Source organism: Bradyrhizobium sp. HKCCYLRH3059 (assembly GCF_051168035.1).
Lineage (GTDB): Bacteria > Pseudomonadota > Alphaproteobacteria > Rhizobiales > Xanthobacteraceae > Bradyrhizobium.
On record NZ_JBNPUF010000008.1, the window covers coordinates 1 to 114,659 of the forward strand.

At 65.9% G+C, this 114,659-nt stretch carries 103 protein-coding genes (1 of these 103 running past the window's edge); 33 read left to right on the forward strand and 70 right to left on the reverse strand.

The genetic code is table 11. The annotated features are described in order from the left end of the window. The first annotated feature begins 435 nt into the window (after positions 1-435). Positions 436-984, forward strand: a complete 549-nt coding sequence (locus ACQR13_RS24130; RefSeq protein ID WP_315751958.1) for a hypothetical protein — start codon at positions 436-438, stop codon at positions 982-984. Positions 985-1,540: 556 nt separating this feature from the next. After that, positions 1,541-2,575, forward strand: coding sequence for a glycoside hydrolase domain-containing protein (locus tag ACQR13_RS24135; protein ID WP_315751959.1), 1,035 nt, complete (start codon positions 1,541-1,543; stop codon positions 2,573-2,575). A gap of 762 nt (positions 2,576-3,337) precedes the next feature. Here ACQR13_RS24135 and ACQR13_RS24140 read toward each other — a convergent pair. Next, positions 3,338-4,384 (reverse strand): S1C family serine protease, encoded by a 1,047-nt coding sequence (locus ACQR13_RS24140; RefSeq protein WP_315826437.1) that lies wholly within the window; start codon positions 4,382-4,384, stop codon positions 3,338-3,340. A 156-nt stretch (positions 4,385-4,540) separates the two neighbouring features. Between ACQR13_RS24140 and ACQR13_RS24145 the strand changes: the two genes are divergently transcribed. Next, entirely contained in the window at positions 4,541-5,308 is a 768-nt protein-coding gene (locus ACQR13_RS24145) for a thermonuclease family protein (protein WP_409999226.1), read from the forward strand. Between the two features lie 76 nt (positions 5,309-5,384). Here the strand turns inward: ACQR13_RS24145 and cyoD are convergent, their stop codons facing one another. The 6 genes from cyoD to ACQR13_RS24175 all read right to left on the reverse strand — a co-directional run bounded on the left by cyoD (position 5,385) and on the right by ACQR13_RS24175 (position 12,025). Then, positions 5,385-5,768 carry a cytochrome o ubiquinol oxidase subunit IV gene (gene cyoD, locus ACQR13_RS24150; RefSeq protein WP_315715673.1) on the reverse strand — a complete coding sequence of 128 codons (384 nt, stop codon included), beginning with the start codon at positions 5,766-5,768 and terminating at the stop codon, positions 5,385-5,387. Further along, complete coding sequence (gene cyoC, locus ACQR13_RS24155; RefSeq protein ID WP_315715672.1) at positions 5,765-6,406, reverse strand: cytochrome o ubiquinol oxidase subunit III; 642 nt, start codon at positions 6,404-6,406, stop codon at positions 5,765-5,767. The genes cyoD and cyoC overlap by 4 nt, the downstream gene beginning before the upstream one ends. 24 nt (positions 6,407-6,430) lie before the next feature. Next, on the reverse strand, positions 6,431-7,264 hold the full coding sequence (locus ACQR13_RS24160; protein ID WP_316202541.1) for a cytochrome ubiquinol oxidase subunit II: 834 nt from the start codon (positions 7,262-7,264) through the stop codon (positions 6,431-6,433). A gap of 72 nt (positions 7,265-7,336) precedes the next feature. After that, on the reverse strand, positions 7,337-8,668 hold the full coding sequence (locus ACQR13_RS24165) for a PQQ-dependent sugar dehydrogenase (protein ID WP_316202537.1): 1,332 nt from the start codon (positions 8,666-8,668) through the stop codon (positions 7,337-7,339). Positions 8,669-8,749: 81 nt separating this feature from the next. Further along, entirely contained in the window at positions 8,750-10,537 is a 1,788-nt protein-coding gene (locus ACQR13_RS24170; protein ID WP_315826439.1) for a chloride channel protein, read from the reverse strand. 255 nt (positions 10,538-10,792) lie between these two features. After that, positions 10,793-12,025 carry an acetyl-CoA C-acetyltransferase gene (locus ACQR13_RS24175; RefSeq protein ID WP_316202536.1) on the reverse strand — a complete coding sequence of 411 codons (1,233 nt, stop codon included), beginning with the start codon at positions 12,023-12,025 and terminating at the stop codon, positions 10,793-10,795. Between the two features lie 569 nt (positions 12,026-12,594). Here ACQR13_RS24175 and ACQR13_RS24180 point away from each other — a divergent pair. From ACQR13_RS24180 to ACQR13_RS24210, 7 genes are all read left to right on the forward strand, one after another. Further along, entirely contained in the window at positions 12,595-13,560 is a 966-nt protein-coding gene (locus ACQR13_RS24180) for an amidohydrolase family protein (RefSeq protein ID WP_315715668.1), read from the forward strand. A gap of 45 nt (positions 13,561-13,605) precedes the next feature. Continuing rightward, positions 13,606-14,919 (forward strand): C4-dicarboxylate transporter DctA, encoded by a 1,314-nt coding sequence (gene dctA, locus ACQR13_RS24185; RefSeq protein ID WP_434863305.1) that lies wholly within the window; start codon positions 13,606-13,608, stop codon positions 14,917-14,919. A gap of 242 nt (positions 14,920-15,161) precedes the next feature. Then, positions 15,162-16,082 carry a PepSY-associated TM helix domain-containing protein gene (locus ACQR13_RS24190; protein ID WP_315715666.1) on the forward strand — a complete coding sequence of 307 codons (921 nt, stop codon included), beginning with the start codon at positions 15,162-15,164 and terminating at the stop codon, positions 16,080-16,082. Positions 16,083-16,447: 365 nt separating this feature from the next. Beyond that, positions 16,448-18,010, forward strand: coding sequence for an efflux transporter outer membrane subunit (locus ACQR13_RS24195; RefSeq protein WP_316170642.1), 1,563 nt, complete (start codon positions 16,448-16,450; stop codon positions 18,008-18,010). Then, on the forward strand, positions 18,010-19,125 hold the full coding sequence (locus ACQR13_RS24200) for an efflux RND transporter periplasmic adaptor subunit (protein WP_316170643.1): 1,116 nt from the start codon (positions 18,010-18,012) through the stop codon (positions 19,123-19,125). Before ACQR13_RS24195 ends, ACQR13_RS24200 begins: the two co-directional genes overlap by 1 nt. 33 nt (positions 19,126-19,158) lie before the next feature. Continuing rightward, positions 19,159-22,230, forward strand: a complete 3,072-nt coding sequence (locus ACQR13_RS24205) for an efflux RND transporter permease subunit (protein ID WP_434844797.1) — start codon at positions 19,159-19,161, stop codon at positions 22,228-22,230. Between the two features lie 111 nt (positions 22,231-22,341). Beyond that, the gene (locus tag ACQR13_RS24210) at positions 22,342-23,031 is read left to right on the forward strand and encodes a PadR family transcriptional regulator (RefSeq protein WP_316185115.1); all 690 of its coding nucleotides are present in this window, start codon (positions 22,342-22,344) and stop codon (positions 23,029-23,031) included. Between the two features lie 275 nt (positions 23,032-23,306). Here ACQR13_RS24210 and ACQR13_RS24215 read toward each other — a convergent pair whose 3' ends face one another. Both ACQR13_RS24215 and ACQR13_RS24220 read right to left on the reverse strand, forming a co-directional pair. Further along, positions 23,307-24,143 (reverse strand): class III extradiol dioxygenase family protein, encoded by an 837-nt coding sequence (locus ACQR13_RS24215; RefSeq protein WP_315715661.1) that lies wholly within the window; start codon positions 24,141-24,143, stop codon positions 23,307-23,309. A 5-nt stretch (positions 24,144-24,148) separates the two neighbouring features. Then, positions 24,149-24,502, reverse strand: coding sequence for a protocatechuate 4,5-dioxygenase subunit alpha (locus ACQR13_RS24220; protein WP_315751972.1), 354 nt, complete (start codon positions 24,500-24,502; stop codon positions 24,149-24,151). Positions 24,503-24,625: 123 nt separating this feature from the next. Here ACQR13_RS24220 and ACQR13_RS24225 point away from each other — a divergent pair, with 123 nt between their 5' ends. Beyond that, complete coding sequence (locus tag ACQR13_RS24225) at positions 24,626-25,558, forward strand: LysR family transcriptional regulator (RefSeq protein ID WP_315826444.1); 933 nt, start codon at positions 24,626-24,628, stop codon at positions 25,556-25,558. A gap of 24 nt (positions 25,559-25,582) precedes the next feature. Here the strand turns inward: ACQR13_RS24225 and ACQR13_RS24230 are convergent, their stop codons facing one another. The 3 genes from ACQR13_RS24230 to ACQR13_RS24240 form a co-directional block, all read right to left on the reverse strand. Next, entirely contained in the window at positions 25,583-25,969 is a 387-nt protein-coding gene (locus ACQR13_RS24230) for a VOC family protein (RefSeq protein ID WP_315715658.1), read from the reverse strand. A 75-nt stretch (positions 25,970-26,044) separates the two neighbouring features. Further along, on the reverse strand, positions 26,045-27,322 hold the full coding sequence (locus ACQR13_RS24235) for a flavin monoamine oxidase family protein (RefSeq protein WP_316202532.1): 1,278 nt from the start codon (positions 27,320-27,322) through the stop codon (positions 26,045-26,047). Next, the gene (locus tag ACQR13_RS24240) at positions 27,315-28,034 is read right to left on the reverse strand and encodes a RibD family protein (protein WP_316202531.1); all 720 of its coding nucleotides are present in this window, start codon (positions 28,032-28,034) and stop codon (positions 27,315-27,317) included. The genes ACQR13_RS24235 and ACQR13_RS24240 overlap by 8 nt, the downstream gene beginning before the upstream one ends. Positions 28,035-28,199: 165 nt before the next feature. On the opposite strand from ACQR13_RS24240, the gene ACQR13_RS24245 reads away from it, so the two are divergent. Beyond that, entirely contained in the window at positions 28,200-29,726 is a 1,527-nt protein-coding gene (locus ACQR13_RS24245) for an alpha/beta hydrolase (protein ID WP_316202530.1), read from the forward strand. A 132-nt stretch (positions 29,727-29,858) separates the two neighbouring features. After that, positions 29,859-30,212: a DUF2200 domain-containing protein gene (locus ACQR13_RS24250; protein ID WP_315715654.1), complete on the forward strand. Its 354-nt coding sequence runs from the start codon at positions 29,859-29,861 to the stop codon at positions 30,210-30,212. Positions 30,213-30,236: 24 nt separating this feature from the next. On the opposite strand, the gene ACQR13_RS24255 is transcribed toward ACQR13_RS24250, so the two are convergent. Next, a complete protein-coding gene (locus tag ACQR13_RS24255; RefSeq protein WP_316202529.1) occupies positions 30,237-31,154 on the reverse strand; it encodes a PaaI family thioesterase in 918 nt (305 codons plus the stop codon). Positions 31,155-31,415: 261 nt separating this feature from the next. Here ACQR13_RS24255 and ACQR13_RS24260 point away from each other — a divergent pair, with 261 nt between their 5' ends. Further along, entirely contained in the window at positions 31,416-32,084 is a 669-nt protein-coding gene (locus ACQR13_RS24260) for a hypothetical protein (protein ID WP_315715652.1), read from the forward strand. Between the two features lie 56 nt (positions 32,085-32,140). On the opposite strand, the gene ACQR13_RS24265 is transcribed toward ACQR13_RS24260, so the two are convergent. Further along, entirely contained in the window at positions 32,141-33,694 is a 1,554-nt protein-coding gene (locus tag ACQR13_RS24265) for a L,D-transpeptidase (protein ID WP_434863306.1), read from the reverse strand. Between the two features lie 463 nt (positions 33,695-34,157). On the opposite strand from ACQR13_RS24265, the gene ACQR13_RS24270 reads away from it, so the two are divergent. Then, positions 34,158-34,475: an antibiotic biosynthesis monooxygenase family protein gene (locus ACQR13_RS24270; RefSeq protein WP_315826451.1), complete on the forward strand. Its 318-nt coding sequence runs from the start codon at positions 34,158-34,160 to the stop codon at positions 34,473-34,475. A gap of 13 nt (positions 34,476-34,488) precedes the next feature. Here the strand turns inward: ACQR13_RS24270 and ACQR13_RS24275 are convergent, their stop codons facing one another. Beyond that, positions 34,489-35,907, reverse strand: a complete 1,419-nt coding sequence (locus tag ACQR13_RS24275; RefSeq protein ID WP_434863307.1) for a pyridoxal phosphate-dependent decarboxylase family protein — start codon at positions 35,905-35,907, stop codon at positions 34,489-34,491. 78 nt (positions 35,908-35,985) lie between these two features. On the opposite strand from ACQR13_RS24275, the gene ACQR13_RS24280 reads away from it, so the two are divergent. Then, positions 35,986-36,666, forward strand: coding sequence for an ArsR/SmtB family transcription factor (locus ACQR13_RS24280; protein WP_434863308.1), 681 nt, complete (start codon positions 35,986-35,988; stop codon positions 36,664-36,666). Positions 36,667-36,838: 172 nt separating this feature from the next. After that, positions 36,839-37,363, forward strand: a complete 525-nt coding sequence (gene fabA / locus ACQR13_RS24285) for a bifunctional 3-hydroxydecanoyl-ACP dehydratase/trans-2-decenoyl-ACP isomerase (protein WP_434863309.1) — start codon at positions 36,839-36,841, stop codon at positions 37,361-37,363. 12 nt (positions 37,364-37,375) lie between these two features. Here the strand turns inward: fabA and ACQR13_RS24290 are convergent, their stop codons facing one another. From ACQR13_RS24290 to ACQR13_RS24330, 9 genes are all read right to left on the reverse strand, one after another. Beyond that, complete coding sequence (locus tag ACQR13_RS24290; RefSeq protein WP_434863310.1) at positions 37,376-38,254, reverse strand: bifunctional helix-turn-helix transcriptional regulator/GNAT family N-acetyltransferase; 879 nt, start codon at positions 38,252-38,254, stop codon at positions 37,376-37,378. Positions 38,255-38,497: 243 nt separating this feature from the next. Continuing rightward, complete coding sequence (locus ACQR13_RS24295) at positions 38,498-39,433, reverse strand: sugar-binding protein (RefSeq protein WP_315715648.1); 936 nt, start codon at positions 39,431-39,433, stop codon at positions 38,498-38,500. An 83-nt stretch (positions 39,434-39,516) separates the two neighbouring features. Then, positions 39,517-40,614, reverse strand: a complete 1,098-nt coding sequence (locus ACQR13_RS24300; RefSeq protein WP_434843951.1) for an ABC transporter permease — start codon at positions 40,612-40,614, stop codon at positions 39,517-39,519. Further along, positions 40,614-41,369 carry an ATP-binding cassette domain-containing protein gene (locus ACQR13_RS24305; RefSeq protein ID WP_315715808.1) on the reverse strand — a complete coding sequence of 252 codons (756 nt, stop codon included), beginning with the start codon at positions 41,367-41,369 and terminating at the stop codon, positions 40,614-40,616. The genes ACQR13_RS24300 and ACQR13_RS24305 overlap by 1 nt, the downstream gene beginning before the upstream one ends. A 46-nt stretch (positions 41,370-41,415) precedes the next feature. After that, positions 41,416-42,738, reverse strand: coding sequence for a xylose isomerase (xylA, locus tag ACQR13_RS24310; RefSeq protein ID WP_315767971.1), 1,323 nt, complete (start codon positions 42,736-42,738; stop codon positions 41,416-41,418). Between the two features lie 4 nt (positions 42,739-42,742). After that, positions 42,743-44,191: a xylulokinase gene (gene xylB / locus ACQR13_RS24315; protein ID WP_315715645.1), complete on the reverse strand. Its 1,449-nt coding sequence runs from the start codon at positions 44,189-44,191 to the stop codon at positions 42,743-42,745. Between the two features lie 118 nt (positions 44,192-44,309). Beyond that, positions 44,310-45,338, reverse strand: a complete 1,029-nt coding sequence (locus ACQR13_RS24320) for a LacI family DNA-binding transcriptional regulator (protein ID WP_434863311.1) — start codon at positions 45,336-45,338, stop codon at positions 44,310-44,312. A 322-nt stretch (positions 45,339-45,660) separates the two neighbouring features. Then, positions 45,661-46,833 (reverse strand): 4-hydroxybenzoate 3-monooxygenase, encoded by a 1,173-nt coding sequence (gene pobA, locus ACQR13_RS24325; RefSeq protein ID WP_316226639.1) that lies wholly within the window; start codon positions 46,831-46,833, stop codon positions 45,661-45,663. Between the two features lie 172 nt (positions 46,834-47,005). Then, positions 47,006-47,926: a helix-turn-helix domain-containing protein gene (locus tag ACQR13_RS24330; RefSeq protein ID WP_434863312.1), complete on the reverse strand. Its 921-nt coding sequence runs from the start codon at positions 47,924-47,926 to the stop codon at positions 47,006-47,008. 133 nt (positions 47,927-48,059) lie between these two features. Here ACQR13_RS24330 and ACQR13_RS24335 point away from each other — a divergent pair, with 133 nt between their 5' ends. Then, positions 48,060-49,223, forward strand: a complete 1,164-nt coding sequence (locus ACQR13_RS24335) for a cytochrome P450 (protein ID WP_315767959.1) — start codon at positions 48,060-48,062, stop codon at positions 49,221-49,223. A gap of 104 nt (positions 49,224-49,327) precedes the next feature. Here the strand turns inward: ACQR13_RS24335 and ACQR13_RS24340 are convergent, their stop codons facing one another. After that, positions 49,328-50,446, reverse strand: a complete 1,119-nt coding sequence (locus tag ACQR13_RS24340; RefSeq protein WP_315767957.1) for an NADH:flavin oxidoreductase — start codon at positions 50,444-50,446, stop codon at positions 49,328-49,330. A gap of 181 nt (positions 50,447-50,627) precedes the next feature. Here ACQR13_RS24340 and ACQR13_RS24345 point away from each other — a divergent pair, with 181 nt between their 5' ends. Beyond that, complete coding sequence (locus ACQR13_RS24345) at positions 50,628-50,951, forward strand: winged helix-turn-helix transcriptional regulator (protein ID WP_409977936.1); 324 nt, start codon at positions 50,628-50,630, stop codon at positions 50,949-50,951. A 20-nt stretch (positions 50,952-50,971) separates the two neighbouring features. Here the strand turns inward: ACQR13_RS24345 and ACQR13_RS24350 are convergent, their stop codons facing one another. Beyond that, on the reverse strand, positions 50,972-52,456 hold the full coding sequence (locus ACQR13_RS24350; RefSeq protein WP_315715638.1) for an AMP nucleosidase: 1,485 nt from the start codon (positions 52,454-52,456) through the stop codon (positions 50,972-50,974). 251 nt (positions 52,457-52,707) lie between these two features. Between ACQR13_RS24350 and ACQR13_RS24355 the strand changes: the two genes are divergently transcribed. Genes ACQR13_RS24355 through ACQR13_RS24365 form a run of 3 tightly spaced genes read left to right on the forward strand, consistent with a single transcriptional unit; the run spans position 52,708 to position 55,605 of the window. After that, the gene (locus tag ACQR13_RS24355) at positions 52,708-53,550 is read left to right on the forward strand and encodes a shikimate dehydrogenase (protein WP_315751987.1); all 843 of its coding nucleotides are present in this window, start codon (positions 52,708-52,710) and stop codon (positions 53,548-53,550) included. A 24-nt stretch (positions 53,551-53,574) separates the two neighbouring features. After that, positions 53,575-54,426, forward strand: coding sequence for an amidohydrolase family protein (locus tag ACQR13_RS24360; RefSeq protein ID WP_315826460.1), 852 nt, complete (start codon positions 53,575-53,577; stop codon positions 54,424-54,426). A gap of 24 nt (positions 54,427-54,450) precedes the next feature. Then, positions 54,451-55,605, forward strand: a complete 1,155-nt coding sequence (locus ACQR13_RS24365) for an ABC transporter substrate-binding protein (protein WP_315826461.1) — start codon at positions 54,451-54,453, stop codon at positions 55,603-55,605. Between the two features lie 57 nt (positions 55,606-55,662). On the opposite strand, the gene ACQR13_RS24370 is transcribed toward ACQR13_RS24365, so the two are convergent. The 10 genes from ACQR13_RS24370 to ACQR13_RS24415 form a co-directional block, all read right to left on the reverse strand. After that, the gene (locus ACQR13_RS24370) at positions 55,663-56,622 is read right to left on the reverse strand and encodes a Gfo/Idh/MocA family oxidoreductase (protein WP_315826462.1); all 960 of its coding nucleotides are present in this window, start codon (positions 56,620-56,622) and stop codon (positions 55,663-55,665) included. 1 nt (position 56,623) lies between these two features. After that, positions 56,624-57,487 carry a class III extradiol dioxygenase subunit beta gene (locus ACQR13_RS24375; protein WP_315715633.1) on the reverse strand — a complete coding sequence of 288 codons (864 nt, stop codon included), beginning with the start codon at positions 57,485-57,487 and terminating at the stop codon, positions 56,624-56,626. Beyond that, positions 57,488-57,877 (reverse strand): protocatechuate 4,5-dioxygenase subunit alpha, encoded by a 390-nt coding sequence (gene ligA / locus ACQR13_RS24380; protein ID WP_257168873.1) that lies wholly within the window; start codon positions 57,875-57,877, stop codon positions 57,488-57,490. Positions 57,878-57,889: 12 nt separating this feature from the next. Further along, positions 57,890-58,804, reverse strand: a complete 915-nt coding sequence (locus tag ACQR13_RS24385) for an amidohydrolase family protein (RefSeq protein WP_434863313.1) — start codon at positions 58,802-58,804, stop codon at positions 57,890-57,892. A gap of 8 nt (positions 58,805-58,812) precedes the next feature. Next, positions 58,813-59,751, reverse strand: coding sequence for an NAD(P)-dependent oxidoreductase (locus ACQR13_RS24390; RefSeq protein WP_315715630.1), 939 nt, complete (start codon positions 59,749-59,751; stop codon positions 58,813-58,815). 2 nt (positions 59,752-59,753) lie between these two features. Further along, on the reverse strand, positions 59,754-60,449 hold the full coding sequence (ligK, locus tag ACQR13_RS24395; protein WP_011925385.1) for a 4-carboxy-4-hydroxy-2-oxoadipate aldolase/oxaloacetate decarboxylase: 696 nt from the start codon (positions 60,447-60,449) through the stop codon (positions 59,754-59,756). Between the two features lie 17 nt (positions 60,450-60,466). Then, on the reverse strand, positions 60,467-61,492 hold the full coding sequence (locus ACQR13_RS24400) for an amidohydrolase family protein (protein WP_008971778.1): 1,026 nt from the start codon (positions 61,490-61,492) through the stop codon (positions 60,467-60,469). Between the two features lie 48 nt (positions 61,493-61,540). Beyond that, positions 61,541-62,917 (reverse strand): MFS transporter, encoded by a 1,377-nt coding sequence (locus ACQR13_RS24405; RefSeq protein ID WP_434863314.1) that lies wholly within the window; start codon positions 62,915-62,917, stop codon positions 61,541-61,543. A gap of 442 nt (positions 62,918-63,359) precedes the next feature. Beyond that, positions 63,360-64,259, reverse strand: coding sequence for a LysR family transcriptional regulator (locus ACQR13_RS24410; protein WP_316191800.1), 900 nt, complete (start codon positions 64,257-64,259; stop codon positions 63,360-63,362). A gap of 246 nt (positions 64,260-64,505) precedes the next feature. Then, on the reverse strand, positions 64,506-64,919 hold the full coding sequence (locus tag ACQR13_RS24415; protein ID WP_315752142.1) for a TspO/MBR family protein: 414 nt from the start codon (positions 64,917-64,919) through the stop codon (positions 64,506-64,508). A 276-nt stretch (positions 64,920-65,195) separates the two neighbouring features. On the opposite strand from ACQR13_RS24415, the gene ACQR13_RS24420 reads away from it, so the two are divergent. Further along, a complete protein-coding gene (locus ACQR13_RS24420; protein WP_315751994.1) occupies positions 65,196-66,155 on the forward strand; it encodes an AAA family ATPase in 960 nt (319 codons plus the stop codon). Between the two features lie 7 nt (positions 66,156-66,162). Then, positions 66,163-67,536 carry a vWA domain-containing protein gene (locus ACQR13_RS24425; protein WP_315751995.1) on the forward strand — a complete coding sequence of 458 codons (1,374 nt, stop codon included), beginning with the start codon at positions 66,163-66,165 and terminating at the stop codon, positions 67,534-67,536. 302 nt (positions 67,537-67,838) lie between these two features. Here the strand turns inward: ACQR13_RS24425 and ACQR13_RS24430 are convergent, their stop codons facing one another. From ACQR13_RS24430 to ACQR13_RS24445, 4 genes are all read right to left on the reverse strand, one after another. Beyond that, positions 67,839-68,114 carry a hypothetical protein gene (locus ACQR13_RS24430; protein WP_315715622.1) on the reverse strand — a complete coding sequence of 92 codons (276 nt, stop codon included), beginning with the start codon at positions 68,112-68,114 and terminating at the stop codon, positions 67,839-67,841. 700 nt (positions 68,115-68,814) lie between these two features. Next, entirely contained in the window at positions 68,815-69,261 is a 447-nt protein-coding gene (locus ACQR13_RS24435; protein WP_315751996.1) for a RidA family protein, read from the reverse strand. 21 nt (positions 69,262-69,282) lie between these two features. Further along, a complete protein-coding gene (locus ACQR13_RS24440; protein WP_315751997.1) occupies positions 69,283-70,974 on the reverse strand; it encodes a benzoate-CoA ligase family protein in 1,692 nt (563 codons plus the stop codon). Positions 70,975-71,139: 165 nt separating this feature from the next. After that, entirely contained in the window at positions 71,140-71,634 is a 495-nt protein-coding gene (locus tag ACQR13_RS24445) for a MarR family winged helix-turn-helix transcriptional regulator (RefSeq protein WP_315751998.1), read from the reverse strand. 305 nt (positions 71,635-71,939) lie between these two features. Between ACQR13_RS24445 and ACQR13_RS24450 the strand changes: the two genes are divergently transcribed. Next, on the forward strand, positions 71,940-73,124 hold the full coding sequence (locus ACQR13_RS24450; RefSeq protein ID WP_315715618.1) for an ABC transporter substrate-binding protein: 1,185 nt from the start codon (positions 71,940-71,942) through the stop codon (positions 73,122-73,124). Positions 73,125-73,144: 20 nt separating this feature from the next. Continuing rightward, positions 73,145-73,603: a cupin domain-containing protein gene (locus ACQR13_RS24455; RefSeq protein ID WP_315751999.1), complete on the forward strand. Its 459-nt coding sequence runs from the start codon at positions 73,145-73,147 to the stop codon at positions 73,601-73,603. Between the two features lie 117 nt (positions 73,604-73,720). Here the strand turns inward: ACQR13_RS24455 and ACQR13_RS24460 are convergent, their stop codons facing one another. The 4 genes from ACQR13_RS24460 to ACQR13_RS24475 all read right to left on the reverse strand — a co-directional run bounded on the left by ACQR13_RS24460 (position 73,721) and on the right by ACQR13_RS24475 (position 79,104). Further along, positions 73,721-74,968, reverse strand: a complete 1,248-nt coding sequence (locus ACQR13_RS24460; protein WP_316186024.1) for a flavin-dependent oxidoreductase — start codon at positions 74,966-74,968, stop codon at positions 73,721-73,723. A gap of 53 nt (positions 74,969-75,021) precedes the next feature. Next, on the reverse strand, positions 75,022-77,370 hold the full coding sequence (locus tag ACQR13_RS24465; protein ID WP_434863315.1) for a bifunctional salicylyl-CoA 5-hydroxylase/oxidoreductase: 2,349 nt from the start codon (positions 77,368-77,370) through the stop codon (positions 75,022-75,024). 87 nt (positions 77,371-77,457) lie between these two features. After that, entirely contained in the window at positions 77,458-78,294 is an 837-nt protein-coding gene (locus ACQR13_RS24470; RefSeq protein WP_315715614.1) for an enoyl-CoA hydratase family protein, read from the reverse strand. Positions 78,295-78,342: 48 nt separating this feature from the next. Then, entirely contained in the window at positions 78,343-79,104 is a 762-nt protein-coding gene (locus tag ACQR13_RS24475; RefSeq protein WP_315715613.1) for an SDR family NAD(P)-dependent oxidoreductase, read from the reverse strand. 170 nt (positions 79,105-79,274) lie between these two features. Between ACQR13_RS24475 and ACQR13_RS24480 the strand changes: the two genes are divergently transcribed. The 5 genes from ACQR13_RS24480 to ACQR13_RS24500 are packed head-to-tail and all read left to right on the forward strand — an operon-like array spanning position 79,275 to position 85,002. Next, complete coding sequence (locus ACQR13_RS24480) at positions 79,275-80,102, forward strand: alpha/beta fold hydrolase (RefSeq protein ID WP_434863316.1); 828 nt, start codon at positions 79,275-79,277, stop codon at positions 80,100-80,102. Beyond that, positions 80,102-81,388, forward strand: a complete 1,287-nt coding sequence (locus tag ACQR13_RS24485; protein WP_434863317.1) for an acyl-CoA dehydrogenase family protein — start codon at positions 80,102-80,104, stop codon at positions 81,386-81,388. The genes ACQR13_RS24480 and ACQR13_RS24485 overlap by 1 nt, the downstream gene beginning before the upstream one ends. 2 nt (positions 81,389-81,390) lie before the next feature. Further along, positions 81,391-82,905 (forward strand): class I adenylate-forming enzyme family protein, encoded by a 1,515-nt coding sequence (locus tag ACQR13_RS24490; protein ID WP_315752004.1) that lies wholly within the window; start codon positions 81,391-81,393, stop codon positions 82,903-82,905. A gap of 19 nt (positions 82,906-82,924) precedes the next feature. Further along, on the forward strand, positions 82,925-84,019 hold the full coding sequence (locus ACQR13_RS24495) for an NAD/NADP-dependent octopine/nopaline dehydrogenase family protein (RefSeq protein ID WP_315752005.1): 1,095 nt from the start codon (positions 82,925-82,927) through the stop codon (positions 84,017-84,019). After that, entirely contained in the window at positions 84,016-85,002 is a 987-nt protein-coding gene (locus tag ACQR13_RS24500; RefSeq protein ID WP_316186873.1) for a 3-hydroxybutyryl-CoA dehydrogenase, read from the forward strand. Before ACQR13_RS24495 ends, ACQR13_RS24500 begins: the two co-directional genes overlap by 4 nt. A gap of 1,105 nt (positions 85,003-86,107) precedes the next feature. On the opposite strand, the gene ACQR13_RS24505 is transcribed toward ACQR13_RS24500, so the two are convergent. The 6 genes from ACQR13_RS24505 to ACQR13_RS24530 all read right to left on the reverse strand — a co-directional run bounded on the left by ACQR13_RS24505 (position 86,108) and on the right by ACQR13_RS24530 (position 92,375). After that, positions 86,108-87,154 carry a peptidase M29 gene (locus ACQR13_RS24505; RefSeq protein WP_316170663.1) on the reverse strand — a complete coding sequence of 349 codons (1,047 nt, stop codon included), beginning with the start codon at positions 87,152-87,154 and terminating at the stop codon, positions 86,108-86,110. A 31-nt stretch (positions 87,155-87,185) separates the two neighbouring features. Beyond that, positions 87,186-87,947: an ABC transporter permease gene (locus ACQR13_RS24510; protein WP_315752008.1), complete on the reverse strand. Its 762-nt coding sequence runs from the start codon at positions 87,945-87,947 to the stop codon at positions 87,186-87,188. Continuing rightward, a complete protein-coding gene (locus tag ACQR13_RS24515) occupies positions 87,944-88,720 on the reverse strand; it encodes an ABC transporter permease (RefSeq protein ID WP_315715605.1) in 777 nt (258 codons plus the stop codon). The genes ACQR13_RS24510 and ACQR13_RS24515 overlap by 4 nt, the downstream gene beginning before the upstream one ends. Continuing rightward, on the reverse strand, positions 88,717-89,562 hold the full coding sequence (locus ACQR13_RS24520) for an ABC transporter ATP-binding protein (protein ID WP_315715604.1): 846 nt from the start codon (positions 89,560-89,562) through the stop codon (positions 88,717-88,719). The genes ACQR13_RS24515 and ACQR13_RS24520 overlap by 4 nt, the downstream gene beginning before the upstream one ends. 105 nt (positions 89,563-89,667) lie before the next feature. Continuing rightward, on the reverse strand, positions 89,668-91,374 hold the full coding sequence (gene ilvD, locus ACQR13_RS24525; protein ID WP_316164296.1) for a dihydroxy-acid dehydratase: 1,707 nt from the start codon (positions 91,372-91,374) through the stop codon (positions 89,668-89,670). A 23-nt stretch (positions 91,375-91,397) separates the two neighbouring features. After that, positions 91,398-92,375 carry an ABC transporter substrate-binding protein gene (locus ACQR13_RS24530; protein WP_316170664.1) on the reverse strand — a complete coding sequence of 326 codons (978 nt, stop codon included), beginning with the start codon at positions 92,373-92,375 and terminating at the stop codon, positions 91,398-91,400. A gap of 287 nt (positions 92,376-92,662) precedes the next feature. On the opposite strand from ACQR13_RS24530, the gene ACQR13_RS24535 reads away from it, so the two are divergent. Then, entirely contained in the window at positions 92,663-93,013 is a 351-nt protein-coding gene (locus ACQR13_RS24535; protein WP_315715601.1) for a RidA family protein, read from the forward strand. Between the two features lie 18 nt (positions 93,014-93,031). On the opposite strand, the gene ACQR13_RS24540 is transcribed toward ACQR13_RS24535, so the two are convergent. From ACQR13_RS24540 to ACQR13_RS24585, 10 genes are all read right to left on the reverse strand, one after another. After that, positions 93,032-93,268 (reverse strand): hypothetical protein, encoded by a 237-nt coding sequence (locus ACQR13_RS24540; RefSeq protein WP_316188138.1) that lies wholly within the window; start codon positions 93,266-93,268, stop codon positions 93,032-93,034. A 187-nt stretch (positions 93,269-93,455) separates the two neighbouring features. After that, complete coding sequence (locus ACQR13_RS24545) at positions 93,456-94,832, reverse strand: sigma-54-dependent transcriptional regulator (protein ID WP_316170666.1); 1,377 nt, start codon at positions 94,830-94,832, stop codon at positions 93,456-93,458. 12 nt (positions 94,833-94,844) lie between these two features. Then, positions 94,845-96,647: a sensor histidine kinase gene (locus ACQR13_RS24550; protein WP_316188137.1), complete on the reverse strand. Its 1,803-nt coding sequence runs from the start codon at positions 96,645-96,647 to the stop codon at positions 94,845-94,847. 154 nt (positions 96,648-96,801) lie between these two features. Continuing rightward, positions 96,802-98,124 carry an NAD(P)/FAD-dependent oxidoreductase gene (locus tag ACQR13_RS24555; protein WP_315715806.1) on the reverse strand — a complete coding sequence of 441 codons (1,323 nt, stop codon included), beginning with the start codon at positions 98,122-98,124 and terminating at the stop codon, positions 96,802-96,804. A gap of 303 nt (positions 98,125-98,427) precedes the next feature. Further along, positions 98,428-99,750, reverse strand: a complete 1,323-nt coding sequence (locus ACQR13_RS24560) for a dicarboxylate/amino acid:cation symporter (RefSeq protein ID WP_315715597.1) — start codon at positions 99,748-99,750, stop codon at positions 98,428-98,430. A gap of 896 nt (positions 99,751-100,646) precedes the next feature. After that, positions 100,647-100,865 (reverse strand): helix-turn-helix domain-containing protein, encoded by a 219-nt coding sequence (locus tag ACQR13_RS24565; protein ID WP_434843965.1) that lies wholly within the window; start codon positions 100,863-100,865, stop codon positions 100,647-100,649. 131 nt (positions 100,866-100,996) lie between these two features. Continuing rightward, complete coding sequence (locus tag ACQR13_RS24570) at positions 100,997-101,527, reverse strand: hypothetical protein (RefSeq protein ID WP_434843944.1); 531 nt, start codon at positions 101,525-101,527, stop codon at positions 100,997-100,999. Next, complete coding sequence (locus ACQR13_RS24575) at positions 101,517-102,407, reverse strand: FAD:protein FMN transferase (protein ID WP_434843943.1); 891 nt, start codon at positions 102,405-102,407, stop codon at positions 101,517-101,519. Before ACQR13_RS24575 ends, ACQR13_RS24570 begins: the two co-directional genes overlap by 11 nt. Further along, positions 102,388-102,846, reverse strand: a complete 459-nt coding sequence (locus tag ACQR13_RS24580; RefSeq protein WP_315752014.1) for an FMN-binding protein — start codon at positions 102,844-102,846, stop codon at positions 102,388-102,390. Before ACQR13_RS24580 ends, ACQR13_RS24575 begins: the two co-directional genes overlap by 20 nt. Before the next feature lie 629 nt (positions 102,847-103,475). Beyond that, positions 103,476-105,470, reverse strand: coding sequence for a multicopper oxidase domain-containing protein (locus ACQR13_RS24585; RefSeq protein ID WP_434843964.1), 1,995 nt, complete (start codon positions 105,468-105,470; stop codon positions 103,476-103,478). A 574-nt stretch (positions 105,471-106,044) separates the two neighbouring features. Here ACQR13_RS24585 and ACQR13_RS24590 point away from each other — a divergent pair. After that, the gene (locus ACQR13_RS24590; RefSeq protein ID WP_316170669.1) at positions 106,045-106,347 is read left to right on the forward strand and encodes a hypothetical protein; all 303 of its coding nucleotides are present in this window, start codon (positions 106,045-106,047) and stop codon (positions 106,345-106,347) included. An 86-nt stretch (positions 106,348-106,433) separates the two neighbouring features. On the opposite strand, the gene ACQR13_RS24595 is transcribed toward ACQR13_RS24590, so the two are convergent. The 10 genes in view from ACQR13_RS24595 to ACQR13_RS24640 are tightly spaced (at most 20 nt apart) and all read right to left on the reverse strand, a layout consistent with a single transcriptional unit that may run on beyond the window. Beyond that, positions 106,434-107,096 carry a hypothetical protein gene (locus ACQR13_RS24595; protein WP_434863318.1) on the reverse strand — a complete coding sequence of 221 codons (663 nt, stop codon included), beginning with the start codon at positions 107,094-107,096 and terminating at the stop codon, positions 106,434-106,436. 20 nt (positions 107,097-107,116) lie between these two features. Then, positions 107,117-107,674 (reverse strand): type II secretion system protein GspM, encoded by a 558-nt coding sequence (gspM, locus tag ACQR13_RS24600; RefSeq protein ID WP_434843942.1) that lies wholly within the window; start codon positions 107,672-107,674, stop codon positions 107,117-107,119. After that, entirely contained in the window at positions 107,671-108,774 is a 1,104-nt protein-coding gene (locus tag ACQR13_RS24605) for a PilN domain-containing protein (RefSeq protein WP_434863319.1), read from the reverse strand. The genes gspM and ACQR13_RS24605 overlap by 4 nt, the downstream gene beginning before the upstream one ends. Further along, complete coding sequence (locus ACQR13_RS24610; RefSeq protein WP_315715589.1) at positions 108,771-109,718, reverse strand: general secretion pathway protein GspK; 948 nt, start codon at positions 109,716-109,718, stop codon at positions 108,771-108,773. The genes ACQR13_RS24605 and ACQR13_RS24610 overlap by 4 nt, the downstream gene beginning before the upstream one ends. Beyond that, positions 109,715-110,416 carry a PulJ/GspJ family protein gene (locus ACQR13_RS24615; protein ID WP_315828117.1) on the reverse strand — a complete coding sequence of 234 codons (702 nt, stop codon included), beginning with the start codon at positions 110,414-110,416 and terminating at the stop codon, positions 109,715-109,717. Before ACQR13_RS24615 ends, ACQR13_RS24610 begins: the two co-directional genes overlap by 4 nt. After that, positions 110,416-110,829, reverse strand: a complete 414-nt coding sequence (locus ACQR13_RS24620; RefSeq protein WP_315828116.1) for a PulJ/GspJ family protein — start codon at positions 110,827-110,829, stop codon at positions 110,416-110,418. The genes ACQR13_RS24615 and ACQR13_RS24620 overlap by 1 nt, the downstream gene beginning before the upstream one ends. Then, entirely contained in the window at positions 110,798-111,271 is a 474-nt protein-coding gene (locus ACQR13_RS24625) for a prepilin-type N-terminal cleavage/methylation domain-containing protein (RefSeq protein ID WP_315828115.1), read from the reverse strand. The genes ACQR13_RS24620 and ACQR13_RS24625 overlap by 32 nt, the downstream gene beginning before the upstream one ends. Positions 111,272-111,273: 2 nt before the next feature. Further along, complete coding sequence (gene gspG / locus ACQR13_RS24630; protein WP_315828114.1) at positions 111,274-111,753, reverse strand: type II secretion system major pseudopilin GspG; 480 nt, start codon at positions 111,751-111,753, stop codon at positions 111,274-111,276. Positions 111,754-111,771: 18 nt separating this feature from the next. Further along, positions 111,772-112,986, reverse strand: coding sequence for a type II secretion system F family protein (locus tag ACQR13_RS24635; protein ID WP_315752021.1), 1,215 nt, complete (start codon positions 112,984-112,986; stop codon positions 111,772-111,774). Positions 112,987-112,990: 4 nt separating this feature from the next. After that, a protein-coding gene (locus ACQR13_RS24640) for a GspE/PulE family protein (protein ID WP_316202518.1) crosses the window boundary here: on the reverse strand, positions 112,991-114,659 show its 3' portion. It continues 8 nt past the right edge of the window; the window shows 1,669 of its 1,677 coding nt (coding positions 9-1,677); its start codon lies beyond the right edge, outside the window; the stop codon is at positions 112,991-112,993.

The window sequence follows — 114,659 nt, forward strand, 5'->3', positions numbered from 1 at the left end:
ATCATGACCTTCAGTCCTGCCCACTAGACAGACTGAATCACCGATATCTCTGCGTCGCAACTGCTGACTTTTTCAACGAAATCGTCCCGAAGCGGACATCAGAACAACGGTGCTGCGCGCTGCAATCTGAACTTTATCAGGGAGCCCGAGTCGCGGCCGTTGTCACCGGGCAGTCAGACGCCACTGCCGGATGACGCCTTGAGAGTTGCCACTACAGGGGATCGGTCAATTGGACAGTGACAAAGCGTGAAAATTGGCGGCGCTATTTAGCAGCCTCCTTCATTAATATATGTTTGTAACATTTACAACCTTTCGGTATACTTCTAAACTTTCGCACTGGGCGGGCTCAAGGGGGATTGCATGAGGCTAATTAGTCGAAGGTCATTACTAACAGGCGCTGGCGCAGTCGCGATTTCGAGCTCCAAACTTTTGGCCATGAAAGACAGCGTTGGCACCTTGCAGCGCGCCTACGTTGCCAAGCCGCAAATCATTAAACAGGAATGTCCTGAATGGTGCTGGGCAGCCTCCACAGCAATGATCTTTGCGGCGCACGGACATCGTACCGATCAAAAGAAAATCGTAGCCAAAGTATTTGGCGGCCTCGCATGCAAACCCGCTGGAACGCCGCTCGCCATAGCGCAAGCACTCAGTGCGCCGTGGGTAGACGACAGCGGCCAGTCTTTCCAGGCGAGCATCAGCGCAGCCTACGATCCGACTGACGGCATTATGGCCATCAGTAATAACTTCATTATCAACGAACTGGCGAACGACCGACCCGTCTTGTACTGCAACACTCACCACGCAATGGTCATAGTCGATTTCAACTATGTTATGAGTCCAATGGGTCCGGCTCCCCAGCAAGTGGGCGTGCTCGATCCGTGGCCCGGCAGTCCGGACTACCATCCACTTTCTCAACCCGAAATGTACGGAATTAATATGGCGCCCGGCGGCCAGATGACGTTTCTGGCCGCGGTTGCTTTGTAACTGCGCATGCATGCTCGAATAGAACGAATAACATTTTGCATGGAGTCTAAGCGATGAGAAACGCACTAATCGCCTTAATACTCGTTGCGTCTACCACTTTTTCGTTAGCCGAAGACAGGGTACGGGTCGGCGACTGTTCGGTTATTGCAAGCTATCTCGAAGATCAGATCACTCCCGCTGATACGGACAATCCTTTTCGCTCAGAGGAGATTTGCTACAGGTGGCAGGTGAGGACCACTTGTAACGTTCAGATGCGTTTTGACTATCGTGTTAGAAAAATGCGCGGGGGCGATGTGTCAGTCAAAAGCGGTACTATCAGCAAGGGCTCGCTGAAGAGCTTTTGCGGCCCCGGCGGGGATAGCGAACGCTTCTTTGTGGAATAAGGATAGGAAGCATTAGTGAGCGTCACGAGACGGGCGATCTCCATATCGCCCACCTCGGCGAGGAATTTATATCCCAACAAACTAGTGCTGCTCATGAAATAGCAAACGACGCCGCATCTCAGGCCCGGCAGCCTGATGTATGGGTATTGTCTATAGAATGACGAGGACACGCTATGGAGCGTCGACAATTTCTGTCTGGCATGTGTATAGGCGCTACGATCGGTGTCTTCCCTTCGATGGCTCGCGCTGAAGCGACTTGTAGGACCTCAAATCAAACCGACATACGCATCATTGATGCCAGCAAGAATCTTACCAGATCCGCCAAGCGGGTAGCAGACGCCGGCGTCACTACAGTGATCCGGTTTTATACACGCCTCGAAAATTTGGATCACGGCCCTTATCAGAACGCAGTTCTATCCAAAGCGGAACTAAATGCGCTTGAAGACCAGAGGATCGCCGTCGCAACTGTATTCCAGTATTTTAGCGGCGGGAGTGGCCGAACTTTTCAAGAGCCCACCAAGAAAATTTATGACGTGCGCGACGCAGTGAAGAATGCTGACAACATGAAGCAGCCCGAAGGGAGCGCTATCTACTTTGGCGCGGATTTTGACCTAGCGAGCGGCGACCGTGAGAAAAATATTCTGGCGATAAAACAGTATTTTCAGTACGCGCAAAAAGAAGTAGCCAAATCTGGTCGCAAAATCGGTGTCTACGGCTGCGGAAAAACCTGCGAAATCCTCGCAGAAGAACAGTGGGATATGTACTATTGGCTTTCGGCTTCTGTCGCTTATTGGCGCACAGCAGAATTTTACAATTCAGGCAATTGGCATCTATTTCAAACCAAGACTGATCTAGCCCGCCCCTATGGTGAGATCGATACCAATGTACTCAATCCGAAATTCACGTCGTTCGGGCAATGGCGGAGCGACGGGAGCCTAGTGACGGAACCCGCCGCGGTCTCGAAACGGATCCTTGATGCCCGTCGTTTCGTGGCACCGAAGCGGATACAGTTGTTCTCAGATCCGCTAAATCCCGATCAAACACTGATTCCTCTGGAGGATGCGGAGCTTAGTCGCGCCAGCTTCGGGCGTTCCGTGAGAGTAATGTGCCAAGAGGGAGAAGCACTCGGAGTAAGCCTAGATGAGCAGATGCTTCGTGGCTTCTGCCGACCTGAAGCTCTCCGTTCCACTATCCCGAGTTTCGGTTAGTTATCTAACTTTTATTGCCGCTCGACGTTTTATGTTGATCGGATTTTCAAGGGCGCAAGCCTGGTCGGCCTTCCCGTTCAACAGCCGACTCGGGTTTTTCTCGTCATCAATCGTCCGGCAACGGCTTCGCCCCCGGTACCGGCTGATCGGGCGACATTTCAGATAAAAATCAATTTCTTGCGCTTTTACGGAAATCGTGATTGTCTATGCGTATCCCGCCTCATGCAGAGGGGCGTTGCGCGCGATCGTCACGACACGCGAGGTGGGGAGCGATGGCCGCGAGAGATCGCAGCGTCTTCGGTAACGAGGGCGCGGACGAACGATCTGTCGTGGACGTGAAGTCGCAGCGTCCTGACACCCCGATGCTGGTGTCCCGCGCAATGCGCAAGCGTTGCCGCGAATGGTGGCCAACAAGCCCGGTGCACCAGGGAGACTGCGTATAAGCGTGAAGACCATCGCGCAGGGAATGCCGGCGTGTTTCGGCTTTGCCTGTGGTACCTGCCGCCTGCATTCTTTTCGCAGGCGGGCCATGGGTGAGGCCTTCACCCGGCATTCCCTGCGCCCTCTGCATGAGTTGCGAGGGACGGACTGATCGCGGGACTCGGGCGTGCTACGCCGCGAGAATGCGATGACATGTCCCTCATCCGTTGGCTGTTTGAAACGTAAAATCCCGCCAGACCTTCTGCTGTCGTCCCGGACAAGCCGGCAGCGTTCGCCGGGACGACCGCGGTGTTGTTTATGGCTTTCGATATCTCACGACGATCACGACGCCTGCCGCGCCGCCGGCTTGCGCTCGACCGGGTGGATGTCGATGCCGCGCAGCCGTCCCAGCCGCAGCACGTCCATCGCGACGGTACGGCCGATGCGGTCGCGGTCGAGCACGCGGATCAGGTCGTCGACGCCGTTGATGTCGACGCCGTCGAGCTTGATCACGACGTCGCCGGGCAGCAGGCCGGCGCGGGCCGCGGGCCCGTCCGGCTCGATCTGCATCAACAGCGCGCCCATCTTGTTCTCGACGCCGGCGAGCAACGCATGTCGCCGCGGCACCGGCGCGGTCTGCCCGGACACGCCGATATAGGCGCGGCGGACGTAGCCGTGGCGGATGATCTCCGACAGCACGAACTGCGCGGTGTTGCTGGCGACCGCAAAGCAGATGCCCTGCGCGCCTTGGATGATGGCGGTGTTGATGCCGATCACCTCGGCGGCCGACGACACCAGCGCCCCGCCGGAATTGCCTGGGTTGAGCGCCGCATCGGTCTGGATGACGTCCTCGATCATGCGGCCCGAGACCGAGCGGATCGAGCGGCCGAGCGCCGAGACCACGCCAGCCGTCACCGTGGATTCGAAGCCGAGCGGATTGCCGATCGCGACCACGAGCTGGCCGCGGCGCAGGCTCTTGGAGTTGCCGAGCGCGGCGTAGCGCAGGTCGCGCGCGTGATTGGCGCGCAGCAAGGCGAGATCGGTGTCGGGATCGACGCCGAGCACCTGAGCGTCGGTGACGACGCCCTCGACGTCGCGCAGCCGGATGCTCTTGGAGGAGCCGACGACATGGCTGTTGGTCAGCACGAGACCGTCGGGCGAGATCACGATGCCCGAGCCGAGCCCGCCGCGCTCGGCGCGGGAGCCGGCGGTCGACCCAGCCCTGGGGCCGGTTTCGACGCGCACGACCGCAGGGCCGACCCGCTCGGTGACGTCGATGACGGCATTGGAATAGGCGTCCAGCAGCGCGCGGTCGTCGGCCGGCGCAGCATCAGACGCGCGCGCCGGCGACACCGCATCGCCGGCGAGATCGGAGGTAAAGTCCAACATGGCAAGATTTCCTTCGCCCGGTCAGATGGGTAGCAGCCGCCCCCCGCGCAAGGTGGCGATCCGGCGGCGCCGTTCCGCGCCGTCCTTGGCGAGACTCACGCGCGCTGTGATAGGACTACGGCCGGGTATTTGATGAATCTGATTGCGGGAGGAAGCATGCGGCTGCGAGACCGGCTGTTGTCGTTGTGTGGGGCCATGGTGCTGGGAGCCGACATGACCGGCGCATCGCTGGCGGCGAGCGCCACGGTGCGCAGCGGCGACACGATCCAGCTCGGCGACACGGTGTTCCGGCTCGACGGCATCGATGCGCCGGAGGTCGACCAGCTCTGCATCGACGATCACGCCGATTCCTGGAGCTGCGGCGTCGAGGCACGCGAGCAGCTTGGCAAGCTGATCGGCGGCCGCTCGGTGCGCTGCGACGATCTCGGCCCCGACAAGCCGCTCAAGACGCGCAGGATCGGCCTCTGCACCATCGACGGCGACAAGGTCAGCCTGAACCAACAGGTCGCGCGCGCGGGCTACGCCATGAGCGCGGATCCGGCGATCAAGTATCGCGCCAAGGACGATGTCGCCGCGGCCAAGGAGGCGGTGCGCGGGCTGTGGAAGGGATGTTTCGTCGCCCCAGCCGAGTTCCGCGCCGACAAGAAGGACGGCGCCCTGCTCGGCGCGGCCTGCCGCGCCGACCGCGACCGCGAGATCCGTGCGGTGCTCTTCCCGGACGCGCCGAGCGCGCCGCCGGGCTGCAGCATCAAGGGGAAGTTCGCGGTGCGCGCCCGCGTCACCGGCAACATCGGCATCTACCATCTGCAGGGCTGCCCGAGCTATCCGGCGACCACCGAGCCCGACCGCTGGTTCTGCTCGGAGGACGATGCACGCGCCGCCGGCTTCCGCCGTGCATTCAACTGCCGCGCGCCGAAGAAGTGAGATCGGACGGTCGACGAGCCGGCACGACGAAGCAATCGAGAGCTGTCGCGCGGCCCCTGGATTGCCGCAACGATGCTCAGTGCTGCATCTGCAGCAGCTGATCCATCGGCATCATGTTGTGGTTGAGGTTCGCCATGATCCACAGCGAGCCGCCGACGACGAGAAACACGATCAGCAGCCCGAAGGCCAGCGCCAGCACGTTGTTGGTGTTGTCGGGCCCGGTGGTGATGTGCAGGAAGAACACCAGGTGCACCCCCATCTGGGCGATCGCCAGGACGATGATCGCGACCGGGATCGACGGCTGCCAGACGAGGTCGGTGCCGGCGATGAAGAACGACGTCGCCGTCAGCAGGATCGCGAGACCGAGGCCCGCGACATAGAACAGGACGCGGGAACGCAGGCTGCCATGCTGCTGCTCGCCGGGCGCGAGATCGAATTCCGCGGGGGCTTGATCGGTCATGTCGCACTCCCGAGCAGATAGACCACGGAGAACACCGCGACCCAGATGATGTCGAGCGCGTGCCAGAACAGCGCGAAGCACAGGATGCGACGCTCGATATCGGCGCGGAAGCCCTTGGCGACCACCTGCGCCATCATGGTCAGCAGCCACAGGATGCCAGCCGCGACGTGCAGGCCATGGCAGCCGACAAGAGTGAAGAACGCCGACAGGAAGGCGCTGCGGCTCGGCCCGTCGCCGCGGCCGACGAGGTCGACGAACTCTCGGACCTCGAGCAGCAGGAAGCCGGCGCCGAGCAGGCCGGTGACGGCCATCGCGACCTGGAACCAGAGCTGGTTGTGGCGCTCGGCGGCAATGCTCGCCATGCCGCAGGTGAAGCTCGACAGCAGCAGCAAAGCGGTCTCGACCGCGACGTTGCGGACGTCGAACAGTTCGGCGCCGCCCGGACCGCCGGCGGTCGCACCCGACAGCACAGCGAAGCTCGCGAAGAAGCACGAGAACATCACGATGTCGGAGAGCAGGAATATCCAGAAGCCGAATCCGGTCACGATCCGTTTCGGCGCCGGCCCAGGATGCTCGGCGGCACGCAGTTGATGCGGATCGGCATAGGCAGGCGCCTGAGCGACGGTGGTCACCGACATCGGCCCACTCCCTTTGCGACGACTTCAGTGGGCATGCGCCGTTCCGCCTTCCGGCCGCGACTGGTTCTCGCTGAGCTGCGGTCCCGGCGCCGGAGGGATCTTCTGGCTGGCGATGTTGCCGAACAACTCGGGATCCGCGAGCCGGTAGGTCTTCGGGCGGGTCTCGACGGACTGCGCCGCGAGCTCCTTGTAGCCCGCCTCGTCGACCACCTGGCCGCTCCTGGCAGCATTCGTCACCCAGTTGGCGAAGTCGGGCTGCGAGACGACGTTGGTGTCGAACATCATGTCGGGAAAACCGTCGCCGCTGAAATGCGAGGCCAAGCCCTTGTAGGTCCCGACATGATCTCCGCGCAGGTTCAGCCGCGTGACCATGCCGTTCATGGTGTAGATCATGCCGCCGAGCTGCGGGATGAAGAAGGCCGTCATGACGCTGCCGGATGTCAGCTCGAAGCGCAGTGGCGCGCCGATCGGGACGGTCAGGCTGTTGACGGTGGCGATGCGCTGGTCGGGATAGATGAACAGCCACTTCCAGTCGAGCGACACCGCCTGGATGCGGATCGGAAGCCCAGTGCCGTCGACGGGCTTGCCCGGGTCGAGCTGGTGCGAGCCGATCCAGGCGACGCCGCCGAGCAGGATGACGGTGAGCGCGGGGATCGACCACACCACGAGCTCGACCGCGCCCGAATAGGCGAACTCCGGCCGGTAGCGCGCCCTGGTGTTGGAGCTCCGGAACCAGAACGCGAAAGCGAGCACCGCGATCGATGTCGGCACGATGATCGCCAGCATGATGATGACGGAATCGATCAGGATCGTCTGCTCGGCGGCGGCGATCGGCCCTTGCGGATCGAAGATGTTCATACGCTCATCCGGCATTCATCCGCGCTCCCAACCCACACCGGGTCGAGAGGTTCCTGCGCCGCAAAGATCCGCTCAGCGGCTCACGCGCCAGATCGTGCTGTTGCCGTCTTCGGAGATGAGCAGGCTGCCGTCGCGCGCCACGGTGACGCCGACCGGCCGGCCCCAGACTTCGCGATCGTTGACGACGAATCCGGTGACGAAATCCTCGTATTCGCCGGTGGGCACGCCGTCCTTGAGCCTGACCCGGATCACCTTGTAGCCGGTGCGCTTGGACCGGTTCCACGAGCCGTGCTCGGCAGCGAAGGCATCGCCGCGATACTCCGGCGGAAACAGATTGCCGTCGTAGAATGTCAGACCGAGCGAGGCCGAATGCGGCTGCAGCAGCACGTCGGGCACGGTGATCCTGCCCTTCAGGTCGGGGCGCTCGCCGGCATGGCGCGGGTCGGGGTTGTCGCCGATGTAGTACCAGGGCCAGCCATAGAAGCCGCCCTCCTTCACCCGCGTGACATAATCCGGCACCAGATCGTCGCCGAGCCCGTCGCGTTCGTTGGTCGAGCACCACGGCGTTCCGGTCGCGGGCTGGATGGCGAGGCCGACGCAGTTGCGGATGCCGGTGGCGAACAGGCTGCGGTTCTTGCCGTCGGGATCGAACGCCAGCACGCTGGCACGGTCGGCCTCCCCGCCCCAGGCCGCGCCGAGCGGGTGCGCCTTGATCCAGGCACTGACTCCGCCGGCTGGCTCTCCCAACGCTTCGCCGACATTGCCGGTGGAGCCGACCGACACCAGCATGCGCTTGTCGTCCCTGGTGAAGACGATATCGCGCGTCGAATGGCCGTAGCCAGCCGGCAGATCGGGCACGACGACCTGCAGCGGCCCCTGCGCCTTCATGTCGCCGGCTCGATAGGGAAAGCGCATGACGCGCTCGGTGCTCGCGACATAGATCCATTGCGGATCGCTGCTCGGGTAGAAGGCGATGCCGAAGGGATGGCCGAGACGGTCGGCGAAGATCTCGCTCGACGCGACCTTGCTGCCGTCCTCGCTCGGACGCAGCACGCGGACGCGCCCTGCCCGGGTCTCGGCAACGAAGATGTCGCCATTCGGCGCGGTGCGGAGGATGCGCGGCCCGCTCAGCCCCTCGGCAAACAGCGCGATCTTGAAACCGTCGATGACCTTCGGCACGGCGGAGGCCGGTCGGTGCATCACGCGGGAGACGTTGGCTGCGGACGCCGTCGCACCCGGTTTGGGCAGGTCTTCGGGACGGATCAGCCTGATTGTGCCAGGTGCATCACCCTGCCAACTGCCGAACGCGTCCTTGCCTTTCAGCACAACAGGTTCGGCTGCGGCGGCGGTCGCCGCCAGCGCGCTCAAGGTCGCCACGACAGCCGTGCTGATCAGTCTCGTCATGCGGTCCTCGCGCGTCTCGAACGGCCGGCAGTCTACCCCGGTCGAGGACCGGCGATCACGTGTCGCGGCGACGGGACGCGATCACGACAGCGCCCCGAGCACGCCGCGCGTCGCCTGGTCGATCTCCTCGACATAGCGGCGGCGCGCGAAGGACTCGGTCAGGAAGCCGATCACCTTGCGGCTGTTCTCCGATTCCAGCACCGCCAGCTCTTCGGCGCCGGAATCGTCGAAGATCTTCATCGCCGTCTTGACGTTCATTTCGGGCAACAGCGCGACGTCGAAATATTTGGCGAGCTCGACCACCTGGATCTCGTCGGCGATGGAGTCCAATTCGCCCGAGAACAGATCGGGCAAGGAGACCAGCCCGCAATAATCGTCGCTGTTGTTCACCACCACCACGGCCTGGCGCGTGCCCAGCGCGAACTCGCGCCGGCAGGCCGCGATGCTGGTCGTGGTCGGCACCTTGGCGACGTCGGAGCGCATCAGCCGCTCGACCGTGAGGTTGCGCAGCCAGCCGACGTCATTGGCGCTGCGGATGGTCTCGCCGCGCAGATGCAGGCGCCAGGTCGAGAACGAGTGGCCGAACAGGACGCGGACGCACACCGACGTCACGATGCAAGCGCCCAGCACGACGGCCGTGACGTCGACGCTGCGGGTCATCTCCAGCACCAGGAACGACATCGTCAGCGGCCCGCCGACGATGGCGACACCGAGCGTCGCCATGCCCGTGAGCATCGCCACCAGCGGGTCGATCGCGAGCCCGAGGCCGGCCAGCGCGAGCAGTCCCGCAAACAGCTTGCCGAGCAGGCTGCCGACGAACAGCGAGGCGAAGAACAGACCGCCGCGGAAGCCCGAGGCCAGCGAGATCAGGCAGGCGGCGAGCTTGAGCACGATGATGGTGGCGATCATGCCGACCGCCATCTCGCGATGCAGGTCGAGCAGCATTGCGCCGTGGCCTGCCGCCAGCACCTGCGGCGTCACGATCGCCATGGCGCCGACACAGACCCCGCCGATCACCGGGCGCAGCCACACCGGAATGCGGACGAACAGCCGCTCGACCGCCGGCGAGGCACGCATCACCACGATGCCGATGCCGGCGACGAGGAGCGCCAGCACGAACAGCGCGATGTATTGCTCGAAGCCGACCGCGCCGACCTTGGCGACCTCCAGCGAATACGGCGCGCCGGCGAGATATTGCGAGGTCAGCGCACCCGCCAGCGAGGCCGCCAGGATCGGCGCCGCGCTGCCGACGGAGTAGACGCCGACGATCAGCTCATAGGCATAGAACGCCCCCGTGATCGGCGCGCCGAAAGCGGCCGCAATGGCGGCGGCCGCACCGCAGCCGAGGATGAGGCGCATATCGTTGCGGCGGAGCGTGAGATACTGCCCAAGCAGCGAGGCGACGCCGGCACCGATCTGGGTGTAGCCGGCCTCGAGCCCGACCGACGCGCCGGAGCCGTTGGAGACCAGGGTCTGGCCGCTCACCACGATGCTGTCGCGCATCGACAGCCGTCCGCCGCGCAGCGCATTGGCCTCGACAGGGTCGACCGCGGCCGCAATCTTCCAGCGCCGCCGCAGCCATTCCATGATGCCGAGCGCAAGGCCGCCGCAGGCGGGCGCGATCAGGGCGACGGCCGGGTTGACCGAGGTATGAGCGCTGAGCCGGACATCGATCGGAATGCCGTAGATGACCACATGCGCGACCTGCGCGATCAGGCTCATCACCGTCACGATCGCACCCGTCGCAACGCCGATCACCAGCGCCAGCGGTATCAGGTAGAACTCGTTGCTGCGCAGCAGGGCCCGCAGCCGCGTGACCACCCGGTTCGAAGCCTTGCGATCGATGATATGCGACAGCGTCGACAGCACGGAGAGCCATTTCTTCTACGATGAGGCCTCGCCGTGGCAATAACCTGTCGCAACTAGCGGAACAAGCGCGAATTCCTGTCCGATCGAAACGTGGTTGACTGGTCCGGAAAGTGGAACCGCCGCGGCTCGCGCGATCCTGCGCCTCAACTGCGCGGCACCGCCGAGGTCACAAGCGGCCCAGGTGCAAAACAACGGCGCCCGCCACGGGAGACTCCGCAACGGGCGCGCGCAACTCAAATCGAGGAGATGTCCCGTTCAGATCCGCTCGATGATGATCGCGGGTGCCATGCCACCGGCCGCGCACATCGTGACCAGGCCGCGCTTGAGATCGCGCCGCTCGAGCTCGTCGAGCAGCGTCCCGATCAGGATGGAACCGGTGGCGCCGATCGGATGTCCCAGCGCGATCGAGCCGCCGTTCACATTGACCTTGGCGCGGTCGAGCTCGAGGTCGCGGATATACTTCTCGGCGACGACGGCGAACGCCTCGTTGATCTCGAACAGGTCGATGTCATCAAGCTTGAGCCCGGCCTTGGCCAGCACCTTGCGCGTCGCCGGCACCGGGGCGTTCAGCATCAGGGTCGGGTCGTCGCCCATATTGGCCATCGCCACGACGCGTGCACGCGGCTTCAGGCCATGGGCCTTGGCATAGGACGGCGACGCCAGCAGGATCGCCGCCGCACCGTCGACCACGCCCGAGGAGTTGCCGGCGTGATGCACGAATTCGATCTCGAGGCCGGGATAGCGCTGCAGGATCAGGTTGCGATACGTCGTACCCTTCTCGTCCAGCGCGTAGTCGGCGATCGCCGGAAACGCCGGCTTCAGCGCGGCCAGCGCCTCGGCCGTGGTCTGCGGCCGGGGGTATTCCTCGTGGTCGAGCGCGACGCTGCCGTCCTCGCGATGCACAGGCACCAGACTCTTCTTGAAATGGCCGGCAGCGATCGCAGCCGCCGCGCGCTTCTGGCTCTCCAGCCCGAGCGCGTCGACGTCGGCGCGGGTGATGCCTTCCATGGTGGCGATGGCATCGGCGCAGACGCCCTGATGCGACTGCGGATGCAGCGCGCGCAGATGCAGATTGCCGGCATCCATCATCAGCGGCCCCTCGCCGCGCCGACCGTCCATCGACATCATCTCGCAGCCGCCGGCGACGACGAGGTCCTCCTGCCCGGCCATGATCGAGGCCGCGGCGATGTTGATGCTGGTGATGCCGGAGCCGCAGAAGCGATCGAGCGTGACGCCCGAGGCGCGGATGTCGTAGCCGGCGTCGAGCGCCGACATGCGGCCGAGATCGCCGCTCTGCGGTCCGCGCTGCGACGAGCAGCCCCAGATGATGTCGTCGACATCGCCGGTATTGATGCCGGTGCGGTCGGCCAGCGCACGCAGCACGGTGGCGCCGAGATGCTGCGGGTGCAGCCCGGCGAGCGCGCCCTTGCCGGCCTTGCCAATACCGCGCGGCGTTCTGCAGGCATCGATGATGAGCGCGTCGACCATGGTGTTTCCTTTGCCCGAAGTTGTTGTGCGCTGACAGCGCGCGGCGTCTCGGCGGCCGCACGCCTCTCTTTGCTGTCGCATAGCATTGCGCATGCGGTCTTCACAACGGCGCTTGAAGCTGCCGGCGCATGACCAGAACGCACGCCATGGCTTTGACACAACTCACCTTTCCGCCGCACGAACAATTCCGCGGATCGGCGCGCTCGGGCTGCCTTCTCGCAGACTGGTTGAAGAGCAGCCCATCTCGCCCAGACGCGCTGCAACGCAGCTCGAACGGAGGGTCTCGGCAACGTTGGCAGTTGGACTGCAGAGCATTGTCCAACCCAGCGAACTGACCGTTCACCCAATGCTTCTTGTCATGCTGCAGAGGCTGCAAGATCCTCGATCAGGAACAACTGGGATCACAGCGATCCGCCGGCTCGGGAGCCGGACCCCCCATGATCACGACGCCACGTTGAGAGGTCGCCCGACCTCTCCTTCGTGGCGTGACGATAGCAAACACGAACGATGCCGGAGCCTGGCGGGCAGCGCCTGCCTGTGACCGCGGCCATCCCGAGGAGGACGCTCTGATGTTGAGACGAGACCTGCTGGCCACCATGGCCGGACTGGGAGCGGCGAGCGTGCTCGGAGGCCCTGCCCTCTCCGCCGACGAGGCCAAGATCCCCAGCATCGCCGGCCCGGATCCGGCACCGAAGACCCCGAGCTTCAGGGCGCCGCCGGGCAGCGTCGATACCCACACCCACATCTTCGGGCCGGCCGCGACCTATCCATTCTCGCCCACTCGCCCCTACACGCCGCCCGACGCATCGCTGGAGATGTTCCAGGCGCTGCACGCCAAGATCGGCGTCGAGCGCGCCGTCATCGTCAACGCCACCGTCCACGGCACCGACAATCGGGTCGTGACCGATGCGATCGCGCAGAGCAACGGCAACTACAAGGGCGTCGCCAACATCAACGCGGCGATGTCCGATGCCGACCTCGCGGCGCTCGGCAAGGCCGGCATCTGCGCCTGCCGGTTCGCCTTCCTCCGCCGCCTCGGCGGCGTCGGCGACATGAACGTCTTCCGCACCCTGGTGGACCGCGTCGCGGCGATCGGCTGGCACGTCGACGTTTATCTCGAGGCCGGGACGATCCAGGAATTCGTGCCGATCCTGAAGGCGCTGCCGGTCACCTATGTGATCGACCACATGGGCACGATCAGCGCTGCCAAGGGGATCGACGATGCCGGGTTCAAGGCGCTGCTCGACCTGCAGGCGAGCGACGACAAGTGCTGGATCAAGATCACCGGTCCCGAGCGCGCTTCGGCCTCCGGCCCCCCGTTCCACGACGCGGTCCCGTTCGCCCGCAAGCTGATCGACAACGCGCCGGATCGCGTCATCTGGGGCACCGACTGGCCGCATCCGAACGTCAAGATCATGCCCAATGACGGCGATCTGGTCGATCTGATCCCACTCTACGCCCCGGATCCGGCCATGCAGCGAAAGCTGCTTGTCAGCAATCCCGAACGGCTGTTCAAGTTCGAGCCCAAGAGCTGAGTCACCGCCAGCTGCGAATTCGCCCGTTCAGCGACAGGACCGATCATGACCGCCACGACCCTCACCGCCGACAGCAAGGCAGGCGCCCGCCGCGGCTGGTGGAAGGAGCTTTGGGTCCAGGTCATGATCGCGATGGCAGCGGGCATCCTGCTCGGCGCCGTCAAGCCGGATCTGGGCGCCCAGATGCAGCCGCTCGGCGATGCCTTCATCAAGGCGATCCGGATGCTGATCGCGCCGATCATCTTCTGCACCGTGGTCAACGGCATCGCCCACATGGCCGACATGGCCAAGGTCGGCCGCGTCGCGATCAAGGCGCTGATCTATTTCGAGGCGATCACGACGCTGGCGCTGATCATCGGCTTGACCGCGGTGAACCTGTTTCAGCCCGGCGTCGGCATGAACGTCGACCCGGCGACGATCAACTCCGCGACGATCGAGCCCTATGTCAAGCAGACCGCTGCGGTCGGCTTCGTGCCGTTCCTGCTCAACATCATTCCGCAGACCTTCGTTGGCGCCTTTGCCGAGGGCAATATCCTGCAGGTGCTGTTCATCTCGGTCATGTGCGGCTTTGCACTGATCTGGCTCGGCGACCGCGCCAAGCCGGTGACGGACGTGATCGATGTCGCCGGCCGGATGATCTTCGGTGTCGTTCGGATCGTGATGTGGGCAGCGCCGCTGGGCGCATTCGGCGCCATCGCCTTCACCGTCGGCAAGTTCGGCCTGGGCTCGCTGGCCAAGCTCGGCCTGCTGCTCGGCAGCTTCTATCTCACCTGCCTGATCTTCATCGCCGCCGTGCTCGGCCCGATTGCCGCCTTCACCGGCTTCAGCCTGTGGAAGCTGATCCGCTACATCAGGGACGAGGTGCTGGTCTGCATCGCCACCACGTCATCGGAGACCGTGCTGCCGCGCATGCTGGCGAAACTCGAAGCCGCTGGCTGCGAACGCAGCATCGTCGGTCTCGTCATCCCCACCGGCTATTCGTTCAATCTCGACGGCACCTGCCTCTACCTCGCGACCGCCGCGGTGTTTCTGGCGCAGGCGACCAACACGCATCTCGACATCAGCCACCAGATCGGGCTGGTGCTGATCCTGCTGGTGACGTCGAAGGGCGCGGCCGGCATCGCGGGCGCCGCCTTCGTCGTGCTGGCCGCCACGCTCGCCGCGACCGGTACGATTCCGGTCGCCAGCGTCGCGCTGGTGCTCGGCATCCATCGCCTGATGTCGCAGGGGCTGACGCCGACCAACCTGATAGGCAATGCAGTCGCCACCATCGTCATCGCGAAGTGGGAGAACGGCTTGGACGCGACATGCCTGCGCGAGGTGCTCGATGGCCGCAAGACGGCATCTGATACAAATTGACATCATCCCAGCAGTCCTGAAACGACCTCTGCCGCATTGATGCCGATCAAACGGCGCATGACCTAAAATTAATAGTTATCTCCTTCGTCTCGCTGCTGCGCTCAGCTAATGAAGCGCGGCGGACGACAGGTTGATATCCCGGCGTCGTCCAGCGAGAACGATCAGAAACGTTCACGGAGCAGACGCCTGCGGACAACGGTCCCGCATGATACCGCGTGCGAGACGATCAATCGGAGACGATCATGAACAAGCAGCTTCTGCTCAAACTTCACCGTTGGATCAGCCTCGTCTTTGCGCTGCCATTGCTTGTCATCATCGTGACCGGGCTGATCCTCTCCTTCGAGCCGATGGCGCAGGTCGCCGCCGTCAAGCCGCAAAGCGTCGATCCGGCGCGCGTGGTCGCGCTGATCAAGCAATACGATCCCGACGGCAAGGCACGCGGTCTGTCGATCGACGCCTCCACGCAGCATCTGACCTTGCAGGGGGCGCCGGGCGCCGAGGTCGACATGACAACCGGTGCCGCCGTCGAAAAGCCGGCGATGCCCAGCGTCTTCTCGTGGGCGCGCAGGACCCACGAGCATCTGATCGGAATCCCCGGCCTCACCCTGATCTCGACCATCGCCATGATCAGCATCATGATCATCGGCATTCTGATGGGACTGCCGCGGCTACGCAACACGCTGTCCGGCTGGCACAAGGGCACGGCCTGGTTCACGCTGCCGCTGATTTTGCTCAGCCCGCTCACCGGACTCTGCCTCGAGCTCGGCCTGACCTTCGCAGGCGGCACTCCTCCTGCCGCAGCCAAGCGCGTCTCGCTGCCTGACGCCGTCAGCATCGTCGCCAAGGACCACGACCTGTCGTCGGTGAACTCGATCGGCAATCGCGGCGGACGGATGATGGCGCGCATCATCGAGGGCGATGAGCTCAGGGCCTATGCCGTTACGTCCGACGGGCTCTCCGCGTTGCCGCGCAACTGGCCGCGCCTGCTGCATGAAGGCAACTGGTCTCTGATCGGCAGCGCGGCCAACGTTCTGATCTCGGTCGCGCTGTTCGCGCTGCTGGTCACTGGCCTGCTGATCTGGACGCAACGCCGGCTGCGGCGCCCGAGCCGCGTGCGCGACGTGCCGGCGAAGCCGGTGGTCGCATCCTCGATGCCATCCTGACCAGCGCTACGTTGCAGACGCCGGCTCGCACCGCGGGCCGGCTTCCAGCGCGATCTGCACGCGCTGCTTCGCTCGGGCCTGCCCTGGACAATGTGGGCGCGACGGCGCTTTTTCGATCATTGTGAGAAACGACGTAGCTGCCCGCCACCGCGGGAAGGGCAGCGGCGCGTTCTCGGCGTTCGTCTCGGAGCTGTCATGCCCGCGTCCCGATGCAGACGAGCGCCGGCGCCGCGCAGCGGTGCGCGAGACGTGAAGCTGTGAGCAAGCTCGCTTTGTCATCAACGTGACTTGACTAGGCCGGAACCGCCACGCATCGTCGGCGACAGAAAACGAAACGGTTTAGTTTTATGTCCGATGATGTCAAAATGTTTCATGCCTGTTTGGGGCTGGTCCCGAGATGCAGCGCGCTGCCCTTGCGGCTCGGCCTCCTCGGCTGCAGCATGCTGCTCGCGTCCTGCGCCGTCGGTCCGGACTTCATGTCTCCCGACGCGCCGGCCGCAACCGGTTATGTGGCCGAACGTCGGCTCGCCGCGACCGCCGGCGCCTCGACACCGGGCGGCAATGTGCAGAGCTTCGCGCCCGGAGGCGATCTGCCCGGCACTTGGTGGGCGCTGTTTCATTCCCGGCAGATCAACGCCTTCGTCGAGGAGGCGATTCGCAACCACCCGGACATCGAAGCCGCACAATTGGCGCTGCGTGCTGCGCGCGAGAACGCGCTATCGCAGCAGGGCGCGCTGTTTCCGCAGCTGAGCGCGAGCGGCTCGGCCGAGCGTACGCAGGCCTCCAGCACGCAGCAGGGACAATGGCCTGGTCAGACCTCGCTGTACACGCTCTATGGCACGTCGGTGAGCGTCAGCTACGCGCTCGACCTATGGGGCGGCACGCGTCGCCAGGTGGAGGCGCTGCAGGCGCAGGCCGACTACCAGGCCTTCAAGATGGAAGCGACGTATCTGTCGCTGACCGCCAATGTCGTCACCGCCGCGATCAGCGACGCCTCGTTGCGCGATCAGATTGCCGCGACGGAGGAGATCATCAAGGCGGAGACCGACCAGCTTGGCCGGATCCAACACCAGTTTGACGTCGGCGCCATCTCCAAATCCGACGTGCTGGCGCAGGAAGCAACGCTGGCGCAGGCCAAGGCGACCTTGGCGCCGCTGCAGAAGCAACTCGCACAGCAACGCAATCAACTGATGGCCTATCTCGGCCGGCTGCCGAGCCAGGATCGCGGCGAGCATGTGACCCTCGCGGAGCTGCGGCTGCCGCGCAAACTGCCGATGTCACTGCCCTCCTCGCTCGTCCGGCAGCGTCCCGACATCCGGCAGGCCGAGGCCACGCTGCACCAGGCCACAGCGACGGTCGGCGTCGGCGTCGCCAATCTGCTGCCGCAGGTGACGCTGTCGGGCAGCTACGGCGCAAGCGGACCGGGCCGGCTGTTCTCGCCGACGACCATCGTGTGGGATGCGGCCTCGAGCGTCAGCCAGAAGCTGCTCGACGGCGGCACGCTGTATCACACCAAGGAGGCGGACGTCGCCACCTTCGAGCAGGATCTGTCGCTCTACAAGAGCACCGTCATCACGGCGTTCCAGAATGTCGCGGATTCGCTGCGCGCCATCCAGTACGACGCCGAGGCGCTGAAGGCCCAGGCCGCCGCCGAGAAGGCCACCGCCGACAGTCTCGCCATGGCGGTCGAGCAGTTCAGGAGCGGCGCGGTGCCCTACGCCAACGTCATCAACGCGCAGCAATCCTATCTCAACGCACGCGTCTCCCGCATCAAGTCGCAGGCCACGCGCTTCACCGACACCGCGGCGCTGTTCCAGGCGCTCGGCGGCGGCTGGTGGAATCGCCAGGACGAGACCCCGGCGGCGCTGCCGCGTGCCAATCCCGGTTATTTCGCCGGTCCCAATCGTACGACCCAGGAAGCAATGTAATGAAGAAACGCATGACGATCATGCTGGCCGCCATGGCGGTGCTGTTCGGCGGCCTGTACGGCTTTCAGACCTTCAAGGGCATCATGATCGCCAAGGCGATCGGCGCCATGGCCAACCCGCCGCAGACGATCTCGACGGTCGTTGCAGCGACCGCAGCATGGCGCTCCAACCTCACCGCGGTCGGCTCGCTGCGCGCCGTCAACGGCGCCGATCTGGCGCTGCAGGCTGCAGGCATCGTGCAGGGCATCCAGTTCAATTCGGGCGACACCGTCGAAGCCGGCCAGCAATTGCTGCAGCTGGTCGCGACCGATGACGTCGCCAAGCTGCAGTCGCTGCAGGCGACTGCCGAGAACTATGCCATCGTCGTCAAGCGCGACGAGGAGCAGATCAAGTTCAACGCGGTCAGCCAGGCCACGCTCGACAGCGATCGCGCCAACCTCAAGAACGCGCAGGCCCTGGTCACGCAGCAGAAGGCGATCGTCGAGCAGAAGACGCTGAAGGCGCCGTTCGCCGGCCGGCTCGGCATCCGCGCCGTCGATCTCGGGCAGTATCTCGGCGCCGGCACCACCATCGTCACCCTGCAGAGCCTCGATCCGATCTTCGTCGATTTCTACCTGCCGCAGCAGTCGCTCGCCGACATTCGGATCGGCCAGGACGTCGGAATCGCCGTCGACGCCTATCCCGGCGAACGCTTCACCGGTCAGATCTCCGCGATCAACGCCAAGGTCGATTCGACGAGCCGCAACGTCCAGATTCGCGCCACCCTGCACAACGATGCGACGCGGTTGCTGCCGGGCATGTTCGCCAAGGTCGAGATCGCGACCGGCAAGCCCGAACAGCTCGTCACGCTGCCGCTGACAGCGATCGTCAGCAATCCCTATGGCGATCTCGTCTACGTGGTCGACGATCTCAAGGACGGCGAGGGCAAGGCGCGGCAGACGTTCGTGAAGAGCAAGCCGGCCAAGGGCGACCGGATCGCGATCACCGACGGCATCAAGCCGGGCGAGACGGTGGTGATCGCGGGACAGATCAAGCTGCGCAACGGCAGCCCGGTGAGAATCGACAATTCGCACGTGCCGGTCGCGGAAGCCGCGCCGGATGTCGTCGACCAATAATCCGGCCAGCCCGTACCCATCAGAGTCATCACTATGCGTTTCACAGACATCTTCATCCGCCGGCCGGTGCTGGCGCTCGTGGTCAGCGCCCTTATTCTCGTGCTCGGCCTGCGTTCGATGACGACGCTCGCCATCCTGCAATATCCGCGCACGCAGAACGCCATCGTCACGGTGAGCACGGCCTATGCCGGCGCCGATAGCGACATCATCGCCGGCTTCATCACCACGCCGCTGGAGAATGCGATCGCCCAGGCCAACGGCATCGACTACATGACGTCGACCAGCGTCACCGGCAGCAGCACCATCACCGTGAACCTGCGGCTCAACTACGATTCCGGCAAGGCGATGACCGAGATCAACGCCAAGGTGAACTCGGTGCTGAACCAGCTGCCGACGGGCACGCAGCAGCCGACCCTGACCTTGAAGGTCGGGCAGACCATCGACTCGATGTATATCGGCTTCGCCAGCGACGTGCTGGCGCCGAACCAGATCACCGACTACCTCACCCGCGTGGTACAGCCGAAGCTGCAGGCGGTCTCCGGGGTGCAGACCGCCGAACTGCTCGGCGCCAAGAAATTCGCGCTGCGCGCCTGGCTCGACCCCGACAAGCTTGCGGCCTATGGCCTGACGGCAACCGACGTGTCGACGGCACTGTCGGGCAACGACTACATCTCCGGGCTCGGCACCACCAAGGGCCGCCTCGTGCAGGTCGACCTCGCCGCCGCGACAAATCTGCATTCGCTGGAGCAATACCGCAATCTCGTCGTCAAGCAGGTCAATGGCGCCATCATCCGCCTGCGCGATGTCGCCAATGTCACGCTCGGCAATGACGACTATGACAGCGCGACGCGCTTCAACGGCAAGACCGCAGTCTACATCGGCATCCAGGTGGCGCCAACGGCGAACCTGCTCGACGTCATCAACGGCGTGAAGGCCGTTTATCCGGAGCTGCAGCGACAGCTGCCGAACGGCATCACCAGCGAGATCCTGTACGACTCCACCGATTTCGTGAACTCGTCCATCGACGAGGTGATCCATACGCTGGTGGAGGCGATCGGGATCGTAATTGTCGTCGTCTTCATGTTCCTGGGATCGTGGCGCTCGGTGCTGATCCCGGTGATCGCCATTCCGCTATCGCTGATCGGCACCTTCGGCCTGATGCTGCTGATGGGCTTCTCCATCAACCTGCTGACCTTGCTGGCGCTGGTGCTCGCGATCGGCCTGGTCGTCGACGACGCCATCATCGTGGTGGAGAGCGTTCACCGCCTGATCGACGAGGGTGTGCCGCCGGTCGAGGCTGCCATCCAGTCGGCGCGCGCGCTGGCGAGCCCGATCATCGCGATGACCGTGGTGCTGATCGCGGTCTACGTGCCCGTCGGCTTCCAGGGCGGCCTCACCGGCGCGCTGTTCACCGAATTCGCCTTCACGCTCGCCGGCGCCGTCACCGTCTCGGCGGTGATCGCGCTGACGCTGTCGCCGATGAACTGCGCCTGGCTGCTGCGCCGGACCGAGCGCGACGCCACCACGGTCGAGGCGCGGCTGGTGCGTGCGATCGACCACGTGCTCGAACGGCTCGCACAGGGCTATCGCCGCGGGCTCGAAAGCGTGTTCGCGACCAAGCCGGTGGTCGTGGTGTTCGCGCTGCTGCTGCTGGCGATGATCCCCTGGCTCTATGTCAGCTCCACCAGCGAGCTCGCGCCGGACGAGGACCAGGGCATCGTGCTGTCGCTGACGAATTCGGCGCCCTCGGCCACGCTCGAGCAGCGCCAGTTCTACGGCCAGCAGCTGTACGGCCTGATTGCCCAGCGGCCGGAGACGCGCACCGTGTTCCAGATCGACACCTCGACACAGGTGATCGGCGGCTGGGTTCTCAAGCCCTGGGATCAGCGCAAGGCGACGACCAAGACCCTGCAGCCGGAATTCCAGCAGCTCCTGAACGGCATCGCCGGCGCCCGCTCGGTGGCGTTCCAGCCCTCGCCGCTGCCGGGCAGCAACGGCCTGCCGGTCCAGTTCGTGATCGGCACCACCGGCGCGTTCGGCGAGCTCAACGACGTGTCGCGCGATTTCATGGCCAAGGCGCTGGCGAGCGGCCGATTCATCTTCCTCGACAGCGATCTGAAGATCGACAAGCCGCAGACCACCGTGGTGTTCGATCGCGACAAGACCGCCGATCTCGGCCTCAAGATGAGCGATCTCGGCGGCGCGCTCGCGACCATGCTGGGCGGCAATTATCTCGACTATTTCAGCCTGGAGGGCCGCTCCTACAAGGTGATCCCGCAGGTGCGGCAGAACGACCGCCTCACCGACAATCAGTTGCTCGACTATTCGATCCGCGCCGGCGGCAATGCCATGGTGCCGCTGTCGACCGTGGCCCGGCTCGAGCGCAAGACAATCCCTGAGTCGCTCAATCACTTCCAGCAGATCAACGCGGCGACCATCTCCGGCGTGGCGATGCCGGGTATCGCGATGGGCGACGCGCTCGCCACCTTGAAGGAGATCGCGAAGTCGCTGCCATCGGGTTACTCGATCGACTATGGCGGCGCGTCGCGACAGCTCGAGCAGGAATCCGGCGGCTTCGTCACCACCTTCGTGTTCGCGCTGATCATCATCTTCCTGGCGCTCGCCGCCTTGTTCAACAGCTTCGTCGATCCGATCATCATCCTGGTGTCGGTGCCGATGTCGCTGGCGGGCGCGCTGATCTTCATCAGCCTCGGCATCGGCGGCGCCAGCATCAACATCTACACCCAGGTCGGCTTGGTCACCCTGATGGGCCTCGTCAGCAAGCACGGCATCCTGATGGTCGAGGTCGCGAACGAGCTGCGCGAACAGGGCAAGGACCGCACCGAGGCGATCATCGAAGCGGCGACCGTCCGGCTGCGGCCGATCCTGATGACCACGGCGGCGATGGTGCTCGGCGTGATCCCGCTGATCACCGCGAGCGGCGCCGGCGCGGTGTCCCGCTTCAACATGGGGCTCGTGATCGCGACCGGACTCGCGATCGGCACCCTGTTCACGCTGTTCGTGGTCCCCGTCGCCTATGCGCTGATTGCGCATCGCGGCACGGCGCACGAGGTCGCGGGTCGCGTGACCGAGGCAATCCCATAAATCGCGTGAAATCAACGCGTTATTTGCAGATTCGGAAACGTGCATCGGTCACGGTTGACAAACGAAACATATAAACGATATATCGTTCGTACGAAACGGAGATCATATCGTATGAGACATCATCATTGGACATTTGGCCCCTCCCGCAGAGACGACGACAACCAGGAGCGCGGCTGGGGACATCGCGGACGTCATGGACGGCGTGGCTTCGACGAAGCCTGCGAGGAGATGCGCATGGGCGGGCGCGGCGGCGGGTTCGGCCCGCGGGCGGCCGGCCTGTTCGAGCGTGGCCGCCGCGGCGGTCGCGAGGAGTTCGGGCGTGGCGGCGGCGGCCGCTTCTTCGGTCCCGGCGATCTGCGCAGCCTGCTGCTGTGGCTGATCGGTGAGAAGCCGCGCCATGGCTATGAGCTGATCAAGGCGGTCGAACAGTTGGTCGGCGGGGCGTACTCGCCGAGCCCGGGCTCGGTCTATCCGATCCTCAATCTGCTCGAGGACATGGGCCAGATCGAAGCGACATCGGCCGAGGGCGGCAAGAAGCTGTTCGCGATCACCGACGCCGGCCGTCAGGCGCTGAAAGAGGATGAAGCCGCCATCGATGGCCTGCTGAGCCGGCTGCGCATCATGGCCCGCACCATGGGCGGCATGCGCCCGCCGGAGCCGGTGCTGCAGAGCGTGCAGACGCTAAAGATGGCGCTCAAGATGCACCGGCAGGGCTGGAGCGACGCGGAAGCGAAGCGTGTCAGCGACATCCTCACCCGCGCCATCGCCGATATCCAGGGCGACGAGGGCACCGCGAGCTGACATCAACATCAGCCAGGAGCGGAGCCGTGGCAACCGGAATTGATATCCGTGCTCGCGCCGCCCAGACGCTGCGCTCCCTCTCAACCGTTCTTCACGGCGAGAGGGTCGGGTAAGGGCAGCCGCACGGAAGTCGGTCCGAAGCGGGCCCCTGACAGCCGCATCCCTCGATAGCATCCGCGGTACGGGTCCGGCGTTCGCCGGGACCCATACCGCGTGATCGTCGTTGGCAGACGACTCTCAGTCGTCGCCTTCCGATAAAGACTCTCGCAGGGGCCCTACACCGGCTCCAGCACCATCAGCCCGGTCGCCGTATTCGAGATCGGGATGTGATAGTTGGCGTGCTCCTTGCGGACCTTCTCCGGCAGGGTGCCGCGCGCGACCATCCAGTTCAGCAATTCGACGCCCTGGGTGCCCGACAGCTCGACCAGCTCGGTGGTCGAATACTTCGTCGCCCAGGCGGGATCGTCGACCATGCTGGCCATGAACTTCTCGTCGAAATCCTTGTTGATGAAGCCGGCACGCTCGCCGTCGAGCTGATGCGACAGGCCGCCGGTCCCCATCACGACGACGCGCTCGTCCTTCGGCCAGGATTGAACCGCCCGCGCCAGCGCCTGGCCGAGCTTGTAGCAGCGCGCGGCCGACGGCAGCGGCGCCTGCACCGTGTTGACGACCACGGGCACCACCCGCACCGGCCATTTCTGATCGGGCCAGCACAGCGCCATCGGCAGTGTGAAGGCGTGATCGACCACCATCTCCTGGCAGGTGGTGAGGTCGAAATCCTCCTTCACCAGATGCTCGATCAAATGCCAGGACAATTCGCTGTCACCCTTGAACGGCGCGGTCTGCGGAATGCCCCAGCCCTCGTCGGCATTGCTGTAGCTGTCGGCCGCGCCGACCGCGAAGGTCGGCATCTTGTCGAGGAAGAAGTTGAGGCCATGGTCGTTGTAGACGAGCACGACCACATCCGGTTTGACCTTGGCGAGCCACTCGCGGACATGCGGGAAGCCGTCGAAGAACGGTTTCCAATACGGATCCTGCTGCAGGCCCTTGGCGATCGCGCCGCCAATGGCCGGAACGTGCGAGGTGGTGATGCAACCGACGATCTTTGCCATGACGATTACCCCCTCGCCGCCAGAAGCTTGGCCTTGAACTGCTCTTTCGTCAGCCCGGTCTGCTGCGCGCCGATGTCCTGCATGTCGAGCCCGAAGATGCCGGCGAACTTGGCGAGGTAGTAGGCGTTGCCGCCGGCCTCGATCAGCTCCAGCACGTTGCGGTTCCTGATCGCCGCGCGCTGCTGTGCATTGAGGCCGTATTTGGCGCAATAGCCGTCCTCGTCGGCGACGAACGCCTTGCGGTTGGCGGCATCGTTGAACGAGTAGCACATCTTGTTGAGGGCGTAGCCTTTGCGGGCCTGCTCGCCGTCGAAGATGGTGGTGCCGGGCACGGGCTGCCGGGCTGACGTGGTGGACATCTGAGCCTCCCCTGGGCGTGTTTCGGACGGCCGCGCTTGATCTGGATCAAACGCGGCGCCGTTCGTGCCCGCCAGTATCGCCGACAGACACCGTCAATAAAGGCCGCGCGACCGATCCGATCCATGAGCCAATTCGATCATTTGGACCTCGACGGCCACCTGCTGCAGCTCCTGCTCGCCGTCATCGAGGAAGGCTCGGTCACCCGCGCGGCGCAGCGGCTCGGAGTCACGCAGTCGGCCGTCAGCCATCTGCTCGACAAGCTGCGCGCGATCACCGGAGATCCGCTGTTCGTGAAGTCCGGCCGCGGCATCGTGCCGACCGCGCATGCGCAGCTCCTGGCGCTGCGCGCCCGCGCGCTGCTCGACGATCTCCGGAGCTTCTCGCACACCGCTGCGTTCGAGCCGGCGAAAATCTCCGCGCAGGTGACGATCGCGGCCAATGATCTGCAGCGCGACCTGCTGCTGCCGTCCCTGCTCCGTTACGCCCGCGCGCAGGCGCCGGGCCTCAGCCTGCGCGTGATCCCTTCCGGCGCACCGACGCCGGAGATGCTGCGCGAAGAGCACTGTCAGCTCATCATCACGCCGCGCCCGCCCGAGGGCAGCGACATCCTGCAGAAGCGGCTGTTCGAGGACAGCTATCGCGTGTTCTACGATGCGAGCCAGCGCGAGCCGCCGCAGAGCCTGGAGGACTATCTCGCCAGCGACCACGTCACGGTACTGTACGAGCCGCGGCGCCGCCTCGACATCGACGAGGTCCTCGCCGAGCGCGGCCTAGTCAGGCGGTTCGCGGCGCAGGTGCCGGGCTTCGGCGGCATCGGCCCGTTCCTGCGCGGCAGCCGCATGATCGCGACCCTGCCGAGCCTGCTGCGCGCCTACATGCTGCGCGGCCTGGCGGTGGCGCCGGTGCCCGTCCCCTGCCCGGCGATGCCGATGTACATGGTCTGGCACTTGCGACACCACGAAGATCCGATGCACCGCTGGCTGCGCCAGCAGCTCGAGATCGTGGTCGCGCCGAGCTTGGCCGCGGCCGCCGAGCACATGCCGGTGATGGCCTGACTCATCCCGAGGGGTGAGCGGCCCTCACGCCGGCGCGTGGCACACCGCCTCGATGTTGTTGCCGTCGGCGTCGCGCACGAACGCGCCGTAATAGTTCTCGTGATAATGCGGCCGCAGTCCAGGCGCGCCGTTGTCCATTCCGCCTGCGGCGATCGCCGCTTGATAGAACGCATCGACCGTGGCGCGATCCTTGGCGTGGAACGCGACATGCGTCGAGGTCGCGGCCGTCCCGCCGGTGCCGATCCAGAAATCCGGACGGCCGTCGCCGAAGCCGGCATGATCACCATGGCCGCCGGTCTGCGCGTCGGTGATCTCCATCATCAGGACATAGCCGAGCGGCGCCAGGGCGGCCGCATAGAACGCCTTGGCGCGGGCGAAGTCGGAGACAGGGAAGCCGACGTGGTCGAGCATGGTGATCCTCTCCATGGTGACCGGCGAATGCTAGCGCCGTGGGCGCACCGGCGCAACGTGTCGAACACGGCTCGATCACATCGAGAAGATGCGCCGCGCCGTTTGTTGCCCACTCGCCAGCGCCGCCTCGACCGTTCCCATGTCGCGTCCGCGATACAGCGCTTCGCCGGAGATCAGCACCCGTCCGCCATCCCGACGCGAAAGCGTATCCTGCGCCTCGTGGGATGTCAGCGTCGCATAGGAATAGGCCCCGCGCGCGAACGGATCCTTCGCCCAATCCGTGACATGCGACGCGACGAGCTGCTGCTTCAGCAAGCACACGGGCTGTGAGAAGATGTTTGCGAGCGCCGAAAGCCCGTTTTCGATCAGCGCGGCCTCGTCGCACGCGGCGAAGGCGCCGGCCGGCGGCCCGGCGAGCCAGCCGGTCAGCACCGCGTCATCGTTCGGATGCTGCGTCCACCACACCGGCACGTCGGCATCGGACAGCACGAACAGCATGTCGGAAAGGTCCTCGGTCCGGGCCTCTCGCCACCAGCGACGCTCGAAGCGAAGCAGCAGCTTGATGACGTTGCCGAAGCCGATGGTTTCGGCTGCGGCCAATTGCGGGCGCATGGCCGGCGGCAGCGCGATGGTTCGCAGCAGCGGCAGCGGCACGGTCAGGATGACGAGATCGCCGCGCTGCGCACGGCCGTCAGCCAAGCGCACGACGACACCATCATCGGAGCTCTCCACCGCGCGGACCACCGCCTCGAGCAGCATCGCCACGCCATGCACCCGGCACTCCGCCAGGAGATGATAGAGCAGCGCCGCGTAGCCGCCGACGATGCGCGCCTGAGCGCCGCGGTCGCCGCCCATCCATTCGTCGCGCAGCGCGAACACGCTGGCACGACCGGGATCGGCCGCGTCATAGCCCTGCACCATCCCCAAGACCGACTTGCGCAGGGCGGCAAACTCCGCGCCGGCGAAATGCCGATCGAGCAGCGCCGTCACGGTCATATCCTCGTCGAGCTGACGCGCCACGCGGTGCAACTGGCGCATCTGCCGATCAGCGGGATCCTCGCGCGAGAACGCGCCATCCGTCACGTACCAGCGCGCGCCATCGACCGGCGTCGAGGTGAGCCCCGCCTCGGCCATCAGCGCGTGGGTGACGGGCGCCTCGCCATGGATGAATTCCGCACCGGCATCCGCGCGATATCCGAACCTGCTTGCGGGCAGCGGATGGATTCGCCCGCCGCAGCGGTTGCGCGCCTCCAGCAGCGTCACCTGCTGGCCTGCGCGGGCCAGTTCGCGCGCCGCCATCAGGCCCGCGGCACCGGCCCCGACGATGATGATGTGCATTCGCCGCTCAGCCATGACTTGCCCGGGCCGGCAAGGCCGAGCCGTTGGTGATCTTGTAGCGCAGCCACAGCGCGCCGCCCTCCAGCGCCGTGCTGCTTTCGAGCGTCATTGCCGTGATCGGGGCACGCTCGCCGGACTCGGCTTCCGTCGAATCGAACACGCTGGGCGCCCCCTTGGCGCCATCCACCGCCGGACACAGAACGAGGTTGAACTCGTCGACCAGGCCCGCGCGAAGGAACGCGCCGTTGGCGCCGCCACCGCCTTCGAGCAGCAGGCGTTTCACGCCGAGCTCCTGCGCGACGATCTCGAGCACGCGCGAAAGATCGAGCTTCGCCTGGCCGGCGAAGATGTACGACACGCCCTCGCCGCGCAGTCCCGAAAGATGCGCATCCGACACGGCCTCGGTCAGCACGACGACGATCGGATCGCCGCCGATGTCGGAGCGACCCCAGCAGATCTTGCCATGGGGATCGAGCACGATGCCGTAGGCCTTGGCATCGCGGCGCGCGATCCACTGAGTGCGCGGGAATCGCTCCGTCGTCTCGGCCGGATAGGCCGAGCCCTTGGCGAATTCCTGGCCGGTGACGCGGCCGATCAGCCAGGCGTCGCCGCCGAGCTTGTCATGCACCTGCTCGAACAGATCGCCCGATCCCTTCGGACGCCAGCGGCTCGGCAGGGTCCGGCCGTCGACGCTCGACGCCATCAGGCAGATGACTTCCGGTTTCATGCATCCTCCTTGTCGCCGCTGAACGGGGGTCACCGAATATCGCTCCGGCGGCGTTGTCAACGAAGTGGCGTGCGTTTCGTTCGATTGCGCCGGTGCGGCTCGCCTGCGCTGTCGTTGTTACCGCACCAATTCCTGCGCTAGTTTCGGCTGCAAACGGAGCCGATCATGGACGCTGCGCCGCGCAGACGAGACGCCATCGGTTTGCGCGGGGCAGCCCTGCTGGCCGCAGCGCTCGCCGGCCTCGCGCTCTGCGTCGCCGGGATCTGGCGCCTCGAAGCCGAGCGCGCGGGCATCACGATCACCCTGCTGCAGGCAGGCACCACCCCCATCACCGTCTATCGGCGCGACGACGCGGCTGCGTCGCCCGTGGTCGTCATTGCCCACGGCTTTGCGGGCTCACGCCAGTTCATGGAGGCCTATGCGCTGACATTGGCGCGCGCGGGCTATGTCGCGGTCTCGTTCGACTTCGAGGGGCATGGCCGCAATCCGACGCCGATGTCGGGCGACGTCACGCGCGTCGACGGCACGACGAAGAAGCTGATGCGCGAGATCGGCCGCGTCACCGACGCCGCGCTGTCCCTGCCGGGGAACGACGGCCAGGTCGCCCTGCTCGGACACTCGATGGCTTCCGACATCATCGTCCGCCAGGCGCTGGCCGATCCGCGTATCAGGGCGACGGTGGCGATCTCGATGTTTTCCGAGGCCGTCACGGCGAGCGCGCCGCGCAATCTGCTGATCATCACAGGCGAATGGGAGGCGGCCCTGCGCCGGGATTCGCTGCGCAACCTCCGGCTCGCCGATCCCGCCGCGCGCGAGGGCGACACCGTGGGCGATCCCGCCGCAAATGGCGGACGCCGCGCCGTCGTCGCGCCCGGAGTCGAACACGTCAGTGTGCTGTATTCGACGACCGCACTGCGCGAGGCACGCGACTGGCTCGATCGGGCGTTCGGCCGCGCCAGCAGCGGCCCGGTCGCTTCGACTGGCGGTGCGATCGCGCTGCTGCTCGCCGGCATCGTGCTGCTGGCGTGGCCCTTGGCCGAGCTGCTGCCGAAGGGTGATGCGCCGCCGCCGACAATTCCGCTGCGCAGTCTTGCGATCGCCACGCTGGTGCCGGCGGTGACGACACCGATCGTCCTGAGGTTCGTCGAGACCCGCTTCCTGCCCGTTCTAATCGCCGACTACCTCGCCGTACATATTTTCGTGTACGGCACGCTGTCGCTCACGCTGCTACGCGCGCAGGGCGTTCACTTCGGCCGCGTGGCCTGGCTCGCGGCGCTGGCGCTGGCCGCCTACGGCATCTGCTGCTTCGGTGGCGCGCTCGACCGCTACGTCGCCTCGTTCATGCCGATCGCGGCGCGCCTGCCGATCATCGCAGCGATCGCAATGGGCGCGGTGCCCTACATGCTGGCGGACTGCATCGCCAACAGGGGCGGCCACGCCGCGCTATGGCGCACCGTGTGGATCCGCACCGCCTTCCTGGCCTCGTTGGGCGGGGCAGTCGCGCTCGACCTCAAGCGGCTGTTCTTTCTGCTCATCATCATCCCCGTGATCGTGCCGTTCTTCATCGTGTTCGGACTGATCGGCGGCTGTGTCGGTCGCAGGACCTGCTCGCCGATGGCCGAAGGCCTCGGTCTCGGCCTGATCCTGGCGTGGTCGCTCGGGGTGTCGTTTCCGATGTTCCTGCCGGGCTAGCGTCCGTTTCCGACATGTGCGAACGAACGTGCTGTCCGACGATCCGAAACGCGGACATGAAGCACGCGCTCGTGCCGCGCCGTCGCCCCTCGCAGACCCGACATGCCTCGCCTACGATCCGATGGAGTCAGCATGGCAAAACACCGCATCTACACGACGAGCTTCGCGAGCGTGTACCGATTGTACGTCGCGAAGGCCGAGAAGAAGGGACGCACCAAGGCAGAGGTCGATCAGGTGATCTGCTGGCTGACGGGCTATGGCCAAAGCGAGCTTGAGATCCGGTTGGAGCGTCAGACGGACTTCGAGACCTTCTTCGCACAGGCGCCAGCGATGAATCCGGCGCGGACCCTGATCAAGGGCATGATCTGCGGCGTCCGCGTGGAGGATGTCGAGGAACCGACGATGCGGGAGATCCGCTACTTGGACAAGCTGGTCGATGAGCTGGCGCGGGGAAAGGCAATGGACAAGATCCTGCGCAAGGCCTGATCGTGTCTCGCGACCCGGTCTCCCTCAATCCTGCTCCTGCCCTGGCGCCGGTCGTAGCATGAAATGGCCGAAGGCGGTGGCGATCGGCTTCGTCGCATCGTCCTGCCAGGCGCGGGCCTCGAAGGCGACGACGCGGCGTCCCTGCTTGACGATCGACGCCGATGCGACGGTGTCGAGCGCGCGGCCCGACCTCAGATAGTTGATGGTGAGGCCGACCGGCTTCGGCGGCGCCGTGGCGCCGAGCTCGCGCATCACGGTGACGATCGCTGCGGTCTCGAGAAACGCACCGGTCATGCCGCCATGGATCGCAGGCAGCACGGGATTGCCGATGATCCGGCGCGAGAACGGCATCACCAGCGTGTCGTTCTCGGCAAAGCGGATGCCGAGGCAGCGCGCGAACGGACTGGTGGGAAACGGCCCCGCCGGATCGTCCGGGGCGTCGAGCGACGGTGGCACGCCGTCGAAGGCCGCCCGGTCGGTCAGCATGTTGGTGCGGTTGGCGCCAATCATGAAGCAGGCGGTCGCGGTGGCGACCGGTGCGGTCTCCTCCTCCTGATAGGCGGTGGCGCGCACGAACGCGATCGAGCGCGTGACGCGGAAGCAGACCGCATGGGCCTTGATGTCGAGACCGGGGGTCGCCGGCTTCTGATAGTCGATGCGCAGATCGAGCGTGGCGATCGCCCGGCTGCCGTCGAGCGCAAGCTGCACCGCCATGCCGCAGCTCTCGTCGAGCATCGCGGTGACGACGCCGCCATGGATCACCCCGGTCTCGCTGTCGCCGACGAACACGGGACGATAAGGCAGGGTCGACCAGGCTTCGCCGGGCGCGAAGCGATCCATCCTGAGCCCGCTGATATGGCCATAGACCGAGCGGCGCTGCCCGATGGCCTCGGCGAGCACGTCAAATGCCGGCGGTGCGGCGGTGGGCGGAATGTCGGACATGCGCGATTTAGATCACGATCCCGAGGACGCACGAAGCCTTTTCCGACGGATCCGATTTGCATGCCAGCGATCCGGGCCGGATCATCGCCGTCCCTGCATCGGCACTCCTGAGCGCCGCCGGTCATGCTCACAACTCGAGGCTGCGAGAGCCCATTCCCGCAAAACTACGTGGATGAAATGTTCCGCCGGAGCCGCGCGCTTAGAACATTGGCAACCTTAATATGATCATAATTGTCTCCATCAAATCCCGGAGACCCGTCGATGCGCAGATCCACCAAGACGCCGGACGCCCCGCCGAGCAGCGGCACGGCCTCTCTACGAATTGTCCTGAGCCTGGCGCTCGTAGCCAGCGCCGGTGCGATGTGGTGGAGCAGCGGCGGCGCCAACAGCTTCTCCTTCGGCACCGGAGCGCCTTCGCTCGAGAGCCGCGTCGCCACGCTGACCTCGGAGCTGGCGCAGCTCAAGGCCGAGACCGCCCAGCTGCGCGACCGCCAGAGCGACACCTCCGGCGAGCTTCTGCAATTGCGCGCCAGCCTCACCACGGCCGAAACGGGCCTGGCCGTCTTGCGCACCGCCGCCGACGAGACCGAGGCGCGCCGCCGCGATACGGCCGACAAGATCGAATCCGATCTCGCGCTGCTGAAGCGCCAGACGATCCGCCTCCGCGGCGCCCAGGAAGATGCGGCAACCGAGCTGAGCGGGCTGCGCACCGCGGCCGCGAACAGCGACATGACCATCGAGCAGCTCCGGACCTCCACCGGCGAGATGCGTCAGCAGTTGACGCGCATCGAGACCGCTCGCGAGGCGACCAGCTCGATCTCCCGCAGGCCTCACCGTGTCAGGCGCGTGGCGCGCGCGACCGAGGCGCAGCACGAGCCGCAGCCTTTCTTGATGCAGTGGCCCGGCGTCATCCCCGCAGGTCGCAACTGATTTGAAGGGCCATCCGGCCTGACCCGCGAATCGCGGTCAGGCATCAGCCCGGCTGGTCACCACCAGCCCGGCTGCACCGGCCGGTAGTAGGTCGGAGGCGGACCGCGGCGGCGCGGCGCCGCGACGGGCTGGCCATCCCAGCTGCGCTGGAAGAAGCTGCCGAAGCCGTCGTCATATTCGTCCCCGCTGGCGACGACGTCGACATTGGTCGTCGGCCGGCGCGTGATGAAGCCGCCCTGCGGCTGGTTGCTCAGCACCGCGACGAACTCGGTCCGATAATTGGTCTCGCTCGACAGCGGCTCGTCCGAGACGATGATCGAGGAGCGCGGCACGGCCGTCGGCGCGATCCGGTCGAGCACGTCCTTCGGAATGGTGATGCGGTCGAGCGCGTCCTTGGCGGTGTCGCCGTCGTCGATGGTCACCGCCGTCCAGCGCAGCCCCGCGCCGTTCTGCGCCACCGCGGTGAACACATGCGTTCCGATCGGCCGGTCGGGATCACGGATGGTCACCGGCGCCTCGATCGAGGTGTCGAACACCTCGCCGCCGCCGTCGGGGGCCGGCTTGTGCGTGTTGCGCCTGACATAGAGCATCTGCGCGGACCGGCTGATATAGACCGAGACCGGCTCGGTCGCGAGCCTGGCGTCCGTCGCAGCCTTGCTCGCATCGGCCTTCCTGGCCGCCGCCGCCTTGGCGGCATCCTTGGTCGAGGTCGCCGCAGCGAGCTTCGCGGTCGCGTCCGACTTCGCGGCCTCGAGCTGCGCTGCCGCGTCGGTCGCCTTGGCGGCGGCCTTCTGCTTCGCATCCTCGGCCAGCGTCCTGGCCTGATCGGTCTTGGCGGCGGCCAGCTTCCTGTCGGTGAATTTGAGCTCGGCCTCGGCGCGCGCCTTGGCCTGCTCCAGCTTGCGCAAGGACGCCTTCAGAGCCTTGGCCTCGCGATCGGCCGCGGCAGCCGCCGCCTTGGCCTCGTCGGCGCTCCTGGCGGCGTCCTCGGCCTCGCGGCCGAGCGTCGCGGCCCGCGAGGGCACCGCGGCGAGCGCCTGCGCATTCGGCGCGAACAGGGCGGGATGGGAGAACTCGACGGGCGCCGGGTCACCCGGCGCGATGATCACCCGCATGCCGATCCAGGTCCGGTCGAACAGCTTCTCGGCAAAGCCGTAGGGCATGCGGACGCAGCCATGCGAGGCGGCATAGCCGGGCAGCGGCCCGCCATGCAGCGCCACCCCGTTCCAGGTGATGCGCTGCATGTTCGGCATCCAGGCATCGTCGTAAAGAGTCGAGTGGTGGTCCTTGTCCTTCTCGATGATGGCGAACACGCCGGCCGGCGTCTCGCGGCCGGAGACGCCGGTCGACACCGGTGCGCGCCATATCCAGCCATCGGCGTCGTAGAACGTCACCTTCTGGGTCTTGATCGACACGATCGCCATGATCGGATCGCCATGCGCACGCGGCGCCGTCGCCTCGATCACCGGCGCCGGACGCCCCTGCCGGGCGCGGGCCTCGACGCCGCCGGACAGCGCCAGCACAGCCAGCGCCGCAATGGTCACGAAGGCGGAACTTCCCCAACGCCGCCTGGCTGGAGCGAATTGCGACGCCGTAACCTGACCAGCCATGCCCTGCCTCGATTTCAATGCCCGTTGCCGCCCGCTCAGCGCGGGCGGCCGAGCACAGTCTTTGCGCTCGATCATGTTTTTTGGGTGAAGAACCTGGTGTCCAGGCTCGTGCGGGGCGCGAAGGCCGCGAGAATCGTGACTTGCCATACCGAGCCGAGAAACCTCCAGACGTGGCCGACGTGATCCTGCCGAGACGTGCCGTGTGCACAGGCGAACCACCCGGCCCCGTCGGACCAGAGACCCGGCAGGTTCCCTGCCATCCCGCGCGCTATCAGGAGAGTGGCGATTCGATTGCGCAAAGACAAGTCACCTACTCAGCAGTCGATCCGGCTCGCCCGTCGCATCCGCTGTCGCGAGGCGCGTAACAAATCCCAATGCCAATCGAATGGCCATTCAGCGCCCGGGGGGCGGCCCGCACCGACCTCTGGACGGCGCGCGAATTGATCGGCAAAGGAACGAAACCATGATCGGCGAAGTGATCGTCGTTGGCGATCTGAAGCTGCGCAGCGACGCCTCGCTCGACACATATGAGCGGCTGGGCGAACGCATGTACGGCATCGTGAGCAGACTTCCGGGCTTCCTGTCGGTCAAGTCGTACAAGGCGCCCGATGGCGAGGAGCTGACCGTGTTCCGCTTCGCCTCGGAGGAAGCGCTCGAAGCCTGGCGGACCCATCCCGAGCATGTCGAGACCATGAAGCGAGGACATGCCGAGTTCTTCGCCAGCGGATTCCTGCAGATCTGCAAGGTCGTCCGCGAGGTCGGACCGTTCGAGCACGACTGAGCTTTTCGATCCGTCATTGTGACGGACCGCCGAGGACGCACCGGGCTGCGGCAACGGCGCGATCGATGTCGGCCTCGTTCGTCTGCCAGTTGCAGACCGAGACCCGCATGCAGCGCTTGCCGCGCCACGTCGTGCCGCCGAAGAAAGCTTCTCCGGTGGCGCAGATCGCCGCGATCACGGCATCGGTCCGGCGATCGTGATCCATTTCGGTCGCGGCTGGACGCGGATCAAGGAACCTCAACAATCCCTGATTCAGGGTCGGCTCCCACATCACGGCCGCACCGGACAGCGTTCCGATCCGCATGACCAGGGCGTGAGCATAGGCACAGCATCGGTCGACGAGGTCAGCGATGCCCCGCCGGCCGAGCTGTCGGATGGCAGCATAGGTCGGAACGGCGCGGCCACGCCGCGACCATTCGGGGGTCCAGTCGATCGGGTCGCGGGCGCCGTCGACAAACATCGTATAGCTCGTACGATGCGAGAAGGCGCTCCGATGCGCCCCGGCATCGGCCACGAACGCGTAGCCGCAATCGAACGGCGTGTTGAGCCATTTGTGGCCGTCGTTGGTCCAGGAATCCGCGAGTTCGACGCCGCGCAGCAGATGCCGGTAACGCGAACTCGCAGCCGCCCACAGGCCGAAGGCCCCGTCCACATGCACCCATGCGTCGTGCGCGCGAGCGATGGGGATCAGGTCGACAAACGGGTCGAACGCGCCGATGTTGAGGTCGCCCGCCTGCAGGACCACGATCGTCGGCTGCAGGCTGTCTGCCAACGCGCGTTCGAGGGCCGACGGCGTGAGCTGCCCTGCATCGTTGCAAGGCAGAGACTGCACCGCGTTCTTGCCGAAGCCGAGCAGGCGCAGCGCGCGCTCGACAGAGCCGTGCCGCTCGCTACTCGTGATGACGCGAATGGAAGGCGCGCCGAACAATCCCCGTTCCTCGACATCCCATCCCAGCCGCGCGAGCAAGCGATGACGCGCCGCGCCGAGACAGGTCACATGCGCCATCTGCGTGCCCGTCACGAATGCGAAACTCGCCGTCATGGGCAGCCCGAACAACTCCTTGAGCCAGGCGCCCGCAATCTCCTCGATGACGGCCTCTGCAGGACCACAGGCATTGATCGCCGCGTTCTGGTCCCAGGCGGAGACCAGCCAGTCGGCGGCCAGCGCGGCCGGCATAGTCCCGCCGATCACCCAGCCGAAAAACCGCCCGGATGTGCTGCCGAGGATTCCCCCCTCGACGTCGCGAACGAGATCATCGATGACGCGCTCTGCGGCAACTCCGTCACTGGACAGCGCACGGCCTAGCCGAAGTCGTAGATCTTCAAGTGAAGCCGTCGCGCGGACCGGCGTGCTGTGCTGCCGCTCCAGATGCCGCACGGCATGCTTCAGCGCCAATTCCAAGGTCCCGATCCGTTCATCGCGTCCCGGCATATATCCGTCCATTCTTGCGTCAGGTCTGCAGCGTTATATGCGTTGAAACCGCCCCGATGCTTCGCTATCGATCACACCATGAGGGACGGTCCCAACTTCGCTGCCATCGCCGCGCTGATCGGCGATCCGGCGCGCGCCAACATTCTCTCCGCACTGATGGATGGCCGCGCCCTGACCGTCAGCGAGCTCGCCAGGTCGGCGGACATCGGACTTCCGACCGCCAGCGCCCACGTCAACAAGCTCGAGCGGGCAGAACTGCTCGTCTCGGTCCGGCAGGGACGCAATCGCTATGTGCGCCTGTCCGGCGAGGACGTCGTGCACACGTTGGAGACGCTGATGCTGCTGGCGGCGCGCACGGGACATCGGCGCGTTCGCACCGGTCCGCGCGATCCCGCGCTGCGCGAGGCGCGCGTCTGCTACGATCATCTTGCCGGCGCCCGCGGTGTCCAGATGTTCGAGAGCCTGCTGCGTGGCAGGCTGCTGGAGCGCAGCGGAGAGCACGTCACGCTAACCGACGCCGGGCGACTTTTCACCGAGCAGTTCGGGATCGATCTTGGCGAGCTGCAGTCGAAGGACCGCATGACCTGCGTCAGTTGCCTCGACTGGAGCGAGCGGCGAGACCATCTCGCCGGCCGTCTCGGCTCTGCCTATCTCGCGCGGATCTTCAAACTCAAATGGGCCCACCGCGACAAGGACAGCCGCGCCGTGCTGTTCAGCCCGCAGGGGCTGCGCGAGTTCGAACGGTTGTTTCCGGTCTGAGGACCCGCCCACCCTGGCGTGGCTCGCCTGCATCAGCAGAGCGCCTTTCGCTGCGTTATTTGACCGCCTCGGCTTGCACGGCCTGCACTGCATTCCCATCCTCTGTGGAGGAGGACGGCCCGCGGCTGGGTCCTTCCCTTGCCGATGCCCGATCGCTGACGGAGATGACGCGTTGCCCGACCCGCTCGCTTTTCACGTGCCGCAATCGTCCTACGCCAAGGAGGATCTCCTTCGCTCAAGCGAAGGCGGCTATTTCGGCCCGGGCAATGCGCAGCTGCCGGCGCCGCCGATGCTGATGATGGATCGTATCACCGAGCTGAGGCTCGACGGCGGGCGCTATGGCAAGGGGCGTATCGTCGCCGAGTTGGACATCACGCCCAAACTCTGGTTCTTCGAATCCCTCTTCCGCGACGATCCGGTGATGCCGGGCTGTCTTGGCCTCGACGCGATGTGGCAGATGGTGGGCTATTGGCTCGGCTGGTCGGGCTCGCCCGGCAAGGGCCGCGCCACCGGCGTCGGAGAAGTGAGCTTTAGAGGCCAGATCACGCCGGACGTCAATTGCGTGCGCTACGAGGTCGACATGCGCCAAGTCAAACGCGGCCGCCTAGTGCTCGGCATCGCCGATGGCCGCGTGCTGGCGGACGGCGCGTGTGTTTACGAGGCCAATTCCATGAAGGTAGCGTTGACGACATCTTGAGCTTTGCTGCCGTTATGACGACAGCTGCTTCTCGAAGAACAGGTCTGGATAGGGATCGTCGTTGAAGCGGTCGATCTCCGTCCAGCCGGTGCGGCGATAGAGCTGGACGGCCTCGGCGAGCGCGCTGTTGGTGTCGAGGCGAAGAATGCTGATCGAGAGCGTGCGGGCAGCCTCTTCGGCCGCATCCATCAGGCGGCGGCCGAGGCCGAGGCCGCGCGCGGCGGGCGCGACCCAGAGCCGCTTGATCTCGGCGACATCGCCGCCGCTGCCCTTCAGCCCGACACAGCCGAGCGGCAGGCCGTCGGACAACGCCACGAAGAAAGCCCCGCGCGGCGCCATCATGTCCAAGGCATCGGGATCGCGCGACAGCGACACATCGAAGCCGCGTTCGAAGCGGCGCGACAGCTCGGCGTAGTACTCGCCGAGGCAGTAGCGCGACTGCTCGCCGCGCGGATCAACCTCGTCGATGGCGATGCGGCTGCGTCCGAGCGCGGCCGCGACCAGGTCCATCGCCGCCAAGAGCGCCTCGGGCTGCCCGTGACGCGCCAGCATCGATTCGGCCTGGGCGTTGGAGAGCGTCTCATAGGCCTCGAATTCGCGCCGCCCGGCGGCTGTGAGCCTGGCGACGCGGCGGCGCGCGTCGTCGGGATGCGGCCTGGTCATCACCAGCCCCTCCTCCTCCAGGCTGCGCAGCAGCCGGCTCATCAGCCCGGAATCGAGTGCGAGATAGTCGCGCAGCTCCGCCACGTCGCTGCGGCCATGGCCGATTGCATTGAGCACGCGGGCCGCCCCGAGCGGCCGACCGCGCCCGAGGAACGAGGTGTCGAGCGCGCCGACCTCCGAGGTGACGGCGCGGTTGAAGCGGCGGACGCGGGAGACGGGGTCGAGCATAGTATCTGACTTAAGTCAGATATTTCCGTCTGTCAATTGTGACCGTAGTCGAGTGCAGGCAGCCGCTCCAGCCTCTGTCGTCGTTGCCTGCGCAAGCAGGGCATCCAGTACGCCGCAGCGTTTCGATTGATCACAACCGTCATGTCCAGTCCGTGGGTACCAAAAGCATCCCCAAACAAAAAGGGCGGCCCAGCCGCCGGCCGAAGCCGGTTGCCGGACCGCCAGGTTTTCCCCGGGAGGAACTCAGTTCAAAAGCTTGGCGACGTTGTCCTTGGTGACGAGGTCGAGGCCGGTGTAGATCACCTCCGGCACCTTCTCGCCCTTCTTGATCGCGAGCAGCGTGTCCATCGCCTTCTCGCCCATCTCGAACGGACGCTGGCCGGTCAGCGCGTTGGAATAGCCGTCGCGCAGCAGCTCGAGCTGCATCTTCAGCGTATCGGCAACGACCAGCGTCAGCTTGCCAGCGTCGATGTCCTTGCGGTTCTTGTTGACGAAGGCCTTGTAGCCCTCGGGCGCGAACATCGGCCAGCCGCCGATCGGCACGATGGCGCCGAGATCCGGCGTCGCGGTGCGCAGATCGGCCATCTGCTGCACGGCGAGCGCGGGATCGTCGTTGCAGAAGGTCGGCGAGCCCGCCACTTCCGTCCACTTCGAGCCCTTGAGCGCCTCGCGCACGCCGTCGACGCGCTCGGCAAGGTTCTTGGCGCCGGGACCGCCGGAGACGACGGCGTACTTGCCGCCCTCAGGCCGGAGCTCGCGGAGCTGCTTGCCGAGCGCGAGGCCGAAGTCCTTGTTGTTGGTACCGATATAGGCAATGCGCTTCGAGCCCGGCGCATCGGCGTCGAAGGTGATGACGGGAATGCCGGCCGCCGTCGCCGCCTCGATCGATTTCGTCATCGATGGAACGTCGGCGACCGAGATGGCGAGGCCGTCGACCTTCTGGGTGATGAAGTCCTGGATGATCTGCGCCTGCGTGGCCGGCTCGTGCTCGACCGGGCCCTTGTAGATGCACTCGACATTGCCGAGCTCCTTGGCGCGCTTCAGACAGCCGTCGCGTGCGACGTCGAAGAACGGATTGTTCATCGCCTTCGGCACGATGGCGAAGCGGTATTTGGTCTCGGCCTGCGCCGGGGCCATCAAAATCGCGAGCGATGCGACCGCATAGAGCAGCTTCTTCATGGGTTTCCCTCCTCCATGTCTATCCCTGATCATTGTCTGTTCCGGGTGAGGATAGACGCGATTGTCACCCCGGCCAGTATTCGTCACAGCAGGCGCGCGCGGATACGATCCACAAGCACGGCGGCGATGATGATCACGCCGACCAGGGTCTGCTGCCAGTAGGAGTTGACCTGCGCCAGCACCAGCCCGTTACGGATCACCTCGAGCAGGACGCAGCCGACGATGGCGCCGAGCGGGCCTCCGAGACCGCCGGCGAGGTTGGCGCCGCCGATCACGGCCGCGGCGATCACGTTGAGCTCGTAGGACGTCGCCATGTTCGCGGGCGCCGATCCGAGCCAGCCCGAGATGATGATGCCCTGCAGGCCGGCGGCAAGCGCGCCGATCACATAGACCTCGATCTTCACCCGGGGCACGGAGACGCCGGTGAGCTCCGCGGCCTTCTCGTTGCCGCCGATCGCGAACACGTGGCGGCCGAACGCGGTGTGGTGCAGCACCAGCGCCATCACCAGCGCCAGCACGATGAGATAGATGAAGGGCGCCGGCACGCCGTACACATCGCCCTGCGTCAGCGCATAGAAATAATCGGCGTCGGGGCCGCCGGGGAAGCTGCCCTTGCCGTTCGAGATCACGTAGCTGAGACCGCGCACGATCGACAGCATGCCGAGCGTGGTCACGAACGGCGACAGCCCGAGCAAGGCGATGCAGGCGCCGTTGATCAGGCCGACCACCAGCGAAACCGCCAGGCCTGCCAGCACCGAGACGATCAGGATCAGGCCGGGCACGTTCGCGACCACGGTCTTGCCGTCCGCGGCGAGATGCACGAACAGCGACGACAGCGGCATCCCCGGCGTCGATAGCGTCGTCATCACCATCGAGGTGATCATCGCCGCGAAACACATCATCGAGCCGACCGACAGGTCGATGCCGCCGGTAATGATGACGAAGGTGATGCCGAGCGTCGCGATGGCGATGAAGGAGAAGTTCTTGGCGACGTTCTGCAGATTGCCTTCGGTCAGAAAATAGGGACTGGCGAAGCTCATCACGATGATGAGGGCGATGAGCGCCAGCGTGACGTAGGCTGTCTGCGAGGCGAACACGCCGCGGTGCCACCATCTGATGACGCCGACATTGGTGAAGGTGACGTCGGTGCCGGCGGAGCTGGTCTCGGATGGAACGGACATCACGCCGCCTCCTTGGCGCCAGTGATCAGCGCGGTCACTTCCTCGGGGCTGGTCTCGCCGACCGGCTTGTCGGCCTTCTTTTCGCCGCGGCGCATCACCACGACGCGATCGCACACCGCGAAGATGTCGGGCATGCGGTGCGAGATCAGGATGACGGCGATACCCTGTTCCTTCAGGCGATGGATCAGGCTCAGCACCTGCTCGACCTGGCGCACCGAGATCGCCGCGGTCGGCTCGTCCATCATCACCAGTCTGGCGTTGGACAGCCGCGTCCGCGCGATCGCCACCGCCTGGCGCTGGCCGCCCGACATGTCCTTGACGAGATCGTGCGGCCGCGTCTCGGAGCGCAGCTCGCGAAACAGCTCCAGCGCGCGCGCCTCCATGCCCTTGTGGTCGAGCAGCGCCAGCGGGCCGAAATTGCGCTTCAGCTCGCGGCCGAGAAACACGTTGGCCGCTGCCGTGAGGTTGTTGGCGAGCGCGAGGTCCTGGTACACGACCTCGATGCCGACGCTGCGCGAATCCATCGGGCGATGGAAATGCACCTCGCGGCCGCCGAAATGGATCGTGCCCTGGCTCGGCGGAAAATTGCCGGCGATGATCCGCACCAGCGTGGACTTGCCGGCGCCGTTATCGCCCATCAGGCCGACGACCTCGCCGGAGCCGATCGAAAGATCCACGCCCTGCAGCGCGCGGATCGCGCCGAACTGCTTGCCGATGCCCTTCAGCTCAAGGACCGGCTGCGCGGCGGTGCTCATCACGGCGCGCTCAGCGTCATTCGTCATCGTGCGCAGGCTGCTGTCGTCAGACATAGCGGTTCACCACGCTTTCGAGATATTCCTGCCGGCCGGACCGCGGCTGCGGATCGAGGCCGGTGTTGACGGCGCGGTCGGCGAGCTCGGCGAGCGAGCGGCGGCCGGCGAGGATCGCCTGCCCCTCGTCGCCGTCCCAGCCGGCGTAGCGCCGCGCCAGCGGCGCGGTCAGCGCGCTGTCGGTCAGCATCTCGTCGGCGGCGATCAGCGCCCGCGCGCAGGCATCCATCGAGCCGACATGGGCGTGCAGCAGGTCATCCGGATCGATCGACTGCCGGCGGATCTTGGCGTCGAAATTCAGCCCGCCCGTGGTGAAGCCGCCGCCCTTGAGCATGTCGTGGAACACCAGCGCCAGCTCCGGCACGTTCATCGCGAACTGGTCGGTGTCCCAGCCGAGCAGATCGTCGCCGCGGTTGATGTCGAGGGAGCCGAACACGCCGAGCGCCTGCGCCAGCGCGATCTCGTGCTGGAACGAATGACCGGCGAGGATGGCGTGGTTCTGCTCGATATTGAGCTTGACGTCGTTCAAAAGGTCATAGCGCTGCAGGAAGCCGTAGCAGGTGGCGACGTCGAAATCATACTGGTGCTTGGTCGGCTCCTTCGGCTTCGGCTCGATCAGCAGCGGGCCCTTGAAGCCGATCTTGTGCTTGTGCTCGACGACCAGCGCGACGAAGCGGCCGAGCTGGTCGAGCTCGCGCTTCATGTCGGTGTTGAGCAGGGTCTCGTAGCCCTCGCGGCCGCCCCACAGCACGTAGTTGGCGCCGCCGAGACGATGCGTCACCTCGAGTGCGGCACGCACCTGTCCCGCCGCGTAGGTGAACACGTCCGGATCCGGATTGGTCGCGGCGCCCGCCATGTAGCGGCGATGCGAGAACAGATTGGCGGTGCCCCACAGCAGCCGCACCTTGGCAGACGCCATCTTCTGCTCGAACAGATCGCCGATCGCATTGAGATTGGCAACCGACTCCTTCAGCGTCGCGCCTTCCGGCGCTGCATCGACGTCGTGGAAGGTGAAGAACGGCACGTCGAGCAGCCGGAACAATTCGAACGCCACGTCGGCCTTGGCCCGCGCCATCGCCATCGCGTCGTCGCCATGCTGCCACGGCCGCAGGAAGGTCTCGCCGCCGAACGGATCGCTGCCCGGCCAGCAGAACGAATGCCAGTAGCAGACCGCGAAGCGCAGATGATCCTCCATCCGCTTGCCCCGGATGACGCGATCCTTGTCGTACCAACGGAACGACAGCGGGCTGCGTGACTCGGGCCCGCCATAGCTGACGGTCGCGCCGGTCTGGAAGAAGGGGGCCTGGACGTTCACGACCTTACTCCTTGAGAGCAGGATAGAGCTTGCGCCATTGCGCGTAGGCGGCGTCATATGCCGCGCGCTGCGGCGCGCGGGGTTCGAAACTCTGCAGCCGCTGCGGCTTGCGGCAGACATCGGCCGGTGCTGCGCCGGTCGCGGCAAGACGGCCGAGCCGCGCGGCGCCGATGGCGGCGCCGACCTCGCCCTCCTCGACCCGGTGCACGGTGACGCCGAGCACGTCGGCCATGATCTGCGCCCACAACAAAGAGCGCGAGCCGCCGCCGACGAGATCGAGCTCTGTGATCGGCTGCGCGCTGCGCGCGAGCGCGGCGAACATGTCGCGTGAGGCAAACGCCACGCCCTCCAGCACCGCCTGCACGAGATCACCGCGGCCGGCTGCGCTGCGCAGGCCAACCAAGGCGCCGGCGGCATGGGCATCGTTGTGCGGCGTGCGCTCGCCGTCGAGATAAGGCAGGAACTGCACCGGGCTCGGACGTTCGACGCTGATACCGAGCGGCGCCAGCAGCGCGGCTTCCGGCGTCTCGAGAAGGCGGGCCAGCCACGCCAGCGAGGCCGCGGCCGACAGCATCACGCCCATCTGATGCCAGAGACCGCCGAGCGCATGGCAGAACGCATGCACGGCCGCTTCCGGCGCTGGCGCGAAGCGGTCGGTCACCCGGAACAGCACGCCTGATGTGCCGAGCGACAGGAAGGCATCGCCGGGCGTGATGGCGCCGAGCCCGATTGCGCTCGCCGCGTTGTCGCCGGCGCCGCCCGCGATCACGACGTCAGCGCCCATGCCCCAGCGCCGCGCCAGCTCGGGCGACAACGCGGCACTGCGCTCATTGCCCTCGACGAGGCGCGGCATGTGATCGAGACCGAGCCCGGTCGCCGCCAGCAGTTTCTCCGACCAGCGCCGCGCGCCGACATCGAGCCACAGGGTGCCGGCCGCATCCGACATGTCCTCGACCATCTCGCCGGACAGCCGATAGCGCACATAGGCCTTCGGCAGCAGCACCTTCGCGACCTCGGCAAATATCTTCGGCTCGTGCTTCGCCACCCAGACGAGCTTCGGCGCGGTGAAGCCGGGCATCGCGAGGTTGCCGGCGATGGCGTGCAGTTCGGGACAGCGGCGTTCGAGCTCGGCGCATTCGGCCTGCGAGCGGCCGTCATTCCACAGGATCGCCGGCCGCAGCGGCCGACCGGTGCGGTTCAGCAAGGTCGCGCCGTGCATCTGGCCGGACAGGCCGATGCCGCTGACGGCAGCGGTCTCGCGCGGACGCTCCCGCGCGAGATCGTCGACCGCGCCGATGACGGCCTCGACCCAGTGATCCGGATTCTGCTCGGACCACAGCGGCTGCGGATGCGACAGCGCCAGCGGCCGCGCGGCGCTCGCGATCAGCGCGCCCGTCTCGTCCTCCAGCACGGCCTTCACGCCGGATGTGCCGACATCCAGTCCGAGAAACACGTCTCCACTCCTCCCGTCGACCGCAAGGCGCTTCGGCGATCTGCCGTCGCCTCGAAACCAGCACCTCAGTCTCTTCTCATTCCGTGCTCAGGCCGACCGCGTCATCGCGGCCATCCGCTCACGGCAGATTGTCCCGCATCACGATGTCGATGCGGATCGTCTCCTGTTCGCTCAGGATCGGCTCGCCGCGCGCCAGCGCCAGGAGCACGCGCACCGCGGAGCGCGCCTCGTGTCCCGGGTTCTGCGAAATCGCCGCGTCCATCACGCCGTTCAACAGCAGCTTGCGCGTCAGTGCCGTCACGTCGTGGCCGACGAACACGATGTTGTCGGCGCGCCCCGACTCGGTCAGCGCCTTGGCGACGCCGGCCGTGCCAGCGCCGACATTGTAGAGCCCGACGATGTCGCGATGCTCGGTCAGCAGCTTGCGCATGAGGTGCTCTGAGCGATCGTCCACGTCATGCCCCTCAGCGACCGGCAAAACCTCAAGTTGCCGAAACTCCGCCGCCAGGACCTGGCCGAAGCCGAAGATGCGCTCGGCATGATCGCGCAGGCTTTGCGAGCCGGCCATGATCGCGACCCGCCCCGCCTTGCCGCCGGCGAAGCGTCCGACCAGCGCGCCCGCGGTGCGGCCGGCGGCGATGTTGTCGATGCCGACATAATGATGCCGTCGCGACGACGGCACGTCCGACACCAGCGTCACCACCTTGGCGCCGGACTCGACGAGATCGTTGATCGCCGCGCGCACGCTCGGATGATCGAGCGCCACCACCGCGACGCCGTCGACCTGACCGACGAGCTGCTCGAGCTTCGCGGCCAGCACGGCCGCATCGAACACGTCCGTCGTGACCACATCGACCGTGAGCCGGCGCGCGGCCATCCAGCTCGTCAGATCGCCGAGATGCGCCTGAATCTGCTGCATGAAGGGATTGGCGCCGGACGGCATCACGAAGGCAAAGCGCCGCGCGCGGGCACGGGCGAGTTCGGAGGCCGCCGCATGCGGCTGGAACGCGCTGCGCTCCATCGCGTCCTTGACGCGTCGCACCGTATCCGGGCGCACGCCCGGCCGGTTGTGCAGCACGCGATCCACAGTGGCGAGGCTCACGCCCGCCTGCCGCGCAATATCCCGCAATGTCAGCGGCGCGTTCATGCTCCTCCCCTTTGGGTTGAGGACCATAGCGCGGTTTTTGAGGTACGCAACTCATTTTTGAGGGCGGGCGGGGAAGCCGACAGACTGAGGCAGCCGGCGCCAATCCCGACAGCGCGTCCCCGATCGTCTGCCCCCTCCATCTCGAGCTGAGCGAAGTTGCACCAGCCGAAGCAGCCGCAGGCGGATGGGCACAAAGCCAATCGCCAGCCTGCCTCAAACCGCTCCCTGGGTATGGGTCCCGGCGTTCGCCGGAACCACAGCGAGGCTATCGATGCGTGGTGCCATCAAGCAGCGCAGGCGAACTGCGTCGCGTTGACCTCGCTCAGAACGGCAGCCCGACATAGTTCTCCGCCAGCGACCGCTGCGCGGCTTCGGACGAGAACAGATAGGCGAGCTCGGTATCCTGCAGTCTGTCGTCGTAGGACAGCCGGTCGGGGAAACGATGCAAGAGCGTCGTCATCCACCAGGAGAAGCGCTGCGCCTTCCAGATCCGCGCCAGCGCCCGCTGCGAGTAGCCGTCGATGCCGCGATCGTCGCCTTTCTTGTAGTGGTCGAGCAGCGCATGATAGAGATAGTAGATGTCGGACGCAGCCGAGTTCAGCCCGCGCGCGCCGGTCGGCGGCACGATGTGGGCGGCGTCGCCGGCCAGGAACAGCCTGCCGTAGCGCATCGGCTCCGCGACGAAGCTGCGCAGCGGCGCGATGCTCTTCTCGATCGACGGTCCGGTGATCAGACGGCCAGCGATCTCCGCCGGCAGCCGGCGCTTCAGCTCCTCCCAGAACGCGTCGTCGCTCCAGTCCTCGACCTTGTCGGTGAGCGGCACCTGGACATAGTACCGGCTCAGCACCTGCGAGCGCAGCGAGCACAGCGCGAAGCCGCGCTCGTGCTTGGCATAGATCAGCTCCGGCGACACCGGCTTGGTGCGGGAGAGCACGCCGAGCCAGCCGAACGGATACACCCGCTCGTATTCCGTCAGCTTGTCGTGCGGGATCGACTTGCGGCTGACGCCATGAAATCCGTCGGCGCCGATGATGTAGTCGCAGTCGATGCGGACGACTTCCTCGTCCTGACGGTAGGTGACGTAGGGCTTGTCGGAGGCAATGTCGTGCGGCGTCACGTCGGCCGCGTTGTGCACGACCTTGCCGCCGAGCTTGTCGCGGGCCTCGTAGAGATCGCGCGTCAACTCGGTCTGGCCATAGACCATCACCGAGTTGCCGCCGGAATATTTGTGCAGGTCGACGCGATCGAGCTTGCCGTCATGGGCGATGTAGAAACCGTGATGGATCTCGCCCTCGCGGTCCATGCGCTCGCCGCACTGCGCCTCGCGCATCAGCTCGGCAAAGCCGTGCTCGAGCACGCCGGCACGGATGCGCGACAGCACGTAGTCGCGGCTGGATTTCTCCAGGATGATCGTATCGATGCCCTGCAGATGCAGGAGCTGCGACAGCATCAGGCCCGACGGGCCTCCGCCGATGATGCAGACTTGGACTTTCATGGGCGTGTTCTCCCGGATTCGCAGACGCAGGCTTGTTGGGTATGCTTTTCAGTCGCGGATTTTAGCAAGGAATGCGCAGGGATCACTTGGATGGACGCGGCATTCTCTTGCACTTTTCCGACATCATGCCGCGATGCACAACGACCGCCGCAATGGTATCGGGCGGCGCCGATCAGCCTGCCGGCGGCGCCGCGTCGTCTCCGACGCCCATCGCACGGCGATAGTCGCGCGGGCTCGCCCCGGTGTGCCGCTTGAAGAAGCGGCAGAAATACGCCGGGTCCTTGAAGCCGAGCTCGAACGCCAGCTTCGACACCGGCGCCGCAATATAGGTGAGCCGCCGGCACGCCTCGCGCGCGAGCCGCGCATGCACGATGTCGAGCGCGGACTGACCGGTCTCGGCCCGCGTCAACCGATTGAGCCGCTCCGGCGTCATGCCGAGCTCGTCGGCGTAGCGCGCCACCGACCAGTGATCGCGGTGATGCGCCTCGACCAGCACGATGAAGCGGGTGAACAGCGCCGCGTGCCCGCTGCCGCGCCGCGCGCCTTGCGACTGCCGCGCGCTCTGCTGCGCCAGCCGCCACACGATCGAGCGACCGAGCCAATGCGGCACCGGCGAGGCCGCGGAATCGGCGGCGGCGAACTCGTCGGCGAGGTCGACGAACAGCGCGGCGATGCGCCGCGTCGCGACCGCCTGCGCGTCGAGATGCAGGATCTGCGCGGTTGCGAACAAGTCGCGCAACGCCTCGCCGGTCGCCGGGACGTCGCCCTCCACCACCGCCCGCGGATTGAACGTCAGCACATAGCCGTCGGTGTCGCGCGAGAAGCGGAAGGCATGGACGACGCCGGGGGGAATGATCACGGCGACCGGGCCGGTACAGCGCTCTCGGCTTTCGTCCAAGGCGATCTCGGCCGGACCGGCAGCGACCCAGAGGATCTGGTGGAGGCCATGATGGGTGTGCGCCTCGATCTCCCAGCGATACAGCTTGCTGCGCACCTGGATCGGCTCGACATGCAGCATGTCCGGCTGCGCGGCCGACGCTTCGCCGTACAGCGCGAACGCGGGGATCGATGGCTTGGTGCGAAAGCGGGGCATGAGCGAGAGCTAACCCTGAATGTCGGAAAAGTACAAGTCTTGGCCGGCTTTCGTGTCTCACGCCGCGGCCAAGGCTCGGCTAGATCAGTGAAAAGAACAACAACGACCACACTCAATGGAGAGGAGGCCCAACATGTTCGCGTTCGACCCGTATTCGCCTGCGGTCGATGCCGACCCGTTCCCGTTCTACAAGACGCTGCGCGACGAGCACCCCTGCTTCTGGAGTCCGCAGGCCCAGGTGTGGATCCTGTCGCGCTATGCCGATGTGGCGGCGGCCGGAACGAACTGGCAGACCTATTCGTCGGCCAAGGGCAACCTGATGACCGAGCTGCCGAACCGTGCCGGCGCGACGCTCGGCACCACCGACCCGCCGCGCCACGACCGGCTGCGCGGCCTCGTCCAGCATGCCTTCATGAAGCGCAATCTGGAGAGCCTGTCAGGCCCGATCCGCGACATCGCGCGCGACTGCGCCGAGGCGCTGCGCGGCCAGGACCGGTTCGACTTCATCGAGGCATTCTCGTCGAAATTCACCGTGCGCGTGTTGTTCGCCGCGCTCGGCCTGCCGCTCGGCGACGAGCAGACGGTGCGCGACAAGGCGGTGCTGATGGTGCAGAGCGATCCGGTGAGCCGCGCCAAGGGACCGCAGCACATCGCAGCCTACAACTGGATGCAGGACTATGCGGCCGGCATCATCGCGGAGCGCCGCGCGCGGCCGCAGAACGACCTGATCTCGCACTTCAGCATGGCCGAGATCGACGGCGACAAGCTCGACGAGCGCGAGGTGCTGCTGACGACGACCACGCTGATCATGGCCGGCATCGAGTCGCTCGGCGGTTTCATGACGATGCTGGCGTATAATCTCGCCGATCACGCGGAGGCGCGCCGGGCGGTCGTCGCCAATCCCGACCTGATGGCGGACGCCGTGGAAGAGTCACTGCGCTACAACACCTCGGCGCAGCGCTTCCGCCGCTGCCTGCAGAAGGACGTCACCCTGCACGGCCAGACCATGCGCGAGGGCGATTTCGTCTGCCTCGCCTACGGCTCCGCCAACCGCGACGAGCGGCAGTTTCCCAATCCGGATGTTTATGACATCAGGCGCAAGCCACGCGGCCATCTCGGCTTCGGCGGCGGCGTGCACGCCTGTCTGGGATCGGCGATCGCGCGCATGGCGATCAAGATCGCGTTCGACGAGCTGCACAAGGTCGTGCCGGACTATCGCCGCACCCAGGAGCAACTGCCCTGGATGCCGTCTTCGACCTTCCGCAGCCCGATGTATCTCGAGCTGACGGTGCATTAGTCATCGCAAGGACTAATGGCAGGCTCGCGCTCGCGCCTCGCTGACGGTACGCCCCCCTCGCCCCGCTTACGCCGGACGAGGGGCACCAACGGGTCTACAAGAGCTCAAACCAGCGCGCCGAGATCCGCTGCGCTGAAGCCCTTCAGGCCCGCTTTGTCGCCGGCCTTGATCTTGGCGACCCATTCGGCATCGCTGATCAGCGCGCGGCCGACCGCGATGAGGTCGAACTCCTCCTTGGCCATGCGCTCCAGCAGCGCATCGAGATCGGCCGTCGTCGACGGCTTGCCGGCGAAGGCCGAGAAGAATTCATCGGACAAGCCGACCGAGCCGACGCTGATGGTCGCAGCCCCCGTGATCTTCTTGGCCCAGCCGGCGAAGTTCAAGCCCTTCTCGCCGTCCACATCCGGGAATTCCGGCTCCCAGAAACGGCGCTGCGAGCAGTGCAGGATGTCGACGCCGGCCGCGACCAGCGGCTGCAGCCAGTCGGCCATCAGCGCCGGCGTCTCGGCGAGGCGCGCCGCATAGTCCTGCTGCTTCCACTGGCTGACGCGCAGGATGATCGGGAAATCGGGACCCACCGCCTTGCGGATCGCGGCGACGATCTCGCCGGCAAAGCGCGAGCGCTCCTTGATGGTGGCGCCGCCATAGCGGTCCTCGCGCTGGTTGGTGCCGGACCAGAAGAACTCGTCGACCAGATAGCCGTGCGCACCATGGATCTCGACGGCGTCGAAGCCCGTGCGCTTGGCGTCGGCCGCGGCTTGCGCGAATGCGGCAACGGTGTCGGCGATGTCGTTCTCGGTCATCGCGTTGCCGCGCGGCTTGCCGGGCGCAACCAGCCCGGATGGGCTCTCGACCGGCGCATCGGGCTCCCAGCGGCTCATGCCCTTGGTCGAGCCGGTGTGCCAGATCTGTGGCGCGATGCGGCCGCCGGCGGTGTGCACGGCGCTCGCCACGTTCTGCCAGCCGGCCAGCGCGGCATCGCCGTGGAAGAAGGGAATATTGGGCTCGTTGCGCGAGGCCGGGCGGTTGACGACCGTGCCCTCGGTGAGGATCAGCCCCACGCCACCTTCGGCGCGGCGGCGGTAATAGGCAGCGTTGGCCTCGCCGGGAACGCCGTTCGGCGCGGCGTTGCGGGTCATCGGCGCCATGACGATGCGGTTCTTCAGCTCCAGCGACTTCAGGCGAAACGGACGAAACAGCACGCTGGTATCGAGGTCGGACATTCAGGGGGCTCCATTGCGTTCGGAACCGCTCCAGTATACTTCGTAAACCTGAAGTCAATCAGGCACCCGAAGTCGCTCAGGTATATCGGAGGAAACTGCTGTCGTGACCGCCGCATCGACATCACAGACCGCCCCGCTCCGCTGCAAGCCGCAGCACTTCTCGTCGGAATGCCCGAGCCGGGTGCTGATCGACCAGATCGCCGACAAATGGTCGATGATGGTGCTGGCCGTGCTGGACTCCGGTCCACTGCGCTTCAACGCGATCAAGAAGCAGCTCGAGGGCGTCACCCAGAAGGCGCTGACGCAATGCCTGCGTCGGCTCGAGCGCAACGGCCTCGTCGCCCGCGAGGTGATCGCGGACTCGCCGGTCGCGGTTCAGTACGAGATCACGCCGCTCGGCCGTACCCTGCAGCCCCCGTTCCGCGCGCTCTATGCCTGGACCATCGCCAAGATGCCAGAGGTCGAGCAGGCCCGGCAGGCCTTCGACGAGCGCCGGAGTCGCTGATCCCAGGCGGCCAAAGGCCGCTACTGGAAGGCCACCTCCGCGAAGCTGCGCAGCTTGCGCGAATGCAGCCGCTCCGACTCCTGATGCTTCAAGAGCTCCAGCGCCTTCAGCCCGATCTGGAGATGCTGGCCGACACGCTGGCGATAGAAGTCGCTCGCCATGCCGGCGAGCTTGATCTCGCCATGCAGCGGCTTGTCGGAGACGCAGAGCAAGGTGCCGTAGGGCACGCGGAAACGATAGCCGTTGGCGGCGATTGTGGCCGACTCCATGTCGAGCGCGATGGCGCGCGACTGCGAGAGACGATGGATCACGGCCGGGCCGGAGATCTCCCAATTGCGGTTGTCGACGCTGGCCACGGTGCCCGTGCGCATCACCCGCTTCAGCTCGAACCCGGAATAGCCGGTGACCGTCTCCACGGCCTCCTCGAGCGCGACCTGCACCTCGGCGAGCGCCGGGATCGGCACCCAGGGTGGCAATTCCTGGTCGAGCACATGGTCCTCGCGGACATAGCCGTGCGCCAGCACGTAATCGCCGAGCCGCTGCGTGTTGCGCAGCCCCGCGCAGTGGCCGACCATCAGCCAGGCATGCGGCCGCAGCACCGCGATGTGGTCGGTGACGTTACGCGCGTTCGACGGACCGGTACCGATGTTGATCAGCGTGATGCCCTGGTGCCCCGGCTCGACGAGATGAAGCGCCGGCATCTGCGGCGTGCGCGCCGGCGCGGAGCCGGTGGTGCCGCCGCCGAGACGGGCATTGCGGGTGATGACGTTGCCCGGCTCGACGAAGGCCTCGGCTGCACCCTGCCCGGCCGCCAGTTGCTGGCGGCCCCAATCCGCGAAGGCGTCGACATAGAACTGATAGTTCGTGAAGATCACGAAGTTCTGGAAATGGTCGGGATCGGTCCCGGTGTAGTGATAGAGCCGGCGCAGCGAGTAGTCGACGCGCGCGGCGCGAAACAGCGACAGCGGCTCGGGCATGCCGGGCTTCAGTCCGAGCGTGCCGTCGGCGATCGCATCGTCCATGGTCGCGAGATCCGGAGCGTCGAACACGTCGCGCAGCGAGCGCGTCACCAGCGGGCTCTCGTGGTGCGGAAGCGCCGTCTCGATGTTGATGTCGCGGCGGTAGGCGAAATGCACCGGGATCGGCTCGGCCGACTCGCCGATCTCGACCGGCACGCCATGATTCTCGATCAACAGACGGATCTGCTCGGTCAGGTACGAGCGGAACAGGTCCGGCCGCGTGACGCTGGTCTCGTGCACGCCGGGCCCCGCGACGAAGCCATAGGCGAGACGCGAGTCGAGCCGGGCGTGACTTGCGGTGGTCAGCCGCACGAAGGGATAGGTCGCGCGGATCCGTGTCGCCGGCACGACGCCGTTGGCATAGGCCTCGAAATGGCCGCGCAGGAAAGCGGTATTGCGCTCGTAGATCTCTTCGAGCCGGGCCACCGCGGCGGCCGCGTCGGTGAAGGTTTCTGTTGCCACGGGTGGCGGAGATTGGACAGTCAATGGCGATCCTTTGTATCCGGCGGACGGTCGTCGAGGCAGACTTGCGCAATCATAGAAATCACCCCTGGCTTTGCCCAGGGGGGCGGGTCACGCGACGACGCCCATGAACTGGACGTTGAGCCATGATGCGCTGCATTGCGACAAGGATTTGTGGCCGAATGTTTCAATTGCCTGTGCGCGTCATTGCTCATAAGACGGCTTCACATTGGCCGGAACAGGTCGATATCTGAAAAGGGAGGTCATCGCGCAGCATGTCGCAAGCGAATGGATTCGGATTGGCTGGCGTCATCGGCATGCCCGTCGCTCATTCCCGCTCGCCCACGATCCACAATTTCTGGCTCAACGCGCACGGCCTGCGCGGCGCCTACGTCCCGCTCGCGGTTCAGCCGGAGCGGCTGAAGGATGCGCTGGCTGGGCTGGTGGCGCTCGGATTCCGCGGCTGCAACGTGACCATGCCGCACAAGCAGACGGCGATGCCGCTGCTGCACCGGGTCAACGACACCGCACGACGCATCGGCGCCGTGAACACGATCGTGGTCGAAGCGGATGGCACGCTGAGCGGCTTCAACAATGACGGCAACGGCTTTGTCCAGAGCCTGCGCGATGCCAGGCCGAACTGGCGCGCCGACGAAGGCCCTGTTCTCTTGCTCGGGGCCGGCGGTGCAGCGCGCGCGGTCGTTGTGGCGCTGCTGGAGAATGGCGCCCGCGACATCCGCATCAGCAACCGCACCACCGAGAAGGCGCAGTCCATCGCAGCCGAATTCGGGACGGCCATCAGCACGGTGGCGTGGGATGATCGTTCGGCGGCAGTCGCCGATGTCGCGCTGCTCATCAACAGCACCGATCGCGGCATGATCGGAAAGCCCGCACTGGAGATCGATCTGGGACGACTGTCCGCGAAGACGCTCGTCGCGGACCTGATCTACACACCGCTCGAAACGCCCTTCCTGGTGGACGCGCGCGGGCGCGGCTGCACGACGGTGAACGGGCTCGGCCTGCTGCTCAACCAGGCCCGCCTCGCCTTCGAGGCCTGGTTCGGGGTTCTGCCCGACGTCACGCCCGAACTGATCAAGGCGATTCAGGCGACGTTCTGAACGTCGGTCAGAGAGGGCTCGACCATGGCACTTCCGGCAGGCCCCAGGATCGATTGCCACCTCCACACCATCGATCCCGCGCGCTTCCCCTACGCGCCGGACACCCCCTATCGTCCGACCGGCCAGGAAATCGCGCCTGCCGCGCATCTCATTCGCGTGCTCGACGTCTTCGACGTCCGGCACGCGCTGATCGTTGCGACCAATTCCGGCTATGGCTCCGACAGCCGCATCCTGCTCGACACGCTCAGGCTCGGAGATGGCAGGTTCAAGGGCGTTGCGGTCGTCGAGAAGGACGTCGACATCGGAGAACTGGAGCGGTTGAAGGCCGCTGGCGTCATCGGCATCGCGTTCAACGTGCCGTTTCACGGCACCGACTATTACCGCGACGCCGCGCCGCTGCTGGACAAGCTGACCGACCTCGATCTGTTTCTGCAGGTCCAGGTCGAGCAGGATCAGTTGCTCGACCTGCTGCCCCTCATCGAGCGGTCGACGGTCCGCCTCGTGTTCGATCACTGCGGCCGGCCTGCCGTGGAGCATGGGCTGCAACGCCCATCCTTCCAGGCCCTGCTCGCGCTCGGCCGCGACCGCGACGCGCATGTGAAGCTGTCCGGCTACTACAAATTCGCGCGCCAGCCCTATCCGTACGCCGACACGTGGCCATTCATCGCCGCGCTGGTCGAGGCCTTCACGCTCGATCGCTGCGTGTGGGGCTCCGATTGGCCGTTCCTGCGCGCGCCCGAACGCCTCGACTACGGGCCGCTGCTGGCCGGCATTACCGAGATCTTTCCGGACCCGGACGATCAGCACCGGCTGCTATGGCGAACGCCGTCGCGACTACTGGGTTTTGCAGAGGCACCCGCAAGTTCATCATCATAAGCAAAAAACAATCGGGAGGACGTCATGAGGCATCTGGGAAGAGTGAGCGGCTTGGCGGCCGCCATGTCACTGTGGGCGGGTTTGGCCTGGGCAGAGAACACCGTCTACATTCCCGATGTCGTCGAGCTGTCCGGCCCCGGAGCCGTGTCGGGCACGAACTGGCGCGATGGCGTCGCCCTGGCGGTCGACGAGATCAACAATGCCGGAGGCATTCTCGGCCGCAAGATTGCGACCGAGCACCTCGACACCCAGAGCAATCCCGGCGTCTCCCGGGCCCAGGTGCAGAAGGTGCTCGACCGCGAGCCCTATGTGGTGCTGGGGCCGATCTATTCGGGCTCGGTCAAGGTCAACATGGCGCTGACGCAGCAGGCCGAGGTGCCGCAGATCGTCGGCGCCGAGGCCGCCGATATCACGACGCAGGGCAATCCCTGGATCTTCCGCACCGCCTTCGGCCAGCAGTTCAGCATGCCGAAGATCGCCAACTATCTGCATGACCAGCTGAACGTGAAGTCCGTCGCGGTGGTCTGGGTGAACAACGATTTCGGCAAAGGCGGCCGCGACAGCTTCGTCAAGGAGATGAAGGCCCGCGGCATCGACGTCGTGTCCGACCTGTCGACCGAGCAGGGCCAGGTCGATTTCGGCTCCGACGTCATCAAGCTGAAGAACGTCAAGGCCGACGCGATCTTCGTCTACACCAACGAGGAAGAAAGCGCGCGTTTCCTGATCGAGGCCAAACGTCAGGGATTGTCGGTGCCGCTGTTCGGAGAGACGACGCTGCTCAGCCAGAAGGTCGTGGAGCTCGCAGGCCCCGCCGCCAACGGCGTGCGCGGCCATGTCGGCCTGAGTGCGGATGCGCCGGTCCCAGCCATCCAGGCCTTTGCGAAGAAGTTCAACGAGCGCTACCGCTATTGGCCCGACCATAACGGCATCAAGGGCTATACCGCGGTCTATCTCGTCAAATACGTGACCGAGATGATCGGCAAGTTCGACGGCCACGCTTTCGGCGCCACCATGAAGGGATTGACGCTGACGCCGGACAAGGCGCCGGGCATGCTGATGGAGGCAAGCTGGGACCAGAACGGCGACATCGACCGTGAGAGCTTCCTGGCCGAGATCGTCGACGGCAAGCAGAAGATCGTCGCGACGCTGCCGAAGCTGAAGCCGCCCAAGGCGCCGTAGATCTGCGCCATCGTAGAAACCTCCTCACGCGCAACGCGCGCGAGGAGGGAAGAAGTATCAGCCCTTGGCGAGCTGCACGTCAAGATCGTGCAGCACCTGGTAGCAGGGCAGCACCTGGGCCACGGAGGCGTTGGGCTCGCGGCCCTCGCGGATCGCGGCGAAGAACTCGCGGTCCTGCAGCTCGATCCCGTTCATGGAGACGTCGACCTTGGAGACGTCGATCTTCTCTTCCTTGCCGTTCACCAGATCGTCGTAGCGGGCAATGTAGGTGCCGGTGTCGCCGATGTAGCGGAAGAAGGTGCCGAGCGGGCCGTCATTGTTGAACGACAGCGACAGCGTGCAGATCGCGCCATTGGCGGCCTTGAGCTGGATCGACATGTCCATGGCGATGCCCAGGGTCGGGTGGATCGGACCCTGGATCGCATTGGCCTTCACGATCGGCGAGCCCGCCTGATAGGCGAACAGGTCGACGGTGTGGGCGGCGTGGTGCCACAGCAGATGGTCGGTCCAGCTGCGTGGCTGGCCCAGCGCGTTCATGTTGGTGCGGCGGAAGAAGTAGGTCTGCACATCCATCTGCTGGATGTGGAATTCGCCGGCCTTGATCTTCTTGTGCACGAACTGGTGGCTGGGATTGAAGCGGCGGGTGTGGCCGCACATCGCGACCAGCTTGGTCTCCTTCTGCAGCTCCACCACCTGCTGCGCGTCCTTCAGCGAGTCGGCGAGCGGAATCTCGACCTGGACATGCTTGCCGGCCTTGAGGCAGTCGATCGCCTGCGCCGCATGCATCTGGGTCGGCGTGCAGAGGATGACGGCATCGACCTCCGGCAGCTTGAGGCTGTCGGCGAGCTCGGTCGAGACGTGCTTGATGCCGTATTTGTCGGCGACTTCCTTGGTCTGGTCGAAGCGGCGGCCGACCAGCGACACCACCTCGACCCCGTCGATGTTCTTGATGCCGTCGAGATGCTTGATGCCGAAGGCGCCGGCGCCGGCGAGCGCGACCTTGATGGTCTTGACCATATCAGTTGTTCTCCAGGATCAGATGGCCGACGGCCGTGTTGCTCGCCGGCACATGATAGAAGCGGTGACGCACGGTCGGCGCGTTGCCCTTCTTGGTCTCGTTGACGTCGCTCATGGCGCCGCGCGCGATCAGCCACATCACGAGCTCGATGCCCTCGCTGCCGGCCTCGCGGACGTACTCGATATGCGGCACCTTGGACAGGCCTTCCGGATCGTTGATCAGCTTGTCCAGGAACATGTTGTCCCATTCGCGATTGATCAGGCCGGCGCGCGGCCCCTGCAGCTGGTGGCTCATGCCGCCGGTGCCCCAGATCTGCACGTTGAGCGGCTCGTCATAGCTCTCGATCGCCTTGCGGATCGCCTTGCCGAGCATGAAGCAGCGGCGGCCGGACGGCACCGGATATTGCACGACGTTGACGGCGAACGGGATCACCGGGCACGGCCAGGCATCGACCTGGCCGAAGATCAGGCTGAGCGGCACGGTGAGGCCGTGATCGACGTCCATCTTGTTGACGATGGTGAGGTCGAAATCGTCCTGGATCACCGACTGCGCGATGTGCGCGGCGAGCTTCGGATGCCCGATCACCTTGGGGACCGGGCGCGGGCCCCAGCCCTCGTCGGCCGGCTGATATTCAGCCGCGGTGCCGATCGCGAACGTGGGAATCATGTCCAGGCTGAAGGCGGTCGCATGGTCGTTGAAGACCAGGAATACGACGTCCGGCTTCTGCTCCTTCTCCCACTGCTTGGCGAAGTCGTAGCCGGCGAAGACCGGCTTCCAATAATCCTCGCCGGTCTTGCCGAGGTCGAGGGCTGCGCCGATCGCCGGGACGTGCGAGGTGAAGACGCTTGCGGAGATATGGGCCATTTACTTCTTCTCCCCGGTGTAGCGGTTGCCCTCGACCGAGCGGCCGCCCTTGATCATCATCTCGCGGTACTGGTCTTCGGTCATGCCGGTCATGCTGCCGGCCATCTGCTGAAAGCTCTTGCCGTCAGTCGCGCCGATCTTGGCGAGAAAGTAGATGTTGCCGCCGAGCGCAATGCAGCGGTTGAGGTCGCGGTCGAGCACCGCCTGCTTCTGCTCCTCGCTCATCGGCCATTCGTCGAGATAGGCGCGCTCATTGGCCTTGAAGCGGGCGCGGTTCTCCGCCTTCATCAGCGACATGCAGAACTGGTTGAGGTGATAGCCCATCCGCGACATGTCCGCGTCGAAGATGGTCGTGCCGGGAACGTCGGTATAGGGTTTGTCGAGCGACATCGCTTCCCTCCTTCAGGATTCGTCGGGCCAGTACAGCCGCATCGGATTGTCGACCAGGAGCTTGTGCTGCAGCTCCGCGGTGACGGCGATATGCGGAATGAAGTCGACCAGCAGGCCGTCGTCGGGCATGTGGTCCTTCAGGTTCGGATGCGGCCAGTCGGTGCCCCACAGCACGCGATCCGGGAAGGTCTCGACGATGCGCTTCGCAAACGGCACCACGTCGCGATAGGCGTTCTGCTCGCCATTCAGCGCCGGCGGTCCCTTGACCGAGAGACGCTCCGGGCAGCTCACCTTGGACCAGACGTTGCCGTGCTCGCGCATGAACTTCACGAACAGCTCGAACTCCGGACCGTCGACCGGCTTGGTGACATCGGGGCGACCCATGTGGTCGACGACCACGGTGGTCGGCAGCGAGGTGAAGAAGTCCCATAGCTCCGGCAGGTCGACGGCTTCGAAATAGATCACGACATGCCAGCCGAGCTTGCTGATGCGGTTGGCGATCTCGATCAGCTCGTCCTTGGGCGTGAAGTCGACCAGGCGCTTGACAAAATTGAAGCGGACGCCGCGCACGCCGGCGTCGTGCATCGCCTGCAGCTCGGCGTCGCTGACGCTGCGCTTGACGGTGGCAACGCCGCGGGCCTTGCCGTTCGAATGCACCAGCGCATCGACCATGGCGCGGTTGTCGGCGCCGTGACAGGTCGCCTGCACCACGACGTTGCGGGCAAAGCCGAGATGGTCGCGCAGCGCATAGAGCTGCTGCTTGGAGGCGTCGCACGGGGTGTACTTGCGCTCGGGCGCATAGGGGAATTCGGCGCCGGGGCCGAACACGTGGCAATGCGCATCGACACTGCCGGCCGGCACCTTGAAGCGCGGCTTCGACGGGCCGTCATACCAATCGAGCCATCCCGGGGTCTTCTGGAACTCCATGAGGTTCCCTACTCCTTGGACTTGATCTTGTTGAGAATGCGATCGGCCTCGGTGCGCCAGTCCGGGCTGCGCGCGAATTCCTTGGTGCCGCGGGTGCCGAACAGGCCGCCATCGGCGAGATCGGCGACCCAGGCCTGGCGCTCGGCGGTGCCTTCCGCCGACCACGGCGTCAGCCCGATGTCGCGCACGGTCTCGGCAACCTCCCTCACCTCCTCGGCGCGGCGGCGGCCATGCTCGATCACGCGCTGAAAGAAATAGGCGCCCTGCTTCTCCCAGTCGATGCCGGGGAACGTCTCCTGCAGCGAAGCTAGCACCGCGTCCTCGACGCCATAGGCGCGCGCGGTGGTGAAGCTCTCGATCACCATCGCCTCGAGGCCCTTGATCATGATGCTGCGGCACATCTTGGTCGCCGAGGCGACGCCGAGCTTGTCGCTGGCGGGCTTGGCGGCGAAGCCAAGATCGTTGAGCAGCGGCGCCAACTCGCGCGCGCCGGCGCCGCCGAGCAGCAGCGGCACCTTGATGCGATACGGCGGCACCGAGGTCATGACCGCGCCCTCGACATAGCGGCCGCCGGCGCCGTCGATCAGCGCGGCGGCGCGCTGCTTGGCGCCGGGCGAGGCCGAGTTGAAGTCGAGGAACCACGCGCCAGGCTTGATGGCTGCAGCGCAGGCCTCGGCGACGGCCACGTCCTGGCTGGCGGTCACCGCGGAGACGATGAAGTCGGCCTCCGCCGCCAGCTCCGCATGCGATGCGGCCAGCGTCACGCCGATGCTGTCGGCGTGGTCACGCATCGCGTCGCCGCGCGAGTCGGCCAGCTTGACGTCATAGGCCGAGACGCGCACGCCGTCCTTGCGCAGATCCTCGGCGAGGATCTTGCCGACCTCGCCGTAGCCGATCAGCCCGACATGCCATCGGTTCGAAGGATTTGGGTTGGACGCCGCGGTCATGCTCAATCGATGTATTTGAGCCCGGCCTTCGCCAGCGGCTCGCGCATCTTGTACATGTCGAGGCCGAGCACGCCGGACGCGAGCTTCTCGCGCTTGTCGGCCTCGTTGGCCTCGCGCGCAGCAGCGGCGTCGGCTGCCTGGTGGGCGACCGCGGCCGGCACCACGACGATGCCGTCGACATCGGCGACGATCACGTCACCCGGATTGACGGCAGCTCCGGCGCAGACGATCGGGATGTTGACCGAGCCGAGCGTGGCCTTGACGGTGCCGCGAGCCGAGATGGCGCGCGAGAACACCGGGAACTGCATCTCAGTCAGATCAGCAACGTCGCGCACGCCGCCGTCGATCACGAGGCCCTGGGCGCCGCGGGCGCGGAAGCTGGTCGCCAGCAAATCGCCGAAGAAGCCGTCGGTGTTCTCGACCGTGCAGGCGGCGACGACGACGTCGCCGGGCTGGATCTGCTCGGCCGCAACATGCAGCATCCAGTTGTCGCCGGGCTGCAGCAGCACGGTGACGGCCGTGCCGCACATTTTCGCCGTCGGATAGATCGGGCGCATGTAGCACTGCATCAGACCGACGCGGCCCATCGCCTCGTGGATGGTGGCGACGCCGAACTTGGACAGCTTCTCCACCGCTGCCTTGTCGGCGCGGGTGATCTTCGTCTTGACGATGCCGAGATTGTTCATGGGGGTGCTCATATCGCCTGCCCTTTAGATTACTTGCCCTTGGCCTTCAACGCGGCGTCGAGCCGCGGGAACACGCGCCGTGCATTGCCTTCATAGATCTGGTGGCGCTGCTCGGGGGTCAGCTTGGCGGCCTCGATATAGCGCTTGGTGTCGTCGTAGTAGAAGCCGGTCTCCGGGTCGATGCCACGGACGGCGCCGATCATTTCCGACGCGAACAGGATGTTGTCGATCGGGATCACGCCGGTGAGCAGGTCGATGCCCGGCTGGTGATAGACACAGGTATCGAAGAAGATGTTGTTGAGCAGGTGATCCTTCAACAGCGGCTTCTTCAGCTCCTGGGCGAGGCCGCGGAACCGGCCCCAGTGATACGGCACCGCGCCGCCGCCATGCGGGATCAGGAACTTCAACGTCGGGAAGTCCTTGAACAGGTCCGACGTGAGGCACTGCATGAACGCGGTGGTGTCGGCGTTGAGGTAGTGTGCGCCCGTGGTGTGGAAGCAGGCGTTGCAGCTGGTCGAGACGTGGATCATCGCGGGGATGTCGAGCTCGACCATCTTCTCGTAGATCGGATACCAGTGCCGGTCCGACAGCGGCGGCGAGGTCCAGTGGCCGCCCGAGGGATCCGGGTTGAGGTTGATGCCGACGAAGCCGTATTCCTTGATGCACTTCTCCAGTTCGGGAATGCAGGTCTTGGGGTCGACGCCCGGCGACTGCGGCAGCATCGCGACGCCGATGAAATTGTCCGGGAACAGCTTGCTGACGCGGTAGCACAGCTCGTTGCAGATCGCGGCCCAGGTCGAGGACACCTGGAAGTCGCCGATGTGGTGAGCCATGAAGCTCGCGCGCGGCGAGAACACGGTGAGGTCGCTGCCGCGCTCCTTCATCTTCTTGAGCTGGTTGCTCTCGATGCTCTCGCGCAGCTCGTCGTCGCTGATCTTGAGCTCGGAGGCCTTCGGCATGACGGACGGATCCTTGATGCCCGCGATCTGCCGGTTGCGCCACTCTTCCAGCGCCTTCGGAGCCGTCGTGTAATGGCCGTGCACGTCGATGATCACGTCAGTCTCTCCCTCAAAGCTTCTGTGTCTTGCGGTGGCGCGCGCCGCTCAATGCGCCACCACGGCGGAGCCGACATCCTCGCCGCTGCCGCGGCCTCCCGGTCCCACGACCTGCTTTACCACAAGGGCGAGCGCCGCGATCAAGCCGGGAACCGCGATCACGGTGAAAATCTCGCTGAAGGTCAGGTGGCGCGCGGTCAGCTCGGCGACCAGGAATGAGCCGGCGATACCGCCGAAGCGGCCGATGCCCATCATCCAGGCCACGCCGGTGGCCCGGCCCTGGGTCGGATAGAAGGAGGCGGCCAGCGCCGGCAGCGACGACTGCGCCGTGTTCATGACGACGCCGGCGACGAACACGATCACTACCAGGAAGCCCATGTTGCCGACCGCCTGCCCGATCAGGAAGATCGTCACCGCGGTCAGGGCGTAGCCGACCGCGACGATGCGGTTGGCGTTGAAGCGGTCCATCAGCAGGCCAAAGAACACCGCGCCGACGCCGCCGAGCGGGAACAGCGCCGAGATCAGGGTCGCGGTCTGCGGATTGAGCCCGACATCCTTGAACAGGACCGGCATCCAGTTGATCAGCGAGTAGAAGATCACGAGCCCCATGAAATAGGTGACCCACAGCATCACCGAGCCGACGCGCAGCACCGGCGACAGCACCATGCCGATGCCAGTCGCGTTGACGCGCCGGGTGGTCTCGGCGTGCTCCGGCTCCAGCATCACGAACTGGCCGACATCGGAGGCTGCAGCCGATATCCGGCGCATCACCTTGCGGACGCGCTCGACGCTCGCGCCGCGCGACAGCAGGTAGTGCACCGACTCGGGCAGGATCGCGATCAGCAGCACGGTCAGCACCAGCGGCGTGACGCCGCCGAGCACCAGCACGCTGCGCCAGCCCCATTGCGGGATCATCCACGCCGCGAGGAAGCCGCCGCAGGCCGCGCCGAGCGGAAAGCCGCAGAACATCAGGTTGGTCATGGTCGCGCGCAGCCGGCCCGGACAGTACTCGCTGAGCAGGGTCACGGCATTCGGCATGGCGGCACCGAGGCCGATGCCGGTGACGCAGCGGAGCACGGTGAGCTCGGTGAGGTTGGTCGCGAACGCCGAGGCCAGACAGGCGATGCCGAAGACCAGCACGGAGCCGACCAGCACCAGCTTGCGGCCGAGACGATCGGCGATCGGCCCCGCGAACAGCGCCCCGCCGGCAAGACCGAACAGCGCCGCGCTCAGCACCGGTCCCAGCGCCGATTTCTCGATGCCCCACTCCTTCAGGAGCGACGGCGCGATGAAGCCGATCGCCGCGGTGTCGAAGCCGTCGAGCAGCACGATGACGAAGCCGAGCGCGAAGATCAGCCACTGGAAGCCGGAAAAGGGGTGGTCGTCGAGAAAGGCCTGGACGTCGACACGGGCGGTCGTTGGCATCGCTTCTGCTTCCTTGGGGTGCTGTTCTGGCGCGTTGGCCGAGGTCCGCAGGGCGCGCGATCCCTGACGGGATCGGCCCTGCTGCTTCGGCGGCTTGACCGGGTATGTGACCGAGCGCGCCGGCCCGCGCCAGCGCCCGGGGGCTTCTATCAGCTATTCTGAAACGGCATAAGATATCAGATGAGCCATGCTGATTTTAGAATGGGTCTGAACAACTCCGCTGTTGGCTTTCGCACGGCTCAGACACCGCGGTCTCCACCCTCCCCTGCAGGGGGAGGGTCGGCTCACGGGGAGCGAAGCGAGCCGTGAGGCGGGGTGGGGTGATCTCTCCAGATGCACCGGTGCCCATGGCTTCACCCCACCCCGCTCGCCCGCTTCGCGTGCGAGCGACCCTCCCCCTCCAGGGGAGGGTGGCACTGCCCGAGCCGAGATCACCCGCGATTCACCGCGGCAGCTTCCGGATCAGCGCGGTCGCCAGCTTGATGGTCTGCTGCGCCAGCGGCGTCGGGCGCTTGTGTGCCGAGGTGACGAAGCACAGCACGCTGGTCGGGGCGGGCTCGGTCAGTGGGCGGATGGCGAGCTCGCTGGCGCGGCCCGAGGCGGCGACGCCACTCGGGGTCAGCACGGCGTGGCCGTAGCCGGCGCAGACGAGATCGATGATCGAGGGCACGCTCGACACCTCCCAGGCGATGTCGAGCTTGATGCCGGCGAGCGCCGCCTGCGTCTCCAGCAGGCGCCGCATCGCGTGCACCCGCTCCGGCATGATCAGCTGGTAGCGGGACAGCTCGGCCATCGGCAGCGGCGCGGTGACGCGGCGCTTGCCCTTGGGCGCGTGGCTCACCAGCGCCAACGGCTCCTGCAGCACCGGCGTGATCTCGATGCCGGGCTGGGCTTCCGGATTGTAGACCATGCCGACGTCGATGCGTCCGGTGGTGACCCACTCCACCACATGCGTCGACAGCCCCTCGACGACGGCCAGTCGCGCCGCCGGATACTCCTTGCGGAAGCGATCGATCAGCGGCAGCGTCAATTGCCGCGCGATGCTCGGTGGCAGACCGATGGTGACGCGGCCGACCGGCGCATCGCGGCTGGCGCCGAGATCTTCGCGCGCATGCGCCACCAGCTGCAGCACGCCGACGCTGTGGTCGAGCAGCCGCTTGCCGGCCTCGGTCAGCGCCACGCCCCGCCCGTTGCGCGCGAACAGCTGCTGCTTCAACTCCGATTCCAGCGCCCGCACCTGCCGCGACAGCGCCGGCTGCGCGACGTCGAGCACGGACGCGGCCTTGCTGAACGATCCGAGCTCGGCGACCTGCACGAAATATTCGAGCTGCTTGAGGTTCATGGGTGAACGCCTCGACCATCAAGCGTCAGTCTGCCGCGCTGCCCGCCCCACCCCCGACTGTCGTCCCTGCGAACGCAGGGACCCATAACCACCGGCCCTGATTGTTGAGCACGAAAGGCAACTCGGAGTCTTTTCCGACAATCGGCCGTCCGCGGTATGGGTCCCTGCGTTCGCAGGGACCACAGCGGAGGATGCGGCGGCAGCACACCCGATTGTTGACAGCGTCGCCCCATCAGCCGCCTCATCTCAATTCAGCACGTTCACCGAGAAATTCAGCGCCGACGCGAACGCGACCCAACAGGCATAGGGCACGAGCAGCAGCGCCGCGATCCGGTCCTCGCGCCATTGCATCACGATGAAGGTCACGATCAGCACGAACATGCTGGCGATGATCGCGAACGCGACCCACATCAGATGCGCGGTGAAGAACACCGGCGACCAGGCGAAGTTCAGCACTAGCTGTCCCCACCACACCTGCATCACCGCACCGCTTTCGACCCGCTCATAGGTGCGCCAGCCGGCGACCGCGATCATGACGTAGAGCACCGTCCAGGCGATCGGAAACAGCCAGCCGGGCGGGGTGAACCAAGGCTTGTTGAGCGAGCCGTACCAGGCGCCGGGCATGTTGGAGGCGCCGATGATCCAGCCGCCTCCGACCACGAGAACCAGCAGGACGAGGAGATGCAGGATGGATCGGTTCATATTCCGCTCGGCGTGATTTGCAGGAGGAGGTTCTCGGTCCGGTCCGCTGGCGACCGGCAGCCATGCGGCCGAGGCACCCACGCGCGCACTGGACAGGGCTGCCCGGGACGCGTAGCCAGGACATAACACAATGCGAGGAAAAGTCAGGGTTTTCGCCTGACCACCAACGTCCAGGGACCGGAACGCCGATCACATCTGCGCCGGGTCCTGATACCAGGAAACGGAGTTTCGTCAGTGGCTGATTCCCCGGCCCCCTCTTCAGCCATCGCCTCGATCGCGGCCGTCGAAGCCGGCCTCGCCGCCGAGGGCTATATCGCCAGCCGCCAGATCGCCACCGCCGTCTACCTGTCGCAGGCGATCGACAAGCCGATCCTGGTCGAGGGCCCAGCCGGCGTCGGCAAGACCGAGCTTGCCAAGGCGATCGCCGCCTGGCGCGGCCTCAAGATGATCCGGCTGCAATGTTATGAGGGGCTCGACGAGGCCAAGGCGCTGTATGAGTGGAAATACGCCAAGCAGCTGCTCTACACCCAGATCCTGAAGGACAAGCTCGGCGAGGTGCTCGGCGGCGCTCAGACCTTGCATGCGGCGCTCGGCCAGCTGCACGATTTCGGCGACGTGTTCTTCTCCAAGGAGTTCGTCGAGCCGCGGCCGCTGCTGCAGGCGCTGCTCGAGCCCAACGGCTGCGTGCTGCTGATCGACGAGATCGACAAGTCCGACGCCGAGTTCGAGTCGCTGCTGCTGGAGATCCTTTCGGACTTCCAGGTCACGATCCCCGAGCTCGGCAGCATCGCCGCCGCCAAGCCGCCGACCGTGATCCTGACCTCCAACTCCGAGCGCAATCTCGGCGACGCCCTGAAGCGGCGCTGCCTGCATCTGCACATCGGCTTCCCCGAGCAGCGGCTGGAAGAGCGCATCGTCGAGAGCCGCGTGCCCGGCATCTCGCAGAATCTGCGCCGGCAGCTCGTGGCCTTCATCCACGACGTCAGAACGCTCGACCTGAAGAAGCAGCCGTCGGTCAGCGAGACCATCGACTGGGCGCGCGTGCTGGTGCTGCTGCAGGCGGCCGAGCTCGGCCATGACGTGGTGAAGGATACGCTCAACGTGCTCTTGAAATACGAGTCCGACATCGAGGTGGCGCTGCCGCAGGTGACGACCTTCGTCGCCAAGGCGCAGCGCCAGAACATCTTCGGGTGAGGCTCTCATGCAGGAGAACCTGCATCGGTTCTTTCGGGCGGCGCGCGGCGCCGGCGTGCACGTGTCGCCGGCCGAGAGCATCGACGCGATGCGCGCTGTGGCGAGCGTCGGTCTCGCCGATCGCACGGTGCTGCGCGACAGCCTGCTGCTGACGCTCGCCAAGAGCGAGGACGAGAAGAAGGCGCTCGGCGCCTGCTTCGACCTGTTCTTCGCCCATGTCGATCCGGCGCAGGCCGAGGCGAATGACGAGACGCAGCAGGACGCGGCGTCGAATGAGGCCCAGTCGGCCCCGCCATCCGGAGAGCCGATCGGCGGTGAGGCGGACGCGGAGCTCGGCGCTCTTGCCCAGATGCTGCTGGCGCAGAACACGGCTGACATCTCGGCCGCGATCGCCAACGCGTCCAGCGCCGTCGGGCTGTCGGAGATCCGCTACTTCACCCAGCGCGGCCTGTTCTCCAGCCGCATGCTGGAGACGATGGGGATCCAGCGGCTGCGCGACGATCTCGATAGGCTCACCGAGACCAATCCGGCGTTGGCGGAGCGGCTGCAGGCCGGGCTCGACGGCCTGCGCGACACCGTGCGCGATGCGGTCGCGCAGGCGCTCGCGCTGTACGGCCGCGAGGAGACCGAGAACCTTCGCCACGAGATCCTGCGCAACGCGCAGCTGTCGCGGATCGAGCCGCGCCAGGTCGCGGAGATGCGGGCGCTGATCCGGCAGATCGCGCGCCGCCTGCGCGAGCGCTATGCGAAGCCGCGCAAGCGCCAGCGCCGCGGCCATCTCGACGTCCGCCGCACGCTCCGCCGCAACGCGGCCTGGGGCAGCGTGCCCTTCCTCACCGCGTGGAAGCGCCGGCACCGCGACCGCCCGAAGATCGTCGCGCTGTGCGACGTCTCGGGCTCCGTCGCCCGCGTCTCGGATTTCTTCCTGCTGCTGATCCACAGCCTGCACGACGTCGTCAGCGATGTTCGCTCGTTCGCGTTCTCCGGCCACCTGATCGAGGTCAGCGAGATCCTTGAGCAGAAGCCGGCCGAGGAGGCCATGGCCGAGATCATGCACAAGGTCGGCTTCGGCTCGTCCGACTACGGCTCCTCGCTGGTGGATTTCGAGAAGCAGTTCATGTCGTCGGTGACGCCACAGACCACCGTGATCATTCTGGGTGATGCCCGCAGCAACAAGCTCGACCCACGCGCCGACATCCTCAAAGCCATCTCCGAACGTGCCAAGCGCGTGGTCTGGCTCAATCCAGAGGGCCGCATGACCTGGGGCTGGGGCGATTCAGAGATGCCGCGCTACCAGACCTTCTGCAACGTCGTGCGCCCCTGCGCGACAGCTCAGCAATTGGAACGCGCTGTGAGCGACATCGTCTCGGCGTATCAGTAGCACTCCGCTCTCCCCACGCGTCATTGCGAGCGCAGCGACGTGTCCGCCGAAGCCCTCTCGGGCGAAGGCGGAAGCAATCCAGGGCCGAGTGCGCGACTCTGGATTGCTTCGTCGCTGCGCTCCTCGCAATGACGCCATAAGTTCGTAGGGTGGACAAAGCCGTCGTGCGGAGTAAGCCGCACGATCGCGTGCCCACCGGCGGACCATCCGCGAACAACGGCGGGCACGGCGCGATCAGACCGTGCCAAAAAACAATCGCGATCAGGGCGCGCCTTTGCCCACCCTACGCACCGGGAGCGGAGCTACCGTCCCCCCGCGGCGCGCTTCAGCAACGCCGCGCGCTGCTGATCTGTAAAAGTCACACCCGACTTCTTCTCGACCACCCGCACGGCCCACGACCGCATCGGATCGTCATCCACCCGCGCCGGCTCGCGCAGGATGGCGACGCCGATTTCCAGCATCTTGGCGTCGGCCTGATGCTCGATGCCGCCGCCCCCGGCCGTCGCCAATGCCAGCGCGCCGGCCGCGGCGCCGATGCCGGCGGCCAGCGCCGTCGTCACGAAGAGTTTCCAGTCCAAGTCCGCCCCCTGCTCTCACCCGCCACTGCGCCGTCACGCTCGAACAGGTTGATGTCTGCGACATGGCGATCCCAAGTCGTTCATTCGGCGACAGGATCATCAGACGACCACAATTGTTCCACTAACGAAGCGACATGCCTGCGAACTGTGATGTCTTGTGTGACTGCCCGTCGCGTTACCATGTCGCAGCGCGCTGGCCTTGTGCCGTCGGGCAAATCACGACGATGCTTGCGCCCAACCTGCCCAGGCGAAGAGGGGCGTACGCGTCGTCACGATACGTGGGGCAGGCCGCGGTGGACGCCGTTGCATCATGCGCTTGTTGCGCGGACGAGTGATGTCGTGGCGTACGGTGAAGTCGTGATGTCCTGATACCCCGACGCTGGTATCACGTTCGCGACGATGCTCAGTGCATCGCGCGGATCATGGTGGCCAACAAGCCCGGCGCACCAGGGAGACCACGTATAAGCCGTCAAACATCGCGCAGGGAAGGCCGGCATGTTCGGCCCACCTGTGGTTCCTGCCCCGTGCATTTTCTGTCGCACGGGGGCCGCGGGTGTGGTGGACACCCGGCCTTCCCTGCGCCCTCGATTTTCGCCGGGGGTGATCGACCAGCAAAGCTCGGGCCGACCAGCCGCGAGAACGCGATGTCACATTCCAATTCGACCGATCAAAGACCAGCCCCTGCCGGCAGCACGCGCCCTCAGCGCGGCACCACCGCAGTCGCCTCGATCTCCACCCGCGCGGCCTTCTCGACCAGCCTGACGACCTGCACCAGGGCCATCGCGGGATAATGACTGCCAAAGATCTCGCGATAGATCTTCCCAAGCTCCCTCAAATTGCCGAGATACTCATCCATGTCGACGACGTACCAGGTCAGCCGCACCAGGTGCTCCGGACGCGCATTGCCTTCAGCCAGGATCGCGGCGATGTTTTCCAGCGCCTGCCGCACCTGCGCCACGAAGCCACCGGCGAGCGTCTCGCTCGCGTCCCAGCCGATCACGCCGCCGGTGACGACGATGCGCCCCTCGGCACTGATGCCGTTGGCGTAACCCTTCGGCATCGGCCAGCCGCTCGGCTGCAGAACGCGCATGCCCTCGGCCTCATCCTGCTTCACCACGGCCAGCGTGGGCGCCTTGGTCGTGCTCACGAACGTCTCTCCTTGTCTCTCCTACGAGGCCGCGCCGGGCGACGGCGTAGCGGCAGCCTGCGCGATCTGCCGCAGGGCGAACCGCTTCAGCTTGCCGGTCTCGGTCTTGGGCAGTTGCGTCACGAACTCGATCGCGCGCGGATATTTGTACGGCGCGATCTCGCGTTTGACATGCTCCTGCAGCTCGGCCACCAGCGCCGGCGTGCCTTCTACCCCCGGCGCCAGCACGACATACGCCTTCACGACCATTCCGCGCGCGTCGTCGGGAGCACCGACGACGCCGCATTCGGCGACCGCCGCATGCGTCAACAGCGCCGCCTCGACGTCGGTGCCGGCGATGTTGTAGCCGGACGAGACGATCATGTCGTCAGAGCGCGACTGATACCAGAAGTAGCCGTCCTCATCCATCACATAGGTGTCGCCGGTGACATTCCAGCCGTTCTGGACGTATTTGCGCTGACGCTCGTCGGCGAGATAGCGGCAGCCGGTGGGACCCCGCACCGCGAGCCGCCCCATCGTGCCCGGCGGCACGTCGTGGCCCTCGTCGTCGACGATCTTGGCCTCGTAGCCCGGCACCGGCTTGCCGGTGGCGCCGGGACGGATCTCGTCCTCGACGGCACTGATGAAGATATGCAGCATCTCGGTCGAGCCGATGCCGTCCATCAGCTTCAGCCCGGTCGCCTTCAGCCAGGCGTCGAAGGTCGGCTTCGGCAGGGTCTCACCGGCGGAGACGCATTTGCGCAGCGAGGAGATGTCGCGCCCCTCGAGCTTGCTCAGCATCGCCCGATAGGCGGTCGGCGCCGTGAAGCAGATGGTGGCCTTGTAGCGCTCGATGGCCGCGAGCAGATCGTCCGGCGAGGTCTTTTCCAGCACGACGTAGGATGCCCCGATGTGCATCGGAAACAGCACGCCGCCGAAACCGAAGGTGAAGGCGAGCGGTGCGGTGCCGATGAAGCGGTCGCTCTGGCTGGCGCGCAGCACGTTGCGGGCGTAGCCGTCGCACACCGCGAGCATGTCGCGGTGGAAATGCATGGTGCCCTTGGGATCGCCGGTCGTACCGGAGGTGAATGCGATCAGGCAGAGATCGTCGGAGGCGGTATCGACCGCGGTGAACTCCGGGCTGGCATCGGCGATCAGCGCCTCCAGCGCGTTGGGCTGGCCGTTGCCCCAATAGACCACCTGCTTCAGCGCCGGCGCGATCGGGCGGGTCTTTTCCATCTCGTCGGCCAGCTTGCCGTCGCACAAGGCCAGCGCGATCTGCGCCTTCTGGATCGGATAGGACAGCTCCTTGGCGCGCAGCAGCGGCATGGTGGCGACCACGATGCCGCCGGCCTTGATGACGGCCAGATAGGTGGCAACCATCATCGGATTGTTTGCGGAGCGGAGCAGCACGCGGCCGCCGGGCACGAGACCGAGCTTGCCGACCAGGACGTTGGCGATCCTGTTCACCAGTGCCTGCAGCTCGCGATACGTGTAGCTGATGTCAGCGCTGATGATGCATGGCGCATCGCCCCGCCCCTCCTTGACCCAGCGATCGACGAAATGCGTCACGCAGTTCAGCCGCGGCGGATACTGGAATTCGGGCCGGCTGAAGACGAAGTCTGGCCACAGCTCACGCGGCGGCAGATTGTCCTGGGCGAAGGTGTCGACGTGGGCGCTATGCGCATGCGCGCTGGCGCTCTCCGGCTGCTGAACCTTGGCGGCAGTGGCCATCACACGCTCCTGTCTGAAGGGAAGGACGCCCGGCACGTTTCAGTCCTAAACATTTTAGACTTAAAACATCTAGGCGCAAGAGCCGAAGATTGTGCACTGCCCGCAAATTGTTTGAGCGCCTGCCGCGCGTGGCAGCGTGGCCTGCGACGTCCTGTCAGGCCCGCTTCAATCCTGCCGGCGCTGCACGGCCTTCTGCGCCGACCCCTTGGTCTTGGCGAGCAGCCGCATCAACTCGCGCACGTCCTTCTCCGTGAGATCGCCGAAGATGTCCGCGATCCAGGTCTCGTGCTCGGCCGCCATCTTGCGGAATTCGGCGCGGCCGAGCTTGGTCAGCCGGATCACCTGGACGCGGCGGTCGGTGTCGGAGGTGCGGCGATCCAGATGGCCGGATTCGACGAGGCGCTCGACCAGTCCGGTGACGTTGCCGTTCGAGACCATCATGCGCTTGGAGACGTCGGACAGGGTCATGCCATCAGGCGCCTTGTCGAGCTGCGCCATCAGGTCGAAACGCGGCAGGGTCACGTCGAAACGCTCGCGCAGCCGGCTGCGGATCTCGCCTTCGATCAGGGTCGTACAGGTGAGCAGGCGCAGCCACAGCCGCAGCTCCTCGGCATGGTCCTCGGGCAGCTCGACGGCCTTGGTCTCGGAATCAAGCGTCATGACGGAATCACTTGGGCACGTTCAGCCTCGTCTGGCGAGGCTCGTGAGTTTGACCTTCAGGACCTCCTGGGAGCAAGGAAAAATGTACCGTCATTTTGCGCAGGACGATGAGACGGCAATTCCTTTAACCTTCAAGCAATTGGCGCGGCGCTTGCATGCGTGCCGAAACTGCCCCTTCCGCAAGCAGCTCGCTTGCAGCTGAGGGCGTCATCAGACTAGGCTTGTGACCAAGCTGCGGTCTGGCCCATCGTTTGGTCATGTGCAAAAAACATAAACCTGAATTTCCGCATCCCGGGGGAGTTGTCATGAAAATGAGTTCGAAGCTGGCCGGTCTCGGCGTCGGTCTTGGCATTGCCGCGAGCCTGCTCGCCCAGCCGGCGCTGGCCGACGACAAGATCAAGATCGGCGTCATCGTCACCCTCTCCGGCCCCGCCGCCGCGCTCGGCGGCCAGGTCCGCGACGGCTTCAACCTTGCCATCAAGGACCTCGGCGGCAAGATGGGCGGCAAGGACGTCGAGGTGGTCGTCGCCGACGACGAGCTGAAGCCGGACGCCGCGATCACCAAGGTCAAGGGCCTGCTCGAGCGTGACAAGGTCGACTTCGTCGTCGGTCCGATCTTCTCCAACATGCTGCAGGCGATCCACCGGCCGGTCACCGAGAACAAGACGTTCCTGATCAGCCCGAATGCCGGTCCGTCCAGCTACGCCGGCAAGGAGTGCAGCCCCTACTTCTACGTGACCTCGTACCAGAACGACCAGGTGCATGCCGTTCTCGGCAAGGTCGCGCAGGACCGCGGCTACAAGAAGATGTATCTGCTGGTTCCGAACTATCAGGCCGGGCGCGATTCCGTCGCCGGCTTCAAGCTCGACTACAAGGGCGAGATCGTCGAAGAGTCCTACGTTCCGCTCAACACGCTCGACTTCCAGCCTGAACTGTCCAAGATCTCCTCGCAGAAGCCGGACGCCGTGTTCACCTTCATGCCGGGTGGCATGGGCGTGAACCTCGTCAAGCAGTTCAAGCAGGCCGGCCTTGCCGACACCATTCCGGTGCTCTCGGCCTTCACGGTCGACGAATCCACGCTCCCTGCGCAGCAGGATGCCGCGGTCGGAATGTTCGGCGGCGCCAACTGGGCGCCCAATTTCGACAATCCGCAGAGCAAGAAGTTCGTCGCCGGCTACGAGGCCGCCTACAACAGCGTGCCCGGCACCTACGCGATGCAGGCCTATGACGCTGCGCTGCTGATCGACAGCGCCGTGAAGGCGGTCGGCGGCAACCTCAGCAACAAGGATGCAGTGGCCGCGGCGCTGAAGAAGGCCGATTTTGCCTCGCTGCGCGGTAACTTCAAGTTCAACACCAACGGCTATCCGATCCAGGACTTCTATCTGACCAAGGTCGCCAAGCGGCCGGACGGCAAGTTCCAGACCGAGATCGTGCAGAAGGTGTTTGAAAACTACGCCGACCGCTACGCCAAGGATTGCGCGGCCAAGTAACAGCAGGGAGCGAAAACGACATGAACCATCCGGAAATCGCCGGCATCACCCGGGCCAATGAGGGCATCCAGGGCATCTCCTGGAACATTCTCGGCCAGGTCTATGTGCCGAAGAACCGCACCGAGCACAGCTTCTCCTGGCACGCGACGTTCCCGGTAGGCACCTTCGTGCCGCCGCACATCCATCCCGACCAGGACGAGTATCTCTACATCCTCGAAGGCCGGCTCGACTTCTTCCTGGATGGCGCCGAGGAATACGCCACCGCCGGCGACACGGTGCGGCTGCCGATGGGCAAGCCGCACGGCATCTTCAACAAGTCGCAGCAGACGGCAAAGACGCTGTTCTGGGTGTCGCCGACGCGGCGGCTCTACGAGCTGTTCTGGGCGATCCACAACATGCGCGAGCAGAACCCGGACGACGTGGTGAAGCTCGCCGCCGAGCACAACATCCACTTCCTGCCCCCGCCTCCGGGGGCGTGAGCCGGATCTGGCGCTTGTTTCGAACTGTTGCGCAGAACGCAGCGCGCTCCCTCTCCCCGTCCTCACGGGGAGAGGGCTGGGGTGAGGGGCAGCCGTTCGGGCAGTCTCAGATCGTTGCTACGACGCCTGCCGCGTCACCATCCGCGCGGCAAAGCCGGCCCGGCTCGCATAACCGCGCACGATACCCTCGCGGGCCTCGTAGTTGAGGATGGTGTTGATGTCCGTAAAGCCCTGCGGCGCGAGCTGCTCGACGGCATCGATGACGCCCTCGGGGCCGCCGCGGCGGTTCGACGCGACGATCTCGGCGGTCATCGGCAGCCGCTTCTGCTCATAGGCCATCAGCGCCTGGCGCGGATGCTCGGAGCGAGCCAAGGCATCGACGAGCGCGCGGGCATCGAGAATGGCCTGCGAGGCGCCGTTGGAGCCGACCGGGTACATCGGATGCGCGGCATCGCCCAACAAAGTGACGCGGCCGCTCGACCAGTACGGCAGCGGATCGCGGTCGCAGCAGGGATATTCCCAGAACTCCGGCGTCGCCCGCACCATCGCGGCGAAGTCGACCTGGGGAATGGAGAAGCCGTTGACATGCGGCATCAGCTCGTCCGTCTTGCCGAGCCGCGACCAGTCCTCACGCCGCGGCGGCGCGGTGTTGGCATCGCCGATGCGCACCAGCACGGCCCAGTTGGTGAGGCGGGTCGCGGGGCTCGAGCCCTCGGCGATCGGATAGATCACCGCCTTGGCGTTCAGGCCGCCGGCGATGATCATCGACCGCCCGGTCAGGAACACCGGCCAGTCGGTGGCGCCGCGCCACAGCATCAGGCCGTTCCAGCACGGCGCGCCCTCATTGGGGAACAGCGTCTGCCGGACCTTGGAATGAATGCCGTCGGCGCCGATCAGGACGTCCCCGCGGACGGTGTGAACATGAGCGCCGCTGCGGTCGAAGAAATAGGCGGTCACACCGCCCTCGTCCTGGGTGAACGAGCCGAGCCGGCAGCCGGTGTGGACCTTCTCAGGCCCGAGCCGCTGCATCACCGCCTGATGGATCACGCTCTGCAGACGGCCGCGGTGAATCGAGAATTGCGGCACGTCGTGGCCGGCGTCGAGCCCGCGGGTCTCGTGCCAGACCTCCTGGCCGCGCCGAGTCAGGTAGAACAGCTCATAGGTCCGGATGGCGACTTCGTCGAGCCGGTCGAGCAGCCCGAGCTGGGCGAGCTCCCGAATCGCGTGCGGCAGGGTGTTGATGCCGACACCGAGCTCTCGGATTGCATCCGCCTGCTCGAACAGCTCACAGTCGATGCCGCGCGCCCGCAGCATCAGGGCCGTGGTCAATCCGCCGATACCGCCGCCAACGATGATCGCCTTCATCGCCTCTACTCCACTCGTACTTCTCGTACCGGGCAGCAGCGTGGCACGGAGCCTTACTCCGCCGCAAGCGGCTTCGCAGCCTCTGCCGTCAGCTCGGCCCGCGTTTTCGGCTTAGCCTTAATCTTCAGCTCCTCGAAATCCTGCCGATCGCGGACGCTGTTGCGGAAGATCTGCTCCTTGCCCGGCAGGTATTGCGGCGGACAGAACATGTCGGCGCCGTACCAGGCCGCGGCCTTCATCGTGAAGGCGGGGTCGACCAGATGCGGGCGACCGAGCGCGACGAGATCGGCGCGGCCGGCGGCGAGGATCGTGTTGACCTGATCGGCCGAGGTGATGTTGCCGACGCACATGGTCGCGACATGGGCCTCGTTGCGGACCTGATCGGAGAAGGGCGTCTGGAACATGCGGCCGTAGATCGGCTTGGCCTCGCAAACGGTCTGGCCGGTCGAGACATCGACGAGATCGACGCCGGCCTCGCCGAACGCGCGGGCGATCAGCACCGCGTCGTCACCAGTGACGCCGCCGTCGGCCCAATCGGTGGCGGAGATGCGCACCGACATCGGCTTGTGCGCCGGCCACGCCGCGCGCATGGCGGCGAACACGTCCAACGGAAAGCGTAACCGGTTCTCCAGCGACCCGCCGTATTCGTCCGTCCGCTTGTTTGTCAGCGGCGAGATGAAGCTGGCGAGCAGATAGCCGTGGGCGCAGTGCAGCTCCAGCATGTCGAAGCCGCAAGCGTGGCCGCGTTCGGCGGCCGCAACGAAGTCGGCCTTGATCGCATCCATTGCCGCGCGGTCGAGCTCGCGCGGCACCCGGCTGTCCGGGAAGTACGGCAGCGGCGACGCCGACACGATGTCCCAGCCGCCCTGCTCCAGCGGACGGTCCATGCCGTCCCACATCAACTTGGTCGCGCCCTTGCGGCCCGCGTGGCCGAGCTGCAGCGCGAACTTCGCCCGCGAGTTCGCATGAACGAAATCGACGATGCGCTTCCACGCCGCTTGCTGCGCATCGTTCCAAAGGCCGGCGCAGCCAGGCGTGATACGCGCATCGCGGCTGACGCAGGTCATCTCTGTGAACAGCAGGCCAGCGCCGCCGATCGCCCGCGAGCCATAATGCACGAGGTGGAAATCGCCGGGCACGCCCTCCTCGGCCGAGTACATGCACATCGGCGACAGCACGGCGCGGTTGGCGAGCGTCATCTCGCGCAGCTTGAGCGGCTGGAACATCGGCGCGACCGGCTTGTCGACATCGACGTCAAACCCCTTGGATCGCACCTGCCGCGCGAAGGCCTTGTCAACCTCGGCCACGAAGTCCGGCGCGCGCAGAGTGAGATTGTCGTAGGTGATCGCTTTCGAGCGCGTCATCACGCCGAACGCGAACTGAACCGGATCGAAATCCCAGAAGCGGTCGACGTGCTCGAACCAGACCAGCGACACGTCGGCGGCGTGCTGGGTCTTCTCGACCTCCTCGCGCCGGCCATGCTCGTAAAGATCGAGCGCCGCCGGAATGTTGGGCGCGCGCTGCATGGCGTCAGCCAGCGCGATCGCGTCCTCCATCGCAAGCTTGGTGCCCGAGCCGATCGAGAAATGCGCAGTCGACTTGGCGTCACCGAGCAGCACCATGTTGTCCTTGACCCAGCGCTTGTTGCGGATCATCGGGAAATTGCGCCACATCGAGCGGTTGATCAGCAGCGGATGGTCGCCGAGGAACCAGCCGAAGATCTCCTTCATGCGATCGGCGGACTGCCGCTCGTCGAGCCCGGTCAGGCCGGCCCGCTCAAAAGTCTCCGGATCCGTCTCGAAGATCCAGGTCGAGTGCCCCGCCTCGTATTGGTAGGCGTGCGCGATGAACGGACCCCACTCGGTCTCCTGGAAGATGAAGGTGAAGGCATCGAGCGGCTTGGTCGAGCCCATCCACGCGAACTTGTTGGCGCGCAGATCCACCTCCGGCTGGAAGTGATCGACGTACTTCTGACGGAAACGACTGTTGATGCCGTCAGACAGGATCAGGAGATCCGCATCAGCGAATTGCGACTCGTCCTCGAGGTCGACCTCGAACTGCAGGGTCACACCCAGCTCGCGCGCTCGCTCCTGCAGGATTCGCAGCAGCGTGCGGCGCGAGCAGCCGCAGAAACCATTGCCGCCGACCCGGTGGACCGTGCCGCGGAAATGCACGGCAATATCATCCCAGTAGGCGAACTCCTGGGTGATCCGCTGGTAGCTCGGCAGATCGTGCTTCTCGAAATTGTCGAGCGTGGCGTCGGAGAACACCACGCCGAAGCCGAACGTATCGTCGGCGCGGTTGCGCTCGTAGACCGCGATGTCGGCGCTGGGCCGCTGCTTCTTGAGCAATATCGCCGCATAGAGACCGGCAGGTCCGCCGCCGATGATCGCGATCTTCATGAGCGCCTCCACTGGAGAGCCGAGCCAATGAAAATTATTTTAGACCTAAAATATCTCCTGGCAAGTCCCTTCGGTTCCCGCAGCAGCTCAATTCCCCTGGAAGACCGGTTTGGACTTGGCGGCGAAGGCTTCGAAAGCGCGATTGAAATCCTCTGTTGTCATGCACAAGGCCTGGGCAACTGCCTCCGCCTCGATCGCCTCCTCCACCGACATCGCCCATTCCATGGCCAGCATGCGCTTGGTCATGGTGTTGGCGAAGGTTGGACCGTTCGCGATCTCGGTCGCCAGCGTCACCGCCTGGGTCAGCACTTCGGCCGGCGCAACGATACGGCTGAAGAAGCCCCAGCGCTCGCCTTCGTCCGCGCTCATGAAGCGGCCGGTGTAGAGCAGCTCGGAGGCGCGCGACTGGCCGATGATGCGCGGCAGGATCGCACAAGCGCCCATGTCGCAGCCGGCAAGGCCGACCTTGTTGAACAGGAAGGCGACCTTGGCACCGGTTGTGGCGAGCCGGATATCCGAGGCCATCGCGACGATCGCGCCCGCGCCGGCGCAGATGCCCTCCACGGCAGCCACGACCGGCTGAGGACAGGCGCGCATCGCCTTGACCAGATCGCCGGTCATGCGGGTGAACGCGGTCAGGCCCTTAGTGTCCATCTTCACCAGTGGACCGATGATCTCGAAAACGTCGCCGCCGGACGAGAAATTGCCGCCTGCACCGGCCACGACGATCGCCTTGACGTCATCGTCGAACGCGCAGGCCCGGAAGAAGTCGGTCAGCTCGCGATAACTCTCGAAGGTCAGCGGGTTCTTGCGCTCGGGCCGGTTCAACGTCACGGTCGCGACGCGATCCTTGACCGCAAGCAGGAAATGGCTGGGCTTGTAGTCCGCCAGCGGCACGGTGACGGGATTGGCCGGTCTCGACATGTAAGCTCCCTCTGTTCAAGTGTCTTCGTTAGGCCAGGGCGCTGCGGCTCACACTTCGCCGCCGGCAACCGCGATCGCCTGCCCTGTGATCGCACCGGCACCGCTGCCGCACAGCCACAGCACGGTGTCGGCAACCTCCTGCGGCGTGATGAGACGCCCCTGCGGATTGTGCTTGGCAAGTTCGGCGATCGCTTGCTCCCGGCTGCGGCCGGTCTTTTTCATGATGTTGTCGACGCTTTCCGCGACAAGATCGGTATCGGTAAAGCCGGGACACACGGCATTGACCGTGACGCGCGTCGCGGCCAGCTCCAGCGCCAGCGATCGCGTGAGGCCGACGACCGCATGCTTGGCCGCGGTGTACGCGCTGACATAGGGATAGCCCTTGAGGCCTGCGGTCGACGCCACGGCGACAATCCTGCCATAGGGCCTGCCCTTCATCGCCGGCAGCACCGCCTGCACGGCGTGTACGACGCCCATGAAGTTGATGTCCATCATGCGATGGAACAGCGCGGTGTCGGATTTCAGGAACGGCGCCGATTCTGCGCTTCCCGCATTGGCAATCAGGATGTCGATCGGCCGACGCGCGGCGGCGCTTGCGGCTGCGGCATTGAGCGCCGCCGGATCGGCAACATCGGCGATTGCGGCGTGATCCGCGCATCCGGCCGCGACCGCCTCATCGAGCGTTGCGCCGTTGCGACCGACGATCGTCACGGTTGCGCCCGCAAGCTTCAAGGCGCGCGCGATTTCGCGACCGATGCCGCGCCCGCCCCCCGTCACCATCGCATGCGCGGCTTGCGGAAGTCCGGACATGCGTGCGCCTCCTCTGATTTTGTTGGCAGGTCTCGACGGGGAAGTTATTTTAAACTTCAAATTTTTGCAACAACATGCCGGAAGCGGCTTGACACCTCGGTTACCGCGACTAGCGTTCAAGGGCCCGGAGCGAGCAACGTAGCGGCCTCGGGCATATCTCGGAGGTCTGCGTGCCTGCGTCGCAAATCTTTACCACGAAGGACGGCCGCTTCGGCTACGAGGCATCGGGGACGCCTGAGCAGCAGAGCGTTGTGTTCCTGCACGGCATCGGTGGTGCCGCGCGCGCATGGCGTGGTCAGCTCGATTATTTCGGCGAGCGCTGCCACGCGGTGGCCTGGGACATGCCGGGCTATGGCAGATCCGCACGGCTCGACATGGTCAGCATCACCACGCTCGCCGCTGCGCTTCGAGACTTCCTGATCCAGATCGGCGCCAAGCAGCCGATCCTCGTTGGTCATTCCATCGGCGGAATGATCGTACAGGAATGGCTGACGACGCATCCGCAGGCCGCGGCAGCCGTGGTGTTGGCTCAGACCAGCCCGGCGTTCGGCAAGGCCGACGGCGACTGGCAGAAGTCGTTCATCGAGGCGCGCCTCGGCCCGCTCGATCGGGGAGCGACGATGGCGTCACTGGCGCCCGGCTTGGTCAAGGAGTTGGTCGGCGACGACCCCGATCCGCACGGCCTTGAAATTGCAACCTCCTGCATGGCCGGCGTGCCCGAGGCAAGCTACCGCGCCAGCATGCTGGCCCTGCTCGGTTTCGACCGGCGACAAGCCTTGAAGGACATCAAGGTGCCGACGCTGGTGCTCTCGGGCTCGAAGGATCGCAACGCGCCGGCGCCGATGATGGAGAAGATGGCGAGCTTCATTCCCTCGTCCGACTACGTCGAACTTCAGGGCGCCGGTCATCTCGTCAATCTCGAACGGCCCGGCGAGTTCAACGCCGCCCTCGATACGTTCCTGACGGCACGTGCAACACCAGCGACAGCGGAGAGATGATGACGGTCCCGGTCCAGAAGACGGCGATGGCCTCCGGCGAAGTCCTCGATGCGCCGATATTCGATCCGGCCGCATATCGGCTCACGGCCGAGCAGGCCGACATCATCACACGGGCCCGGGAACTCGGGCAGAGCGTGCTGGCGGGCCGCGCCGCGACCTGGGATCGCGAGGCGAGCTTTCCGACTGAGAACTACAAGGACCTGCATCGCGCGGGCCTGCTCGGCATCTCCGTTCCCAAGGCTCTCGGCGGCCTCGGTGCGGGCTACCAGACCTATGCACTCACCGCCGCCGAGATCGGCCGCTATTGCGGCGCCACGGCGCTGACCTGGAACATGCACGTCTGCTCGACCCTGTGGTCCGGACCGCTCGCCGACGATCTCGACATGGACGAGGACGTCCGCGCCGAGCACGAGCGGCGGCGCGCGATCCACTACAAGCGCATCGTCGACGACGGCGCGATCTATTCGCAGCCGTTCTCGGAGGGCGGCGCGGCGGCAGCGGGCGGCGTCGCGTTCGGCACCGAGGCCAAGCCGGTCAAGGGCGGCTGGCTGATCAACGGCAAGAAGATCTTCGCCTCGCTTGCCGGACACGCAGATTATTATGGAGTGCTATGCACCGAAGTCAGCGAGGGTGAGAAGGCGTCCCGCCGCAACACGCTCTATCTCGCGGTGCCGGCGAAAACGGAGGGCGTCTCTGTCGTCGGTGACTGGGATCCGCTGGGCATGCGCGGCACGGTGTCACGCACACTGCTGTTCAAGGATGTCTTCGTTGCGGAGGACGCCGCCTTGATGCCGCGCGGCGTCTACTTCCAGGCAGCGATGCGCTGGCCGCACATGTTCATGACGCTGTCGCCGACCTATATGGGGCTGGCGCAGGCCGCGTATGACTTCACCGTCAAATATCTGCGCGGCGAGGTGCCGGGCATGCCGCCGGTCAAGCGGCGGATGTACCCGACCAAGCAGATCGCGGTCGCGCAGATGCAGATCAAGCTGGAACAGATCAAAGGCATCTGGTTCCAGGCCGTCACTGAGGCACGCGCCAATCCGACGAAGGAGCAGGTGCTGCGCGCCTATGCGGCGCAGTACTCGGTGATGGAGGGGGCCAATGACCTGGCGGCGCTCGCCATCCGCACCTGCGGCGGACAATCGATGCTGAAGACGCTGCCGCTGGAGCGCATCTATCGCGACAGCCGTTGCGGCTCCCTGATGTTGCCCTGGACCGCGGAATTGTGCCTCGACCGCATCGGCCGCGAGGCACTGTACGAGCCCGGCGAGACGGACGACTGAGCGTGGACCTCTGCAGCCTGATCGAGCGCAATGCGGCGTTCACGCCGGACAAGCCGGCGATCCATTTCGATGGCGTAACGCAGAGTTATGCCGATTTCAGCGAGCGCATCGCGCTGATGGCGCGCGCGCTCAAGTCGGAGTTCAGCGTCGGACGTGGCGACCGCGTCGCGATTCTGAGCCTCAACCGGCCGGACTATCTGGTCCTGCTCTATGCCTGTGCGCGGCTCGGCGCGATCCTGGTGCCGTTGAACTGGCGGCTTGCAGTGGCCGAGCAGGTCTTCATTCTCTCGGATGCTGCCGCCAAGGTGCTGGTGCTGGAGCAGGCGTTCGCGCCGGTGCTGCCGGCGCTGGCCGAGAGCCACCCGGAGACAGCGCCGGTCGGCATCGACTTTGCCCCGGCCGACGGACTGACGCTCGATGAACTGCTGGCGCGCGGTCATGGCGACGACCGCAACCCGCACATCGATCTCTCCTGCCCGCTGCTGATCGTCTACACCTCGGGCACCACGGGCCGGCCGAAGGGCGCGGTGCTGCGGCAGGAGGCGCTGCTGTGGAACGGGGTGATGAGCCAGCACATGCATGGCCTGACCTCCGATGATCACGTACTGACGGTGCTGCCGCTGTTCCATGTCGGCGGCCTCAACATCCAGACCACGCCGGCCCTGCATCACGGCGCCACCGTCACGCTGCACGCCCGCTTCACGCCGGATTCGACGCTGGCAGCGATCGTCAACGACCGGCCGACATTGACCGTGCTGGTGCCGGCAACCATCCAGGCCGTCACCGAGCATCCCGATTGGAACGCGACGGACCTGTCCTCGCTGAGAGCTGTTGCGACCGGATCGAGCATCGTGCCGCCAGCGCTGATCGAGCGTATCACGGCGCGCGGCGTGCCGGTGCTGCAGGTCTATGGCTCGACCGAGACCTGTCCGATCGCGGTCTACACACGGCTCGGCGGCGACCTCTCGCGCGCAGGCTCGACCGGCCTGCCCGGGCTGTGCTGCGAGGCCAAGATCATCGACAAAGACGGCGACGAGCTTCCGGCGGGCAAAGCGGGCGAGATCGCCGTGCGCGGGCCCAATTTGTTCTTCGAATATTGGGGCAACGCCAAAGCCACGCAACAGGCGATCCATGACGGCTGGTACCGCACCGGCGACATCGCCCAGCGCGATGCCGAGGGGTACTTCTTCGTGCTCGAGCGCAAGAACAACATGATCATCTCCGGCGGCGAGAACGTCTATCCGGCCGAGATCGAGCGCGTGCTCCGCGAGCATCCCGACGTCGTCGAATGCGGCGTGATCGGCCGGCCCGATCCGCGCTGGGACGAGGTGCCGGTGGCGTTCGTCGTCAGGCGCCAGGGCTGCGCGCTCGATGTGGACACCTTGCGCGCGCATCTGCAGGCGCAGCTCGCGCGCTTCAAGGTGCCGCGCGACATCGTGTTCGTCGACGACCTGCCGCGCACTGCGCTCGGCAAGGTGCAGCACCATCTGCTGCGCCAGATCGACGGCCCCAAATAAGCGAGACGGAGACGCACTCTTGAAAATTGCAGTGCTCGGCGGCGGCAACGGCTCCTTTGCAGCGGCAGGCGATTTCGCGCTGGGAGGTCACGAGGTCCGGCTGTGGCGCCGCGATGCGGACGCTGTCGCGCAGCATCGCGCGGCGGGCTCGACGATCGTCGTCAAGGACGTCAATGGCCGGCATGAGGCGCGGCTCGCGCTGGTCACGACCGACATCGGCGAGGCTATCAGCGGTGCCGAGCTGATCCTCTGCCCGGCGCCGGCCTTCGCGCAAGCCGACATCGCCCGCCTGCTGGCGCCGCATCTCGCCGATGGGCAGGTCGTGTTCCTGCCCCCGGCGACCTTCGGCACCATGATCTTCGCAGCGGCGGCGCGCGAGGCCGGCAATGAAGCCAGCGTCAGCTACGCCGAGACCGGCACCCTGCCCTGGCTGACGCGCAAGCACGGCCCGTTCGAGGTTGCCATCACCATCCGGGCCAAGCGGCTCCCGGTCGGCGTGTTTCCTCTCAAGACGGCGGAGCACGCGCTCGCGGTGATCGGCCGCGCCTTCCCCGGCGTGATCGAGCCATGCGGCGATGCGCTGTCGGGCGCTCTGATGAATGCCGGCTGCATCATCCATCCGCCGCTGATCGTGATGAATGCCGGCCCCATCGAGCATTTCGAGCGCTGGGACATTCACAAGGAAGGCACGCAACCTTCGATCCGCCGCGTTACCGATGCGCTCGATGCGGAGCGGATCGCGGTGCGCGAGGCGCTCGGCTACGGCGCGCCGCATTTTCCGCTGGCGCATCACTATGCCAAGGAGGGCGAGATCTGGATGTATGGCCGCGGCTCGCACGATCGGTTGACCGATTCCGGCGATTGGCGCGAGCAGCTCGTGCTGACGCAGCACCGCTACATGCGCGAGGATCTCAGGCTCGGCCTGTCGTTCCTGATCTCGGCCGCCGAGCTGACCGGCACGCCGACGCCGCTCGCCCGCGCCTTCCTGGCCATCGGCGGTGCGATCTGCGGTGAGGATTTCATGGCAACGGGACGCACGCTGGCGAGCCTCGGCCTGGCTGGTCTCGACCGGACCGCACTGCAGGCGTTGCTGCGCGATGGATTTGCTCAATGAGCGCGCGCGGTCATATCGCCTGCCTCGGCGCCGGCCGCATGGGCCGCGGCATCGCCGTCGCCTTCGCCTATGCCGGCCATCCCGTGACGATGATCGACATCAAGCCGCGCACGGCGGAAGAGTTCGCCAGCCTGCAGCGCGATGCGCTCGGCGAGGTCGGCGCGACATTCGCGACCTTGGCGCGGCTCGGGATGCTGCAGGCCGCTGACGCCAACAAGCTGATGGACAAGATCGCCGTCGCGCCGGCCGGCTCGAGCGGCGATGTCCTCGCACAGACCACGCTGGTGTTCGAAGGCGTGCCGGAGATCGTCGACCTCAAGCGCGAAGTGCTGGCTGCGGCGTCGCGCGCGGTCGCGCCCGACGTCATCATCGCCTCGACGACATCGACGATCCTGGTCGACGATCTCTCTGGTGCGGTGGAGCGTCCTGAGCGCTTCCTGAATGCGCACTGGCTCAATCCAGCCTATCTGATTCCGCTGGTCGAGATCTCGCCGGGCAAGGCGACCGATCCCGATGTCACCGCGGGGCTGAAGGCGCTACTGGAAGACATCGGCAAGGTGCCGGTGGTCTGCGCGGCGACGCCGGGCTTCATCGTGCCGCGCATCCAGGCGCTCGCCATGAACGAGGCGGCGCGCATGGTCGACGAAGGCGTCGCCAGCGCCGAGGAGATCGACAAGGCGATCCGCTACGGCTTCGGCTTCCGCTACGCGGTGCTCGGCCTGCTCGAATTCATCGACTGGGGTGGCGGTGACATTCTCTACTACGCCAGCCGCTACCTCGAAGGCGCGCTGGGCAGCGACCGCTACCGCGCACCCGAGGTGATCGAGCGCAACATGGCCGAGGGCCGCATCGGCCTGCGCACCGGCGCCGGCTTCCTCGATTATTCCGGCATGGACGTTGCGGCCTATCGCGAGCAGCGGCTCGGCGCGCTGGTCGAGATGCTGCGGCATTTCAAGCTCGCCCGGCCGCCGGTGGTGGATTGAGGCGGAGCACGCGGCAGCAACGGAGCCGTGAGGTGGGCAAAGGCGCGCCACGCCGTCGCCGGATCGTGACGATCTCTCGCGCGCCGTGCCCACCAGTCGCACCGATTGCGTGGATCTACGGTGGGCACGCAACCGCCCTGCGGGTGGCCGCTTTGCCCACCCTACGGCTGCGGTGATCTTCGCCTCTCGCGAATGTTGACCGCAACGACATCAACGAACTCCGACGTCGTCCCGGCGAACGCCGACGGCGGTGGGTGGGGTGGGTTCACGGCTCAAACAGCGGGCCAAATAAACAGCTACGACATAACTGGTCGTTCTCGCGGCGCATCTCGCCCGAGTCATGCATCGAATGGGTCCCTCGCGAATCATGCAGAGGGCGCAGGGAATGCCGGGTGAAGGCCTCACCCATGGCCCGCCTGCGAAAAAAATGCAGGCGGCAGGTACCACAGGCAAAGCCGAACACGCCGGCATTCCCTGCGCGATGGGTCTAACGCTTATACGCAGTCTCCCTGGTGCGCCGGGCTTGTTGGCCACCATCACCGCGCGGCACTCAGGCCGACGCGACTTGATACCAGCATCGGGGTATCAGGACGCTGCGACTTCACGTCCGCGAGCGATCGTTCGTCCGCGCCCTCGTAAGAAGACGCTGCGATCTCTCGCGGCCATCGCATCCCCACCTCGCGTGTCGTGACGATCGCGCGCAACGCCCCTCCGCAGTGAGGCGGGATGCAGAGAGAGAACCATGATTTCCGAAAAATCGCAAGAAGATTATTTTTAACAGAATAGCGGGATGATTCTGTCTCGGCGCTTGTCATTTGGGCCGGCCCGCCCCGTGAGGACGGTGCGCTCCCCTCCCCCTTGCGGGGAGGGGTTGGGGATGGGGGTCCACGAGTTGTGCTTGGAGTGACGAGCACAAGAGCCCTGCATCGATCAACCGATGGCGTGTTGCGGCCCCACGCGTCTCACAGTGGAGGTTTGGGTACGAGCAGTTGTGCCCACAACGAAGTTCAGCGTATGGGGACCCCCACCCCCGCCCCCTCCCCGCAAGGGGGAGGGGAGCGCACTACCGCCGCGGCGTCAGCTCGCCAGTAGAATGCGCAGGACTCTACCCGAACACATCCTGCAGCACGCCGTGCTTGATCACGGCGACCCCATCCAGCTCGATCGTGGTGCCCATCATCGGCAGGTCGAAATGACCCGCCGTGTAGCGGCCGGCAAACTCGTTGGCGCCGGTGGAGAACAGGAAGTTGCCGGGGACGGCGCGCAGCTCGGTGCCGTTGGTGTCGCGCTGGTCGTACATGGCCAGCGCCTCGTAGCGCGCGCCGGGGTTCATGCCCCAGCCGACATGCGACACGGCGTAGGCCTCGCGGTCGCCCCAGGACGCGAGATAAGATCGCATCATCGCTGCGTCGGCGCCCTCGCCTGCCAGATCGGTCACGTAGTCGTCGCGCAGGGTCATCGTGACAGGCGAACTCAGATAACGCTTGAAGGTGAGGTTGATGTCTCCGGGCGCCATCACGATGGTGCCGTTGACCGATTTGCTCTTGGGGAAGCTGACGACGATGCCACCCGGCCAGTGCGCCAGGGTGCCCGGACGATCGGTCCAGCCCCAGACGCCGACGGTGGAGGCGCCCTCCATGATCACGTCGAGGTCGGTGCCGGCCTTCGACGTCACGCGCATCCGCTTGGTTCCGCGCAGCATCTTGGCGGCGGCGCGCACCCGCTTTTCGAGCGCCGAGTCCGGCACCATGCGCTCGAGCGCCTCGGGATGTTCGTTGGAGATCACCAGGATGCGCGCGCCGGCCTTCAGGATCTCCGGCGTCTCCACCGCATGCATCAGGCCTTCGATGGTACAGTCGACGACGAAGCCGGCCTGCTGAAGCGCTGAGACCACCGGCGCGAGCTTGCCGATCGCCTCCGACGCGCCGGTCGAACGGACGGGAACGGGATGCTTGTTGCGCGGGGTCGGCACCACGACATGGAACGGCCGCGCGCCCATCCGCAGCAACGCCAGCTCGGCGATGTGGACGTTCAGCGCCCGGGACTGCGTCTCCGACAGGATCGCAGCGGTGTCGCCCGCCTTCACGGCGCAGCGCTCGAAGATCTCACAGAATGCGTCGATCCATTTCGCCTCGATGCGATCCGCCAGCATGGTCGTTCTCCCGATTGTCGTTGTGTTGTTATCAGACCGAGGGGAAGCCGCGCAGCAGATAAGCGCGCAGGCCTTGCAGCAGGGCGTTGAGAATGAGGCCCAGCAGCGAGATCGTGATCAGCGGCACGAACATGTCGACGGCCTGGAAGGTGCGCGCGGCGGTCACCAGCACGTGACCGAGCCCGTCGGTCGAGGTGATCATCTCGGCCAGGAACACGACGATGCAGGAGATCACGAGGCCGATGCGGCAACCGGTCAGGATCGAGGGCATCGCGGCCGGCAGCACCACCTTCCACAGGACGTCGCGCGGCGGCGTCCCGGCGGCGAGCGCCGACCAGATCAGCTTCTGCTCGACCGTGGCGGCGCCGTAATAGCTCGACAGCAGGATCGGAAACAGCGCATCCGCCGCCACCAGCATGATCTTGGATTCGTGGCCGAAGCCGAGCAGCAGCAGGAAGGCCGGATAGAGCGCGACCTTCGGCAGCGGCGCCAGCACGCGCACGATCGGCTTGACGGCGGCGTTGACAGGCGGGCTCACCGCGGCGGCAATTCCCAGGGAAACACCGAGCACCACGGCGATCGCAAAGCCCGCGAACAGCCGGAATAGCGTCGCCACGATGTCCTGCTGGAAGGTGACGCTGGTGAGTTGCTGGCCCATGCGCTGGAACACCTGTCCCGGCGGCGGCAGCAGGGTCGGCGGCGCGTAGCCGAACGACACCAGCCCCTGCCACAGCAGCAGGACCAGCACGATCGGCGCGGCGCCCAGCAGGATGTCGTTGGAGGTGCGCGTCATGAGAAGCTCAGCGGCATGTCGAACTGCGGCTCGGACCAGCGCACCAGCCAGCGCCTGACGACCTCGAACGCCGCATCGAGGCAGATGCCCATGGCGCCGATGATGATGATCATCGCGAACACCGTGTCGTACTGGCCCATGTCGAGCGCGTTGAACAGGATGTTGCCGGCGCCGGACTGCCGCGCGATCATCTCGCTGGTGACCATCGTGATCAGCGCCAGCACCAGGCCGGTACGGCAGCCGGTCAGGATCTCCGGCAAGGCTGCGGGCAGGACGATGCGCAGCAGGCGCTCGCCGGCCGAGAGCCCCATCGCCGCGCCCGACCACAGCATCTTCTCCTCGACCGCCTTGGCGCCCTCGAAGCTGTGGTAGATCACCGGAAGGCTGACGCCGAGGAAGATCACCAGCGTCTTGGAGATGTCGCCGACGCCGAGCCACAGCATGATGATCGGCATCAGCGCCGCCTTCGGCACCGGGTAGATCAGCATCAGCAGCGGATTGAAGAAGGCGGCGGTCGACCGGCTGCGCCCCATCAGCAACCCGAGCGGAATCGAGAACGCAAGCGCGAGCGCGAAGCCGATCGCCATCCGCCGCAGCGAGGCCATGATGTTGATCAGGGATTCCTTGTCGGTGAGGATCGGCGGGATCGCGCGCAGCGATTCCAGCGCGGTCGGGAAGCTGTCGTTCTTGAGCCCGAGCGAGGCGAGCTGCCAAGCCAGCAGCAGGCCGCAGCAGGCCAGAATCGGCGCGAGCGGCTTCGACAGACCATTCATGACGGCAGCTCGTTGTCACCGGAATCGTCGAACATGCGCTCGATGTCGACGATGTATTTCTGATAGCGCGGGTCCAGCAGCAGTTCCTCGCGGCGGCGCGGCCGGGGCAGATCGATGTCGATCACCTCGCGGATTCGGCCGGGCGAGCGCGACATCATGACGACCTTGTCGGACAGGAACACGGCTTCCTCGACCGAGTGGGTCACGAACAGGACCGTCTTACGGTCGCGCTCCCAGATGTCGAGCAGGTCGTTCTGCAGCCGCGTGCGCGTATGCGCGTCGAGCGCGCCGAACGGCTCGTCCATCAGCAGCACCTCCGGCCCGTAGGCCAGCGTGCGGGCCAGCGCGACGCGCTGCTTCATGCCGCCGGAGAGCTCCTTGGGATAGAATTTCTCGAAGCCGGTAAGTCCGACCATGGCGAGCAAAGTCCGCGCGAGCGCCTCGGCCTTCGCCGGCTTCTTGCCCTGCTGCAGCGGACCATACATGACGTTGCCGAGCACGCTCTTCCAGGGAAACAGCGCGAACTCCTGGAACACCGGGCCGCGATCGGTGCCGGGACCGGTGATCGGCTTGCCCTTCATTTTCGCGGTGCCGCTGGTCGGGCTGACGAAGCCACCGACGATGTAGAGCAAGGTCGACTTGCCGCAGCCGGAGGGACCGAGGATCGAGACGAAGGCGCCCTCGCCGACCGTCAGCGAAATGTCCGACAGCGCGGTGTGGTCGCGGCGCGACGAGGTCTTGAACACCTGCGACACGTGATCGATCTCGATGATCGGCGTGGCCGCGCGACGGCCGAGCGGAGTGCCCGCGAGCTGGCCGGGGCGGATCGGGGTCACGTCCATGTCGGCTTCTCTTTCCGATGCAGCACGCTCAAACGCTCCGTGAAATCAGGCAAGACAGACTGCCGCAGATTAGCAAGAAACCTGCCAATCGTCGCCACGCGCGGATCATTCCCGGTCCTGATCGAACCAGGGCCATTCGGCCGGCCCTTCGTGAGTCACGGCGCCGAGCGGTGCCTGCCCAACGAGTTTCGCGTATTTCGCCAGTGCCCCTGCCCTGTGCCGCGGCGGCCGCTGCGACCACGCGCTGCGACGCACCGCGAGCTCGGACTCATCGAGCAGCACGTCGAGCGTGCGCGCCTTCGCATCGATGCGGATCGGATCGCCGTCTTGCACCAGCGCCAGCGGACCGCCGACGAAGGCTTCCGGCGAGACATAGCCGATGCACATGCCGCGGGTGGCGCCGGAGAAGCGGCCGTCGGTGATCAGCGCGACCTTCTCGCCCATGCCCTGGCCATAGATCAGCGCCGTGACGCCGAGCATCTCGCGCATCCCAGGACCGCCGACCGGACCCTCGTTGCGGATGATCAGCACCTCGCCGGCCTGATAGTTGCGTGCGCGCACCGCGGCGACGCAGGCCTCCTCGTCCTCGAACACCCGCGCGCGGCCCTCGAACACCAGGTTCTTGAGGCCGGCAACCTTGATGACGGCGCCGTCGGGCGCGAGGTTGCCCTTGAGGACAGCGACGCCGCCATCCGCCATGATCGGCCTGGCCGGGCTGAACACGATCTCGCCGTCCGGCGCATTGGCCGCGCCATATTCCTCAGCCAGCGTGCGGCCGGTGACCGTGATGCAGGAGCCGTCGATGTGGCCGCTCTCGATCAGCGCGCGGATCACAACGGCGGCGCCGCCGATGTCGTAGACGTCCTTCGCCGTGTACTTGCCGCCCGGCCTGAGATTGCCGATCAGCGGCGTGCTCGCGAAGACCTCGCCGACATCGTCGAGCGTGAAACGGATGCCGGCCTCATTGGCGATCGCCGGCAGATGCAGCGCGGCGTTGGTGGAGCCGCCGGTGGCCGCGACAATGGCCGCCCCGTTCTCCAGCGCCTTGCGGGTGACGATGTCGCGCGGCAGCGGCCCGCCGCGCGCGAGCATCTGCATGATCAGGCGTCCGGCCTGACGCGCGACGTGCGCTCGCTCGGCATAGACGCCGGGAATCATCGAGACGTTGGGCATCGACAGGCCCATCGCCTCCGACAGCATGCCCATGGTGTTGGCGGTGAACTGCCCGGCGCAGGCGCCGATCGTCGGGAGGCAGGTCCGCTCGATGCCTTCGAGCGTCCGTGCATCGATCTCGCCGGTCATGTAGCTGCCGACGGCCTCGTAAGAATCGAGCACCGTGAGCGTCCGGCCCTGGTAGTTGCCGGGCAGCGCGCTGCCGCCATAGATGAAGATCGACGGCACGTTGCAGCGGACCATGCCCATCATGACGCCGGGCAAGGTCTTGTCGCAGCCGCCGAAGCCGATCAGCGCGTCATAGGCGAGGCCATGGACGACGGCCTCGATGGAGTCGGCAATCAGCTCGCGCGAGAACAGAGAGAACTTCATTCCCTCGTGGTTCATGCTGATGCCGTCGGAGACCGAGACGGTGGCGAACTCGCGCGGCGTGCCGCCGGCCTCCGAGATGCCCGTCTTGGCCGCATCGACCTGGAAGTCGTGCGTCATGTTGCAGGGCGTCTGCTCGCCCTTCTGGCTGACGACGCCGATCATCGGCTTGGCGATGTCGGCATCATCCAGCCCCATCGCGCGCATGAAGGCGCGGTGCGGGGCGCGATCGAGCCCCTCCACCGTCACGCGCGATCGCAGCTTCCTCATCGACAAGGCTCCGCGCCGGCCGCCTACTGGATCGGCGCGACGATCGTCGGATGCTTGAACTGGGCGACGTCGAGCTTCGGCAGCATGCCGGTCTCGGCGTAGATGTCGAGCATCTTCTGGATCGCCGGGAAGTTCGGCGCGGCGACCGGATCGCGGCCGAAATCATTGTCCTTCAGCAGATAGGTGTCGATGACGGCAACCGGCGCCTTCATGACCTCCGACACCACCTTCAAGGTCTCGTCGCGATTGGCGAGCGCCTTCTTCATGCCCGTCGTGATGTCGCGGACATAGGCCTTCACCAGCTCCGGGTTCTTGTCGACGAAGTCGGCGCGGCAGGCCTCGAGGATGTGCACGATGTTCGGCATCGCCTCGGACAGCGAGAACAGCTTGCGGGTGCCGCCCTTGGCCTCGGCGCGCGCTGCAAAGGGTTGATTCATGTTGACGGCGTCGACGCGGCCCTGGCGCAGCGCATCCTCCGACACCGCGAAGCCGACCTCGACCAGCTTGATGTCCTTGGCGGGATCGAGCCCGGCCTGCTTCAGCAGCATGTTGAACGGCCCTTGCGTGCCGCCACCGATCACGGAAATGCCGACCGTCTTGCCCTTCAGGTCGGCGATGGTCTTGATCGGGGAATCGTCCTTGACCGCCCAGTAGACCGAGAAACCGCCCGGCTTCTCATAGACGTGCTGGGCGACGATGTAGGCCTTGAGGCCGCCGCCGACCACGCCGTTCGCCAGCGACAGCGGCGCCTGCGTGGCGCAGTCGAGCGCGCCGGCGGCGAGCGCCTGCGTCATCGGTGCCGTTCCCTGGAACTGGGTCCACTCGATGTTGTAGGTCTTGCCGAGATCCGGAAATTCGGTGGGCCGCTTCATCATCCAGTACTTGGATTCTTCCGCCGGGATGGTCCAGCCGACGCGGATCGTCTGCTGTGCGAATGTCGGCCCCGCGCTCGTCACCAAAGCCATCGCCGCGAGTGCCGCCAGCATCGATCGTTTCCGCATCACGCCCCTCCGCCATTCAAAAAGCAACCTCGCGGAGAATGTTTCATGTCTCAAATATCTGTGCAAGCGCGGAAAACGCCCGCCTTTGCCTGCCCCATGGGCAAGCCCGCCTTGCAGCGCGACAAGGGCGGATCATCGTGAAGTGCCGCGTTCCGTGTGCCGCGGCGCTGTCGACAACGCAAGGTCGCACGCCCCAAGGTGGCGAGAGTGGCCATTCGGCCGACTGGCGTTGCCGCGTCGCACGCGCTAGGGAGAGGCCCCGAATTGACCTTTTGAGGAGTTCTTCGATGTCGATCCAGCGTTTCGAAATTGGCCCGCGCATGAGCCAGGTCGTCGTTCACGGCAATACCGTCTATCTCGCCGGCGTCGTCGCGCAGAAGACGGCCGGTGAAAGCGTTACCAAGCAGACCGAGGAGATTCTCTCGATCATCGACGGCCATCTCGCCAAGGCCGGCACCGACAAGTCGAAGCTGTTGTCGGCGACGATCTACCTCACCGACATCAAGACATTCGGCGAAATGAACGCCGTGTGGGACGGCTGGGTCTCGGCCGGCAACACCCCGGCTCGCGCCACCGTAGAGGCCGGGCTTGCCGCGCCGCAATACACCGTCGAGATCATGGTGATCGCGGCGAAGTAGGCGCTGGGTCGCCGCGCACTAGTCGGTGTCGCGGCGACCAGTGTTGCGATTGAGCGGATCACGCCGCTCGCGCCTGAGCCCTTCCGGAAGCACCGGCTCGGTGCCGGGCAACGGCTTGGCCCGCACGTCGGCGCCCCACTGCTCCTGCTGGTGGGGCGTCGTTTTGTCCTTGACCTGTTGCGGCTGCGGCAGACCGTCCTTGCTGACGGGGTCGTAGGCGCCGGAGCGCAGGTCGCGGGTGTCTCGGCCTGTCATGATCCTTCAACAAGCCTTCTCCAGCATTCGTTCCTGATCGCCGGCATGGAACAGATGCCTTCCTGCCGCCACAGGACGACCGGGTCCGCGAGGAGCATAAGTCGCGCGTCGCAACATCAGATGAGCGCAGTGGCGGTCGGCGTCGACGCGATGATGATGCGGACGAGCGCTGGCGATGCAGCCACGGTCAGGACTGCGGCCGCAGCGGCGCGCCCTCGCGGATGCCATCGACCTTTACGGCGAGCCGCTTGATCTTGTCGTAAAGCGTCTGCTTCGGAATGCTCAGCAGCGCCGCGGTCGCCGGCACGTCGCCGAGCTTGCGGCGCAACGCATCCTCGATGATCGAGCGCTCGATGTTCTCCAACTGCCGTGGCAGCGACAGCTCCGAGGCTGCGGCGCCCGAGCGGTCGAGGACCTTGCGGTCGAGCACACCGAGCACGAAGCGGTCGGCGACGTTGCGCAACTCGCGCACGTTGCCCGGCCATGAGTAGCCGAGCAGCAGCGACATGGTCTGCTCGTTCACGATCGGCGCGTCGCGCTCGAACCGCTTGGCGGCCTCGAGGGTGAAGTGCTCGAACAGGATCGGGATATCCTCGCGGCGTTCGCGCAACGGAGGCAGCTCGATGAAGGCGACGCCGAGACGATAATACAGATCGGCGCGGAACAGCTTCTGCTCGCTGAGCTCGAGCAGATTGGCCTTGCTGGCCGCCACCACGCGGCAGTCCACCGCCACGGGCTTGTTGGAGCCGACGCGCTCGACCGAGCGGTCCTGCAACGCCCGCAGCAGCTTCACCTGCACGCTGAGCGGCATGCTCTCGATTTCGTCGAGGAACAGCGTGCCGCCATGGGCATATTCGATCTTGCCGATCCGCTGCTTGGTCGCGCCGGTGAAGGCGCCGGCCTCGTGGCCGAACAATTCGCTCTCAACCAGTGATTCCGGCAGGCCGCCGCAATTCACCGCGACATAGTTGCCGCCGCGCCGGGCGCTGTGAGCGTGCAGGCAACGGGCGACGACGTCCTTGCCGGTGCCGGTCTCGCCATAGATCGTCACGTCGACATTGGTCGAGGCCAGATTGGCGACGAGGCGGCGCACCTCCTGGATCTGCGGCGAGCGCCCGAGCAGGCTCGCCTCGATGCCCTGGCGGTCGGCGAGCGCCGAGCGCAAGGTGCGGACTTCGAGCGTCAGGCGACGCTTGTCGAGGGCGCGGCGCACGACGGAGACGAGCTGCTCCGACGAGCACGGCTTCTCGATGAAGTCATAGGCGCCGTTGCGCATCGCTTCCACGGCCATCGAGATGTCGCCATGACCGGTGACCAGGATGACCGGCAGGTCCGGATCGAGCCGGTGCAGCTCGGACAGCCACTCGGTGCCGCTCTTGCCGCGCAGCCGCACGTCGGAGACCACCACGAACGGCATGTCGGCGCGAACGATTCCGCCTGCGGCTTCGGCGGAGGCGAACGGCGTCACCGACAGGCCGGCGAGCTGCAGCGCCTGGACGGCGCCGATGCGGACATCCTCGTCGTCCTCGACATAGATCACGCCGACCGGTTGCTCAGGAGTCATGTGGGAACCTCTTCAATCGGCAAGCGGCAGCAGCACGATGAACTCGGCGCCGGACGGCTCAAGATTGCGCGCCCGCAGCTCGCCGCCGAACGACCGCGCGATGTGATTGGCGATGACGAGCCCAAGTCCGAGACCCTTGCCGGCCGGCTTGGTCGTGACGAAGGGCTCGAACAGGCGCGGCAGGACATCGGCGGCGATCGCCGGGCCGCTGTTGGCGATGGCGATGCGGCACTGCCCCTCCTCACGCACGGCGCAGATGTGGATGGACTTCCGCGCGGCGCCCTCGACGGCATCGAGCGCGTTGGCGATGATGTTGCAGAGCAGTTGCTCGAGCCGGATCTGATCGGCCCTGACACGAAGCTCGGGCGCGAGATCGATGGTCACGTCGACATGGCCGTCCTTCACCCGCGCGCCGAGGATCTTGAACGTCTCGGACAGGGCCTGCTCGACCGCGACGGCATCGAGCGGCGCGTTCGATTTGTAGGCGAAAACGCGCAACTGGCCGGTCAGGCGCGCGAGACGGCGGACCATCTCGCCGATGCGGATGAGATTGCCGCGGGCCTCGCCGATCATGCCGCGATCGACGAATTGCACGGCATTGTCGGAAGCGGTCTGCAGCGCCGCCAAGGGCTGGTTGATCTCGTGCACCATGCCGGCCGACATCTGGCCGAGCACGGCAAGCTTGCCGGCATGGACGAGCTCGTCCTGCGCGGCGCGCAATTCGGCGGTGCGCTCCTGCACCCGCATTTCCAGCCGATCATTGGCGGCCTGCAGCGCGGCCTGGCTCGCCAGCCGCTGCCGGATCTCGCGGCGTCGCTGCGCCAGCAGGCCGAGCGCCAGCAGCGCCACGATGCTGGCGAGACCCGAGAGCGTGCCGATGATCAAGGCCGTCCGCCGGATCGGCGTCTCGTCGTCGAGCAGCAGCAGCTGCCATTGCCGCCCGTTGAGCGGACGCTCGTCGACGCTGTAGACTGCGCCGCGCTCGGTCGCGACCTGGCCGCCGCGATCGGTCCTCTCCATGAAGGTCCAGTCGAGCGGCGCGAGGCTGGAGCTGCCATAGGGCTTCGACGTCGCGATTTCCTCGAGCGCATCCACCGAGAGCGGCGTCAACGGGCGGAAGCGCCATTCCTCGCGCGAGGCGAGAATGGTGACGCCGCGGGCGTCGACCAGAAGCATGTCGGCACCGCGGTTGCGCCATTCGCGCTCAAAGGCATCGAGATTGACCTTGACGACGGCGACGCCGATCGTCCGTCCCTGTTGCTTGACCGCATAGGACAGGTAATAGCCGGCGCGCGCGCTGGTGATGCCGATGCCGAAGAACGCGCCGCGGCCGGTCGCCAGCGCCTGGCGCATATAGGGCCGGTAGGACAGGTTGCTGCCGACCGGCGTTCCCGGCTGATCGAAGTCGGCGGCGGCGATCGCATCACCGGCGACGGTGAGGACATAGAGGTTGTCGGCGCCGGCCAGCAGATTGATCGACTTCAGATGCAGGCTGACGCTCTGCTGCAGCGCGCGATCGTCCGGCGTGCCGAGCAGCCGGAAGACATCGGGCGAGGTCTCCAGCAGCGAGGGCAGATATTCGAAGCGCGAGAGGTAGCCGTCGAGCTGCGCGGCCTCGACCGCCAGCCGCTGCTGGGCCGCGGCGTGCCGCTGATCGAGCCCGCGGGAAAAGGCAATGGCATAGCCGAGCCATGCCGCGACGCCGACCAGCGCAGCCGCCATCACTCCGCGAACGACCAAGCCCGCGCGCCTGCGGACCACCGCGGTGACGTCGGGATGTCCCTCGAGGCCGATCCGGAATGGAAGGTCCGTCATTCCCTTTTCCAGGCCCATCATGTCCAGGCCCATCACGCCCCGGACCCATGTACCGGGCCGGGCCTGCCGTATCCGTAATTGTGCTGCAAGTCTAAGGTCTTGCCGGGCAATAGGCGACAACAAAATCGGCCGGGCCGACGCCAGGACGCCCTCGTCAGTGCAGCTTGACGTGCGGCTCGGTGCGGCGGGTGATCAGGCGCGCCAGCGTGTCCAGCGTCACCTTGGCGAGCCCGTGCAGCGCGTATTCGTGCATCTTGTAGAGCGACAGATACATCATGCGCGCGAACAGGCCTTCGAATACCAGATTGCCGCCGACCAGCGCGCCCATCATCGAGCCGACCGTGCTGAACTCGCCGAGCGACACCAGCGAGCCGAAATCGTGATAGCGGTAGTCCGCCAGCGGCTCGCCCCTGACGAAGCGCGGAATCTGCTTGTAGAGGTGCGAGGCCTGCTGATGCGCGGCCTGCGCCCGCGGCGGCACGTTGCCGCGCTCGCCCCAGGAGCAGGCCGAGCAGTCGCCAATGGCGAAGACGCGCTCGTCGCGCGTGGTCTGCAGGGTCTGCCTGACCACGAGCTGGTTGATGCGGTTGGTTTCCAGCCCCGCGATGTCCTTCAGGAAGTCGGGCGCCTTGACGCCCGCGGCCCAGACGATCAGCTCGGCCGGGATGACGCGGCCGTCGGCGAGGCTCACCTTGTCGGGCCCGACCTCGGCGACCTTGGCGCCGACGAGCACCTCGACGCCGAGCTTTGCGAGCAGCTTCTCGGTCTCGCGCGAGACCCGCTCAGGCAACGCCGGCAGCACCCGGCCCGCGGCTTCGATCAGCGTGATCCTGATGTCCTTCTCGGCGTCGACCTGGTCGAGACCATAGGCCACCACCTCGCGGGTCGTGCGATGCAGTTCCGCGGCCAGCTCGACGCCGGTCGCGCCGGCGCCGATGATCGCGACCTTGAGCTGGTGCGGCGCGATCGGCGAGGACTGCGAATGGACGCGGATGCAGGCGTTGACCATGCGCTCGTGGAAGCGCCGGGCGTCGTGCTGCGATTCCAGCTTGATCGCGTGGTCGACCACGCCGGGCGTGCCGAAATCATTGTTCTGGCTGCCGATGGCGATGACGAGCACGTCATAGGGGATGGTCCGCCGCGGCGTGACCTCGCGCCCCTCCGCATCGAGATAGGGCGCCACCAGCACCTCGCGCTTGTCGCGGTCGAGGCCGATCATGTCGCCGATGCGGTAGTGGAAGCCGTGCCAATAGGCCTGGGCGAGATAGTCGACCTCATGGGCCGAGAGGTCCATGCTGCCCGCGGCGATCTCGTGCAGCTTCGGCTTCCAGACATGGGTGCGGTTGCGCTCGACCAGGGTGACGTCGAGCTTGCCCCTGCGGCCGTATCTGTCTCCGAGCCGGGTCGCGAGCTCCAAGCCGCCGGCGCCGCCGCCGACGATCACGATGCGAGGGACACCAGGCTGCGCAACGGCCATCATCGAACCTCTCCAAGGGTGACCGCGGCGCGACGGCATGACTCCGATGTCACGCCGGTGACGTCGTCCCTCCGGCACCGCCGCCCCAGCCAGCGCGACCATGTTCACGATACGCCGTATCGTCGCGATGGCGTCGGAACCTGCTCGGCCTTGCGGCAACAGGCGGGATGCCTCCACGGTAAGCCCCTGCCCGCCGCCACCTTAGCAGATTATCCGAGATGTTGGCGGCATCGCGATTGGGCATGGCCGCGGCCGGCGCCACCGACGCTGGAATGCGACGGCAGCGCCCCCACGACCGCAGGCCTATCCCGTCGTGACCGCGACTTCGACGTCGGCCGGGTCGATATCGCGATCGAGCGCGATGCGCAGCTTGTCGCGATCGAGCTCGCCTTCCCACCACGCCACGATCACGCAGGCGACGCCGTTGCCGCACAGATTGGTCAGTGCGCGGCACTCGCTCATGAACTTGTCGATGCCGAGCACGATCGCCATGCCGGGAACGAGCTCCGGCCGCACAGCCGCCAGCGTTCCGGCCAGGGTGATGAAGCCGGCGCCGGTGATGCCCGAGGCGCCCTTCGAGGTCAGCATCGCGACCAGCAGGATCGTGATCTGCTCACCGAAGGACAGGTGAACGTTCATCGCCTGCGCAATGAACAGCGTCGCCAGCGTCATGTAGATGTTGGTGCCGTCGAGATTGAACGAGTAGCCGGTCGGAACCACCAGGCCGACGACCGGCTTGGAGCAGCCGAGGCGTTCAAGCTTCTCCATCATCTGCGGCAGCGCGCTCTCGGACGACGAGGTGCCGAGCACGATCAGCAGCTCGTCCTTGATGTATTTGAGGAACTTGAAGATCGAGAACCCGGCAATGCGGGCGATGATGCCGAGCACGACCACGACGAAAGTGAGCGCGGTGAGATAGAAGGTCGCGATCAGGCCGGCGAGGTTGCCGAGCGCCTGCGGCCCGTAGCGGCCGATGGTGAAGGCCATGGCGCCGAAGGCGCCGATCGGAGCGGCCTTCACCACGAGGGCGATGACGCCGAAGATCGCGTGCGCGGCGTCGTCGATGAACGCGCGCATCGTATGGCCGCGCTCGCCGAGCGTCATCAGCGATATGCCGAACAAAATCGAGAACAGCAGCACCTGCAGGATCTCGCCCTGCGCGAACGCTCCCACCACCGTGTCCGGGATGATGTGGAGCACGAAGTCGACCGACTTCATCTCGCTCGCCTGCTTGGCGTAGTTGGCGACGGCGGCGGCGTTGCTGCTCTGGCCCTGGAAGCCTGCCCCGGGCTGAATGAAATTGCCGACGATGAGCCCGAGCGCGAGCGCGAAGGTCGAGACGATCTCGAAATAGATCAGCGCCTTGACGGCGACGCGGCCGACCTTCTTCACCTCGGAGACATGCGCGATGCCCGACACGACGGTGCAGAAGATGACCGGCGCGATCACCATCTTGATCAGCTTGACGAAGCCGTCGCCCAGCGCCTTGATCCATTCGTTCCTGCCGAGCTCGGGCCAGAGCCAGCCGACGATGACACCGAGCACGATCGCGAACAGGACCTGCACATAGAGGACCCGGTAGAACGGTTTCTGCGGCGCCGCGGCCGCTGTGGTGGTTGCAGACATCGAATCTTCTCTCCCTGATCTCACTCGGTCTATCTCTCTGGTCTGCCTATGACCCGCTTCCGCGCGGGCTCCATTGCGTGCCGGGGCAACGTCGTGCGTCTGGACGCGGGCCGCGCCGGGGGCGGACCCGAGAAGCTCGCACAGGCGGGATCGCCTGTCGCCGGGTCTCAGGTCAGGAATGAGCTGTGGGCTGGCATCCGGACGTCCCCTCGCATCTGTTGTTCTGGAGCTGGCGCTCGTTTGGCGGCTCAGTAAGCAGCAATCGTGCCAGCGGAGCGGCGCCGCATGAGGCGCCTGCATGTCCTTCAGTTTGCTACGATTTGTGAACCATCACGCGGCGCGCGACCAAGCCACAGCCCTCGACCTGTCTGGACTTCCGGAAATTTGCCGTCGCAGGCGCCCGAAACATCGGACACGCCGGCGACATGGTTCCCACCGGCAATATCCAGCCCTGCCTGTCGCGCTCGACCTGGCTGGGGCGGGAGGGATCGAACCTCCGAATGGCGGAATCAAAAGTTGCGCGGTCCGCTATACAAATCAACGCGCATTCTGAAACACAGAGAGAAACCGACCCTGGGTTTTCCAATAGGTTACATCGCTATTCGGAACGCGAGCCGGCCTACGGACTGCCAAATCGGTCTCGAACCACTTCCCGGGTTGCGGGCGCGTCAGGGCAAGCGTGAAGAACAGGGCGAATGACCAATGAGCCATCATTGGCTATTCTCGCGCCTTGATCGCAAACGCGAGGCGCCCGCGGCGCCCGTCGCATCCGAGTGTTGAACTCGGCTATTGGCTTCGCCAGAAGTTGCCGCGGCTGCAGAGTAGATGATGGCCAATTCCATGGGCGGCTAGCGAGCCCAGGGCGACTTTGGAATCTGAGCGATCGGAGTTAACTATCAGCGCGCCAATCGAACACCGGGCTGGTCGCCGTCGATGAATTGCACGCCTCCCGCCTCCAGGGCGCGCCTGACGGCCGCCAAATTGTTGATTGACGGGATCCGGCCGCCTTTTTCGAAATCGCGAATGGTACTCTCACTCAAATTGGACCGAGCAGCCAATTCAGCCTGAGACCAGTCGAGCAGACCACGAGCTGCCCGAGATCGATCGGGAGTCATCAAACAGCCATTTCATGGGACGCATCGATCGCCGGCTCGGAGAATTCCTCCATGCGGCGGTTGGCCAACTGCGAGCAAGGAAATCGTTGCCGGGATGGAGACCTGCTCGGCCAGCCGAACGCCGGATGCGGTCAACCTACCTTGCTCATGACGTTGACCAGATCGGCATCGGCAGGCGCGTCGGCAGGAACCAGGGTCGGAGAGGTCGCACGTTGTGGCCGCACGGACTGAGCCGTGGCGACAACGCTCGAGCGGCCGACGATGATGTGGGCGGTGATGACAGCCGGAACGCCGAGCCCGAACGCAATGTGGACCGTGCTGATCCAGGGCCGAAGCGCTTCGGATCCGACGTAGTAGAGCCCGAACGCCGTCGCGATGAGCAGACCATACATCGCGAGGCTGACGATACCGGTCGCTCGATTCTTCCCGGCACGCCACGCGCGCTGGACGTGCAGGGGACCGAGCGCCCCAAGCAGCAACAGCGTCACCATCGCGGATCCGCCATGCATGCTCAGCAGGTATGCGGCGGCCTGCTGCCACATCTCGCTGTCCAGCTCCGTGCGGGTCTTCATCTGGTCGGCATAGATCCACAGCGCGCCGCTGGCGAACAAGAGCCCGAGAATTCCGTAGAGGGCGAACCGAAACAAGCCTTTAAGCCGCATGCTGGTGAACTCCTTGCCAGTCCGGTGTCGTATGAATGTCGCCGTTCGCCGCAATCAACATGGCGCTCGCCTGGAAGCGCGCCAATGACGCCGCGGACTGCTCGCCGGCGACCATGACGACCTTGGTCAGCGCGTCGGCAACCATGCAGGTTGGCGCGCTCACGGTGGCGCCGTGGGCCGCCCCTGTGGGCAGCCGGGTCGAAGGCGTGACGACCGCCGTCTCCATCGTCTCGGTCGAACGAAACGGGTCGAAGCGGCGCGCCGACGAGGCGAGCGCCGCATTGCGCACTTCGACCTGGCACAAAAGCCTGTCCGGGAAACGCGGGTCGCGAATGTGGACGATGCGGGCATCGGGCCCGAAGGCGGCGAGGTCCCCACCTGCATTGACCATTGCGGAGCGCACGCCGCGGCTCTGCAACGCCGCGATCGCGCGGTCCACGGCGAACCCCTTGGCGATGCCGCCGAGATCGATCTTGACGGCGGAATCGCGGAAACGGACGCGGTCGTCGGCGAGCAACTCGATCGCAGTCGACTGCGGGACATCCGCTTGCGCCGTCGAGCCCACAGACGGCTTTGCCGCGCCGGCGACGGCAACGTCGAAGGCGCCGTCGGAGTGATGGGTCACATCGAGCGCCATCTTCAGCACGGCGTAGGTCCAGGAATGCACCTTCACGACGCCGCTCGATGCCGCGCGGTTCAGCCGCGACACGTCGCTGTCGGGATCGTGGAAACTCATCAGCCGATGCACGTCGGTCACCGCGGAAAACGCCGCTTCAACGGCATTCTCCGCATCGCAGCGGCGTGCATCCGTGACGTCGATCTCGACGAATGTCCCGAGCAGAGCCCGTGCTCGTCGAAGGCTAGCGGAAGTGGCTGGCATGATACGACAGCACCTTCTTAACGCCCTCGGTCAAATGGGTAGAGGACAGCGTAGCGCCCGAGATGTTGCGAATGTCGGAGTTGATGCGAAGCTCGTTCTGACTGCTCTTGCCGACGAACTGACCGAGCCAGCTGGCATCGTGCACCTCGCCGCCATAGGATTCGCGATAGTTCAGAATGTCGACGCGACGCACCCGCCCGTCGGGTCCGACGGCAACCGTGTAGTCGATCAGGAGGTGCTTGCCGACGACGTGATCGTAATAGAAGTAGCCGCCATTGCTCGACTTCCATACCCTGCCCGGCTGGACTTCGGAAAAGCTGGCTCCCGGAAAAGCGGCCTTCTGCGCCTCTTCGACGCTCATGTACTGAATGGCATGGGCCGGTGCGGCGATCGACATGACGGCCACGGCGGGCGCCGTCCATTTCAACCAATCGCTCATCTCGTCCACCTCAACTTTGTTTCCATGGTACGCCCTCCCTCGCCGAACGCATTTTCGTCTTCTCAGGGCATCGATCGCTGTCAACCTCTCCTGCGAAGCCGTCTAAACCGCCGCAGCGACGCTCCGAACCATCCAGTTCAGTGCGACGATGAACCCGAGCGATCGATCACACTTTGCCTCGGCAACAGCCCTACCCGTTCGCGGGTCTGCCTCCGTCCTTGCGACGTTCGCAACCAAGCGCGCTGCAAATGGCTCCGAATGTCAGTCGAGAGAGTAGTGTTTCGATTGCGGCGAATTGCCGCGTCGATGTTGGCGATTTGCCGGAGCGGCTGGGGAATAACAATGTTGCTGCAGATCGCCACATCGCGGGGACCCGCGCTCGCGCAGCTTGCGGCACGCGAGCCTGACATTTCAAAGTCATGCAAAGACGTTTGCAGCTGTTTAGATCGATTCAAAATGCGTAATCCCTTCTTCGAACAGGACCTGGAAAGCGCGTCGCGTTTGGCAGGCGATCGTCCTTCGCGGCAGTAAGGCGGCCGCGCATGAGCATCGCTGCGCACAAACGAAGGTCGGCGCCGCAGATGTGGCGCCGACCTCGTGAACGACATGGCAGAAGACCGCTGCCGCAACTACCACGGCATCTGGTTCATTGCCTCCCACGGATTGCCGCCATAGGGCGAGGGCACGACCTTGATCTTCGCCATCATGCCCCCGTCCTCATGTTCGAGAATATGGCAGTGATAGACGAACTCGCCGACCTGTGAGAACGGGATATCAACCACCACGGGCTTCGACGTGCACTGCCCGTTCCGCCACTGCTCGATGCTGCAGACCCCGCTCTGGGATTCCATTACTTCCGGGACGTTCGGAGTCGCGACGCCGAGCGGGACGTTGTCCTGCAGCATGCCCCCGCCGATGCTCCTGTTCAGCGATACCGACAGCGGCGTGTTCTCCCCCGCCTTGCTGTTGACGGTCCGGAAGCGCGTCTGGTGAATGTGGAAGTTGTGATTTTCCGTCGACAGCTGCACCAGCTCCCAGGTCTCGTGGACGGGGCGCTGTCCCGGCGCGAGCGGCAGACAGACGATGTTCTGCGACGGGTCGAACTGGCTCACCGGGAGCTGGGTGCCGGGCACGGGGTTGCCGTTCTGATCGACTTCCTCATAGCCGAGACCGAAGGTGCCGTCGTCGGTCAGGTCGGCGATGCCGAAGAATATCCGGCGGCGATGCCCCGCCGGCAGCGGACGGCAGCCGGCACGCAGCGGCGCGGCGTTCGCGTACGGCACCTTGGCATCGAGGATGCCGGACGGCTGCATGGTCGCCAAGGCGTCTCCCCTGATGTCCATGGCGTAGGCGATGTGATTGCGCCAACCGCGCTGGTGGAAGTGCACCTTGGCAAGATCGACCGCCGGCCACTGGTCGCCGCTGCCCATCGTCAGTCCGGCCATCTTGAAGGTCGCGGAGGCGGACCGCCCGAGGCTGGCGATCGCGCCTGTCGCGGGATCGCGATAGGTGACGAACACCTCGGTGCGCGAGCTCGGCATCATGACCATCTGGGTGACGCAGACCGGCTTCGAATGGAAGCCCGACGTCGGCGACGGCGGACAGGGAACGACCCTGAAGCGGGCGCCGCCGAGACGAACCATGGTGTCCATCGTCGTATCCTGCGGCAGGTTCACGCTCACGCCGTCGACCGAGATCAGCTGCATGACCATCGGCTTCTGCGTCTCGTCATCGGTCAGCTGAAGATTGTAGGACAGGCTGCCGGACGCATTGGTGAGCCGCCAGACCTCGCCATCGGGATCGGTGACCTTGATCTTCGGGAACGTCTGGCCGTTGACCGTGAAGAACCATTTGCCGCCGGAGAAGTTGGAGCCGCCATCGGTCGACAGATCGACGCCCGGGCACGACCCCTCACGCACTTCGGAGCTGTCTGCCGGAAACTGGGCGCAGAAGCCCGGATCCTGCTGGTTGATCACCTCGCCCGGCTGGACGTCCACTGGACCGCTGTCGAACTGCACCGGGCCGCCGGGCGCGACCTGAAGATCCTTCAGGATCAGATGGCGCACGCTCGCGTCCGGAAACGGCGAATGCCTGGCATCGCCATGCGCGTAGTCCGAGACCTCGCCGACCGAGATGATGCCGGCCAGTCCCTGCGAGACCTGGTTGAGCGAGATGCCGTGGATGTGCGGGTGAAACCAGAACTGGCCCGACGGGTGGTTGCGCGGAATCTCGATGCGGTAATCCGCGGAGTCCATCTTGTTGGAGCCGTGCTGATGGGTGGTCTGCGGCACCGGCATGCCGTTGGCCGAGTTGAAGATCTGAACGAAGACGTAGTCCCCGAACGTCTGGTCGGTCAGCGTCGGCGCGCGCGGCTCGACGATCAGCCCATGGGTATGCAGGTTGGTCGGATTCCGAAACAGGTTGGCCTGGCCGGGATCGGTGTTGTGATTCACCTTGGCCGGGTCGAGCTGCGGCAGCTGGTTCACCAGCCTGATCTTCAGCGTATCCCCCTTCTGCAGCGCCAGCCGCACGCTACCATAATCCGCCACCGCGGCGCCGGCAGGGCATTTGTCGCCTGAGGCCGGCCGCCGACAGATCTCGTAGACCCAGCCGGTCGGGTTCATCGGCGAGCCCCCAGGGGGCTCATAGGTGATCGTCGAGATCGGCTTGGGGCGCGCGATCATCAGCAGATCGAGCACGCCATGCCAACTCCTGAACACCGTCGGCTCGGCCAGATCATGGGCCTGCGCCGCAGGACCCGCAACGGTCAAACCGGCCAACATCGCGGCCGCCGATGTCAGTAATCGCAGAGTTGGCTTGCGCACACGCCCAACTAACATGCCTGATCCCCATCTGGCTCGAGATACACCGGTAGGAACGATCACCGTCCCCGGGATGCGGAATTCGAATGAGCAGTCCGAACTCATCAGCCGATCTGCCGCATCGTCCCCTCAGCCTTCGTCGCCATGTCGGGTGGCTCCTTTGTGACGTTTTCTTTCGCTTTGTGAGAATTGCCGACCGGCGTTTAAGAATCGATCTAACTACACGTCCAGACGCCTGCGTTGTGCGCGTGGCGGACAGCAGCGACACAAAAACGACAACCAGCTCTCGTAGCTCGCCATGAAGCTCATGAGATCGTGTCGGACGCGAACGCTGCCGGACATGTTTGTGAGTGCCCCGCTCCGAGGAGACCGAACGATGCTGCTTGCTGTTGTTCTCGCATGGGCCTGCAACGTAACCGGCATGGCCTGTGGAGCACCGACCACCGAGATCATCCAGAAAGCCTACGAGCAGGAGGCGCCGTCATCCGGCGTCCGCCACGACAAGGGCCTCAAGATCGTCGAGGCGACCTGCGACAAGGGCGACCAGGGCGGGCGTTTCCTGTGCCAGGTCTCTTTCGTATCGGAGGACGACCCCGACAAGCGCCTGTATTTCGACATCGTCTCCGCGGCTCTCACGGACAAGGGATGGGTGCTGACGAGCGGATTGTGCAAGCGCTGAGCGCCATCGACCGAGAGCCGCATCGCTTTTGTCGGTGCGGCCTGCCGGCGCCTATCATCACGCTTCGATCCAGATCGGATCCATCCTTACAATTGACGGCGTCCCGAGCGTTGGCGTTGATGCATCCGGAGCAGCCTCGACTCGGGCGACAGAAAGGGCGGCCCTGCTTGAGCCAGCGGAGGCGCAGTGGGGGTTGACGGTATCTGCGCAAAGCTTTCGTTAGCTGAATTTGTCGGCTGGGCCGGCGCCTGCGCCGGCAGCAGCGTGAGAACGGTGACGTCCTCACCCCGTTGCAGCGTGACCGATCTCGCCTCGACGAGACGCAGCGTCCAACCCTGATAGTCCGCGCCGGTTCTGATCCGCAACGGCGTCTTGCTGCTCGTATCGACGAACACCGCAAGGCCGCGGTCTCCGTTCACGACGGTGCCGACGAGCGCGAGTTGCGGCCTTTCCGGTGCGGGCGGCCCCTGCACCACCGGAGCCTCCACGACGGCCGGCAGCGGAGCCTCCGTCGGCGGAGGGCGGCGCGACGGCGAAAATAGCGGGCGCTCGCGCGTCGCCGACAGCTGCTCGAGCGGAATGCCCCATAATGGGTTGCCGGTTCGCGATGGCGTTCGCTGCGCGATGGACGAGGCTTGCGCCGTTCCGTTCGGCTGTTCGGCGGAGACCGCTCCCGAGACGTCCAGACCGGCCGAATGGGCGATGCCGAACGCCGACGCCACCGCCAGAACGCTGCAACAGCCGATCATGCAAAGCTTCGCGCGACTACTCATTGCGGGCCCTGCCACTGTCCGGAGACCGTCATCAGCACGCGTAATTTTCCGCCGGATGCCGCCGCGGGCGCGTTCCCCTCGACGACAAGTTCGTCGACGAACAGACAGGGCATGCCGGCCTCCAGATCGTAGAGGATCGGCTGCAGATCGGACTGACCGGCCTCGAAGCTCGCGCTCCCGCTGATATGACCGTCCTTGGCGCGGGGGCCCTGCACATCGAGCTGCGACGACGACACGCTGCCGCCGTGACGCGTCACCACGTCGCCGAGGCGCTGCAGCAGCGCTGCTCCTGCCACGGTCACCGTCGGTCCTTCGAGAAAGGCCGATCCCGTCATGCCGGCATCGCCGTTGCCGTCCTGACGTGCGGCCGCCATGCTGTGGGCGTCCAGCAAATGAAGTGTATCGGCGAGCGAGGTCACCTCGCTGCGCTGATCGATCATGCTCTTGATCGACAGCACCGTGACCGAGATCAGCACGATCAGCAGTCCCGCATAGGCGGCGGCGGCGATCGAGGGCGATGCGGAATTGTCCGTGACGAGCTTTGCGACGCTCATGTGCCAAGTCCAAAATGGGGCTTGATGCCCGCTTCGATATGAAAGCGTTCGCCGGGATCGTCAGCCGAACGCGTGGTCGGCGCGAAGAAGGTCGCGCGCGTGAAGTGCGCCGACTGCTCGATCAATTTGACCAGTGCCGGCGCATCCTGGGTCATTCCGACGATTTGCAGTCTGTCTTTCTCGATCCGCAGCTCGGTCACATACGTGTTGTCGGGCAGTATCCGGGACAGCGCCTCCATCAGCACGACCGCCGCGGGGCTTTCCTGCTTGCGTCGCATCAGGCCTCGCAGCGCGGCGTTGTCGGTGCCCTGCAGATCGAGGCGCAGCGCTGCGCGCCGCTCGGATATCCTCCGCGTGAGCTGGCCTTGCTGCTCGTCCAGCCTCTCGCCCAGCGGGCTCCCCGCCGCGAAAGACAGCGCCGCTGAGATTGCGGCGACGATCAACAGAGCGGCCAGGACCCGACTGACACGGCCGACGTCGAGCGATCCCCCCAGGCGCTGCTCGTTCAACCTCGTTGCATTGGTTGCGGTGAGCCGGTCGTCGACCGGCATCGGCGCCGTCTCAGGCGCAGCAAACAGGATGATCGATCCAGCCCGCCAGGACTCGGCGAGGCGAATGAGAGATTCCAGCTTCGGCCTTGGCGCGGCGATCACGGTTGTTTGGATGCGCTCACTCGATATCTCGACCGGCGCAGTCCTGCCGAACACGGCCTCATGCGCCGACCACGGCGTCAACCGGTCGAGCTGCGAGCGGACCATGGCATCGAGAAACTCGACGGCGCGCTTGGGCAGATCCAGCGGCCGCCAGAGAAAACGGTCCGGCCTCAGCACGACTTCGATCCGGCTGCCGTGAACGGCCGCCTTCCAGCTCTCCGGAGGCGCGGGCAGGCTCGCGTCGCCGTCCGGCAGGAGAATGCGACAATCGGGCGGGACGGATCGCCCGGGTCGCGCGAGCATCCGCATGATGAAGACGTTCCGTTCAATCTCGATCAGCCGGACAGACGGCTTGATGGTGAGCCGGCCTATCGCGGCCACCACGGCTTCGGCGACGGAGCCGATCCAGGCCGCCAGTTCGCGGCGCACGCGCGTCGACATCGTCATCTCGGCGCCTTTCCTGTTGGCCGAAGCATCCCCGGAGTGTTGACATCATCGCGCCACGCCAGGACGCGGTAAGGATCCTCACCATCGCCCAGCAGGATGACCGCTTCCGTTGCGGCCCTGCGACCGCCGTCAAAGCCGATCGTGACCCACACGCGGACGGCATCGGCGACCTCCAAGGTCGCTCCGGCGCGCGCCGGCCCCAGCGCCGCGTTGAGCGACCTGACGTCGCGGCGCAGGCCGGCCCGCTGATCGAGGAAGCTCTTCAACTGCTCCTGGGTCATCCCGGGAAGCGCGGCCACCACCTCGGGGGCGGCCTCCAGCGCGTCGATCTCGCGCCGGCCGCTGAAGACGGTGACGAAGGACATGGCTCTGTCGACCAGCGGCGGCGGCAGGTTGAGCACCAGCCGAAGCTCCTCGACGTTTGCGAACGGCGCGGAACGAGGCATGTAGTCCGCGCCGGCCGTGCGGTAGAGATCGCGCTCCGCGTCCGCAACGTTGTCAGCCGGCGGCGTTCGCCAGCCGACGATCCGCTCGGCATACTCGCCGGCCTTGTCCGCGCGCGCGCCGAGAACCTCGAACAGGTTGGCCAGCATCTGCCTGGATGCCTGGTTGAGATCGATTCGGGCGGCTTCCGACCGGAACGTGACCGAAACCTGCGCATGATCGAGCCGGAATGAAAACGCGCCGGCGGCGGGGCGCTGCGGCTTCGGCGACGCGGACAATCTGTAGGCCGCAAGCTCGAGGCCTGCCGAGGCCAGCGCCGCCGATCGCAGGCGAGCATCATCGAGCGACAGGCGTTGAGAGGTGCTGACGAGATAGACGGACAAGGCTCCTGCCAGTCCAGCCAGCGAGACCAGGAGCCACAGCACCGCAATGAGTACGAAGCCGCCTTCCCGATCATCGGGATCCGGATCTCGCGGGTGCTTCTGTCGCCACATCATCATTGCTTCGATGCTGTGGAGGCGCGCCCGACCGTTGCATCGGCCGAGAGAGCGTGTCTGTCGCAGGTGGGGTCCGCGGGCCGGCAGACGCTGTCGGGCGGCGCCGAAACACGAATGACGGCGATCCGTGACAGCGACGGTGCGCTTGCGCGGCTTCCGTCGTGCACCGTCACCCGCACGGCCGCAGGCAGCCTTTCTGCATTCTGCCACGATGGACTCCAGATCCGGTCTGTCCCCGCATAGGCAAACGACACCCGGTACGGCGCCTTCAGCAGCACCACCGGATCACCGAAATCCCGGGCGGACGCACTGCCGGGCGCGAATGCCGCGCGGGTGCGGGTCAACGCCGCGCCATCGCCGCCGCCTTCGGCGATGCGGACCACGTCCAGTCCGCTGCCCCGATGCGGTCCGAGCGCCGTTCGGACGAGCGTGATCGAGGTCTCCGACCCGTCGAACAGAACGGACTTGGCCTGCCCATCCGGCTTGATGAATTCGGAGGCCGCGATATCGGCGCCGATGCGATCGAGCGCCATGCTGATGGATTCGCTGCGCTGGATGCGATACAGGCCGCGATCCCAGTTCGGCAGCCATTGCGACGTGACCGCGAGCAGCCCGGAGATCAGCAGCCCCATCAAGACCATGGCGACGAGGACTTCCACGAGGGTGAAGCCAGCTTGAGTATCGTTGGTCCGCGTCGCCATCACTCGGCCCGCCTTCGAAACAGCCGGACGGTTTCCAGCTCCATGGTCGCGCCCGATGGCGATCGCACCTGGAGCACGATCTTCTTTGGGACCCACGCCGACGCGCTGTCCGGTGCGCCGCCATCGATGGCGAATGGCTCCGCCTGCGCGCGCCAGAGATGAGCCGTCGACTCCCCTGACTGGGTCGGCGATGCCGGCGGCAGGCGGGACGGAAAGGCCAGCCACAGTGCGTTATAGGCCGCCTGTACCAGAGCGACGTGCTGCTCCAGCTTCCTGCTGCCGCGCGCCGAGGACCCCATGAGCGCGCCGATCGCGACGAGCGACACCGCCATGATCGCGAGCGCGACCAATGTCTCGATCAGGGTAAATCCTGCCGTCGGCCTATCGGCTCGACAGACCAGTGCTCGGGACAATCTCGATCCCTCCTGTCAGCCAGTTGACGCGAATTTGGTAGCCCGCATCGAGATGGGTGAGCGTGATGACGCCGCCGCACGACATGCCCGATCCGAAGAAGCTGATGGTCTGGATTGCGGGCCGATCGTCGCAACGACGCGGCAGCACCGTCTCGACCCGCACGTCCGTCGGCAAGCGAACGACCTGCCCGTTCGCGCCCGAGCTGAACGAGCGCGCCTGCGCGTCGATGCGAGTCACGACCTCCAAGCCTCGCCTGATCGCGGCGTTGCGATCGGCCTTCAACAGCGCAGCAGCCTCGATCGCATAGGCCTCGAGTTGCGGCCGCGAGGTCTGCCGCGAGACGGCGGGGACCGCGACGGACGCCAGCAGCGCGACGATCGCGAGCACACAGACCATCTCGATCAGAGTGAAGCCGGCCTCGCAGCCGTCACGGCCGACCATCGTTATTTGGCACCCATCGTGATCGACGAAGAGATGTCGGCGGCAAGATCCACGCCGCCCTCCTGCCCGTCCGATCCGTACGACACGATTTCATAGGGCACATGCTGTCCGGGCGACCGGTAGACGTAGGCGTGATTCCAGGGATCGCTCGGGACATTTCCTCCCTTGAGATACGGACCCGCCCAGCCTGCGATGGTCGAGGCAGGCCGGACCAGCGCGGTCAGACCTTCCGACGAGGTCGGATAGCGCCCGGTGTCGAGATAGAACAGATCGAGCGCGCTCGAAAAACTCTGAATTTGAATCCGGGCGGTCTTGACGCGGGATTCGTTCAGGGATGTCAGCACACGCGGTCCGATCAGACCCATGATCATTCCGATGATGGCGATGACGACCAGCATCTCGACGAGCGTGAAGCCGCTCTGAGGGTCGTCGCGCGCAATGTTGGTCCGCCGCGCGGTACAGCTGATCCCTGACTGTTTCATGCGATGGTCCATCTTGTTCTACCCGACGAGTTGCGTCACCGACAGCAGCGCGGTCATCACCGAGACGATGAGACCGCCCACGACGGTGCTGATGAGAATGATCGCGGCCGGACCGACGATGCCCACGATGCGATCGAGGCCGCGCTGCAGCTTCGCCTCGTAGAACTCGGCGATGCGGCCGGCGAGGACCGAAAGCTGCCCGGTCTCCTCGCCGATCCGGATCATCCGCGTGGCCATGGCCGGCAGAATGTTCGTCGCTGCCAGCGCTTCCGACAGCTTGCCGCCGTGACGAACGCGGTCGGCCGCGGCGTTCCACGCCGCGGCGCTGCCGGTGGCCGCCATGATGTCGACCAGGATGCGCAGCGTCGCCGTCAAGGTCAGCCCGCTGCCGAGCAGGATCGCGAGATTGCGGCAGAATACGCTCGTGCGATACGACCTGAACACGGTTGCGAGGCCCGGAAGCCGGCAGACCCGCGCGATCACGGCAGCGCGCACGCTTGCGCGGCCAAGGAGGAGGAGAGCCGCAGCAATCAGCGCGCTCGCCGACAGCGCGATCGCCGCGCCATTGCCGCGCACGAAATCGGAGATGTCGAGAAACGTGTTGATGGCGGCGTCGGACCTGGCGCCGAAATCGCGCAGCACCGCCGAGAACTGCGGCAGCACGACGATGAAGAAGAACAGCATCACCAGAAGCGCGGCGATCAGGACGAACAGCGGGTACTGCATCGCGTCGCTGAGCTTGCGACGCATCGCCTCCGCGCGCGCCCGCTCGGCGCCGAGCACATCGAGCACATGATCGAGGGTGCCCGAGACCTCCCCGACCCGCACCAGCGCGACGTACATCGCGGGAAACTGCAAGGCATGATGCGTCAGCGCTTCGGCGAAACTTTCTCCAGCCAGGACGCTGGATCGCAACCGGCTGACGATCGGACGCAGCCGACCGATATCGGCATCGCCAGCGAGAAGCTCGAGCGAATCCTCGAGCCGGGCTCCGGCCTTCAACAACAGCGCCAGATCACGCGTGAAGGTCGTGACATCGCCAGGGGTCGGACCGCCAAACAGCGCGAGAGTGTCGCGGGCGAGGACGCTCGTGGCCTTTTCCTCGACGGTCTCGATCGGCAGCAGCCGCAGATACTCGATCCGGTCGATCACCTCCTTGGCCGTGGCAGCCGAGATCGTGCCGTGCACGACGTCGCCGTTCTCGGTCAGTGCACGATAGCGGAATCTGCTCACCGGCTCACCGTAACGTTGTGACGCGCAGGATTTCCGCGACCGACGTGGCGCCGGCCCGGCACTTCGCGACACCATCGTCGAGCATCGTGGTCATGCCGTTCAGAATGGCGCTGCGGTCGATCACGGCCGCATCGGTCGTGCCCTGGATCAGTGACCGGATCTCCGGATTCAGCTCCAGAACCTCGAAGATGCCGAGCCGGCCGCGATAGCCGGTGCCGCCGCAGCGCTCGCAGCCAGCCGGCTCGTAGACCGTCTCGCCGACGTCGAAGCCCACCGCGGCGTAGCGCGGGTCCGCGCAGAGATCGTCGGCGCTCAGCATCCGCTTCGACCTGCAGCGCTCGCACAGCCGGCGCACCAGCCGCTGCGCGATCACCGCGCGCAGCGTCGAGCGCAACAGAAAGTCCTCGACCCCGAGATCGAGCAAACGCGGCACGGCGGCCGCCGCGTTCTCGGTATGCAGCGTGGTCAGCACGAGATGGCCGGTCAGCGCCGCATGAACAGCGACATGGGCGGTTTCGCCGTCGCGCACCTCGCCGACCATGATGACATCCGGATCCTGCCGCACGAAGGACCGCAGGGCAGAGGCGAAGGTCAGCCCGATCGACGGCTTGACCTGCGACTGGTTGATGCCCGGGATCTCATATTCGACCGGGTCCTCGATGGTGAGGATCTTGCGCGTGGGCTCGTTGAGGATCGACAGCGCGGTCGCGAGCGTGGTGGTCTTGCCGCTGCCGGTCGGCCCGCAGATCACGATCATGCCGTGCGGCAGCGCCAGCAGGCGGCGCAGCGATCGATCGTCGTGGGGAGAAAAGCCGAGCTTCTCGATCGCGAGCAGACCACGGTCCTTGGGCAGCAGCCGGATCACCGCCGACTCGCCATATTGCGTCGGCATCACGGCGACGCGCACGTCCAACTCGATGCGGCCGATGCGAAGCCGCGCAGCGCCATCCTGAGGCAGGCGCCGTTCCGCGATGTTCAACCCGGCGACGATCTTGATGCGCGAGATGACGGCTTGGGGCAGCACGCCGAACGGCTCAGGGAGCGGCTTCAGCAGGCCGTCGACACGCATCCGGACCGACAGCCCGCTCCGCATCGCCTCGACATGGATGTCGCTGGCGCGCAACTCCACCGCCCGCTCGAACAGATCGTTGACCGCGCGTACCACAGGCGCTCCGGTGGCGAGGTCGCGCAAGCCCTCGATGTCGTCGTCGCGCAGCTGCGGCTCAGCCGTTTCGTTGCGCGCCGGTAGCTCGTCCTCGCCCGCGAGCCGGTTCAGCGCGGTGGCAACATCCTCGGCGGAGGCGACCACCAGCTCGACCGCCCTGCCGAACACCAGCTCCGCGGCGCGTAGCGCTGCGGTGTCGCGGGGATCCGCCACCGCAAGGCATGGTCCGTGCCCGGCGGATTGGAACGGGAAGACCATCGTCTCCCGCAGGAAGCGCCGTGAAAAATGTTCTGTGAGCGGTCTGGACGCCAGCAAATCGGACAGCGCGATCCGAGTCAATCCGAGCTGCCGCGCGATGTCGTCGGCGGACTCGGGACCTGCGGGATTGGTCGCCGTCGATGATCCCATCCCCGCGCTGTCCTGCGCCGCAGCGCCGACCCGTCCAGCGGCGAGCCGGACCGCCCCCCGGCGATCCTGCAGATCGTCGGCCAATCGTAGAGGAGGAGTC

Bases quoted from the DNA above. Each gene is read 5' to 3' on its own strand.
- ACQR13_RS24300 (WP_434843951.1), bottom strand. From the start codon at position 40,614: ATGTCCGTTCCATCCGAGACCAGCTCCGCCGGCACCGACGTCACCTTC.
- ACQR13_RS24505 (WP_316170663.1), bottom strand. From the start codon at position 87,154: ATGCTGGCGGATCGCATCGAGGCGAAATGGATCGACGCATTCTGTGAG.
- ACQR13_RS24365 (WP_315826461.1), top strand. From the start codon at position 54,451: ATGAGGCATCTGGGAAGAGTGAGCGGCTTGGCGGCCGCCATGTCACTG.
- ACQR13_RS24575 (WP_434843943.1), bottom strand. From the start codon at position 102,407: ATGCCAGCCACTTCCGCTAGCCTTCGACGAGCACGGGCTCTGCTCGGG.
- ACQR13_RS24595 (WP_434863318.1), bottom strand. From the start codon at position 107,096: ATGATCGGCTGTTGCAGCGTTCTGGCGGTGGCGTCGGCGTTCGGCATC.
- ACQR13_RS24625 (WP_315828115.1), bottom strand. From the start codon at position 111,271: ATGGTCGGCCGTGACGGCTGCGAGGCCGGCTTCACTCTGATCGAGATG.
- ACQR13_RS24450 (WP_315715618.1), top strand. From the start codon at position 71,940: ATGAAAATGAGTTCGAAGCTGGCCGGTCTCGGCGTCGGTCTTGGCATT.
- ACQR13_RS24500 (WP_316186873.1), top strand. From the start codon at position 84,016: ATGAGCGCGCGCGGTCATATCGCCTGCCTCGGCGCCGGCCGCATGGGC.
- ACQR13_RS24235 (WP_316202532.1), bottom strand. From the start codon at position 27,322: ATGGCTGAGCGGCGAATGCACATCATCATCGTCGGGGCCGGTGCCGCG.
- ACQR13_RS24190 (WP_315715666.1), top strand. From the start codon at position 15,162: ATGAACAAGCAGCTTCTGCTCAAACTTCACCGTTGGATCAGCCTCGTC.
- ACQR13_RS24560 (WP_315715597.1), bottom strand. From the start codon at position 99,750: ATGTCTGCAACCACCACAGCGGCCGCGGCGCCGCAGAAACCGTTCTAC.
- ACQR13_RS24485 (WP_434863317.1), top strand. From the start codon at position 80,102: ATGACGGTCCCGGTCCAGAAGACGGCGATGGCCTCCGGCGAAGTCCTC.
- ACQR13_RS24425 (WP_315751995.1), top strand. From the start codon at position 66,163: ATGCAGGAGAACCTGCATCGGTTCTTTCGGGCGGCGCGCGGCGCCGGC.
- ACQR13_RS24230 (WP_315715658.1), bottom strand. From the start codon at position 25,969: ATGCTCGACCACGTCGGCTTCCCTGTCTCCGACTTCGCCCGCGCCAAG.
- ACQR13_RS24355 (WP_315751987.1), top strand. From the start codon at position 52,708: ATGTCGCAAGCGAATGGATTCGGATTGGCTGGCGTCATCGGCATGCCC.
- ACQR13_RS24405 (WP_434863314.1), bottom strand. From the start codon at position 62,917: ATGCCAACGACCGCCCGTGTCGACGTCCAGGCCTTTCTCGACGACCAC.
- cyoD (WP_315715673.1), bottom strand. From the start codon at position 5,768: ATGACCGATCAAGCCCCCGCGGAATTCGATCTCGCGCCCGGCGAGCAG.
- ACQR13_RS24565 (WP_434843965.1), bottom strand. From the start codon at position 100,865: ATGACTCCCGATCGATCTCGGGCAGCTCGTGGTCTGCTCGACTGGTCT.
- ACQR13_RS24460 (WP_316186024.1), bottom strand. From the start codon at position 74,968: ATGAAGGCGATCATCGTTGGCGGCGGTATCGGCGGATTGACCACGGCC.
- ACQR13_RS24200 (WP_316170643.1), top strand. From the start codon at position 18,010: ATGAAGAAACGCATGACGATCATGCTGGCCGCCATGGCGGTGCTGTTC.
- ACQR13_RS24280 (WP_434863308.1), top strand. From the start codon at position 35,986: ATGAGGGACGGTCCCAACTTCGCTGCCATCGCCGCGCTGATCGGCGAT.
- ACQR13_RS24445 (WP_315751998.1), bottom strand. From the start codon at position 71,634: ATGACGCTTGATTCCGAGACCAAGGCCGTCGAGCTGCCCGAGGACCAT.
- ACQR13_RS24140 (WP_315826437.1), bottom strand. From the start codon at position 4,384: ATGTTGGACTTTACCTCCGATCTCGCCGGCGATGCGGTGTCGCCGGCG.
- ACQR13_RS24265 (WP_434863306.1), bottom strand. From the start codon at position 33,694: ATGGCTGGTCAGGTTACGGCGTCGCAATTCGCTCCAGCCAGGCGGCGT.
- ACQR13_RS24470 (WP_315715614.1), bottom strand. From the start codon at position 78,294: ATGTCGAGACCGGCCAATCCCGTCACCGTGCCGCTGGCGGACTACAAG.
- ACQR13_RS24335 (WP_315767959.1), top strand. From the start codon at position 48,060: ATGTTCGCGTTCGACCCGTATTCGCCTGCGGTCGATGCCGACCCGTTC.
- ACQR13_RS24330 (WP_434863312.1), bottom strand. From the start codon at position 47,926: ATGCCCCGCTTTCGCACCAAGCCATCGATCCCCGCGTTCGCGCTGTAC.
- ACQR13_RS24195 (WP_316170642.1), top strand. From the start codon at position 16,448: ATGTTTCATGCCTGTTTGGGGCTGGTCCCGAGATGCAGCGCGCTGCCC.
- ACQR13_RS24160 (WP_316202541.1), bottom strand. From the start codon at position 7,264: ATGAACATCTTCGATCCGCAAGGGCCGATCGCCGCCGCCGAGCAGACG.
- ACQR13_RS24580 (WP_315752014.1), bottom strand. From the start codon at position 102,846: ATGAGCGATTGGTTGAAATGGACGGCGCCCGCCGTGGCCGTCATGTCG.
- ACQR13_RS24585 (WP_434843964.1), bottom strand. From the start codon at position 105,470: ATGAACCCGACCGGCTGGGTCTACGAGATCTGTCGGCGGCCGGCCTCA.
- ACQR13_RS24275 (WP_434863307.1), bottom strand. From the start codon at position 35,907: ATGCCGGGACGCGATGAACGGATCGGGACCTTGGAATTGGCGCTGAAG.
- ACQR13_RS24550 (WP_316188137.1), bottom strand. From the start codon at position 96,647: ATGACGGACCTTCCATTCCGGATCGGCCTCGAGGGACATCCCGACGTC.
- ACQR13_RS24555 (WP_315715806.1), bottom strand. From the start codon at position 98,124: ATGGCCGTTGCGCAGCCTGGTGTCCCTCGCATCGTGATCGTCGGCGGC.
- ilvD (WP_316164296.1), bottom strand. From the start codon at position 91,374: ATGAGGAAGCTGCGATCGCGCGTGACGGTGGAGGGGCTCGATCGCGCC.
- ACQR13_RS24510 (WP_315752008.1), bottom strand. From the start codon at position 87,947: ATGACGCGCACCTCCAACGACATCCTGCTGGGCGCCGCGCCGATCGTG.
- ACQR13_RS24165 (WP_316202537.1), bottom strand. From the start codon at position 8,668: ATGACGAGACTGATCAGCACGGCTGTCGTGGCGACCTTGAGCGCGCTG.
- ACQR13_RS24250 (WP_315715654.1), top strand. From the start codon at position 29,859: ATGGCAAAACACCGCATCTACACGACGAGCTTCGCGAGCGTGTACCGA.
- ACQR13_RS24360 (WP_315826460.1), top strand. From the start codon at position 53,575: ATGGCACTTCCGGCAGGCCCCAGGATCGATTGCCACCTCCACACCATC.
- ACQR13_RS24515 (WP_315715605.1), bottom strand. From the start codon at position 88,720: ATGAATGGTCTGTCGAAGCCGCTCGCGCCGATTCTGGCCTGCTGCGGC.
- ACQR13_RS24320 (WP_434863311.1), bottom strand. From the start codon at position 45,338: ATGAACGCGCCGCTGACATTGCGGGATATTGCGCGGCAGGCGGGCGTG.
- ACQR13_RS24205 (WP_434844797.1), top strand. From the start codon at position 19,159: ATGCGTTTCACAGACATCTTCATCCGCCGGCCGGTGCTGGCGCTCGTG.
- ACQR13_RS24610 (WP_315715589.1), bottom strand. From the start codon at position 109,718: ATGATGATGTGGCGACAGAAGCACCCGCGAGATCCGGATCCCGATGAT.
- ACQR13_RS24340 (WP_315767957.1), bottom strand. From the start codon at position 50,446: ATGTCCGACCTCGATACCAGCGTGCTGTTTCGTCCGTTTCGCCTGAAG.
- ACQR13_RS24455 (WP_315751999.1), top strand. From the start codon at position 73,145: ATGAACCATCCGGAAATCGCCGGCATCACCCGGGCCAATGAGGGCATC.
- ACQR13_RS24465 (WP_434863315.1), bottom strand. From the start codon at position 77,370: ATGAAGATCGCGATCATCGGCGGCGGACCTGCCGGTCTCTATGCGGCG.
- ACQR13_RS24260 (WP_315715652.1), top strand. From the start codon at position 31,416: ATGCGCAGATCCACCAAGACGCCGGACGCCCCGCCGAGCAGCGGCACG.
- ACQR13_RS24385 (WP_434863313.1), bottom strand. From the start codon at position 58,804: ATGGAGTTCCAGAAGACCCCGGGATGGCTCGATTGGTATGACGGCCCG.
- ACQR13_RS24145 (WP_409999226.1), top strand. From the start codon at position 4,541: ATGCGGCTGCGAGACCGGCTGTTGTCGTTGTGTGGGGCCATGGTGCTG.
- ACQR13_RS24535 (WP_315715601.1), top strand. From the start codon at position 92,663: ATGTCGATCCAGCGTTTCGAAATTGGCCCGCGCATGAGCCAGGTCGTC.
- ACQR13_RS24245 (WP_316202530.1), top strand. From the start codon at position 28,200: ATGGACGCTGCGCCGCGCAGACGAGACGCCATCGGTTTGCGCGGGGCA.
- ACQR13_RS24410 (WP_316191800.1), bottom strand. From the start codon at position 64,259: ATGAACCTCAAGCAGCTCGAATATTTCGTGCAGGTCGCCGAGCTCGGA.
- ACQR13_RS24375 (WP_315715633.1), bottom strand. From the start codon at position 57,487: ATGGCCCATATCTCCGCAAGCGTCTTCACCTCGCACGTCCCGGCGATC.
- ACQR13_RS24390 (WP_315715630.1), bottom strand. From the start codon at position 59,751: ATGACCGCGGCGTCCAACCCAAATCCTTCGAACCGATGGCATGTCGGG.
- ACQR13_RS24615 (WP_315828117.1), bottom strand. From the start codon at position 110,416: ATGGCGACGCGGACCAACGATACTCAAGCTGGCTTCACCCTCGTGGAA.
- ligK (WP_011925385.1), bottom strand. From the start codon at position 60,449: ATGAGCACCCCCATGAACAATCTCGGCATCGTCAAGACGAAGATCACC.
- ACQR13_RS24135 (WP_315751959.1), top strand. From the start codon at position 1,541: ATGGAGCGTCGACAATTTCTGTCTGGCATGTGTATAGGCGCTACGATC.
- ACQR13_RS24305 (WP_315715808.1), bottom strand. From the start codon at position 41,369: ATGAGCACCGCCGCGCAGCCGGTCCTTGAGCTGAAGGGCATCGGCAAG.
- dctA (WP_434863305.1), top strand. From the start codon at position 13,606: ATGACCGCCACGACCCTCACCGCCGACAGCAAGGCAGGCGCCCGCCGC.
- pobA (WP_316226639.1), bottom strand. From the start codon at position 46,833: ATGAAAGTCCAAGTCTGCATCATCGGCGGAGGCCCGTCGGGCCTGATG.
- ACQR13_RS24295 (WP_315715648.1), bottom strand. From the start codon at position 39,433: ATGAAGAAGCTGCTCTATGCGGTCGCATCGCTCGCGATTTTGATGGCC.
- ACQR13_RS24255 (WP_316202529.1), bottom strand. From the start codon at position 31,154: ATGTCCGACATTCCGCCCACCGCCGCACCGCCGGCATTTGACGTGCTC.
- gspM (WP_434843942.1), bottom strand. From the start codon at position 107,674: ATGAGCGTCGCAAAGCTCGTCACGGACAATTCCGCATCGCCCTCGATC.
- ACQR13_RS24290 (WP_434863310.1), bottom strand. From the start codon at position 38,254: ATGCTCGACCCCGTCTCCCGCGTCCGCCGCTTCAACCGCGCCGTCACC.
- ACQR13_RS24590 (WP_316170669.1), top strand. From the start codon at position 106,045: ATGCTGCTTGCTGTTGTTCTCGCATGGGCCTGCAACGTAACCGGCATG.
- ACQR13_RS24240 (WP_316202531.1), bottom strand. From the start codon at position 28,034: ATGAAACCGGAAGTCATCTGCCTGATGGCGTCGAGCGTCGACGGCCGG.
- ACQR13_RS24215 (WP_315715661.1), bottom strand. From the start codon at position 24,143: ATGGCAAAGATCGTCGGTTGCATCACCACCTCGCACGTTCCGGCCATT.
- cyoC (WP_315715672.1), bottom strand. From the start codon at position 6,406: ATGTCGGTGACCACCGTCGCTCAGGCGCCTGCCTATGCCGATCCGCAT.
- ACQR13_RS24130 (WP_315751958.1), top strand. From the start codon at position 436: ATGAAAGACAGCGTTGGCACCTTGCAGCGCGCCTACGTTGCCAAGCCG.
- ACQR13_RS24475 (WP_315715613.1), bottom strand. From the start codon at position 79,104: ATGTCCGGACTTCCGCAAGCCGCGCATGCGATGGTGACGGGGGGCGGG.
- ACQR13_RS24545 (WP_316170666.1), bottom strand. From the start codon at position 94,832: ATGACTCCTGAGCAACCGGTCGGCGTGATCTATGTCGAGGACGACGAG.
- gspG (WP_315828114.1), bottom strand. From the start codon at position 111,753: ATGAAACAGTCAGGGATCAGCTGTACCGCGCGGCGGACCAACATTGCG.
- ACQR13_RS24270 (WP_315826451.1), top strand. From the start codon at position 34,158: ATGATCGGCGAAGTGATCGTCGTTGGCGATCTGAAGCTGCGCAGCGAC.
- ACQR13_RS24370 (WP_315826462.1), bottom strand. From the start codon at position 56,622: ATGGTCAAGACCATCAAGGTCGCGCTCGCCGGCGCCGGCGCCTTCGGC.
- ACQR13_RS24440 (WP_315751997.1), bottom strand. From the start codon at position 70,974: ATGGCCACTGCCGCCAAGGTTCAGCAGCCGGAGAGCGCCAGCGCGCAT.
- ACQR13_RS24220 (WP_315751972.1), bottom strand. From the start codon at position 24,502: ATGTCCACCACGTCAGCCCGGCAGCCCGTGCCCGGCACCACCATCTTC.
- ACQR13_RS24520 (WP_315715604.1), bottom strand. From the start codon at position 89,562: ATGGACGTGACCCCGATCCGCCCCGGCCAGCTCGCGGGCACTCCGCTC.
- ACQR13_RS24225 (WP_315826444.1), top strand. From the start codon at position 24,626: ATGAGCCAATTCGATCATTTGGACCTCGACGGCCACCTGCTGCAGCTC.
- ligA (WP_257168873.1), bottom strand. From the start codon at position 57,877: ATGTCGCTCGACAAACCCTATACCGACGTTCCCGGCACGACCATCTTC.
- ACQR13_RS24530 (WP_316170664.1), bottom strand. From the start codon at position 92,375: ATGCGGAAACGATCGATGCTGGCGGCACTCGCGGCGATGGCTTTGGTG.
- ACQR13_RS24540 (WP_316188138.1), bottom strand. From the start codon at position 93,268: ATGACAGGCCGAGACACCCGCGACCTGCGCTCCGGCGCCTACGACCCC.
- ACQR13_RS24180 (WP_315715668.1), top strand. From the start codon at position 12,595: ATGTTGAGACGAGACCTGCTGGCCACCATGGCCGGACTGGGAGCGGCG.
- ACQR13_RS24605 (WP_434863319.1), bottom strand. From the start codon at position 108,774: ATGACGATGTCGACGCGCGTGCGCCGCGAACTGGCGGCCTGGATCGGC.
- ACQR13_RS24570 (WP_434843944.1), bottom strand. From the start codon at position 101,527: ATGCGGCTTAAAGGCTTGTTTCGGTTCGCCCTCTACGGAATTCTCGGG.
- ACQR13_RS24210 (WP_316185115.1), top strand. From the start codon at position 22,342: ATGAGACATCATCATTGGACATTTGGCCCCTCCCGCAGAGACGACGAC.
- ACQR13_RS24175 (WP_316202536.1), bottom strand. From the start codon at position 12,025: ATGGTCGACGCGCTCATCATCGATGCCTGCAGAACGCCGCGCGGTATT.